The sequence below is a fragment of the Mycobacterium sp. G7A2 genome, from assembly GCF_041902445.1.
Lineage (GTDB): Bacteria > Actinomycetota > Actinomycetes > Mycobacteriales > Mycobacteriaceae > Mycobacterium.
The window spans coordinates 2,957,572-3,072,914 of record NZ_CP169251.1 but is presented as its reverse complement, the minus strand read 5'-3'; the positions used below and the strand labels follow the sequence as shown (position 1 = coordinate 3,072,914).

102 protein-coding genes (1 of these 102 running past the window's edge) are annotated in these 115,343 nt (G+C 68.0%); 44 read left to right on the top strand and 58 right to left on the bottom strand.

Annotation, left to right across the window (positions count from 1 at the left end; all coding sequences use genetic code 11):
• The 3 genes in view from ACEWX3_RS14780 to ACEWX3_RS14770 are tightly spaced (at most 23 nt apart) and all read left to right on the top strand, a layout consistent with a single transcriptional unit that may run on beyond the window.
• Nucleotides 1-218: the final stretch of an ABC transporter permease gene (locus ACEWX3_RS14780; RefSeq protein ID WP_286183357.1), read on the top strand. Its footprint begins 622 nt before the window's first position; only the last 218 of its 840 coding nucleotides appear in the window; its start codon lies off the left edge, out of view; it ends in the stop codon at nt 216-218.
• Nucleotides 218-1,087, top strand: coding sequence for an ABC transporter permease (locus tag ACEWX3_RS14775; RefSeq protein ID WP_207067987.1), 870 nt, complete (start codon nt 218-220; stop codon nt 1,085-1,087). The genes ACEWX3_RS14780 and ACEWX3_RS14775 overlap by 1 nt, the downstream gene beginning before the upstream one ends.
• A 23-nt stretch (nt 1,088-1,110) precedes the next feature.
• Nucleotides 1,111-2,367, top strand: a complete 1,257-nt coding sequence (locus ACEWX3_RS14770; RefSeq protein ID WP_374156949.1) for a phthiocerol/phthiodiolone dimycocerosyl transferase — start codon at nt 1,111-1,113, stop codon at nt 2,365-2,367.
• Here the strand turns inward: ACEWX3_RS14770 and ACEWX3_RS14765 are convergent.
• Nucleotides 2,360-3,190 (bottom strand): class I SAM-dependent methyltransferase, encoded by an 831-nt coding sequence (locus ACEWX3_RS14765; protein WP_207067985.1) that lies wholly within the window; start codon nt 3,188-3,190, stop codon nt 2,360-2,362. The two genes, ACEWX3_RS14770 and ACEWX3_RS14765, sit on opposite strands and share 8 nt — an antisense overlap.
• Nucleotides 3,191-3,318: 128 nt before the next feature.
• On the opposite strand from ACEWX3_RS14765, the gene ACEWX3_RS14760 reads away from it, so the two are divergent.
• The 3 genes from ACEWX3_RS14760 to ACEWX3_RS14750 are packed head-to-tail and all read left to right on the top strand — an operon-like array spanning nt 3,319 to nt 5,243.
• Nucleotides 3,319-4,020 (top strand): flavodoxin family protein, encoded by a 702-nt coding sequence (locus ACEWX3_RS14760; protein ID WP_374156948.1) that lies wholly within the window; start codon nt 3,319-3,321, stop codon nt 4,018-4,020.
• Nucleotides 4,004-4,507, top strand: a complete 504-nt coding sequence (locus tag ACEWX3_RS14755; RefSeq protein WP_207067983.1) for a DUF2505 domain-containing protein — start codon at nt 4,004-4,006, stop codon at nt 4,505-4,507. The genes ACEWX3_RS14760 and ACEWX3_RS14755 overlap by 17 nt, the downstream gene beginning before the upstream one ends.
• A gap of 1 nt (nt 4,508) precedes the next feature.
• Complete coding sequence (locus ACEWX3_RS14750; protein WP_374156947.1) at nt 4,509-5,243, top strand: nitroreductase family protein; 735 nt, start codon at nt 4,509-4,511, stop codon at nt 5,241-5,243.
• A gap of 26 nt (nt 5,244-5,269) precedes the next feature.
• Here the strand turns inward: ACEWX3_RS14750 and ACEWX3_RS14745 are convergent, their stop codons facing one another.
• Both ACEWX3_RS14745 and ACEWX3_RS14740 read right to left on the bottom strand, forming a co-directional pair.
• Nucleotides 5,270-6,637 carry a hypothetical protein gene (locus ACEWX3_RS14745; protein WP_374156946.1) on the bottom strand — a complete coding sequence of 456 codons (1,368 nt, stop codon included), beginning with the start codon at nt 6,635-6,637 and terminating at the stop codon, nt 5,270-5,272.
• A gap of 492 nt (nt 6,638-7,129) precedes the next feature.
• Entirely contained in the window at nt 7,130-8,299 is a 1,170-nt protein-coding gene (locus tag ACEWX3_RS14740; RefSeq protein ID WP_207067995.1) for an LLM class flavin-dependent oxidoreductase, read from the bottom strand.
• 135 nt (nt 8,300-8,434) lie between these two features.
• Between ACEWX3_RS14740 and ACEWX3_RS14735 the strand changes: the two genes are divergently transcribed.
• The 4 genes from ACEWX3_RS14735 (at nt 8,435) to ACEWX3_RS14720 (ending at nt 15,049) form a co-directional block, all read left to right on the top strand.
• A complete protein-coding gene (locus ACEWX3_RS14735) occupies nt 8,435-9,229 on the top strand; it encodes an alpha/beta hydrolase (protein WP_374156945.1) in 795 nt (264 codons plus the stop codon).
• A gap of 553 nt (nt 9,230-9,782) precedes the next feature.
• Nucleotides 9,783-12,101 (top strand): PE-PPE domain-containing protein, encoded by a 2,319-nt coding sequence (locus ACEWX3_RS14730; RefSeq protein WP_374156944.1) that lies wholly within the window; start codon nt 9,783-9,785, stop codon nt 12,099-12,101.
• A 34-nt stretch (nt 12,102-12,135) separates the two neighbouring features.
• Nucleotides 12,136-13,620: a flavin-containing monooxygenase gene (locus tag ACEWX3_RS14725; RefSeq protein WP_374156943.1), complete on the top strand. Its 1,485-nt coding sequence runs from the start codon at nt 12,136-12,138 to the stop codon at nt 13,618-13,620.
• Between the two features lie 61 nt (nt 13,621-13,681).
• Complete coding sequence (locus tag ACEWX3_RS14720; protein ID WP_163675675.1) at nt 13,682-15,049, top strand: cytochrome P450; 1,368 nt, start codon at nt 13,682-13,684, stop codon at nt 15,047-15,049.
• Here the strand turns inward: ACEWX3_RS14720 and ACEWX3_RS14715 are convergent.
• The 5 genes from ACEWX3_RS14715 to ACEWX3_RS14695 all read right to left on the bottom strand — a co-directional run bounded on the left by ACEWX3_RS14715 (nt 15,046) and on the right by ACEWX3_RS14695 (nt 21,236).
• Nucleotides 15,046-15,873, bottom strand: a complete 828-nt coding sequence (locus ACEWX3_RS14715; protein ID WP_374156942.1) for a class I SAM-dependent methyltransferase — start codon at nt 15,871-15,873, stop codon at nt 15,046-15,048. The two genes, ACEWX3_RS14720 and ACEWX3_RS14715, sit on opposite strands and share 4 nt — an antisense overlap.
• A gap of 134 nt (nt 15,874-16,007) precedes the next feature.
• Nucleotides 16,008-17,363, bottom strand: a complete 1,356-nt coding sequence (locus tag ACEWX3_RS14710) for a PE-PPE domain-containing protein (RefSeq protein ID WP_374156941.1) — start codon at nt 17,361-17,363, stop codon at nt 16,008-16,010.
• 272 nt (nt 17,364-17,635) lie between these two features.
• Nucleotides 17,636-18,292, bottom strand: coding sequence for a cutinase family protein (locus ACEWX3_RS14705; RefSeq protein ID WP_207067974.1), 657 nt, complete (start codon nt 18,290-18,292; stop codon nt 17,636-17,638).
• A 59-nt stretch (nt 18,293-18,351) separates the two neighbouring features.
• Entirely contained in the window at nt 18,352-19,839 is a 1,488-nt protein-coding gene (locus ACEWX3_RS14700; RefSeq protein WP_374156940.1) for a flavin-containing monooxygenase, read from the bottom strand.
• A gap of 152 nt (nt 19,840-19,991) precedes the next feature.
• Entirely contained in the window at nt 19,992-21,236 is a 1,245-nt protein-coding gene (locus tag ACEWX3_RS14695; protein WP_374156939.1) for a PE-PPE domain-containing protein, read from the bottom strand.
• 864 nt (nt 21,237-22,100) lie between these two features.
• On the opposite strand from ACEWX3_RS14695, the gene ACEWX3_RS14690 reads away from it, so the two are divergent.
• Nucleotides 22,101-22,943 carry an SDR family oxidoreductase gene (locus ACEWX3_RS14690; protein WP_221357849.1) on the top strand — a complete coding sequence of 281 codons (843 nt, stop codon included), beginning with the start codon at nt 22,101-22,103 and terminating at the stop codon, nt 22,941-22,943.
• On the opposite strand, the gene ACEWX3_RS14685 is transcribed toward ACEWX3_RS14690, so the two are convergent.
• The 10 genes from ACEWX3_RS14685 to ACEWX3_RS14640 all read right to left on the bottom strand — a co-directional run bounded on the left by ACEWX3_RS14685 (nt 22,923) and on the right by ACEWX3_RS14640 (nt 37,148).
• Nucleotides 22,923-24,113, bottom strand: a complete 1,191-nt coding sequence (locus tag ACEWX3_RS14685) for an alkane 1-monooxygenase (RefSeq protein WP_374156938.1) — start codon at nt 24,111-24,113, stop codon at nt 22,923-22,925. The two genes, ACEWX3_RS14690 and ACEWX3_RS14685, sit on opposite strands and share 21 nt — an antisense overlap.
• Nucleotides 24,114-24,354: 241 nt before the next feature.
• Nucleotides 24,355-26,481, bottom strand: coding sequence for a hypothetical protein (locus tag ACEWX3_RS14680; RefSeq protein ID WP_374159861.1), 2,127 nt, complete (start codon nt 26,479-26,481; stop codon nt 24,355-24,357).
• A gap of 95 nt (nt 26,482-26,576) precedes the next feature.
• Nucleotides 26,577-28,778, bottom strand: coding sequence for a malate synthase G (locus ACEWX3_RS14675; protein ID WP_221357600.1), 2,202 nt, complete (start codon nt 28,776-28,778; stop codon nt 26,577-26,579).
• Between the two features lie 83 nt (nt 28,779-28,861).
• On the bottom strand, nt 28,862-29,896 hold the full coding sequence (locus tag ACEWX3_RS14670; RefSeq protein WP_374156937.1) for a 3-methyladenine DNA glycosylase: 1,035 nt from the start codon (nt 29,894-29,896) through the stop codon (nt 28,862-28,864).
• Entirely contained in the window at nt 29,874-30,935 is a 1,062-nt protein-coding gene (locus tag ACEWX3_RS14665) for a hemolysin family protein (RefSeq protein WP_207067968.1), read from the bottom strand. The genes ACEWX3_RS14670 and ACEWX3_RS14665 overlap by 23 nt, the downstream gene beginning before the upstream one ends.
• Nucleotides 30,928-32,286 carry a hemolysin family protein gene (locus ACEWX3_RS14660; RefSeq protein ID WP_207067967.1) on the bottom strand — a complete coding sequence of 453 codons (1,359 nt, stop codon included), beginning with the start codon at nt 32,284-32,286 and terminating at the stop codon, nt 30,928-30,930. Before ACEWX3_RS14660 ends, ACEWX3_RS14665 begins: the two co-directional genes overlap by 8 nt.
• Nucleotides 32,287-32,573: 287 nt before the next feature.
• Nucleotides 32,574-34,010 carry a GuaB1 family IMP dehydrogenase-related protein gene (locus ACEWX3_RS14655; RefSeq protein ID WP_207067966.1) on the bottom strand — a complete coding sequence of 479 codons (1,437 nt, stop codon included), beginning with the start codon at nt 34,008-34,010 and terminating at the stop codon, nt 32,574-32,576.
• Nucleotides 34,011-34,122: 112 nt separating this feature from the next.
• Nucleotides 34,123-35,583, bottom strand: a complete 1,461-nt coding sequence (gene gndA / locus ACEWX3_RS14650; RefSeq protein WP_374156936.1) for an NADP-dependent phosphogluconate dehydrogenase — start codon at nt 35,581-35,583, stop codon at nt 34,123-34,125.
• A gap of 168 nt (nt 35,584-35,751) precedes the next feature.
• On the bottom strand, nt 35,752-36,717 hold the full coding sequence (locus ACEWX3_RS14645) for a M56 family metallopeptidase (RefSeq protein WP_207067964.1): 966 nt from the start codon (nt 36,715-36,717) through the stop codon (nt 35,752-35,754).
• 14 nt (nt 36,718-36,731) lie between these two features.
• The gene (locus ACEWX3_RS14640) at nt 36,732-37,148 is read right to left on the bottom strand and encodes a BlaI/MecI/CopY family transcriptional regulator (RefSeq protein ID WP_207067963.1); all 417 of its coding nucleotides are present in this window, start codon (nt 37,146-37,148) and stop codon (nt 36,732-36,734) included.
• Nucleotides 37,149-37,379: 231 nt separating this feature from the next.
• Between ACEWX3_RS14640 and ACEWX3_RS14635 the strand changes: the two genes are divergently transcribed.
• The 8 genes from ACEWX3_RS14635 to ACEWX3_RS14600 all read left to right on the top strand — a co-directional run bounded on the left by ACEWX3_RS14635 (nt 37,380) and on the right by ACEWX3_RS14600 (nt 43,316).
• Nucleotides 37,380-38,159 (top strand): iron reductase, encoded by a 780-nt coding sequence (locus ACEWX3_RS14635; protein ID WP_374156935.1) that lies wholly within the window; start codon nt 37,380-37,382, stop codon nt 38,157-38,159.
• 186 nt (nt 38,160-38,345) lie between these two features.
• Nucleotides 38,346-38,747 (top strand): PaaI family thioesterase, encoded by a 402-nt coding sequence (locus ACEWX3_RS14630; RefSeq protein ID WP_221357595.1) that lies wholly within the window; start codon nt 38,346-38,348, stop codon nt 38,745-38,747.
• A gap of 94 nt (nt 38,748-38,841) precedes the next feature.
• On the top strand, nt 38,842-39,144 hold the full coding sequence (locus ACEWX3_RS14625) for an urease subunit gamma (protein ID WP_207067960.1): 303 nt from the start codon (nt 38,842-38,844) through the stop codon (nt 39,142-39,144).
• A 111-nt stretch (nt 39,145-39,255) separates the two neighbouring features.
• Nucleotides 39,256-39,573, top strand: a complete 318-nt coding sequence (locus tag ACEWX3_RS14620; protein WP_152517332.1) for an urease subunit beta — start codon at nt 39,256-39,258, stop codon at nt 39,571-39,573.
• Complete coding sequence (locus tag ACEWX3_RS14615) at nt 39,570-41,303, top strand: urease subunit alpha (RefSeq protein ID WP_207069331.1); 1,734 nt, start codon at nt 39,570-39,572, stop codon at nt 41,301-41,303. The genes ACEWX3_RS14620 and ACEWX3_RS14615 overlap by 4 nt, the downstream gene beginning before the upstream one ends.
• Complete coding sequence (locus ACEWX3_RS14610; RefSeq protein ID WP_374156934.1) at nt 41,303-41,956, top strand: urease accessory protein UreF; 654 nt, start codon at nt 41,303-41,305, stop codon at nt 41,954-41,956. The genes ACEWX3_RS14615 and ACEWX3_RS14610 overlap by 1 nt, the downstream gene beginning before the upstream one ends.
• 28 nt (nt 41,957-41,984) lie before the next feature.
• Complete coding sequence (gene ureG, locus ACEWX3_RS14605) at nt 41,985-42,689, top strand: urease accessory protein UreG (protein ID WP_207069330.1); 705 nt, start codon at nt 41,985-41,987, stop codon at nt 42,687-42,689.
• Nucleotides 42,690-43,316 carry an urease accessory protein UreD gene (locus ACEWX3_RS14600; protein ID WP_374156933.1) on the top strand — a complete coding sequence of 209 codons (627 nt, stop codon included), beginning with the start codon at nt 42,690-42,692 and terminating at the stop codon, nt 43,314-43,316. It begins immediately after the preceding gene.
• Between the two features lie 12 nt (nt 43,317-43,328).
• Here ACEWX3_RS14600 and ACEWX3_RS14595 read toward each other — a convergent pair whose 3' ends face one another.
• From ACEWX3_RS14595 to ACEWX3_RS14585, 3 genes are all read right to left on the bottom strand, one after another.
• Nucleotides 43,329-44,702 (bottom strand): NAD(P)/FAD-dependent oxidoreductase, encoded by a 1,374-nt coding sequence (locus tag ACEWX3_RS14595; RefSeq protein WP_207069328.1) that lies wholly within the window; start codon nt 44,700-44,702, stop codon nt 43,329-43,331.
• Nucleotides 44,703-44,850: 148 nt separating this feature from the next.
• Entirely contained in the window at nt 44,851-45,789 is a 939-nt protein-coding gene (locus tag ACEWX3_RS14590) for an LLM class F420-dependent oxidoreductase (protein ID WP_374156932.1), read from the bottom strand.
• A 108-nt stretch (nt 45,790-45,897) separates the two neighbouring features.
• Entirely contained in the window at nt 45,898-46,578 is a 681-nt protein-coding gene (locus ACEWX3_RS14585; RefSeq protein ID WP_374156931.1) for an SDR family oxidoreductase, read from the bottom strand.
• Between the two features lie 379 nt (nt 46,579-46,957).
• Here ACEWX3_RS14585 and ACEWX3_RS14580 point away from each other — a divergent pair, with 379 nt between their 5' ends.
• A complete protein-coding gene (locus ACEWX3_RS14580; RefSeq protein ID WP_374156930.1) occupies nt 46,958-47,980 on the top strand; it encodes an APA family fibronectin-binding glycoprotein in 1,023 nt (340 codons plus the stop codon).
• A gap of 203 nt (nt 47,981-48,183) precedes the next feature.
• A complete protein-coding gene (locus tag ACEWX3_RS14575; protein WP_374159860.1) occupies nt 48,184-49,182 on the top strand; it encodes a zinc-binding alcohol dehydrogenase family protein in 999 nt (332 codons plus the stop codon).
• Here ACEWX3_RS14575 and ACEWX3_RS14570 read toward each other — a convergent pair.
• Together ACEWX3_RS14570 and ACEWX3_RS14565 are read right to left on the bottom strand one after the other, a co-directional pair.
• The gene (locus ACEWX3_RS14570; RefSeq protein ID WP_207067313.1) at nt 49,179-49,940 is read right to left on the bottom strand and encodes a CPBP family intramembrane glutamic endopeptidase; all 762 of its coding nucleotides are present in this window, start codon (nt 49,938-49,940) and stop codon (nt 49,179-49,181) included. The two genes, ACEWX3_RS14575 and ACEWX3_RS14570, sit on opposite strands and share 4 nt — an antisense overlap.
• An 81-nt stretch (nt 49,941-50,021) precedes the next feature.
• Nucleotides 50,022-52,532: a phosphoketolase gene (locus ACEWX3_RS14565; protein ID WP_374156929.1), complete on the bottom strand. Its 2,511-nt coding sequence runs from the start codon at nt 52,530-52,532 to the stop codon at nt 50,022-50,024.
• 155 nt (nt 52,533-52,687) lie between these two features.
• Between ACEWX3_RS14565 and ACEWX3_RS14560 the strand changes: the two genes are divergently transcribed.
• Nucleotides 52,688-54,163 carry an acetyl-CoA acetyltransferase gene (locus ACEWX3_RS14560; protein ID WP_374156928.1) on the top strand — a complete coding sequence of 492 codons (1,476 nt, stop codon included), beginning with the start codon at nt 52,688-52,690 and terminating at the stop codon, nt 54,161-54,163.
• Here ACEWX3_RS14560 and ACEWX3_RS14555 read toward each other — a convergent pair.
• From ACEWX3_RS14555 to lon, 6 genes are all read right to left on the bottom strand, one after another.
• A complete protein-coding gene (locus ACEWX3_RS14555; protein ID WP_374156927.1) occupies nt 54,069-54,629 on the bottom strand; it encodes a hypothetical protein in 561 nt (186 codons plus the stop codon). The two genes, ACEWX3_RS14560 and ACEWX3_RS14555, sit on opposite strands and share 95 nt — an antisense overlap.
• An 89-nt stretch (nt 54,630-54,718) precedes the next feature.
• Nucleotides 54,719-55,723, bottom strand: a complete 1,005-nt coding sequence (locus ACEWX3_RS14550) for a malate dehydrogenase (protein ID WP_207067317.1) — start codon at nt 55,721-55,723, stop codon at nt 54,719-54,721.
• Nucleotides 55,724-55,733: 10 nt separating this feature from the next.
• Nucleotides 55,734-56,333 (bottom strand): hypothetical protein, encoded by a 600-nt coding sequence (locus ACEWX3_RS14545; protein ID WP_374156926.1) that lies wholly within the window; start codon nt 56,331-56,333, stop codon nt 55,734-55,736.
• A complete protein-coding gene (locus tag ACEWX3_RS14540; protein WP_374156925.1) occupies nt 56,330-56,980 on the bottom strand; it encodes an endonuclease in 651 nt (216 codons plus the stop codon). Before ACEWX3_RS14540 ends, ACEWX3_RS14545 begins: the two co-directional genes overlap by 4 nt.
• A 39-nt stretch (nt 56,981-57,019) precedes the next feature.
• Nucleotides 57,020-57,349, bottom strand: a complete 330-nt coding sequence (locus ACEWX3_RS14535) for a TfoX/Sxy family protein (protein ID WP_374156924.1) — start codon at nt 57,347-57,349, stop codon at nt 57,020-57,022.
• A gap of 40 nt (nt 57,350-57,389) precedes the next feature.
• Nucleotides 57,390-59,711, bottom strand: a complete 2,322-nt coding sequence (gene lon, locus ACEWX3_RS14530; RefSeq protein ID WP_221357575.1) for an endopeptidase La — start codon at nt 59,709-59,711, stop codon at nt 57,390-57,392.
• Nucleotides 59,712-59,846: 135 nt separating this feature from the next.
• Here lon and ACEWX3_RS14525 point away from each other — a divergent pair, with 135 nt between their 5' ends.
• Together ACEWX3_RS14525 and ACEWX3_RS14520 are read left to right on the top strand one after the other, a co-directional pair.
• Nucleotides 59,847-60,620, top strand: coding sequence for an SDR family oxidoreductase (locus tag ACEWX3_RS14525; protein WP_374156923.1), 774 nt, complete (start codon nt 59,847-59,849; stop codon nt 60,618-60,620).
• Nucleotides 60,621-60,806: 186 nt separating this feature from the next.
• Complete coding sequence (locus tag ACEWX3_RS14520) at nt 60,807-62,084, top strand: ATP-binding protein (protein ID WP_207086084.1); 1,278 nt, start codon at nt 60,807-60,809, stop codon at nt 62,082-62,084.
• A 71-nt stretch (nt 62,085-62,155) separates the two neighbouring features.
• Here ACEWX3_RS14520 and ACEWX3_RS14515 read toward each other — a convergent pair whose 3' ends face one another.
• Nucleotides 62,156-63,175 (bottom strand): alpha/beta hydrolase family protein, encoded by a 1,020-nt coding sequence (locus tag ACEWX3_RS14515; RefSeq protein WP_207069413.1) that lies wholly within the window; start codon nt 63,173-63,175, stop codon nt 62,156-62,158.
• A gap of 282 nt (nt 63,176-63,457) precedes the next feature.
• On the opposite strand from ACEWX3_RS14515, the gene ACEWX3_RS14510 reads away from it, so the two are divergent.
• Nucleotides 63,458-63,901: a DUF1810 domain-containing protein gene (locus ACEWX3_RS14510; protein WP_286183843.1), complete on the top strand. Its 444-nt coding sequence runs from the start codon at nt 63,458-63,460 to the stop codon at nt 63,899-63,901.
• Between the two features lie 7 nt (nt 63,902-63,908).
• Here the strand turns inward: ACEWX3_RS14510 and ACEWX3_RS14505 are convergent, their stop codons facing one another.
• The 9 genes from ACEWX3_RS14505 to ACEWX3_RS14465 all read right to left on the bottom strand — a co-directional run bounded on the left by ACEWX3_RS14505 (nt 63,909) and on the right by ACEWX3_RS14465 (nt 73,680).
• Entirely contained in the window at nt 63,909-65,213 is a 1,305-nt protein-coding gene (locus ACEWX3_RS14505; RefSeq protein WP_374156922.1) for an alpha-amylase family glycosyl hydrolase, read from the bottom strand.
• Nucleotides 65,210-65,689 (bottom strand): nucleoside deaminase, encoded by a 480-nt coding sequence (locus tag ACEWX3_RS14500; protein WP_374156921.1) that lies wholly within the window; start codon nt 65,687-65,689, stop codon nt 65,210-65,212. Before ACEWX3_RS14500 ends, ACEWX3_RS14505 begins: the two co-directional genes overlap by 4 nt.
• 32 nt (nt 65,690-65,721) lie before the next feature.
• A complete protein-coding gene (locus ACEWX3_RS14495; protein ID WP_374156920.1) occupies nt 65,722-67,401 on the bottom strand; it encodes a tetratricopeptide repeat protein in 1,680 nt (559 codons plus the stop codon).
• Nucleotides 67,331-68,407, bottom strand: a complete 1,077-nt coding sequence (locus tag ACEWX3_RS14490) for a hypothetical protein (RefSeq protein WP_374156919.1) — start codon at nt 68,405-68,407, stop codon at nt 67,331-67,333. Before ACEWX3_RS14490 ends, ACEWX3_RS14495 begins: the two co-directional genes overlap by 71 nt.
• On the bottom strand, nt 68,355-69,005 hold the full coding sequence (locus ACEWX3_RS14485; RefSeq protein WP_374156918.1) for a TetR/AcrR family transcriptional regulator: 651 nt from the start codon (nt 69,003-69,005) through the stop codon (nt 68,355-68,357). The genes ACEWX3_RS14490 and ACEWX3_RS14485 overlap by 53 nt, the downstream gene beginning before the upstream one ends.
• A 210-nt stretch (nt 69,006-69,215) precedes the next feature.
• A complete protein-coding gene (locus tag ACEWX3_RS14480; RefSeq protein ID WP_207069420.1) occupies nt 69,216-70,811 on the bottom strand; it encodes a regulator in 1,596 nt (531 codons plus the stop codon).
• Nucleotides 70,808-71,515, bottom strand: coding sequence for a cysteine hydrolase family protein (locus ACEWX3_RS14475; protein ID WP_221357556.1), 708 nt, complete (start codon nt 71,513-71,515; stop codon nt 70,808-70,810). Before ACEWX3_RS14475 ends, ACEWX3_RS14480 begins: the two co-directional genes overlap by 4 nt.
• The gene (locus ACEWX3_RS14470) at nt 71,512-72,927 is read right to left on the bottom strand and encodes an allophanate hydrolase (protein WP_374156917.1); all 1,416 of its coding nucleotides are present in this window, start codon (nt 72,925-72,927) and stop codon (nt 71,512-71,514) included. Before ACEWX3_RS14470 ends, ACEWX3_RS14475 begins: the two co-directional genes overlap by 4 nt.
• A gap of 57 nt (nt 72,928-72,984) precedes the next feature.
• Nucleotides 72,985-73,680, bottom strand: coding sequence for a GntR family transcriptional regulator (locus ACEWX3_RS14465; RefSeq protein WP_374156916.1), 696 nt, complete (start codon nt 73,678-73,680; stop codon nt 72,985-72,987).
• A gap of 197 nt (nt 73,681-73,877) precedes the next feature.
• Here ACEWX3_RS14465 and ACEWX3_RS14460 point away from each other — a divergent pair, with 197 nt between their 5' ends.
• Complete coding sequence (locus tag ACEWX3_RS14460) at nt 73,878-74,729, top strand: hypothetical protein (RefSeq protein ID WP_374156915.1); 852 nt, start codon at nt 73,878-73,880, stop codon at nt 74,727-74,729.
• A 95-nt stretch (nt 74,730-74,824) separates the two neighbouring features.
• Complete coding sequence (locus tag ACEWX3_RS14455; protein ID WP_374156914.1) at nt 74,825-75,469, top strand: PaaI family thioesterase; 645 nt, start codon at nt 74,825-74,827, stop codon at nt 75,467-75,469.
• Here the strand turns inward: ACEWX3_RS14455 and ACEWX3_RS14450 are convergent.
• Complete coding sequence (locus tag ACEWX3_RS14450; RefSeq protein ID WP_374156913.1) at nt 75,441-77,444, bottom strand: FUSC family protein; 2,004 nt, start codon at nt 77,442-77,444, stop codon at nt 75,441-75,443. The genes ACEWX3_RS14455 and ACEWX3_RS14450 overlap by 29 nt on opposite strands.
• 32 nt (nt 77,445-77,476) lie before the next feature.
• Here ACEWX3_RS14450 and ACEWX3_RS14445 point away from each other — a divergent pair, with 32 nt between their 5' ends.
• Complete coding sequence (locus ACEWX3_RS14445; protein WP_374156912.1) at nt 77,477-78,196, top strand: hypothetical protein; 720 nt, start codon at nt 77,477-77,479, stop codon at nt 78,194-78,196.
• Nucleotides 78,193-78,951 carry an enoyl-CoA hydratase/isomerase family protein gene (locus ACEWX3_RS14440; RefSeq protein WP_283609148.1) on the top strand — a complete coding sequence of 253 codons (759 nt, stop codon included), beginning with the start codon at nt 78,193-78,195 and terminating at the stop codon, nt 78,949-78,951. Before ACEWX3_RS14445 ends, ACEWX3_RS14440 begins: the two co-directional genes overlap by 4 nt.
• Here the strand turns inward: ACEWX3_RS14440 and ACEWX3_RS14435 are convergent.
• Entirely contained in the window at nt 78,948-79,139 is a 192-nt protein-coding gene (locus ACEWX3_RS14435) for a bacterioferritin-associated ferredoxin (RefSeq protein ID WP_152517368.1), read from the bottom strand. The two genes, ACEWX3_RS14440 and ACEWX3_RS14435, sit on opposite strands and share 4 nt — an antisense overlap.
• A gap of 2 nt (nt 79,140-79,141) precedes the next feature.
• On the bottom strand, nt 79,142-79,774 hold the full coding sequence (locus tag ACEWX3_RS14430; RefSeq protein WP_374156911.1) for a fatty-acid--CoA ligase: 633 nt from the start codon (nt 79,772-79,774) through the stop codon (nt 79,142-79,144).
• Between the two features lie 250 nt (nt 79,775-80,024).
• Here ACEWX3_RS14430 and bfr point away from each other — a divergent pair, with 250 nt between their 5' ends.
• The 5 genes from bfr to ACEWX3_RS14405 all read left to right on the top strand — a co-directional run bounded on the left by bfr (nt 80,025) and on the right by ACEWX3_RS14405 (nt 85,675).
• Nucleotides 80,025-80,504, top strand: coding sequence for a bacterioferritin (gene bfr, locus ACEWX3_RS14425; protein ID WP_163675767.1), 480 nt, complete (start codon nt 80,025-80,027; stop codon nt 80,502-80,504).
• Between the two features lie 103 nt (nt 80,505-80,607).
• A complete protein-coding gene (locus ACEWX3_RS14420) occupies nt 80,608-82,671 on the top strand; it encodes an MDR family MFS transporter (protein ID WP_374156910.1) in 2,064 nt (687 codons plus the stop codon).
• 19 nt (nt 82,672-82,690) lie between these two features.
• Nucleotides 82,691-83,173: a carboxymuconolactone decarboxylase family protein gene (locus ACEWX3_RS14415; protein ID WP_374156909.1), complete on the top strand. Its 483-nt coding sequence runs from the start codon at nt 82,691-82,693 to the stop codon at nt 83,171-83,173.
• A gap of 36 nt (nt 83,174-83,209) precedes the next feature.
• Nucleotides 83,210-84,571, top strand: a complete 1,362-nt coding sequence (locus tag ACEWX3_RS14410) for a glutamine synthetase family protein (RefSeq protein WP_221357538.1) — start codon at nt 83,210-83,212, stop codon at nt 84,569-84,571.
• Nucleotides 84,572-85,675 carry an amidohydrolase family protein gene (locus ACEWX3_RS14405; protein ID WP_374156908.1) on the top strand — a complete coding sequence of 368 codons (1,104 nt, stop codon included), beginning with the start codon at nt 84,572-84,574 and terminating at the stop codon, nt 85,673-85,675.
• 158 nt (nt 85,676-85,833) lie between these two features.
• Here ACEWX3_RS14405 and ACEWX3_RS14400 read toward each other — a convergent pair whose 3' ends face one another.
• The 3 genes from ACEWX3_RS14400 to ACEWX3_RS14390 form a co-directional block, all read right to left on the bottom strand.
• Nucleotides 85,834-86,037, bottom strand: a complete 204-nt coding sequence (locus ACEWX3_RS14400; protein WP_374156907.1) for a hypothetical protein — start codon at nt 86,035-86,037, stop codon at nt 85,834-85,836.
• Nucleotides 86,038-86,180: 143 nt separating this feature from the next.
• Nucleotides 86,181-88,331 (bottom strand): alpha/beta fold hydrolase, encoded by a 2,151-nt coding sequence (locus ACEWX3_RS14395; protein ID WP_374156906.1) that lies wholly within the window; start codon nt 88,329-88,331, stop codon nt 86,181-86,183.
• 557 nt (nt 88,332-88,888) lie between these two features.
• Complete coding sequence (locus ACEWX3_RS14390) at nt 88,889-89,983, bottom strand: class I SAM-dependent methyltransferase (RefSeq protein WP_374156905.1); 1,095 nt, start codon at nt 89,981-89,983, stop codon at nt 88,889-88,891.
• 96 nt (nt 89,984-90,079) lie between these two features.
• Between ACEWX3_RS14390 and ACEWX3_RS14385 the strand changes: the two genes are divergently transcribed.
• Nucleotides 90,080-92,872 (top strand): AAA family ATPase, encoded by a 2,793-nt coding sequence (locus tag ACEWX3_RS14385; protein WP_374156904.1) that lies wholly within the window; start codon nt 90,080-90,082, stop codon nt 92,870-92,872.
• Here ACEWX3_RS14385 and ACEWX3_RS14380 read toward each other — a convergent pair.
• The 3 genes from ACEWX3_RS14380 to ACEWX3_RS14370 are packed head-to-tail and all read right to left on the bottom strand — an operon-like array spanning nt 92,869 to nt 96,926.
• Nucleotides 92,869-94,641, bottom strand: coding sequence for an amidohydrolase family protein (locus ACEWX3_RS14380; RefSeq protein ID WP_374156903.1), 1,773 nt, complete (start codon nt 94,639-94,641; stop codon nt 92,869-92,871). The genes ACEWX3_RS14385 and ACEWX3_RS14380 overlap by 4 nt on opposite strands.
• 10 nt (nt 94,642-94,651) lie before the next feature.
• Nucleotides 94,652-95,122 (bottom strand): nuclear transport factor 2 family protein, encoded by a 471-nt coding sequence (locus ACEWX3_RS14375; RefSeq protein ID WP_221357527.1) that lies wholly within the window; start codon nt 95,120-95,122, stop codon nt 94,652-94,654.
• A complete protein-coding gene (locus tag ACEWX3_RS14370; protein ID WP_374159859.1) occupies nt 95,112-96,926 on the bottom strand; it encodes an amidohydrolase family protein in 1,815 nt (604 codons plus the stop codon). Before ACEWX3_RS14370 ends, ACEWX3_RS14375 begins: the two co-directional genes overlap by 11 nt.
• 124 nt (nt 96,927-97,050) lie before the next feature.
• On the opposite strand from ACEWX3_RS14370, the gene ACEWX3_RS14365 reads away from it, so the two are divergent.
• From ACEWX3_RS14365 to ACEWX3_RS14350, 4 genes are all read left to right on the top strand, one after another.
• A complete protein-coding gene (locus ACEWX3_RS14365) occupies nt 97,051-97,956 on the top strand; it encodes a dienelactone hydrolase family protein (protein ID WP_374156902.1) in 906 nt (301 codons plus the stop codon).
• A gap of 84 nt (nt 97,957-98,040) precedes the next feature.
• Nucleotides 98,041-99,147, top strand: coding sequence for a glycosyltransferase (locus ACEWX3_RS14360; RefSeq protein ID WP_374156901.1), 1,107 nt, complete (start codon nt 98,041-98,043; stop codon nt 99,145-99,147).
• Nucleotides 99,148-99,206: 59 nt separating this feature from the next.
• Nucleotides 99,207-99,602 (top strand): hypothetical protein, encoded by a 396-nt coding sequence (locus ACEWX3_RS14355; RefSeq protein ID WP_221357521.1) that lies wholly within the window; start codon nt 99,207-99,209, stop codon nt 99,600-99,602.
• A 104-nt stretch (nt 99,603-99,706) separates the two neighbouring features.
• Entirely contained in the window at nt 99,707-100,159 is a 453-nt protein-coding gene (locus tag ACEWX3_RS14350; RefSeq protein WP_207067152.1) for a hypothetical protein, read from the top strand.
• 189 nt (nt 100,160-100,348) lie between these two features.
• Here the strand turns inward: ACEWX3_RS14350 and ACEWX3_RS14345 are convergent, their stop codons facing one another.
• From ACEWX3_RS14345 to ACEWX3_RS14325, 5 genes are all read right to left on the bottom strand, one after another.
• Nucleotides 100,349-101,662 (bottom strand): cytochrome P450, encoded by a 1,314-nt coding sequence (locus ACEWX3_RS14345; protein ID WP_207067153.1) that lies wholly within the window; start codon nt 101,660-101,662, stop codon nt 100,349-100,351.
• Between the two features lie 17 nt (nt 101,663-101,679).
• Nucleotides 101,680-102,081 (bottom strand): hypothetical protein, encoded by a 402-nt coding sequence (locus ACEWX3_RS14340; protein ID WP_207067154.1) that lies wholly within the window; start codon nt 102,079-102,081, stop codon nt 101,680-101,682.
• 87 nt (nt 102,082-102,168) lie between these two features.
• On the bottom strand, nt 102,169-102,621 hold the full coding sequence (locus ACEWX3_RS14335; protein ID WP_374156900.1) for an SRPBCC family protein: 453 nt from the start codon (nt 102,619-102,621) through the stop codon (nt 102,169-102,171).
• Nucleotides 102,622-102,792: 171 nt separating this feature from the next.
• The gene (locus tag ACEWX3_RS14330; protein ID WP_374159858.1) at nt 102,793-103,959 is read right to left on the bottom strand and encodes a serine hydrolase domain-containing protein; all 1,167 of its coding nucleotides are present in this window, start codon (nt 103,957-103,959) and stop codon (nt 102,793-102,795) included.
• Nucleotides 103,960-104,014: 55 nt separating this feature from the next.
• Nucleotides 104,015-104,236, bottom strand: coding sequence for a hypothetical protein (locus tag ACEWX3_RS14325; RefSeq protein ID WP_374156899.1), 222 nt, complete (start codon nt 104,234-104,236; stop codon nt 104,015-104,017).
• 384 nt (nt 104,237-104,620) lie between these two features.
• Here ACEWX3_RS14325 and ACEWX3_RS14320 point away from each other — a divergent pair, with 384 nt between their 5' ends.
• Complete coding sequence (locus ACEWX3_RS14320; protein WP_374156898.1) at nt 104,621-105,505, top strand: cyclopropane mycolic acid synthase family methyltransferase; 885 nt, start codon at nt 104,621-104,623, stop codon at nt 105,503-105,505.
• Nucleotides 105,506-105,634: 129 nt separating this feature from the next.
• Here the strand turns inward: ACEWX3_RS14320 and speB are convergent, their stop codons facing one another.
• Both speB and ACEWX3_RS14310 read right to left on the bottom strand, forming a co-directional pair.
• Entirely contained in the window at nt 105,635-106,675 is a 1,041-nt protein-coding gene (speB, locus tag ACEWX3_RS14315) for an agmatinase (RefSeq protein WP_286183064.1), read from the bottom strand.
• 16 nt (nt 106,676-106,691) lie between these two features.
• Nucleotides 106,692-107,114, bottom strand: a complete 423-nt coding sequence (locus tag ACEWX3_RS14310) for an acyl-CoA thioesterase (protein WP_374156897.1) — start codon at nt 107,112-107,114, stop codon at nt 106,692-106,694.
• A 41-nt stretch (nt 107,115-107,155) separates the two neighbouring features.
• On the opposite strand from ACEWX3_RS14310, the gene ACEWX3_RS14305 reads away from it, so the two are divergent.
• From ACEWX3_RS14305 to ACEWX3_RS14290, 4 genes are all read left to right on the top strand, one after another.
• Nucleotides 107,156-108,106, top strand: coding sequence for a threonine/serine dehydratase (locus ACEWX3_RS14305; RefSeq protein ID WP_374156896.1), 951 nt, complete (start codon nt 107,156-107,158; stop codon nt 108,104-108,106).
• 113 nt (nt 108,107-108,219) lie between these two features.
• A complete protein-coding gene (locus tag ACEWX3_RS14300) occupies nt 108,220-109,545 on the top strand; it encodes a hypothetical protein (protein ID WP_374156895.1) in 1,326 nt (441 codons plus the stop codon).
• A 43-nt stretch (nt 109,546-109,588) separates the two neighbouring features.
• The gene (locus ACEWX3_RS14295; protein ID WP_374156894.1) at nt 109,589-110,212 is read left to right on the top strand and encodes a Pr6Pr family membrane protein; all 624 of its coding nucleotides are present in this window, start codon (nt 109,589-109,591) and stop codon (nt 110,210-110,212) included.
• Nucleotides 110,213-110,362: 150 nt separating this feature from the next.
• Complete coding sequence (locus ACEWX3_RS14290; protein WP_374159857.1) at nt 110,363-111,115, top strand: L,D-transpeptidase family protein; 753 nt, start codon at nt 110,363-110,365, stop codon at nt 111,113-111,115.
• Nucleotides 111,116-111,118: 3 nt separating this feature from the next.
• Here the strand turns inward: ACEWX3_RS14290 and ACEWX3_RS14285 are convergent, their stop codons facing one another.
• The 3 genes from ACEWX3_RS14285 to ACEWX3_RS14275 all read right to left on the bottom strand — a co-directional run bounded on the left by ACEWX3_RS14285 (nt 111,119) and on the right by ACEWX3_RS14275 (nt 115,265).
• A complete protein-coding gene (locus ACEWX3_RS14285) occupies nt 111,119-111,541 on the bottom strand; it encodes a lipoprotein LpqH (protein WP_207067163.1) in 423 nt (140 codons plus the stop codon).
• 241 nt (nt 111,542-111,782) lie between these two features.
• Nucleotides 111,783-113,660, bottom strand: coding sequence for an HNH endonuclease signature motif containing protein (locus ACEWX3_RS14280; protein ID WP_374156893.1), 1,878 nt, complete (start codon nt 113,658-113,660; stop codon nt 111,783-111,785).
• A gap of 348 nt (nt 113,661-114,008) precedes the next feature.
• A complete protein-coding gene (locus ACEWX3_RS14275) occupies nt 114,009-115,265 on the bottom strand; it encodes a cytochrome P450 (protein WP_221357494.1) in 1,257 nt (418 codons plus the stop codon).
• Nucleotides 115,266-115,343 lie beyond the last annotated feature (78 nt).

Genomic DNA, 115,343 nt, shown 5'->3' with positions numbered 1-115,343 from the left:
TGCAACCGGTGGAACGCTTCCCCGAGTGGATCCAGGGCTTCGTTCGTAACCAGCCGCTGTCGCAGTGGGTGTACGGCATGCAGGCGCTGGCCGGCGACACCACCGATGCCGCGCCGCAGGCCACGCTGTCGGTGCTGGGGCCGGGCGTCGCGTGGGCGGTCGGTGTGATCGTCGTCGCGGGGCTGCTGCACGCTCTGGTCAGCCGGAGGCGGCGCTGATGGCCCGCACCGACAGCCGCGCGGCGGCGTCCGCCAGCAAGGCCCAGGCGCCCTACCGTCCTGGCGGCAGGCACCGGATGGAGCGCATCTGGGAGAACTCACCCAAGCAGCTGCTGCCGCAGGTGCTGGTGCTCACCGGCCGGATCCTGCGCCGCTGGAGCCGCGACCCGGCGACACTGGTGCAGTCGCTGGTCATGCCCGCCGGTTTCCTGGTGGCGCTGGACATCGTGCTCGGTGACGTCCTCGAGCAGGTCACCGGCGCCAGCGGGCTGTACTCGCAGGTTCCGCTGGTGGCGCTGGTCGGCGGCATGACAGGCGCGATCATCGGAGCGGTCGGCATCATGCGTGAACGCGAGGTCGGCCTGCTGTCCCGGTTCTGGGTGGTGCCCGTGCACCGCGCGGCCGGGCTGCTGGCCCGGCTGCTCGCCGATTTCATCCGCATCGTGCTGATCACCCTCGGCGTGTTGTGCGTGGGGTTGGCGCTGGGCTTCCGGTTCGAGCAGGGCGTGCCTGCCGCGGTGGCGTGGGTGTTCATGCCCGCGCTGTTCGGCGTGGCCCTGTCGGCGGCGGTGCTCACGCTGGCGCTGTTCTCGGCCAACACGATCGTGCCGCAGGCCACCGAGATCCTGATCGCGATGCTGATGTTCTTCTCGATCGGTTTCGTGCCGCTCGACCAGTACCCCGAGTGGCTGCAACCGATCGTCGAGCATCAACCGGTCAGCTATACCATCGAGGCGATGCGCGGCCTGGCACTCGAGGGGCCCGTCGCCGAGCCGGTGTTGTTCTCGGTGCTGTGGTCCGCCGGGATCTTCGCGGTGTGCGCGGTCCCGCTGGCGATCGGGTTCCGTAGGGCCAGCAAACGTGGTTGACAACGACCGGTAGGGAGTCTGACGTGTTTCCATCTTCGGGGATCCGGAAGCTGGCGCGCAGCGAGGAGATGTTCGCCGAGACCCACAATTTCGTCGGGTTGGCCGCTCACGTCCGCGGCAGCGTCGACGTCGATGCACTCGCCGAGGCGTTCGACGCGCTGCTGGCCGCCCACCCGGTGCTCAACGGCCACCTCGAGCAGTCACCCGACGGCCGGTGGGAGATCGTCCTCGACGATCTGATGCACGAGGGTCTCGACGTGGTGGAGGTACACGGCGACGACGAGCCGCCGCCGTTGCTGTTCGACCAGACCGCGGCGCTGTCGCATCTGCGGCTGACCGACCGGGACGGGCAGATCCAGCTGACCCTCTACATCCACCACAGCCTGGCCGACGGCCATCACCAGTTCAGCCTCGTCGAGGAGTTGTTCTCCACCTACACCGATCTGGTCACCACCGGGCGCACCTCACCACCGAAGGTGCATTCCGCGCCGGTGTCACTGGAGGTCGTGCTGGCGGACCGCAACGTGGAGAAGCGGCCGCGCTCCGGGCTCGAGCGGCTGCTCGCGGCGATGTTCGCCTACGAGCTGCCGCCGTCGCGCCGGGCCCCGTCGGAGTCGAATCCGGTTCTGCCGCAGCGGGTGCCCATGGCGTACTGCAAGCTCTCGGAGACCGAGACCGAGAACATCGTGGCGTTCTGCCGTGCCCACAAGCTGGGGCTGAACAGCCTGCTGTCGGCGGCGGTGCTGATGGCCGAGTGGCAGCTGCGCGCCACCCCGAACATCCCGGTTCCGTACGTGTATCCGGTGGATCTGCGGTATCTGCTCTCACCGCCGGTGTCGGCCACCGAGTGCACCAACCCGGTGGGTATCGCCACCTACCTCGCCGAGATCGAGCACGGCACCGATGTCATCGATCTGGCCCGCGACATCAACGACACCTTCAAGAAGGACATCGCCGAGGGCGTCATCCAGCAGAGCTTCCTGCATTTCAGCCCGCAGTACGTCGGAAACCCCCCCGGCCTGCCCGATGTCGTGATGTTCACCGACAACGGCATCGTTCCGCCGATGCGGATGCCCCCGGGCATGGAGTTGTCGGCCAGCCACGGCGAGCTGTACTTCGCGGTCAGCTCCGGCATCGAGATCTACACCAGCAAGATCTTCGCCGGCCAGCTGATGATCGAGTACCACTCGCACGGACCGGAGCCGGAGAAGTCCGTGAACGCGATCGACACCATTCTGCGCGGCATCGCCGCGCGTCAGGCCGGCGCCGGTGTCAGGTGACGGGCCCGAACGCGTAGCGGTGATACTGCAACGCTTTCCGCACCGGCGGAAGCACGGTCACCGCGCGACGCACCGCGCGGAACGGCCCGGATCCCCGCTCGGCGGTGCTGGCGTCGAACAGCGTTGCCGAGGCGAGCAACCGGATCCCCGGAACCCGGGACAGGATGTCGTCCGGGCGGTTGACGGCCCAGTGCAGCGTGGAGCCGGTGCGCCGCACCAGCGTCTGCATGCGCTGCGACCGGATACCGACCCAGTTGTAGAAGTCGATCTGCAGCTCGCCGGACGGGAAGCGCTCGACCACGCGGCGCAGCAGCGCGATGCCGTCCTCCTCGGTCAGATACATGCTGATGCCCTCGGCAAGGAACAGCACCGGCTTGTCCGCCGGAATCTGGTCCAGCCACGACAATTCCGTCGCCGGTGTCGCCAGCAGGTGGTAGTTCGGGCGGCTGGGGTAGATCTGTTCGCGCAACGCGATGACGCCCGGGAAGTCCACGTCGTACCACTGCACGTCCGGCCCCGGATCGATCCGGAAGACGCGGCTGTCCAGACCGCAGCCGAGGTGCACGACCGTGCAGGGGCCGTGCACGGCCAGGAACTGCCGGGCCCAGATGTCGTACTGGGCGGTGCGCACCGTCACCAGTGGCGCCCACGTGCCGCTGACGCCGAGCTCACGCCAGTCGTAGTCGATGCGGTCGATGGCCTCTTTGGCGAACCGGTCGCCGAGGACCGGCTGCTCGAAGTCCGCGTCCAGCGCTTTGAGGTACAGCGTGGTCAACATGGTCTGGGCCGGGCCGGTCAGATCGATGGACACCTTGTCGGTCATGAGACAGAGGCTATGCGGAAAGGTCGCTGCGGGACAATCAGCTTGGCGCACCGGCCGGCCGACACCGCCGGCCCCACACCGAAGGGAGCAGATGTGAATTCAGCGGGAGAGCCCACCGGCGGTCGTCGATGACCGCCGCGGACGGCGGCACCGGCCCGAAAGCGGCGCCGCGGGTACTGTTCGTCTACTACTCCTACACCGGTCAGACCGCGAAGGTGCTCGATGGGGCGGCCGAGGTGTTCCGGCAACGTGGGTGCGAAGTGCACACCGCGGCAATCGAGTTCGTCGATGCCAAGTACGCCGAGCCGTTCACCCGGTTCCCGATGCGCAAGGTGTGGCCGGACATGTTCAGCGTGCTGCCTGCGCAGAACCGTGGTCAGACGGGTGAGATCCGCACTCCCGATGCGGTGCGGGACGGGAACTACGACCTCGTCTGCCTCGGTTCACCCACCTGGTGGGACACCGTCAGCATGCCGCTTCGTTCGTTCCTCACCTCCGGCGAGGCGGCACCGCTGCTCGACGGCACGCCCTACGCGGTGTTCGTGGTGTGCCGGCGCAAGTGGCGGCGCAATCTGGAAGCAGTGCGCGAACTGGCGGACAAGAACGGTGGCCGGTTCGCCGACAGCATCCATTTCGGCTACCCCGGTGGCGAACTGCCGTCCCTGCTGTCGCTGGCGAGCTATCTGGGCTCGGGGGAGTACCGCGATCGCTATCTGGGCCTCAAACTCCCTCCCACCAACATCAGCGACGCGCAGGTGGGGCAGGCACGCACGTTCGCGGGCAAGCTTGCGGACCGATTGTTCGGTAAGCGCGATGCCACGTCCGTTTGACGTCCGCACCGACTCGCCCGCCAGCGTCGAGATGATCCATTCGGCGTTCGGCAGCGAGGCGTACTGGCACGCCCGGATCGCCGAGTTCGGCGGCGGCGCGACCACATTGGACACCTTGACCGTCGACGGTGACGGCACGATCTCGGTGGCCACGACCCAGGATCTCGGTCACGATGTGCTGCCCAGCGTGCTGGCCAGGGTGTTTCCCGGCGACCTGACGCTCATGCGGACCGAGACATGGCGTCCCGCCGCGGAGCGGGTCAGCGGCGAGGTCACGATCGCGGCGTCCGGCGTGCCCGGTCGCGGTCTCGGCGCGGCATCTCTCGCCCCGGCCCCCGACGGGTCCAGCCTGACCCTGTCCGGCACGGTCGAGGTCAGGATCCCGTTGGTGGGCGGCCGGATCGAGAAGTACATCTGCGATCAGATCACCGTCGAGATTCCCGCGCTGCAGCGTTTCACCTCGGATTGGATTTCCCGCAATGCCTGACATGGCCGATCGCGACCGCCGCTACACCGATACCCCTGGGGAGGTGCCGACGACGGCGGAAGCCCTTGCCCGCCTTGACATGCCGCTGGTCAACGCGATGTTGACCCAACGCGCGGTGCGACGGGTCTATCCCGACCCGATCGACGACGAGATCCTGATGAAGTGCATCGAGGTCGCCCTGCATGCCCCCACCGGGGCCAACGGGCAGAACTGGGAATTCATCGTCATCAAGGATTACGACACCAAGAAGAAACTCGCCAAGCGCTACCGGCAGGCCTGGAATCTGTACTACCAGACTGTCATCCGCCGGGTGGCGGCCACCGACGAGTCGATGGCGAAAACCGCGCGGGCCGTGCAGTGGCAGGTCGACCACTTCACCGAGGTCCCGGTCTTGATCGTGGCCTGCCTGCGGTTGGGCGCCAAGGACGGTCGGGTCCCGTTCGTGCCGATGCCGCACGCGGCACTGTCCGGCTTCTTCGGCTCGATCTACCCCAGCGTGCAGAACCTGCTTCTGGCTGCGCGGGCGATGGGGTTGGGCGCGTCGCTGATCACGCTGCCGCTGTGGAGCGTCACATCCACCCGCCGAACGTTGGGTCTGCCCGTCTCGGTCACGCCGTGCTGCGTCGTCCCGCTGGGCTGGCCGCGGGGCCGTTACGGTCCCACCACCCGCCGGCCTGCGGCTGAGGTGATGCACTTCAACAGGTACGGCAACCGGCCCTGGATGGGCACCGACTGAGAGCCGGTCCCCATCCAGGTCACGGGTCAGTCGTCGCTGCCGCCCGAGTCGCTGCCCTTGCTGTCGCTGCCCTTGCTGTCGCCCGAGTCGCTGTCCTTGGTGTCCGACGAATCGCTCGACGAGCTGGTCGCGCCCTGCGCGGATCCGCTGCTGCTGTCGTCGTCCTTGCGGTGCTTGCCGCCGGTGGTGGAGCTGTCGGACTCGGCGTCAGCGTCGGCCTCGGCTGATTCGTCGGCGGCCTCGTCAGCGTCTTCTTCGGTGCCGGCCTCGTCGGCGTCTTCTTCGGCGGAAGCCTCTTCGGTGGCCGCCTCGTCAGCGTCCGCTTCGATGGTGGAGTCCTCCGTGACATCCTCGGACACGACATCCTCGGACGCCTCGTCGACGACGTCTGCGACGATCGGCGCGGACTCGAACTTCTTCTTCAGCTCGTCGGTCGCCTTGGCCACGATCGACGACTCACGCTGATCCGCCGCAGCGGCGGACTCGCCACCGGCCGCCTCGTCGGCGTCCTCCGCGACGGGAGCGACATCGCTGGGCGCGGCGACGGGGGAGAGGCCGACAGACGAGGCGACCAGCATGGCGTTCGCCTCGGCCGGAGTCTCCGACTCCTCGTCCTCGGGGGCGATGTCTTCCTCGGGTTCACGCAGGAAGTGCTTGAAGAACGTCTCGATCTCGCGCACCGCGATCCAGTCGGGCAGGTGACCGGTGATCTGCAGCGCGGCACTGAAATTCGCGACGGCCGTGACGACCTCCCACCAGGTCACGGTCTGGATGCCGGTCGGCTCGGCGGTCAGCGATGCCCACACCGATTTGATCGGCTCCGCCGGGTCCAGGATGACCTGCTGTTCGGACCATTCGGTCTCCTGGCCGTCGATCGGATTGATGACGGTCGGGAAGGTGTAGCCGTCCTCGTCGTAGAACTCGCTCATCGGGACCTTGAACATCAGGTCCAACATCCCGGGCAGGTCTTCGCATTCGTAGGCGCAACCCTCGTACATCGGCAGATTCGCTGCGGCCCACCAGTTCAGGTGCTCGCCCCACGGCTGCGAGAACGACGGGAAGGGCACCAGGACGTTGACCGCCTCGCGCAGCATGTCCGGATTCGCAGGATCCCAGCCCCACACGTTGTTGGGGTGCGATTCGTTCCAGCTGCCGCTGATCGCCAGCGCGGTGGCCAGCCGGTCCAGCGCGGCCACCATGTTGGCCGGCGCGCTGAAGACCTGCTCGATCGCGTTGATCGGCACGTAGGCCAGCGAGGACGCGGTCAGGCTGACGTCTTGTTCGACGACTCGTGCGGTCGCGGGTGCCGGCGGCTCCAGTGGCGCGACGGCGAGGACACTGGCCCCCACCAGGGCCACGCTGGTCGTGATGACCGGTTTCACAGCTACTCGCATGACACCCATCTCTTCAGGCAGTTACGTTTGATGACCGCCTGACCATACCCTGCCGAGAAGCTGTGCGGCTTCCCGTTCGGCAAACTTCTGGCCTGACACGTCGGTGACGCGACCCGGCCGCTCGCGCACCCGCGCATCGCCCCGTGTGCCGCTCCCGGATCTCTTTGCTGCTCAAGGGTGCCCGTGACCTGCCGCGGTGGGACAGCCACCTCTGTTATTGACGCAGACGCGAAATATGCTGCTGGGTATACGTTCCGCTTCTCGTGGTCCGGCGCCGGTTCCTCCGACAGCTTGCCGTCGCAACGGGAGCGCAGTCCGTTCCGTTCGCCAGAGAGGCAGGCGCCGCGGCTGACCGAGAAGCCCGCGGTCGGCAATCTGTGCACCGATGTCGCGTCCGAGCAATCACCAGCAGTACCGATCGATGGCGCCGACGGACGCGGGACGGTCGCCACCCGGATGGCCACCGGCAAACGACCGGAGACCCAGCCGGGTTCAGAGCTTGCCGAGCCCCCGCAGCACTTTGGTGTACGGCAGCGTCGCCGTCATCCCCTTACGCAGTTTCGGGTTCAACTGGCTGCCGTTGATGACCAACAGGTAGCGCAACCCGTGGTCGCGCCACTCGGCGACCTGATCGAGCACCTCGTCGGCGGTCCCGTGGAAACAGATCTCCTTCATCAACGATGCCGGCACGCGCGCGGTGTACTCGAGCGCGGTCTGCTCGTCGATGGTCTGCGGCACGAGGTCCTGCACGCCGGAGAAATCCGCACCCAGCGGGTGCTCCACCCCGTGGCGCAACCACGCCTCCGCGGGCGCGGCCAATGCGACCGACTTCACGATCACCGAATCCAGGGCTTCGTCGACGTCGTCGCGGGTGCGTCCGGTCACGACGGTGCGGTTGACCGCAGGCACGATCGACATCGGGTCGCGGCCGTGATCGGAGGCGGCGGTGCGCACGGTTTCCAGCGCTCGGGCGTAGTCGGCGGGCCGCGAGATCACGAACGGCACCCAGCCGTCTGCGTACCGTCCGGTCGCGCGCAACATCCGGGGGCCGTGCGCCGCCACCCAGATCTCCGGCCACCTGCCCTTGTACGGGGGGAGATCGAAGACGGCGTGCCGCAGCGGGAAGTACGCCGAGTCCCGCGTGATCGGCTCGCCGCCCGACTCCCACAGCGCCCGGATCGTCGCCAGCGCCTCGACGAACCGCGCGACGGGCTTCGTCCACTCCACCCCGTACGGTTCGTTGCCTTCACGCTCGCCGACACCGATCCCGAGGATGGCGCGACCGCGGGTCAGCAGGTGCAGGGTCGCGGCCGCCTGCGCGGTGACCGCCGGGTGGCGACGGCTCGCATCGGTGACGCAGACCCCGAAGCGCAACCGGCGCATCCGGTTGCGCGCCGCCAGATGGCCGAGCATCGTCCACGGCTCCAGGATGGCGTCGACCTTGGGCACCAGCTTCGCCGCCAGGCCGAGGTGCTCGGGGGTGGCCACCGACCGCGGCACCAGAGAATTGATGTGGTCGCCCACCCAGAACGAGTCGGCTCCGGTGGACGCCGCGGTCAGCATGCTGGCAGAGGGCAACAGAGTCGGCGAGATCCGCGTGTTCACAATGCCGTCCAGCAATCCGAAACGAAATCCGGCCGACTGCGGCCGGGAGCGGAACATCATGGAAGGGACGGTACTACCGACGGCCGACCGGGCTCCGAATGGTAGGTTTCACCAGCACGCTTGCCGGCGACGATCCGCCCGCGCCGGACTGCCCGCCGCCCGCCTCCCCGCAGAAGAGACCGTCTCACCGCCATGCCATCAGCCACACTCGAGGTGATCGACAAGGGCTGCACCAGCCCGGCGCATCCGGCCCCGCTGCTGTTCGTCCACGGCGCGTGGCACGCGGCATGGTGCTGGGACGAACACTTCCTCGACTTCTTCGCCGGCAAGGGCTACCGCGCCCTGGCCCCGAGCCTGCGCGGCCACGGCGCCAGCCCGGCCACCAAGCCGTTGCGGGCCTTGTCGATCGCCGACTACGTCGCCGATGTGGCCCAGGTGGCCGCGAGCCTGCCCACACCACCGGTGGTGATCGGCCACTCGATGGGCGGATTCGTGGTGCAGAAATTCCTCGAGTCCCGCGACATCCCCGCGGCCGTGCTGATGGCGTCCGCACCGCCGCGGGGCTATCTGGGTTCGGGGATGCGCTGGCTGCGGCGCCACCCGTGGCATTTCGTGAAGCTCTCGGCGTCGGGCCGTTCGCTCGCCTACGTCAGTACGCCCGAACTCGCCCGGGAGCGGTTCTTCTCGCCCCACACCCCGGAAGCCCTGGTGGCGTCCTGCGCGGCCCGACTGCAGGAAGAGAGCGCGCGGTCGGGAGTCGACGGGCTCTTGGCGCTGCCGCGGCCGAGGCGGGTGCGTGCGCCGCTGCTGGTTCTGGGCGCCGGGCACGACGGCGCGGTCACCGCCGCGGAGGTGCGCGCCACCGCCAAGGCCTACGGCACCGAGCCCGAGTTCTTCTCCGACCTGGGGCACAACATGATGCTGGAGCCCGGTTGGCAGTCGGTCGCCGAACGCATTCACGACTGGTTGGGCACCCGGGGACTGTGACCGCGGCCGGCGGGTCGGCGCAGCACCGTCGGCGCGCGACATCGATACGTGTGCGACACCTGTTAACACCTGGGGCCGGGCCGGCGATAGGTGGGCGAGAGGTAATTGACGCCGCCAGCAAAAGTGATCGCCGGACGGGAAAGGCTGCCAGACAGGTTGCTGGAGTGGGGTGGCGATGGTGTGCGCCGAGGCGGCGTTCGCCCGCATGAGCACGCACGTCACCAAAAAGTAACCCGCTGTTACCGCCAGTTAGCCAGCAGTGTCGAATCCAGCGCATTGTGCAGGCTCGACCTGCACAAACGCTGTGAATGACAGTTGCCTGACGATGCGCCGGGCCGACTGAGCAACGACCTTGCGGCCCTTGCTGCCCGCCGCGACGACGAAGGACAATTGGCAATTCACGCACGTCCTGTGGTTTTCTCGAAGGGTTAGCGGTGATGCGCCGGAATTCCTCCAGCAATCGCTTGCACAGCGGCGAAGTGTGATAATCTCCGCACACCTCACGTCGTGATCAGATCGTCATCACATTGCAACCACCTGGAAGGGTCGGCACATGCATTCTGCGCTTCGCCCGTATATGACCACGGGCCTGGCAATCGTCGGGTCGAGCGTCCTGGCTTTCGCACCCATCGCGCCCCCGGCCCCGGCGGAGAGCGCGACGACCACCACGCAGAGTGCCCAGCAGGTCACCCTGAAGGCGAAGGTGATCACGATCAACCCGTCGCCCGACGCGGTGGATCTCAAGGACGCCCTGCAGGGCCGGTACTGCGGCGAGGACAGCGGCAACACCTGCATGGACCTGGAGTACATGCCGGTCTGGACCAGCCCAGGTCAGTTCGGCTTGGGTGTGGAGGCCCTGCAAGAAGAGCTGGCCGCGGCCGCGGCCAGCGGTGACGACGTCACGATCCTCGGCTTCAGCGAGGGCGCCGTGGTGGCCTCCCAGTGGCTGGAGGCCTACCTGGCCAACCCCGAGGACTTCGAGGTCCCGGAGAACCTGACCTTCGTCGTCGTCGGCAACCCGAGCCGCAAGTACGGCGGAGCGGGCGTTCCGTGGGGTCAGGAGTGGCCCGAGAGCGACTTCAAGGTCATCGACGTGATGAACCAGTACGACCCGACGGGCGACCAGCCGGCCAACCCGTTCAACGTGCTGGCCGTGCTCAACGCCACGATGGGCTTCTTCACCAACCACCTCGGTGACAGCTACACCAACGTCGACCTCGACGCCGCGGACAACGTCAAGTGGACCGAGGGCAACACCGAGTACGTCTTCGTGCCGGCCAAGTCGTTGCCGATCGTCGAGCCGCTGCGCTGGATGGGCCTGGACAAGCTGGCCGACGATCTCACCGGACCGCTGCAGTACATCATCGAGCAGGGCTACAACCGCGACCCGCGCCTCGACGATGTCGCGCCGATCTCCGACGCGCAGAGCATCTTCTACGCGCCGATCAACCTCCTCGAGACCGTCGCCAACATCCCCTACTACGCCGTACAGGGCACCAACCGCTTCGCCGAGGCGATGCGTGACAGCGGCAGCTGGTGGGTGTACACCGAGACCAACGTGCTGGGCTGGGATCCGGCCAACCCGGAGATGACCCGCGCATTCGTCGACTTCCTGGTCGCCATCCCGTCGATCTCGGGCCCGATGGGCGAGATCGCCGACTACTGGGCGCGGGCGAACCTACCGATGAACGAAGGGTGCACAGGCACGGGCAAGACGCAGTGCACCAATCCCGCCGGCATCACCGACCAGATGTTCAAGGTGATGCTGTGGGATCTGTTCGCCAAGGAGGGCTACACCTTCGAAGGCCCCATCACCCCCGAGTACAACCCCGTCAGCGACGAGGAGACCTACTGGGGTCAGGAGATGGGTCAGGACGGTGACCCGGTCGAGTGGTACGGCGAGACCGTGCACCTCGAGTGGTTCGCCGAGACCAAGTCCTTCTGGAACCACCTGATCTCGCCGCCCGAGGGCATCAAGACCCCGACGATCGGGGACCAGCTCGGCGCCGCGGTGAACCTGTTCGAGGCACTGATGGTCACGTGGTACCCGTTCGTGCCGAAGAGCCAGATCTGGAACCCCAACGAGACCGCCTTCGCCTACCTGTTCCGGCCGTTCGCCAAGATCCTGTGCCCGGACTGCAACGAGGTCGACCCGTTCATGCCGACCCAGTGGAAGGTCGGCGACGACATTCCCAAGGGGCTGTACATCCCGCCGAAGGTCAAGGACCTGTACGACGAGGACGGCAAGTACATCGGGCCCCCGGTCGAGTCCACTGACGAGGACGCCGACGCGGACGCCGACAGCTCGTCCTCCTCCATCCTCGCCGCGCTGTTCGGCCAGGAAGAGGAGACGGTCGACGAGACCACCGAAGAGGCCACCGGGACCACCGAAGAGGCCGCCGAGGAGACTCCCGCCGTCACCGAGGACACCGCCGAGGAGCAGACGGATGTCGTCTCCGACGCGATCCAGGGCCTGAAGGACAAGTTCGAGTCGGTCACCGACGAGGGTGAGGTCACCGACGAGGCGCCGGCCGAGGAGGCCCCGGAGACCGAGACCCCCGTCGAGGAGGACGCCTCCGACGAGGGTGACGAGGTCGAGGACATCGCAGACGAGACCGAAGACGTCGCCGACGAGACCGACGAGACCGAGGACGTCGCCGACGACGCCGACGAGGTCGAGGACATCGCCGACGAAGCCGAGGACGAGGCGACTGACGAGGCCGCCGACGACCAGGCGGACTCGGATGACTCCGACGCGGGCTCGGACGATTCGTCCGACAGCGGCAGCAGCAGCTCGGGCAGCGACAGCGGTGACTCCGGCAGCAGCGACTCCGGCAGTGACAGCGGCAGCTCCGGCGGCTCCGACGATTAGGAATGGCCGGGACGCAAGCCCGTAGTATCGCCCCGTGAGCACGGAGCAGTATGACGCCGTAATCGTCGGCGCCGGATTCGGCGGCATGGGATCAGCCATCCAGCTGAACCGGCTCGGTTACGACAAGATCGCCATTCTCGACCGCGAGGACGACCTCGGTGGGACGTGGCACGTCAATCGTTACCCAGGCTTGACGGTTGACGTCCCGTCCACCACCTACTCCTATCGGTTCGAGCCCAACCCGTACTGGTCGCGGCTGTATGCGCCCGGCAGCGAACTCAAGACGTACGCCGAGCACGTCGCCGACAAGTACGACCTGCGGCGCTACATGCGGTTCAACACCGTGGTCGACGGTGCACGCTGGGACGACGACGCGCAGGAATGGCTCGTGTCGCTGTCCGACGGGCAGACGCTGCACACGCGGTTCCTGATCCTGGCCACCGGGTACCTGTGCCAGCCGAAGAAGCCGGACATCCCCGGCATCGAGAGCTTCGCGGGCACCGTGCTGCACGCTCAGGAGTGGGATCACTCGTACTCGCTGGCGGGCAAGCGCACCGCGATCATCGGGACCGGTTCGACCGGGGTGCAGCTCATCCCCAAGCTCGCCGAGGACGCCGCCGAGCTGACCGTCTACCAGCGCACCCCGATCTGGGTCATGCCGAAGCTCGACTTCGGCTTCGGGCCGCGGGCGCAGCGGCTGTTCGCGAAGGTCCCGGCCACCCAGCGGGTGCTGCGGGTGTCCAGCGACCTGTTCATGGACATCATGGTCACCCTCGCGATGTGGCGCTTCCGTCAGTTCCGGCCGGTGAACCGCATCGCCGCCGCGATCGGACGGCTGCACCGGTTCGCGGCGATCCGGGACCGGGATCTGCGCCGCAAACTGACCCCGAGCTACGACTTCGGGTGCAAACGGCCGACGCTGTCGAACGTCTACTACCGCACGTTCAACAAACCCCACGTCCACCTGGAGACGGCGGGCATCGACCGGATCGAGCCCGACGGCATCGTCGGGACGGACGGCACCAAACGGGTGGTCGACACGCTGGTGCTGGCCACCGGGTTCGATGTGTGGGAGTCGAATCTGCCGGCCATCGAGGTCATCGGCCGCGAAGGCCGCGACCTGGGCAAGTGGTGGCGGGAGAACCGATTCCAGGCCTACGAGGGCCTGACGGTGCCGCTGTTCCCGAACATGCTGAGCCAGGCCAGCCCGTACGCCTGGGTGGGCATGTCGTGGTTCGACACGGTCGAATACCAGATGCGGCACATGGAGCGGTTGTTCGGCGAGATGCAGCGCACCGGCGCGCAGACCTTCGAAGTGACCGAGGAGGCCAACGCGCGTTTCCTGGACCGCATGCTGACGCTGCTCGACGACTCGGTGTTCCTGCTGGGCAACTGCGCGAACTCGCGCTCGTACTGGTTCAACAGCTCCGGTGAGGCCCCGTTGTTCCGGCCCACCACCGTGCGTCAGGCCGTCAAGGAGCAGCAGCACTTTCCGCTCAGCGACTACGCGCTAGCCTGAGATCTCACGGTTAGTAGCGACCCGCGACCGACGCGTCCATCTGTGATGAAGGGGTGACGACATGGCTACCGCGACGACGGAGCCCGTGCGGCTACCGCCGGGCCCGCGCCTGCCCAAACTGATCCAGGGCGCCGCGGTGCTCACCGCGCGCTACGGTGCGGTGGCCGCATTGGGGCGCCGCTACGGCTCGACCTTCACCCTGCAGCTGCCGGTGTTCGGCGAGACCGTCGTGATCAGCGATCCGGTGCTGGTCAAGGATCTGTTCAGCACCAGCCGCGAGCTGGTCGGGCGACCGCAGAACAACCTCGGCGGCGACGTGCTGGGGCCCGGGTCGATCTTCAACCTGGAGGGCGACGAGCTGCTGGCCCGCCGCAAGCTGCTGCTGCCGCCGTTCAACGGCAAGAACATGCGCAGCTACGAAACCATCACCGAGCAGGAGGTGATGCGTGAGATGCAGTCGTGGCCCGAGGGGGTGGAGTTCGAAACCCTCGATCCGATGATGCGGATCACGCTCAACACCATCCTGCGCGCCGTGTTCGGCGCGAAGGGCGACGAACTCGACGAGCTACGCGTGGTGATCCCCGCGGCGGTGGAGTTCGGCTCCAAGATCGCCCTGCTGCCGTCGCTGGTGCGCAAGGACCTCGGCGCCTGGAGCCCGGGTGGAAAGTTCGCGCAGTACCGGCGTCGCATGGACGAGATCTGCACCTCGTTGATCGCCGACGCACGTTCGGACCCCAATTTCGCCGACCGCGGTGACGTGCTGTCCCTGCTGTTGCAGGCCCGCTACGACAACGGTGAGCCGCTGCCCGACTCGTACATCATCGACGAGCTGCTGACCATGCTGGTCGCCGGCCACGAGACGACGTCGACGCAGCTGGCGTGGACCATCGAACGGATCCGCCGCCATCCCGACCTGCTGGCCCGGCTCACCGACGAGGTGGACGCCGGCGGGTCGGAGTTGATGACGGCCACGATCGCCGAGTCGCAGCGCACCAGGCCGGTTCTGACCGCGGCGCTTCGCCGCGCCCGGACCCGGATTCGCCTGGGGGAGTGGGTGATTCCCGAAGGCGACACGATCATGGCGAGCACGCAACTGGCGATGGCGGCCGAACAGAGCTTCCCGAACGCCGACAAGTTCGATCCCGACCGGTTCGTCGGCAATCCGCCCAACCCCTTCGCCTGGATCCCGTTCGGCGGCGGAATGATGCGCTGCATCGGTGCGTCCTTCGCGACGATGGAGATGGACGTCACGCTGCGCACGATCCTGCGCGAATTCACGCTGGAGCCGACGAACGAACCGGACGAGAAGCCGCACAGCCGCGGCGTCACCGTCACGCCGGGGCGCGGGGGACGTGCCGTGGTGCACCGTCGCAAGGATGCAGCGCCGCGCACCGAGTCAACGGTGTCGGTGGCCGAGACCAACGGTTAGAACCGGTACTGCACGATCCTGGCCTTGCGCGCGATCGCCGGAACCCGGTGGGACAACCTGGCGGCCACGCGGAGCCCGGCTGGGAACAGTCGCGCCTCGGGCCGGTGCATGCCACTGGCCTCCTCGATCAACTGCAGGGCGGGGTTCCAGAGTTCGGGCGTGTGGGCGTCCTTGAAACCGGCGAACTTCCACTGGGTGTGCGGCGAGTTCGCGTTCCTGGACGTGCTGAGCCTGCCCATCAGCTGATTGAGCTTGCTCACCGGTCCGTAGTCGTTGAATGCCAGGACCCCGGAAGCGAAGTGGCCGGTGACGTCGCGCATCACCGACATCACCGCGGATTCGTCGAGGAATGCGAACAGGCCGTCGGCGAAAACCAGTGTGGGCCGGGTGGCCGGAATGAGTTCCAGCCACGTCGATTCCAGGACCGACGCGGCGACGGACCGCGCACTGGCGTGCTCCGGTAACAGCGCGTCGCGCAGGGCGATGACCGCAGGCAGGTCCACGCTGTACCAGTCCACGGTGGCCGGCGGGTCGACGCGATAGAGCGCGCTGTTGAACCCCGACCCCAGGTCGACCACGACGGCGTCGGAGTGCGCGGCGATGAAGGCGCGGATCCGTTCGTCGAGCATCGTGGCGCGCAGCGCGACCAGCGCCACCACACTGGCGGTAGCGCCCAGACTCGTATAGTCACAGTCGATCTGAGCCACCGTGGCACGCGCGAGGGGATCGGCGAGGATCGGGTGCGCTTGCGCGCTGTCCAGCGCCCGGGCGTACTCGGTGAGCAGGGCTGTCTGCTCGATCGGTGCGAGACCCGCGACATCCATCATGCCACCCAACCACACCCGTCGACGGCCAGCCACCACCGCTGTCGGCGATCACCGTGCGTTCGGTGGAAGTCACGGTGTCCCTGCACTAGTCGTCCGCGTGCCCCCGCACTACTCGCCGCAATGCGCCTGCACTACTCGTCCGAGCCGTTCGATTCACCGGCACCGGAAGCCGCGGACCCGGAATCACCGGCACTTCCAGCGCTCTCGCCGGAGGAACCTGTGTCACCCCCGTCGCCGGTCTCCTGCCGATCCTGTTCGTCGGAGTCGGCCTCCCGGGCCTCCTCCGTCTGCAGGTCGGCATCGGCGAGGGCAGCGTCCTCGTCGAGGGACTCGGCGTCGTCGAGATCGCCCGTATCCACATCGCCGGACTCCAGGTCGCCGGTGTCCAGATCGCCGGTGTCCAGATCGCCGGTGTCCAGGTCGCCGGGTTCCAGGGCTCCCGTTTCCTGGTCGCCGGATTCCAGATCGCCAGTGTCCGGGGTGGTGTCGGTGTTCGTCAGCTCCACCTCGTCGCCACTCTCCGACTGATCGGCGCCCACGGTCTCGCCGCCGGCAGTCTCCCCGCCGGTGACTTCAGTGACATCGGTGGCATCGGTGGGCACGTCGATGGTCGTCTTCGCCGCAGCCAGGGTGGCCGCCGGCTCCGCCGGGCCGTCGTCGACGGTGCCCTCGTCCTCGCCCGGCGTCTCGGGTTCCGGCTCGGGCTCGGGTGCCGGCTCCGGAAGACCCGGCTGCGCAGGCAGGTAGGACCGGTCGTAGGCGCGTTCGACGATCTCCTTCAGCGGTTCGTTGAGCGCATCGGCCAGTGCCGACAACCCGACCCATCGCAACGGTTCCAGCAGTGGCAGGTTCTTGGTCGGCACGTAGACGTAGGTGGTGTTGCCTTCGGTCCACACATAGTTCGCCGGATCGTAGATGTCGACGTCCTCGTAATCCTGGTGCACGAACAGGAAACCGGCGTTGGCGTTGAGCAGGGCCAGCAGGTTGAACGGGTTGTCGGGGAAGTCGGAGGCGGCGTCGTACTGGCGGGACACGTCGATGACGTGATAGTCGGTATCGGGGATCACCTGGTCCCAGTCACCGTCCGCGCCGCCGTACTTGCGCCCCGGGTTGCCCATCAGCACGAAGCCCAGATCGTCAGGCGTCGGGGCGCCCTCGACCTGGGAGCGGGTCTGCAACCACAGGGACACCACCCGGGCGCCCTGGCTGTAGGCGAAGACGTACTGGCGCCCCGTCGTCCCGTCCCGCAGAGCCTCGTCGAGGTTGTTCACGGCCAGCGTTTTCGACAGATACGAGTTCTGCACCATCTCGCAGGTGCGGGGCGACTGGCACATCACCCCCTGCAAGTCATCGTCATTGCCGTGGGGGATCAGGCTCAAGGTCAGCACGCGCGCCGGCTCCGGCGGGAAATAGTCGAACTCGGCGGCCGAGGCCAGCAAAGACACCGATGCCCCCGACACCCCCGCAGCGGTCGCGGGCAGCGCCACCAGAGGCACTGTGGCAATCGCAGCAGCTAACCAACGCGACCGCCGCCGTCGCACCCCGGTGCCGTTAGTGCCTGACCCCATCGTTGTCCCCCTCGTCGCCGTCCCCCGGTTTGCTGAGCAAAGCCCAGCCTACGCGCAGATCCGTTCCCTGATGAGACTTTGACACGCGGGTTTTCTTGGCAGAAAGCCTGTCTTCGCAGTCTGGCCGTACCTGCACCGATTCCGGCCGGCTACCGAACAAGGGCCCAAACTGGCTTTGCCGGGCGAGGGCCTCAGCGCACCCGGTCAGCGACGAACGAGGTGGCCTGGTCGACCATGCCGTTCTTGACGTAGGAGAAGTGCGCGGCAAAGTTCAGTCCGGAGGAGCAGAACGGATCGTCGAGTCCGCACAGGTCGATCGTCTTCGGGCCGTACACGCCGCTGAGCTCGGGAAGCGGTCCGCCGCCGCTGATGTCGCGCAGCGGGTTTCCGAACACGGCCACCGCGGCGACGTGGTCGGCGACGTCCGGCGGCATCGGCGTCGGGGTGAAACGACCGAGGGGCTTGGGGTCGACGGTGATCAGGTCGATCACGCCCGCGCCCTGCGAGTTCCCGCCGAGCACCAGTTTGGTGTCCGGGCAGTTGTCGGCCATGTACCGCACCCGCCCTGCCGCGTCCGCGGCACCCGCCGGCGCGGAGGTGTCGAAGTCGAAGCTTGCCGGATAGTTGACCGCGTAGGCGCCCACCGTGCGGTCACCGACCTTGCCGCGCAGCGACTCGACGAATTCATCACCCAGCCACCCGAGGCCCGCCGGGGCTCCGGTACCGCGCGCGAAGATCACCTCGATGTCGGGACACGGTTGGGCCGCTGCGACAGGCATCGCGAACGGCACAGCAAGGGGAACCGACACCGCCGCGCACATAGCACCGAGCATTCGCCTCAACAGCATGTCTCCATGCTGACACATCACTGTGGGGTGCCTGTCCTCACCGGCACTGACCTGCGGAATCAGTCGAACGTGTAGTCCGTCAACGCGAACGTGTCGTTTTCCCGGTTGGTCTGGTTGGTCGATGCGGGACGGACCAACGTCTCCCCGCTGGGGCTGAAGTAGTACGAGCGCGAACCCACGCAATCGCCGAGCCGGAACACGGTGTTCTCCAGCGCCACCGCCATGCGATCGCGGAACGCGGCGTTGGCCTCGTCGGTGACCTCGAAGGTCGCGGCATGGCGCCGATGCAGCTCCCCGAACAGGCGGTCCATGTGGCGCATCTGGTACTCCATGGTGTTGAAGTACGACAGACCACTGGATGCGTAGGGCCCGGCCAGGCTCAGGAAGTTCGGGAACGCCGGCACGGTCACGCCCTGGTAGGCCTGGAAGCCGTTGTCCCGCCACCACTTGCCGAGGTTGCGGGCGTCTCGGCCGATGACCTCGATGGCCGGGATGTTGGCCTCCCACAAGTCGAAGCCGGTGCACAGCACGAGGGTGTCGATGTGCACCTTGGTTCCGTCGCAGCCGACGATGCCGTCCTTCTCGACCCGCTCGATTCCCGCGGTCTGCAGTGTGACATGGGGTTTGGCCAGGGTGCGGTAGTACGAATTCGAGTAGGTCGGCCTCTTGCAGCCGAATTCGTAGCTCGGGGTCAGCCTGGCCCGCAGGTCCTTGTCGCGGATCGAGACGAAGCGGAGCACCTGGGAGAGGTAGGACGCGAACGTGTTCAGCTGACGGAAGTTCTTGAAGTTCAGCACCGACAGAATCATCATCACTTCGAGATTGATGTCGGTGGTGAACCGGAAGGCCCGCTGCAGCAAAGGAATGCGGGCGAACAGCCGGCGAAGTTTGACCGGGATCGGGAAGTCGATCTTGGGCACGACGTGGATCGGGGTGCGCTGGTACACCGTCAGCGCGGCGGCCTGCTTGGCCAGCTCGGGAATGAGCTGCACCGCAGTGGCCCCGGTGCCGATCAACCCGATCCGCTCACCGGCGGGGGAGTAGTCGTCGTCCCAGTCCATGCTGTGTACGACGCGGCCCTCGAAGTCCTCGATGCCGGGGATGTCGGGCTTGCGGGGCTGGGACAGATAACCGGTCGCGGTGATCAGGAATCGCGCGGTCAGGGTCTCGCCGCTGGCCAGGGCCACCTGCCAGAATCGCCCGTCTTCGTCCCAGCGCGCTCCCTCGACAGGGGTGTTGAAGCGCATGTGGCGGCGCACGTCGTACTTGTCGGCGACATGGTCGGCATAAAGCTTCAGCTCGGAGCCGGGGGCATACAGACGCGACCAGTTCGGGTTGGGTTCGAACCAGTAGGAGTAGGTGGGCGACGGGATGTCGACCGCCAGCCCCGGGTAGTGGTTGACGTGCCACGTCCCGCCGAGATCGTCCTCACGGTCGACGATCAGGATGTTGTCGTAGCCCATTTTCTTGAGCTGGATCGCCGCGCCCATCCCGCCGAAGCCGGCGCCGACGACGATCACGTCGTACTCAGGTACTCCCATGGGCATGAACGCTACCTCACAGCAAATCGATCAACGTCGTCAGAATTCTAGGCCGACGTCCCCTGCGGCGCGCGGCGCAGTCGCCGTCCTGGCAGGAAACTCACACCACGAAGCCCCGGCCGCGGGGCCGGGGCTTCGGGTGAGCGGTCGTGTCGAGGCTACTCGTCGGAGCCGGCGGACGCCGATCCGGAATCATCCGACGACGAATCGTCGCCGGCGGCGCCGGCATCGCTGTCGGCCCCGGCGTCGCTGTCGTCAGACGCTGCCGTGTCCGAGGACGCGTCCTCAGCCGCATCCTCCTCCTTGGCGCTCTCAGCGTCAGCCGCGTCGTCGGCCAGAGCCTCCTCGAGTGCCTCCTCCTCGGCGGCCTCCTCGTCAGCAGCCTCCGCGACGGCCTCCTCGACGGCGTCGTCGTCGTCCTTGGCCACCTCGATCTCGTCGCTGACCTCGGTGACCTGCTCGGTGTCATCCGCGTCGGTCTCGACCACCTCGACGGTGTCCGCCACGTCGACCGGCGCGGTGTCCTTCGTGTCGGCGGCCTCCTCTACCGCCTTCACCGGCTCCGGCGCTGCGGTGTCCTCGGCGACGTCTTCGGCGGGCTCGGCCGCGACCGTGGCCACCGCCGCCGTCCGGGCTGCCGACGGCACGTCGTCATACCGCTTGTAACCGCGCTCCACCGAGGCGCGCAGGCTATCTTCCATCGGCTTGAGGAACGGCAGCAGCGTGACCAGCGGGAGCTCCTCGGTCGGCACCAGGTAGTGAGTCGTGGTGCCGCCCAGCGCGTTGGTCGTGACCGTGATGTTCTCCGCAGGGACATCGTCGAGGTCAGCGAACATCACCGGAATGTGCACGACGATGGCGCCGGCCATCGCGTTGACCACCGCGGTGAGGTTCCACCAGCGGTCCGGCATGTCGGCCAAGCCGTCGAACTCGCCGGTGACGACGTGCGTGTCGTAGATGGTGTCGGGCGCCGGCTGGTAGGTGTAGTCGTACTTGGGGTTGTACTTGGAGTCCTTGATCAGTTCCTGCCGGCTCGAGTCGGCGACCAGGTAGAACGAGATCTCGTCGGCCCCCACCGCGTTCGGGTCTGCCGCCATCTGGCGCAGCACTTCCGTCGTGACCAGCGAACCGGCCGACAGCCCGATGACGGTGACCTTTTCACCGTTGAGGACATTGCCGTTCTCGTCGCGACTCAGGCGCCCCAGCGCGGCGGCGATCTCGGCGTTCAGGTTCTCGATACCCACGTCGATGGACTGGCCGAGCGTCAGGTCGTCTTTGCCGGTGTAGGGTCCGGCCTCGGCCGGCCAGTTCACGCTGACGCGCTCCTGGCCGTGGGTGAGGTCACCGAGGATCTGGGCCATGATGATGTCGTGCAGCTGCGGCGTGTCCAGACCGCCGATCACCAGCGCCGAACTGCTGGCCCAAGACGGCGATGAGAAAGCTAACAGTGCTGAGGCTACGAGGCTGCCGCAAGCAACCCCGGCCTTGCGAATACCAACCCGCATGAGAACTCCCCGATAGAAGCAGTGAAATCGCGAGCCGTGCCTGGCTCCACCGCGAGCATATTGCGCCGTAGGTACCTTCGCGCAGCAAAACGTCAATAATTCTCATTCATACGTTTATGGCAAACTGTATTTATATTGCTGATATACATTCTTTATCATCGACTCTACAACGGTAGAGTGTGGGCATCGAAACGTTGCCACATTGGAAAGCATCGGAGCAATAGCGCACCTTCTATGCATTTCAAGGACTTTTTCATCTTCAACCTACGGCTCGGTAGGAATTGCATGTAATTTGAACTACATGTGGGTAATTAATGGGCAACCAGGGGCCTTTCCACCGTGCTGAGATGTTGCCCGTGACTGACGCGCAAAAAAATATCGATGGTATGAACCATGCCTTTCAGCACACGCCGCAAGGTCTTTGGGTCTGGGCCGGAACAATGGGCGACGTGATAGGTGGTTGTCCGTCACGTGATCGGCATGTGACCGGCCGGTAACTGACTTCGGGGTAAGAAAAGCTGGGTCTCAAGCAAACGCTCGCCGCTGCCTGCAGCAACAGCGCCCGCATCCCGTCGCAGCTACCGCACCTGTTCGACTGCGGAGTCCGCGAAGCCGTGGCACAGCTACCGCGCACGTCGTCGACCGCCGCATTCTGCGGGCGCTGCACCGCCCACCGCCGCGACACATCCGGCACCGGCGGGCACAGCAGCTGACGCTCCGCGCCGCACCGCCCGTTATCCTTCCCCGGTGAACGCCAAAGACATGTCCGGCTGGTACGGCAAGGTCGTCTTCGTCACCGGAGGCGGATCGGGAATCGGCGCCGCCCTGTCAGCGCGGTTGGTCGACGCGGGCGCCCGGGTGTGGATCGCGGACCGCCAGTTCGACCACGCGAAGACGCTGGCACAGCAGCTGGACGCCTCCGGCGAACGGGCGCACGCCCTGGAACTCGACGTCCGCGATCCCGCGGCCGTCCACCGCGCCATCGACGCGGTGGTGGATGCTGCGGGCCGCCTCGACTATCTGTTCAACAACGCCGGCATCGGCATCGGCGGCGAGGTCGACACACTGACCCTGGACGACTGGTCCGACATCATCGACGTGAACCTGCGCGGGGTGATCCACGGCGTCGATGCCGCCTATCCGATCATGATCAAGCAGGGCAGCGGCCACATCGTCAACACCGCGTCGATGGCCGGGCTGATCACCACGTCGGCGCAGGCCGCCTACTCGTCGACCAAGCACGCGGTGGTGGCGCTGTCGAAAACCCTGCGTGTGGAGGGCAAGACCCACGGCGTGCGCGTGTCGGTGCTGTGCCCGGGGGTGGTGCGCACGCCGATCCTGACCGGCGGCGAATACGGCCACAACAGGAGCATCAGTCGCGAGAACCAGCAGAAGCTGGGGGAGGCGCTGCGCCCGATGGACCCCGACGAGTTCGCCGAACAAGCACTGCGCGCGGTGTTGCGCAATCAGGCGATCATCGTCGTGCCGCGGTGGTGGAAGGCTCTGTGGTACCTCGAGCGGCTGTCGCCGGCGCTGTCGATGCGCGCGGCGGCCACCGCGCTCAAGCGCACCCGCCAGGTGCAGTCAGCCGCGTCGTCCCGGTAGCGCGCCGGCTCGCCGCGGCTTCAGCGCGGCGCGGTTGACGTCGCCGCGATAGTGGGCCAGCACGCGGGGATCCATTGTCCGGCGCCACAGCGGCGGGAACAGCGCCAACACGACCATGCTGGCGTAGCCGGCGGGTAGCTGTGGCGCCTCGTCGGCGTGGCACAACGCCTGGTAGCGGCGCTGCGGATTGGCGTGGTGGTCGGAGTGGCGCTGGAGGTGGAACAGGAACACGTTGGAGATCACCGAGTTGCTGTTCCAGCTGTGCGCCGGTCGAACCTGCTCGTAGGCGCCGTCGCGCCGACGGGCCCGGCGCAAGCCGTAATGCTCCAGGTAGTTGATGCTCTCCAGCAGGCACACACCGACGAAGGCCTGACCGAGCAGCCAGGGCAGGATGTGGACGCCGAACACGGCCAACAGCACCGCATACAGCGCCGCCGTCAGGGCCCAGGCGTTGAGGACGTCGTTTTTCAGCGACCAGAACCGAGTGTGACGGCGGTTGAGCCGGCGCCGTTCCAGCGCCCACGCCGAACGCAGTCCACCGAAGGAAGAGCGGAAGAAGAACGCGTAGACGCTCTCGCCCAACCGCGAGCTGGCGGGGTCCTGCGGAGTCGCCACGCGGGCGTGGTGCCCTCGGTTGTGCTCGACGTAGAAGTGACCGTAACCGGTCTGGGCCAGCGCGATCTTGCTGAGCCACCGCTCGGCCCCGGCCCGCTGATGGCCCAGTTCGTGCGCCGTGTTGATGGCCACCCCGCCGATGCCGCCGACCGTCAACATCAGACCGATCGCGTCCACCACGCCCAGGCTCACCCCGCCGCCGCCGCTCCACAGCCAGCAGGCCAGTGCCAGCGACAGGTACTGGGCGGGCAGATACAGATAGGTGGCCCACCGGTAGAAGCGATCCTGCTCGAGCCACGCCAAGGCGCTCTCCGGTGGGTTCTCGGCGTCCTTGCCGACGAGATAGTCCAGCAGCGGGATTCCGACGAACATGAGCAGCGGACCCGACCACCAGAACACTCCGAGGCCCGTGACCGCCACCGCGGCCCACGACACCGGCACCAGCGTCGGCACGACAAGGCCCAGCAACCACACGTAGCGCTTACGGTCGCGCCAATCCGGCACGCCCACCGATTGCTGACCGGTGGGCGACTCGAGGTCGTTGTGAGACCGCATCGTTGGCCTGATTCCCCTCCCTAGCCGAACGCTCACCCGATCTTCGCAGCTCATTGCGTCGATTGGGTAACGTGGTCATACCATTGGCGTGCATCGGAGGCAATATCGTCAGCGAAGTGACCACCTCGAGAGCCCATTCACCGGCCATCAAGAGAGGTTGCTGAGCACCCGCCAGACGCTTAGCCCTGCTGTCTACCCGCAATCACCTGAAGCCGCTTGCGGGTTCGCTGAAGCATACCGGTCAGGACGTCATCGCGGAGATCGCCGCGGCGAGCTCGGGCGTGTCCGACGTGGCAAGGTTGACGTAGCTTCCGCCGGTCGTGTTGGCCACGGCTTCCCATGTCGCGCGATCGGAGTCGTCTCCGAAGTCGATGACGTTCACTGCGACCGGTCGCGCGGGATCGAACGCCCCGCTGATGTACTGCTGCAGCCCCTCCCCGCCCAGTGTCTGGTCGGTGTGCGGCCCGGCAGTGATCACCAGCACCGAGTTCGGCTGTCCCTCACGGTAATCGGCGTAGGCATCGGTATACGCCAGGCGCAGCGTGGTGAACGACACCGCCCCTCCGTTGGATGCCGTCTGGGCACTCAGCGAAGCGTTCAGCGCCTCCGAACGCGGCCGCCCGTCCACCGGCTCGGACAGCGGACCTGCGTTGATCTCCGATCGCCCGGCGACACCGTCGAATGTCCACAACCCGACCGATGAGTCGGGCGGCAATGCCTGCAGACGTGCGGTCAGCGCGTCGACGACGTTGGTCAGACGCGGCCGACCGCCCTCGTCGGTGGGCATCGACTGGTCGAGCATGACAGTGACAGCAGGGCTCTGCGCCGGGCTGGCCAGCGTGTCGGCGATGCTGGCGCGCAGCGCAGCGTCCCCGACATTCAGCGGCGCCCCGAGCGGGCCGAAGTCGACCACATCGCTGGACGGAGGCTCGGCACCGTCGACGCGGAATCCCGCGGCCGCGAAGTCGGCGGACTGCTCGGGCTTACGCAGGAACCGCGCGAACTCGCTCGCGCCGGCGACCTGTTCCTGGGCCAACCAGTCGCCGTCGAGGAGCACGGTCGGGAAGTCCGCGACCGCAGTGGGCCCCGGCGGCAGCCAGGAAGCCAGCGCCGAGCCCGCGTCGGGCATCTCCGCGGCGCGCTGGAACAGACGTTGTTCGGTGGTCACCACGGCGTGCACCGCGGCGGTGGACGGGTCGGCGGCATCCAGCATGGCGTCGAACGCCGTGCCCGCCGCGGCGTCGGCCAGGTCCGGTTCTGCGCCCATCAGCGTGCTGACCGCTCCCATTCCCGCGGTGGCGGGGGCATCCGGCGGTGCCGCCGCGGTCGCCATGGCCTCGGCGGCGAGGAAGGACGCGTCGCTGTCCTGGTCGAGAGGCAGCACCAGGCGCAGTCCACCCCAGCCCAGCAGTCCGAGCTTGTCGAGGCCGGCGGGGTCGGTCTGGAGCCCGGGCAGGGTGCCCCAGTTCTGCTCGCCCAGCGCCTCCTGCAAGGCGGGAGGCACCGCCAACACCACCGGCGAGCTCACCAGCGGACGGCTGTCACTGATGCTCTCCGCGCCCGCGGCGGCCTCCAGCCGGTCCGCCGACAACGAACTCGCCGGGATCCACAGGGCGGGGCGCTCACCCAGATCGGCCGGCCACTCACCGGTCAGGCCGTTCAACACCTGGCCGGAGTCGGCGGGCTGCACGCTCACGTTGACGCAGCGGTCGCCGACGGGGTCGGCGGTTTCGTTGTAGCGCTGCGCCAAGGTGCTGACCGGATCGGCGATGGCGGGGTCGGCGACGACCGCGACGGACACCTCGCCCTCCACGCAGCGCGCGGCAGCCACATCCGACCGGCTCGACAGCGCGTCACCGAAGAACCGCCACAGGATGACCGCGCCGACCACGACGACGACGCTGACCAGCGCGACGATGACGCCGATGCTGACGCCGCGCCGGGCCGGGGTGACGGCGCGGTGGCTTCCGGTCCACTCACCACCGTCCCAGTCCCCGGTGTGCTGGGGGCCCGAGCGCGGTGGCGGAGGCGGCGGTGGGTCGTGGGCCGCGGACGCAGTGGGATACCCGTATTCGTCGACCTCGCCGCTCGGTAGATCGTCGGCGTAACCCCGCGACCCGTCATCGGCGTAACCCCGCGACCCGTCATCGGCGTAACCCCGCGACCCGTCGTCGGCGTAACCCCGCGACTCGTCGTCGGCGTAACCCCGCGACTCGTCGTCGGCGTAACCCCGCGACTCGTCGTCGTCGGCGGAACCGGGACCCGTGGCCGGATCGGTTCCGAAACCGAACCGCTCGGTGGGCGGCTCTTCGGGTTGGCGTCCCGACTCGTCCGGATCGTCCGGGTCGGGAAGGCTATGTCTGCCCATGTCTTCCCATACCTCGTCGGCCTCGACGTGAGCGGCCACCATGCCGCCCACGATCTTTCGGGGTCACTGCGATCATCAGAGCTGGAATGCCTGCGTCAGCCAACGTTGTTTGCTGCCTTGAACTCTCGGCGACGGCGGTGCAGGATCGGCTCGGTGTAGCCGTTGGGCTGCTCCCCGCCGGCCAGGATGAGCTCCTGCGCCGCTTGCAGAGCGATGTTGTTCTCGGGGTCGGATGCCATCGGCCGGAATTCCGGATCCTTGGCGTTCTGCTCGTCGACCACTGCGGCCATCCGGCGCAGGCTCGCCTTGACGTCGTCTTCGGTGATCACACCATGGCGCAACCAGTTGGCGAGCAGCTGGCTGGAGATCCGCAGGGTCGCGCGGTCCTCCATCAATGCGACATCGTGGATGTCGGGGACTTTGGAGCAACCGACGCCGGCGTCGATCCAGCGCACCACGTACCCGAGGATCGACTGACAGTTGTTGTCGACCTCCTCGCGGATCTCCTCCGGGGCCCAGGCGAGCTCCTTGGCCAACGGAATCGTCAGCAGCTCGTCGACCGAAGACCGTTTCTCACCGGCCAGTTCCCGATGCACCGCGTAGACGTCGACCTCGTGGTAATGCATGGCGTGCAGGGTCGCCGCAGTCGGCGAGGGCACCCACGCGGTGGTCGCGCCGGCCTTGGGCTGACCGATCTTCTGCTCGACCATGTCGGCCATCAACTCGGTCATCGCCCACATGCCCTTGCCGATCTGAGCCCGCCCGGAGAATCCGGTTTCCAGACCGATGTCGACGTTCTGGTTCTCGTAGGCCTTGATCCAGTCGGTGGACTTCATCGCACCCTTGCGGATCATCGGGCCGGCGTCCATCGACGTGTGGATCTCGTCGCCGGTGCGGTCCAGGAATCCGGTGTTGATGAACACCACACGGTCGGCGGCGGCTTTGATGCAGGCCTTGAGGTTGACCGTGGTGCGGCGCTCCTCGTCCATGATGCCGACCTTGAGGGTGTTCTGCGGCAGGCCGAGCACATCCTCGACGCGGCTGAACAGTTCGCACGTGAACGCGACTTCGTCCGGTCCGTGCATCTTGGGCTTGACGATGTAGATGGAGCCGGTGCGGCTGTTGACCAGCGGGCCGTTGGCCCCGTCGTTGTCGGCGCCACTGCGCAGCCCGTGGATGGCGATCAGGCTGGTGAACAGCGCGTCCTGAATGCCTTCGGGCACCTCGTGACCCTCGGAGTCGGTGATGGCGTCGTTGGTCATCAGGTGCCCGACGTTGCGCACGAACATCAGGCTGCGCCCGGGCAGCGTCACCTCGCCACCGTCGGCACCGGTGTAGGTGCGGTCCTCGTTGAGCACCCGGGTGAACGTCTTGTCGCCCTTGCTGACCTCTTCGCTGAGGTCGCCGCGGTTGAGGCCGAGCCAGTTGCGGTATCCGACGACCTTGTCGTCGGCGTCGACCGCGGCGACGGAGTCCTCGAAGTCCATGATGGTGGTGATCGCGGACTCCAGCACGACGTCCTTGATGCCGGCCTTGTCGGTGGAACCGATGGGGGAGTCGGGGTCGATGAGGATCTCGACGTGCAGGCCGTTGTTGACCAGCAGCACGGCGGTGGGCGATTCGGCGTCGCCGAGGTAGCCGACGAACTGTTCAGGTGCCTGCAGCCCCACGGAACCGCCGTCGTCGAGGCCGGCGGCAACCGCGCCGTCGGCCACCGTGACACCGGTGATGTCCGACCATGAGCCCGACGCCAGCGGAACCGCTCCGTCGAGGAAGCGGCGCGCGTAGGCGATCACCTTGTCACCACGCACCGGGTTGTAGCTGGTGCCGGGCTCCGCGCCGTCCTCCTCGGAGATCACGTCGGTGCCGTAGAGCGCGTCGTACAGCGACCCCCACCGCGCGTTCGCGGCGTTGAGGGCGAAGCGCGCGTTGAGGATGGGGACGACCAGCTGCGGACCGGCAGTCGTGGTGATCTCGTCGTCGACGCCGGCGGTGGAGATGGTGAAGTCGTCCGGTTCGGGCTCCAGATAGCCGATGTCGACGAGGAACTGCTTGTACTCGTCGGCGGAGAACCCGCCGATGACCCGGGCGCGGTGCCATTTGTCGATCTGCGCCTGCAAATCGTCGCGGCGGGCCAGCAGTTCCTGGTTCTTCGGCGTCAGGTCGGCCACGACCTTGTCCACACCGGACCAGAAGGTGTCCGGATCGATGTCGGTGCCCGGCAGCGCCTCGTTGTTGACGAAGTCGTACAGCACCGGGGCGACACGCAGGTTACCCACCGTCACGCGCTCGGTCATGATTCCTCCCTAGCCTGCACGCGCGCCCGGGGCGCCATGCCGTCTGCAGTGTCGTCGAACCAGCTTACCCACCGGTAACAGGCCTATTCGCCGGTGGCGGTGCCCACGAGTTCGGTGCACCGGTCCAGCAGCGCGGCCCGCAACGGTCCGGCCCGCTCGGTCAGCTCGAGCTGTCCTCGCGCGTACTCGCGCCGACCACCGGAGGTCTCGACGGCGATCGGCGCGAATCCGTAGCCCCGAAGATCGTAGGGGCTGGCCCTCATGTCCAGCACGCGGGCGTCGACGGCAAGGTCCAGGCACGCCAGGACGAGCTCGGATTCGACGAGGGGACCGAGCTTGAACGCCCACTTGTAGAGGTCCATCCCCGCGTGGACGCAGCCGGGCTGTTCGGCGTCGACCTGGCCGGAGCGGGTCAGGTGCGACGCATTGCGGCGCGCGGCGGGTTCGGTGAAGAACCGGTAGGCGTCGAAATGCGTGCACCGCAACGGCATCGATTCGACCACCGCATCGGTTCCGTCAGCACCCAGCCGCAGCGGAACGCTCTGGTGTCGCAGGGTCGGCGACCGGTACACCATGGCCCATTCGTGCAATCCGAAGCAGTTGAACCGCGGAGGTCGCGCCGCGGTCGCGGCCAGCAGGTCGGCGATGAATCTCACAGTGTCCGCGCGCCCGTGAAGATATTCACGACTGACCGTGACCCCATCGTTCGTCTGGGTGTAGCCGGCGCGCGACAGGTAACGCCGGGCGCCGGGGCCGCCCAGCACGACGCCGAATCCGGGGTGCCACACGCGCAGTTGGCGCGGCCGCAGGCTGTAGTAGGTGAAGAGGAAGTCGTACACCGGATGGGCGACACCGGCCCGCCGCCGGGCGAGGTGGGGTTGCAGAAAGGCGTCGACGCGGGTGAGGTGGGCGCGCTCGCGCTCGAGCCAGTCGCCCTCGGCGAGCCGAGAATGAGAGTCAGCGGCGAGCCGCGAATCGAGCCCCGCGGCGAGCCGCGAAGGGGAGTCAGCGGCGAGCCGCGAATCAGGCCCAGCGGCGAGCCGCGAATGGGAGTCAGCGGCGAGCCGCGAATCAGGCCACGCGGCGAGCCGCGAATCAAACACGGTGGGTGCCGTCACGCACCGTGCCCACCAGGTCCTCGACGAGATCTTCGAGCGCGACCACCGCGGTGACGGCACCGTCGGCGTCGGTGACGAGCGCCAGGTGAGCGTTGTTGCGGCGCAGCCGGGTCAGCCCGTCGGGCAGCGGCAACGACGCAGGCACGCGGGGTAGCGGGCGGATCATGTCGGAACTGAGCACGGTCTGCCCGTTGCGGGCATCGTCGACGTGCGGCAGCACATCCTTGATGTGCAGGTAGCCGACGAAGGCGCCGTCGGGGTCGGCGACGGGGAAGCGTGAGTAGCCCGTCTCGACCAGTGCCTGTTCGATGGCTCCCACGGTGGGTCCCGCACCGACGTGGGCGACGGGGACGGCGCGGATCTGGGCCAGGGGCAGCGCGACGTCGTTGACCACGCGGTTGCGGATCTGCAGCGCCCGGGTGAGCCTGCTGTGTTCCTCGGGGTCCAGCAGCCCCTCGGACAGCGATTCGGCGATCATCTCCGACAGTTCGACGGTGGAGACGGTGACGTCGAGTTCGTCTTTGGGTTCCACCCCGAACGCTCGCAGCGTGGTGTTGGCACACCAGTTGTAGAACGCGATGAACGGGCGCGCGAGACGGATGTACACCAGGTAGATCGGGATGAGCAGCATCGCGGTGGACTCGGGACCGGCGATGGCGATGTTCTTGGGCACCATCTCGCCGAGCAGCACGTGCAGCGTCACCACGATCGACAGCGCCACGACGAACGACACCGTGTGCAACAGCGCGTCGGGGATGCCCAGCAGCCCGAACGGCTCTTCGAGCAGATGCGCGACCGCGGGCTCGGCCACCCGGCCGAGCAGGATCGAGCAGATCGTGATGCCCAGCTGGGCTCCAGCCAGCATCAACGACAGATTCTCGCCGGCCCGGATGACCGTGACGGCGCTCTTCTTGCCCTGCTCGGCCAGCGCCTCGAGCCGGTCGCGCCGCGCGGAGATCAACGCGAACTCCGAGCCGACGAAGAACGCGTTGGCCGCGAGCAGCACGAAGGTGAGCAGGACCCCGAAGATGTCACCCATCCTGGTGCTCACCTCCCCGGCCGAGTTCGGTCAACCGCAGGGTGTCGATGCGACGGCCGTCCATCGTGACCACGGTGGCCCGCCAGCGAATCGGGTCTTCGACCATCCCGTCCGGGTCGAAGGCGGTCAGCTCCACCGATTCACCTTCCTCGGGGATGTGGCCGAGTTTCTCCAGGACCAACCCGCCAATGGTCTCGTAGTCGCCTTCGGGCGCGCGGAAGGCCGTGCCCTCGGCGACTTCGTCGATGCGCAGCAGCCCGGAAACGTGCCAGTCCCGGCCGGCCTGCACGACGTCGGGTGGTTCGACGTCGTGTTCGTCGCGGACGTCGCCGACGATCTCCTCGATGAGGTCCTCCACGGTCACCATGCCCGCGGTACCGCCGTACTCGTCGACGACCAGAGCGGTCTGCAGGCCGTTCGCGCGAACCTCCGACATCACGGCATCACCGTCGAGGGTGGAAGGCACCTTGGTCACCGGCTGGGCCAGATCGGACAACCGGGTCGCCGAGCGCTGGGCGTGCGGGACGGCGAAGACCTGTTTGACGTGCACCATGCCGATGGTCTCGTCGAGGTCGCCCCGGATGACGGGGAAGCGGGAATGCCCGGTGCGTACGGCCGCCTCGCTGAGGTCGGCCACGGTGTCGTCGGCTTCCAGCGATTCGATCATCGAGCGGGGCGTCATCAGTTCTTCGGCGGTGCGGACACCGAACTGCAGCGAGCGGTCCACCAGCACGGCGGTGACGGGATCCAACGAGCCGCTGCGCGCGGAGGTGCGCACCAACGACACCAGCTCCTGCGGGGAGCGGGCCGAGCGCAACTCTTCGGCGGGTTCGATACCCATCCGGCGCAGGATCCAGTTCGCGGTGCCGTTGGTCAGCCGGATCAGGGGGGTGAACACCAGCGAGAACAGCAGCTGCGGCCCGGCTGACCAGCGCGCGGTCGGCACCGGGCGGGCCACGGCGAGGTTCTTCGGAACCAATTCGCCGAACACCATCGACAGCGAGGTGGCGATCAAGATGGCCAGCGCGAGGGCGACACCGCTGACGAATTGCTCGGGCAGGCCTAGTGCGGTCAGTCCGGGGGCGATGAGCCGGGCGACGACGGGTTCGGCCAGGAAACCGGTGGCCAGTGTGGTGATGGAGATGCCGACCTGGGCGCCGGAAAGCTGGGTGGACAGTGTCCGGTGAGCGCGCTGCACCATCTGGTCGCGCCGGTCACCGCTGCGGACGTTGGCTTCGACGGTGCTGCGTTCCAGCGCGGTGAGGGAGAATTCGGCGGCGACGAACACCGCGGTCCCTGCGGTGAGCAGTACGAACGCCACCAGCGACAGCACCGTCATGGCGGCGTTCATCGAATCGCTCCCGCGACGTCACCGGGGAAGCCGGGCCATACGCCCGGCTGACTAGAGGAGGGTTCGGCCTCGGCGGGTTCGTGATCGGCCGGTTCGGCGATCACAACCGGCTCGGACGGGCCGCCGTCCAGTGCCTGCGGCACCTGATCCCTTTCTTCGAATTACGCAACGCTTCGGATCGGCTCGTGCGCAGATCTCGGGCAGCCGTCCGAAGTCCTCCACATGCTAGCCGAATACGGCCGACCCCAAACACCAGCACAACGCGGCACCGGGTCAGGGCTGCCGGCTCACCATCCGGTGGGAAGCGGATGCCCCTCGGCGAATCCGGCGGCGGACTGGACGCCGAGAACCACGTTCTCGTGCAGTTCGGGCAGCGTGTGGGCACCGACGTAGGTGCAGGTGCTGCGTACCCCCGACGTGATGTGGTCGATGAGGTCCTCGACGCCGCCGCGAGCTGGATCGAGATTCATCCGCGAGGTCGAGATGCCCTCCTCGAACAGCGCCTTGCGGGCCCGGTCGAACGGGCTGTCGGCCGCGGTTCGCGCGGCGACCGCACGCTTGGACGCCATGCCGTAGCTCTCCTTGTAGGGCTGGTCGTCGCGATCGTGCAGCAGGTCGCCCGGGGACTCGTAGGTGCCGGAGAACCAGGATCCGATCATGACGTTCGAGGCACCGGCAGCCAATGCCAGCGCGACGTCGCGCGGGTGCCGCACACCGCCGTCGGCCCACACGTGACCGTCGAGTTCTCGTGCGGCAGCCGAGCATTCGACGACGGCCGAGAACTGCGGGCGACCCACGCCGGTCATCATCCGGGTGGTGCACATCGCGCCCGGCCCGACTCCGACCTTGACGATGGAGGCCCCGGCGTTGATCAGATCGCGGGTTCCGGCCGCGGAGACGACGTTCCCGGCGGCCAGAGGCACACCGAGCTCCAGGCTGGAGACCGCCTCCACCGCGTCGATCATCCGCTGCTGATGGCCGTGTGCGGTGTCGATGACCAGGAGGTCGACACCGGCCTCGGCGAGGTCGCGGGCCTTGGAGGCGACGTCACCGTTGATACCGACCGCAGCCGCGACGCGCAGCCGGCCGTCTCGGTCGACTGCGGGGGTGTAGATGCCGGCCCGGACCGCGCCCAGGCGGGTGAGCACGCCGGCGAGACCACCATCGGCTTCGGTGAGCACCGCCACGTCGATGTGGGCGTGTTCGAGCAGGTCGAACACCTTGCGCGGATCGGTACCGACCGGAGCGGAGACGAAGTCCGGCGTCGCCACGTCCCGTACCCGGGTGAACCGGTCCACGCCGCGGCAGGTCGCCTCCGTGACGAGTCCGATGGGGCGGTTCTCGAAGACGACGACCGCGGCCCCGTGGGCCCGCTTGTGGATCAGGGCGAGGGCATCGGAGACCGAGGCGTCCGGGGCCAGCGTGACCGGGGTGTCCACCACGAGGTCGCGGCTCTTGACGAAGTCGACGGTGTGCTTGACCGCCACCAGCGGAAGGTCTTGGGGCAGAACGACGATTCCACCCCGGCGCGCCACCGTCTCGGCCATGCGCTTGCCGGCCACGGCGGTCATGTTGGCCACGACCACCGGGATCGTCGTCCCCGATCCGTCCACCGTGGACAGGTCGACGTCGAAGCGCGACGGCACGTCCGAGCGCCCCGGCACGATGAAGACGTCGTCGTAGGTCAGGTCATAAGGCGGCCGGTGGCCGTCGAGGAACTTCATCGCCGTCGAGTCTATGCGCCGGTGGATCGTCGAGTCTGCGCGGAGATCGCACTCTGCGGGCTCACGACGATCTCGCCGCAGACTCGGCGCGGACAGGCTTGTCGCAGGAGCGTCAGGCCTCCACCTCGCTGAGGTCGCCACTCCACAGGGTGTGGAAGCGCTTGTCCCGGTCGGCGTCGATACGGCCGTAGGTGTGGGCGCCGAAGAAGTCGCGCAACCCCTGGGTCAGGGCCGCCGGCAGCCGCTCGGTCCGCAGCCCGTCGTAGTACGACAGCGCCGACGAGAAGCCGGGAATGGGGATGCCCAGCTGGGTCGCGGTGACCACGACACGGCGCCAGCTGTCGATGGCCGCCTCGATCGCCGAGCGGAAGTACGGGGCGACGATCAACGACGGCAGGTCGGGATCCTCGTCGAACGCCTCGGTGATGCGGTTGAGGAACTTGGCACGGATGATGCAGCCACCGCGCCAGATCCGTGCCATGTCGCCCGGTGCGATGTTCCAGTCGTACTCGGCGCTGCCGGCCTGGATCTGGTTGAAACCCTGCGCGTAGGCGATGATCTTCGACGCGTAGAGCGCCTGGCGGATGTCCTCGACGAACTGCCCGGCGTCGCCGGGTTTACCGCCGAGGTCGCCGGACGCCAGCCCGGTCGTGGCGGTACGTTGCGTCACCGACCCGGACAGCGCACGGGCGAAGACCGCTTCGGCGATGCCGGTGACGGGGACCCCCAGATCGAGGGCGGACTTCACCGTCCAGCGGCCGGTGCCTTTCTGCTCGGCCTCGTCGAGGATCACATCGACCAGCGGCTTGCCGGTCTTGGCGTCGGTCTGGCGCAGCACCTTGGCGGTGATCTCGACCAGGAAGCTGTCCAGGTCCCCGGAGTTCCATTCGTCGAAGACGTCGGCGATCTGGGTGGCGCTCATGCCGAGGGCGTCGCGCAGCAACTGGTAGGCCTCACCGATCAGCTGCATGTCGGAGTACTCGATGCCGTTGTGCACCATCTTGACGAAATGGCCGGCGCCGTCGGGGCCGATGTGCGTGCAGCAGGGCACGCCGTCCACGTGGGCGGAGATCTCCTCGAGCAGCGGCCCGAGCGACTTGTAGGACTCCGCGGGCCCGCCCGGCATGATCGACGGGCCGTTGAGGGCCCCTTCCTCACCACCGGAGATACCCGCGCCGACGAAGTGCAGTCCGCGCTCCCGCATGGCCTTCTCGCGCCGGATCGTGTCGGTGTACAGCGCATTGCCACCGTCGATGATGATGTCGCCGTCGTCCATGGCGTCGGCGAGTTCGTTGATGACCGCGTCGGTGGGCTCACCGGCTTTGACCATGATGAGCACACGCCGCGGCTTCTCCAGCGCGTCGAGGAATTCGGCGATGGTCTCGCTGCGCACGAAGTTGCCGTCGGCGCCGTGCTCGGCGAGCAGGGCGTCGGTTTTGGCCACGGAGCGGTTGTGCAGTGCGACCGTGTAGCCGTGCCGGGCGAAATTGCGGGCGATGTTCGACCCCATCACGGCCAGCCCGGTCACTCCGATCTGGGCGGTCCCGGTGGCAGGAGAAGCAGAGTCGCTCATGCAGCAGCCTTTCGTTGGCGGATGGTGCGGACGGAGGACGCGGTCACCTCGACCACTCTTGCGTACTGACCACGTTCACGCAGTGATCACGTCGATCACGTGGACGGGGATGACGTGGACGAGAAGACCATGGGTGCGAGATGACCACGGGTGCGGGGTGTTCAACATCTACGCGATGAAGAGTCGATGGAGTTCTGTCAGCCAGGGCACGGCCACCGCGACGGTGGGAACGACGAGATTGGCCACTGCGGCGGTGTAGGCCCCGGCCGCGACGACCCGGCTGTTCGGCGCACCGGCCAGTCGTTGCACCCGGACCACGGTCGTCGGGCCGCCTGCGGCCAGCGCGCCGCGGGGCGCGCGCGCCGATGCGCAGGCCACCAAAGCCCGCGCGAGCGGGGTGGGGCCGGTGTTGCGGACGGCGGCGTCGTCGGCGAGCAACTCGATCAGCAGCCGGACCGCGGTCAGGGCATTGCCGCTGCGCACCAGGCGCGGGAACGCCGCGTGGACGGCCGTGAACATCTCCAGGACCAGGTCGTGGCGGGCGCGAAGGTGAGCTCGCTCGTGGGAGAGGATCGCCGCGATCTCCTGATCGGACAGTGTGTTCAGAGCACCTTCGCTGAGCACCACGCGGCTGCGAACCCCTGGCAGGCAGTAGGCCAGTGGCTGGTCGACATCGAGGATGCGCAGCCCGTGACCGGGCACCGGAGCGCTACAGCGGGTGCGCAGCGCAGGCACGGCCCGCCCCGGGGAGGACACCAGGTCGACGACCATTCGGTGATGTGCACGTCGGCGGCGGGTCGCGATGGCGACGTTGAGGACCGACGCGGTCAACCGGGCACCGATCAGCAGCGTGAGGGTCAGCACCGCGACGTGCAGCGTCCACAACGGCCACCCCAGGGTGTCGACGGCGCCGGTCAATGTCGCCGTGGGGCGCCCGTCAGAGCCCGGCCGGAAGAGCCGGCTGGCGATGGCGAGCCCAGCAGAGAACGCCGAGAGCACCGCGGCCAGCGCCACCGACTGCCACAGCACGATCGCTGCGCGTGGGGCCCGCATCGGCCACCGCGCCCGCGCGAGCAACGCAGGCACCGGCCCCGAGAGCAGCAGGGCGACGATGGTGAAGGCCAGCGCGGACACGCTGCCAGTGTCCCTCAGGCGATGCCCGGACCGCCAGCGGGCGGATCATCACGGTTCTTGTCTTCCAGTTCGGCCAGTGCGCGGCGCAGCGCATCGACCTCGTCGACGCCCACGCGCTCGACGAAGTGGACGAGAGCCGCCTCGCGGCTGCCCGAGTCTGCGGCCTGGTCCAGCGCGTCGACCATGAGCCCGGCGACGAGTTCGTCGCGGCCGTGGGTGGGGGCGTACCTGTGGGCGCGGTCGTCGCGGTGCTGCACCACCAGGTTCTTCTTCGCCAGGCGCTGCAGCACCGTCATGATCGTGGTGTACGCGAGGTCGCGGTGGGCAGCGAGGGCCTCGTGCACCTGACGCACCGTCTGAGGCTCGCGGGCCGACCACAAATGGTCCATCACGGACCGTTCCAGGTCCCCGAGCCGTGTCAGCTTGGCCATCTTCGGTTCATCTCCTACCCGCTGTAGGTCAAAGCGTACTACGCGATTACTACCGATTGTCGTATCCATCTTGACTGCTACCGCCTCCACGCGCTCGCCGCCGAATCCGGGTGCGGCAGGCACTCGCGCGCCTCCACGGCGGCTTGTGAGTCCGGTCACAGGGGGTAGCTCCTTCATGGTCGATGACTATAGTAAGGCTAACCTAACTCAGATGCCACGATTGGAGGTTCCGTGACTGTCCTCGTCGACGACCCGCTCATCGCGAGCATGGCGATCAGGCACGCCTTGCCCATCCACGAGTCGAGCCGCCGGCTGCGCGGGCTCTATCCGGAGTGCCCCCGCGTCTACGGCGTGGCGGTCATGGGCGACCTGTCCCGTCGACGGTGGTGGCCACTCACCGAAGCCCTCACCGCCGGTCGCCTCCAAGCCATGTTCGACGCGGGCGTCGCCGAAACCGACAGCCCATACGCGGTGGCGCAGCAACTGGCGGCCACCTTCGCCCACGTGGTGGTCGGCCGGGTCGTCCCGCTGCTCGTGCTCGAGGGACGAGCGTGGGACACGGGTCTCGAGAACCTGTGGGTCCATGTCGATTCCGAAGGCGCTATCGACTGGGTAGGAGTGGTCGATCCGACGCTGCGGGCGCTGCCCGATGACCCGCATTTCGCCGCCCGCCCGCGCCTCGGGGCGGGTCGACCTGCCCAGCACGGCATTGTCGCGCTGCCCAACGAAGCCGCGCTGACAACCTGGATCGCCCATCGCAGCCACCGAGCGCTCGCACCGCTTTTCGCCCAGCTCGCCGACGTCAGCGGGGGAGCGATGACGACCTCGGCCATGTGGCACATCGTCGGCGGCGCCGTGGTCGGTGCAGCGACCCAGATTCCGCTGCTGTCGGGCGCGAGCGAGATCACCAGCATGCGCCGCAGCCAGGCCGTACTGGATGCGCTGGTCAGTTTCGGCGTGCCAGTGCGCGGAACGAATCGCACTGCCACGGGGAAGGCCTTGATTAATTAGGGCAGCCTTGCCTATGCTTATGGCAACGGTCGCACCGTGAACCACCGGACCGAGCCGGAGTTTCTGAGGGCTGCAGAAACCCCCGGTCCATCCACAGGACGGGCCCCACGCACAGCGTGGGGCCCGTCCTCACGTTCACCCCACCCCCGAGACCGCACCGGCCGGGCCGCGGTGTAGACACAAGCGGTGACTGATCTTCCCCCTGGGCTCGGCAACGGTTTCGATGCCGAACTGGGCCTGACCTATGTGGAGATGACCCCCGACGGCGGCCGGGCCACGTTGCCGATCACCGACAAACTGCTTCAACCGTGGGGCATCGTGCACGGCGGCGTCTACTGCGCCGTGATCGAGAGCATGGCCAGTGTGTCGGGGCACGTGTGGCTGTCCGAGAACGGTGGTGGCACCGTGGTCGGTGTCAACAACAACACCGACTTCCTGCGCGCGATTCGGGGGGGCACCGTGACCGCCGAGTCCACGCCCATCCACCGAGGCCGCCGCCAGCAGTTGTGGCTGATCACGATCACCGACGACGCCGGGCGTGCCGTCGCGCGGGGACAGGTACGGCTGCAGAACATCGCCGACGAGTGAACGGCCGCTGACCCGCTTCCCCGCCCCAGTGCGGGTGCGTGTGCCGGTTGCTCGCCCGAGCGCTCACCGGCTCGGCGTGGCAGTATCGCCCACTATGCGACTGACCCCGCATGAACAGGAACGGCTGCTCCTTTCGTATGCCGCCGAACTCGCCCGCCGCCGTCAGGCCCGCGGTCTCAAGCTCAATCACCCCGAAGCGGTAGCGCTGATCACCGACCACATCCTCGAGGGCGCCCGCGACGGCCGGACGGTGGCCGAGCTGATGACCAGCGGACGCGAAGTTCTCGCTCGCGCAGACGTGATGGACGGGATTCCCGAGATGCTGGAAGACGTCCAGGTGGAGGCGACATTCCCGGACGGCACCAAACTCGTCACCGTCCACCACCCGATCGCGTGAGCAGGAGACCCGCCGATGAGCGCTTGCGCGAAGAGTAAGGAACCCGATGAGCGCTCGCGCGAAGAGCAAGGAACCCGATGAGCGCTCGCGCGAAGAGCAAGGAGCCCGCCAGTGATACCCGGAGAGATCGTCTTCGGTGACGACGACATCGAGATCAACGCGGGGGCAACGCGGCTGGAGCTCGACATCGTCAACACCGGCGACCGGCCGGTGCAGGTCGGCAGCCACGTCCACGTCCCACAGGCCAACGCCGCACTGGATTTCGACCGCGCTACCGCGCGGGGATACCGCTTCGACATTCCCGCCGGCACCGCCATCAGATTCGAGCCCGGGATCGCACAACGCGTCACGCTCGTGCCGTTGGCCGGTACCCGCGAAGTGCACGGCCTGACCCTCGACCCCCCGGGCAGATTGGACGATCCGCGATGACCACGCTGTCCCGCTCGCGCTACGCCGGACTGTTCGGACCGACCACCGGCGACCGGATCCGCTTGGCCGACACCGATCTGCTGATCGAGATCACCGAGGACCGAAGCGGGGGACCGGGTCTGGCCGGTGACGAAGCGGTGTTCGGCGGCGGCAAAGTGCTGCGCGAGTCGATGGGTCAGTCCCGGGCCACCCGCGCCGACGGCGCACCTGACACCGTGATCACCGGCGCGGTGATCCTCGACTACTGGGGAATCATCAAAGCCGACATCGGCATTCGCGACGGCCGCATCTGCGCCATCGGCAAGGCCGGCAACCCCGACATCATGTCCGGGGTGCATCCGGACCTGGTGGTGGGGCCGTCGACCGAGATCATCGCCGGCAACGGGCGAATCGTCACGGCCGGGGCGTTGGACTGTCACGTGCACCTGATCTGTCCGCAGTTGATGGACGAGGCGCTCGGCGGGGGGATCACCACGATCGTGGCCGGCGGCACGGGTCCCGCCGAGGGAAGCAAGGCCACCACCGTCACCCCCGGTTCCTGGCATCTGGCCAGGATGCTCGAAGCCCTGGACACCTGGCCGCTGAACGTGGCGCTGCTCGGCAAGGGCAACACCGTCAGCGCAGAGGCGATGTGGGAGCAGTTGCGCGGCGGTGCAGCGGGTTTCAAGCTGCATGAAGACTGGGGTACGACACCAGCCGCCATCGACGCCTGCCTGACCGTCGCCGAGGCAGCCGGGGTGCAGGTCAACATCCACACCGACACGCTCAACGAGGCCGGCTTCGTGGAGAACACGCTGGCCGCGATCAAGGGCCGCTCGATCCACGCCTATCACACCGAGGGCGCCGGCGGAGGGCACGCACCGGACATCATCACGGTCGCAGGGCAACCCAACGTGCTGCCCAGTTCGACCAATCCGACTCGCCCGCACACCGTCAACACGCTCGACGAGCACCTCGACATGTTGATGGTCTGCCACCATCTGAACCCGAATGTCCCCGAGGACCTCGCATTCGCCGAAAGCCGGATCCGACCGTCCACCATCGCCGCCGAGGATCTGCTGCACGACATCGGCGCCATCTCGATGATCGGCAGCGACGCCCAGGCGATGGGCCGCATCGGCGAGGTGGTCATGCGCACGTGGCAGACCGCGCACATGATGAAGCGTCGCCGCGGCGCCCTGCCGGGCGACTCGGGGGGACCGCGCGGCGCGGACAACAACCGGGCGATGCGCTACGTCGCCAAGTACACGATCTGCCCTGCAGTCGCTCACGGTCTGGATCGCGACATCGGCTCGGTGGAGGTCGGCAAGCTGGCCGACCTGGTGCTGTGGGAGCCGGCGTTCTTCGGTGTCCGTCCGCATGCGGTGCTCAAGGGCGGAATGATCGCCTGGGCGGCGATGGGCGACGCCAATGCCTCGATCCCCACCCCGCAACCGGTCCTGCCCCGGCCGATGTTCGGTGCGGCGCCGGCTGCGGCGGCCGCCACGTCGCTGCACTTCGTTGCCCCGCAGGCGATCGAGGACGGTCTCGCCGACCGGCTGGCGGTGCGTCGCCGCCTGGTCGCGGTCGACAACGTCCGCGGGATCGGCAAGGCCGACATGCCGCTCAACGACGCCCAACCGGACATCGTGGTGGACCCGGACACGTTCACCGTGCGGATCGACGGTGAGGTGTGGCAGGAACAACCCGCTGCCGAACTGCCGATGGCGCAGCGTTACTTCCTGTTCTGATGACCGATCTGACCGGCTATTCGATGCTGCTGGCGCTGTCGGACTCGCGGCTACCCACCGGCGGTCACGTGCATTCCGGCGGGGTCGAGGAAGCCGTGACCAGTGGGCTGGTGGTGGATCTGGCGACGCTCGCCGCATTTCTGCGGCGCCGAATCCGGACGACGGCGTTGGTGGCCGCATCGATCGCGGCCGCTGTGCACCGCGGCACCCTCGAGTCCGCGGCGGGTGGCACCGGCGACGCCGAAACCGACGCCCGCACACCGGCTCCCGCCGCACGCCAGGCATCCCGGGCGCAGGGGCGCGGACTGGTCCGGTTGGCACGCCGGGTGTGGCCCTCGTCGGATTGGGGCGCGCTGGGCGCCACGCCGCACCTGCCGGTGGCGCTGGGTGCAGTCGGGGCGGCGGGGGCGCTGGACCCCGAGCACACCGCCCTGTCGGTCGTGTACACGACGATGACCGGTTCGGCCACCGCCGCTCAGCGGCTGCTGGCCCTCGACCCCGGCGACGTCGCGGCGCTGACCTTCGAGCTCGCGCCGCTGTGCGAGCAGACCGCCGCCGAGGCCGCCGCCGGTCTCGCCGACCTCTCGGACCCACTGCTGGACGTCTTGGCCCAGCGACACCTCGACCGTGAACGCCCGTTGTTCGCCTCGTGACAGTGAGGAGCTGCTGACCGTGCCACCGATGCCACCACATTTTCTCTCGGCCGACTCGCCCGGACACACCCACGACCACCCCGACCGTCCGCGCCGGGTGCGCCAGCCGGGCGAGCCGCTGCGCATCGGTGTCGGCGGACCTGTCGGTTCGGGAAAGACCGCGCTGGTGGCGGCACTGTGCCGGCAGCTGCGCGACGAGCTGTCGCTGGCGGTGCTGACCAACGACATCTACACCACAGAGGATGCGGACTTCCTGCGCCGCAACGCCGTTCTGCCCGACGAGCGGATCGCCGCCGTGCAGACCGGCGGGTGCCCGCACACCGCGATCCGCGACGACATCACTGCCAATCTGGATGCGATCGACGATCTGCTGGCGGCACACACGGGGCCCGGGCGCCCCCTGGACCTGATCCTGGTGGAGTCCGGCGGCGACAACCTCACCGCGACGTTCTCCTCGGGCCTGGTGGACGTGCAGATCTTCGTCATCGACGTCGCCGGCGGCGACAAGGTGCCCCGTAAGGGCGGCCCCGGCGTCACGTTCTCCGACCTGCTGGTGATCAACAAGACCGATCTGGCGCCAATGGTCGGCGCGGACCTGGACGTCATGCGCCGCGACGCGGCAGCGGTACGCGGTGACCGACCGTTCGTGCTGATCTCGCTGACCGAGGACCCCGCGGCAAGTGCCGTGCTCGACTGGGTCCGCGCGCAACTGCAGGTTGCGCAGGACGCCTAGATGCGCTCTGAGGTCGTGATCGTCGCCCGGTGTGACCGCTCGCCCCGACTCGAATGCACCGGGGGGATCGCCGCACGGCGCACCGGACCGGACACCGTGCATCTGGTGTCGGCGGCCGCGACACCATTGGGCGGCGACACGATCCATCTTCGGGTCGTGGTGGAGCCGGGAGCGCGGTTGCGGGTGCGCACCGCCGCGGCGACGGTGACGCTGCCGGGGGCCGCCTGCGTGGAGTCACACGCGTCGTGGTGCCTGGATGTCGCCGGCACGCTCGATCTGGATCCGCAGCCCACCATCGTGGCGGGCACCTCCCGCCATTTCGCCCGCACCCGGTTGAACCTCACCGCCGGCGGCAGCGTGCGACTTCGTGAGCGTGTCCAGATCGGCAGAACCGCTGAACGCCAAGGCTTCTGGTCGGGATCACTGCACGCCGACGTCGACGGCAGGGCGCTGCTGCGCCACCGGGTCGAGCTCGGTGCGGGCTCCGTGGCAGACGACGCCCTCGCTGCGCCGCTGGCGTTTGTGAGCGAGTTCCACTACCCGTGCGCCGACGTCACCACGGGGGGAGTGACGCTCGCCCTGGCCGGGGGAGGCAGTCTGACCACCTGGCAGGGCGAGCGGCTCTGACGACGACCCGCGTCAGCTGGCCGCCTTCTCCGTGTCCTGCACGGCCGCGGCGATGTCCTCGAGTTCTTCGATCCGGGTCCGCGCGTAGGCCTGCTGTTCGGTGATCGTCAGTTGGCCGCGGTTGGTCGACAGGAACGTGATCGTCCACGACAGCACCGTCACGATCTTGTTCTTGAAGCCGATCAGATACACCAGGTGCAGGCCCAGCCACGCCAACCAGGCGATGAATCCACCGAACTCCACCGGCCCGACCTTGGCGACCGCATTGAAACGGGAGACCGTCGCCATCGAACCCTTGTCGAAATAGTTGAAGGGTTCACGTTCGGCCGGATCGGCGCCCTTGAGCCCTGCCGCGACGGCCTTGGCCGCGTATTTGGCGCCCTGGATGGCGCCCTGCGCCATGCCGGGGACGCCCTCCACGGCGGCCATGTCTCCGACGACGAACACGTTCGGGTGGCCCGGGATCGACAGGTCCGGCATGACCTTGACGCGGCCGGCCCGGTCGAGTTCGACGTCGGACTGGTCAGCCAGATCCCGCCCCAGCGGGCTCGCCGACACCCCGGCCGACCAGACCTTGCACGCCGCCTCGATCCGGCGCATGGTCCCGTCCGGATCCTTGACGGTGATGCCGTTGCGGTCGACGTCGGTCACCATCGCGTTGAGCTGGATCTCGACGCCCATCTTTTCCAGCCGGGCCTGCGCCTTCTTGCCGAGCTTCTCGCCCATCGGCGGCAGCACCGCGGGAGCGGCGTCGAGCAGGATCACCCGCGCCTTGGTCGAATCGATGTGCCGGAACGCGCCCTTGAGCGTGTGGTCGGCCAGTTCGGCGATCTGACCGGCCATCTCGACGCCGGTGGGCCCGGCACCGACGACGACGAACGTCAGCAGCTTTTCCCGGCGGGCCGGGTCACTGGAGCGCTCGGCCTGCTCGAACGCGCCGAGAATGCGACCGCGCAGTTCCAGCGCATCGTCGATCGACTTCATGCCGGGGGCGAACTCGGCGAAATGGTCGTTGCCGAAGTAGGACTGCCCGGCACCGGCCGCGATGATCAAGCTGTCGAACGGGGTCACGTACGTGTGCCCGAGCAGCTCAGAGCGGACGGTCTTGGCCTCGAGGTCGATGCGCGTCACGTCACCGAGCAGCACCTGGGCGTTCTTCTGGTCGCGCAGGATCACCCGCGTGGCCGGCGCGATCTCTCCTTCGGAGATGATGCCCGTGGCGACCTGGTACAGCAGCGGCTGGAACAGGTGATGAGTGGTTCGGGCGATCAACTTGATGTCGACGTCGGCCTTCTTGAGCTCCTTGGCCGCCGTCAGACCGCCGAAACCGGACCCGATGATGACGACCTTGTGCCGATCGGAACCCGTAGCTCCGGGATGGCTCATTGCTGCTCCTCGCGGACGTGTGAACGTCAATCTAACCAAGACGTCTGAACGTCACATTCAACCGAGACGTGTGAACGTCTAGTACAACCGATACGTTAGTGGCCGTACTTCCCGCTGGCGCGGTGAGCTAACCCACCGCACCGGTTGTTCACCCGCCGACAAGCGGCTTGAGCGCTTCTCCCAGGGCGCTGATCTGGCCCGGCTGGTATCCCACGGTCTGAGTCGGCACGAACAGGATCACGCCGTCGATGCCCGCGTCGAGCACCTTGGCCTGGATCTGTTCGGCGATCTGCTCCACGCTGCCGGCCACCATGCGCTGCTTGAAATCGTCGGGGATGAGGTCAGGGCTGATGCCCTCTCCGACGACGGCGCCGACCAGCATGCTGGTCTCGAGGGTCGCCGGGTCGCGGTCGATGGCCTCACACCGCTGCTTGACCACCTCGACCTTCTTGGCGAGCTCGTCGAATCCGGCGATGACGTTGAGGTGGTCGAAGTGCCGCGCGGCCAGCGGAATGGTCTTCTTCTCTCCGCTTCCGCCGATCATCAACGGAATGTGCTGGCGGAAGCGCGGATTGGCCATCGCCTCCTCGACCCGGTAGTACTTGCCGGAGAAGGTCGGCCGCTCACCCTTGAGCATCGGCAGAATGATCTGCAACGCCTCGCCGAGCTTGTCGAACCGGTCGGTGAACGTGCCGAACTCGTAGCCGAGCTGATCGTGCTCGAGCTCGAACCATCCGGTGCCGATGCCCAGGATCGCCCGTCCCTGGCTGATCACGTCGAGGGTGGTGATGTTCTTGGCCAGCAGGGTTGGGTTGCGATAGGTGTTGCCTGTCACCAACGTGCCGAGCTGCACGTGCTCGGTGACCGATGCCAGCGCACCGAGCGCTGTGTAGGCCTCGAGCATCGGCTGGTCGGGGGTGCCGATACCCGGCAGTTGATAGAAGTGGTCCATCACGAAGACGGAGTCGAAGCCGGACGCATCGGCCTCCTGCGCCTGGGCGACGACGGTGGGGAACAGGTCGGCGACATCACCTTGACCGGATGCGCCGTAGGAGAAGTTGTTGATCTGAAGCCCGAGTCTGGTCACCTGCATGACCCTACGACCCGGCGGCGAGGCACCGGTGAACGTTTCGCTACATGTGAAGCCCGGAATAAAACCATGCCGCCGGTGGTTGGCGCCGGCCCGTGGCGGTCGTCAGCCGAAGTGCGCCAGGGCCCCGTGGCTGACGTGCAGCGTCTGGCCGGTGATGTGACGAGCCGCGGGCGTGGTCAAAAACAGTGACAGCCGGGCTATCTCGTCGCTCACGGTCGCGGAACCGGCGCCCAGTCCGTCGTAACCGGGCTCGTGACCCCGGCCGGCGGCCACCGCGTTGACGGTGATGCCCCGGATCCCGAAGTGGTGGGCCTGTCCCGCCGTCCAGTCGGAGATCGCGGCCTTCACGGCGGCGCCGGCGCTGCCTTCATTGGTGGGTTCGGGGACCACGGTGATGATCGAGCCACCCGAACGCAGCTGATCACCGAGAACCTGGACGGTCAACATGGCCGACACCAGACCGCTGTCGAACATGTGTCGCCACTGCATGGCGTGGTCGAAGAGGGTGAAGGCGCGAGGATCGCCACCCTGCCACGTCGCGGCCGGGACGTTCACCACCGTGTCGAGGTACGCCGGGAATTGTGCCTGAGCCGCCGCCAGGGCTTTCGGGTCGCTGTTGTCCACCGCGATCATGCGGTCGTCGGAGACGTCGAGTTCCTTGGCGAGCACCTCGAGTTCCTGCCGGCGGGCTGCTGCGAGAATGACGTCATGGCCGGCCTGGGCGAAGTTCTGCGCGATCGTACGTCCGAGATCGGTGTCGCAACCGGTGATCAGCACATCCATGGACGATGCCTCCTGTCGTGTTCAACGCTGAACCCCCAGCGAGCACCGTCGATGTTACTGGACAGTAGCTATGGGATGAAATTCGACGCGCCGCGTCGGAGGCGCCCGCAGACTCCGGCGTCCGCCATCGTGTAACGAGGTCGCGGACCCGCGCGATCAACCGGGGGAGAAACACATATCGAGACGTCGGGCCGGCCCCGATCGGCTCACCCGGGCAGCCCCCGCGCAACGCGCGGGGGCGTCCTGCTGTCCACACCTAGGTAGCAACCCCCTAGAATAGCTCTATCTGAGCCTTCAATGGCTACAGCAATGTCTCGGTTGAGCACATTTTGAGCAACTCTCACTTGCGTCAGGGGCGCAACACGGTAGTTTCGTCCCCATGGATCAGCCGGACGCGCATCGCCACCGACGCAGGGGTTTCCCGAAGTCTCTCGGGCTCGCGGCGCTGGCGGGTGTCACTGCGGCAGCCTTGGTGCTGCCGGGGGTCGCCCAAGCCCAGCCCGCGCCTGAACCGCCACCTCCGCCGCCGGACACCGGCGTCGTCGAAGGCGCGCCACCGGCCGCACCCCCGCCTCCGGCTGCACCGCCGCCACCGGCGGATCCCAACGCACCCCCGGCCGACCCCAACGCGCCCCCGCCGCCGCCGGCGGATCCGAATGCACCGCCGGCCGACCCCAACGCGCCCCCGCCGCCCGCGCCCGAACCGGGGCGGGTCAACAACGCCGCGGGCGGGTTCAGCTATGTCATACCCGAAGGCTGGGAGGTCGCCGATGCGACACAGTTGTCCTACGGGCAGGCGCTGCTGACCAAGGTCACCCCCGAGGGCGCCGAGCCGCCCAACGACACCAGCGTGCTGCTGGGCCGGCTGGACCTGAAGCTGTTCGCGGGCGCCGAGGAGGACAACACCAAGGCGGCCCAGCGTCTGGCCTCCGACATGGGTGAGTTCTTCATGCCGTTCCCGGGCACCCGGGTCAACCAGCAGACCGTTGCGCTGGATGCCGACGGCATGCCGGGAGTCGCGTCGTACTACGAGGTGAAGTTCACCGATACCAACAAGCCCAACGGTCAGATCTGGGCTGGGGTGGTCGGCACGCCCACGACCCCCGGTACGCCGCGGGGACAACGCGCTCCGGAGCGCTGGTTCGTGGTGTGGCTGGGCACCGCCGACAACCCGATCCCGACGGATCAGGCGATTGCGCTGGCCAACTCGATCCGGCCGTGGGCACCGGCTCCGCCTCCGCCGCCACCCCCGGCGGACCCGAACGCGCCGCCACCGCCGGCCGACCCCAACGCGCCGCCGCCGGATCCCAACGCACCACCACCGCCGCCGGCTCCCGCCGCGGTCGGCGTGCCGGTCCCGATCGACCCGGCAACCGCCCCGGAGATGATGCCGCCGGCCTGACCCGGCACTGAACGGGCACGACCACCTGCTGGTCGTGCCCGTTCTGCATGGTCGAACCACCTGAGCCGTCGAACCACCTGAGCCGTCGAACCACCTGAGTCGTCGAACCACCTACCTCGGCGAAACACGGCAGTTCAGGCTGGCGGCGCGCCCTGGCATCGAGTCCGCGACTGCGGCATCGTGAGAGCGTGAGCGACTCTCTGATGCGTGCCTGGCAGGTCCACACGCCCGGGCCTGTCGAAACCCACCCGCTGACCCCGGCGAGCTTGCCGGTACCGCGCCCCGGGCCCGACGAAGTGCTCGTCGCGGTCCTGGCCTGTGGGGTCTGCCGCACCGATCTGCACGTTGCCGAGGGCGACCTGGCGGTGCATCGGCCCGACGTGGTTCCCGGCCACGAGGTAGTGGGAGAGGTCGTCGCGGTCGGCGCCTCGGTCACCGAGTTGAGTGCGGGCGACCGCGTGGGAATCGCGTGGTTGCGGCACACCTGCGGTCAGTGCCGCTACTGTCTGCGCGGCCAGGAGAACCTCTGTCCGAACTCCCGCTACACGGGTTGGGACGCCGACGGCGGGTACGCCGAGTTCGCCACTGTACCGGCCGCTTTCGCGCTTCCGCTCCCTACCGGATACAGCGACACCGAGCTCGCACCACTACTGTGCGCCGGGATCATCGGGTACCGCGCGCTACAGCGTGCCGCGCTGCCGCCGGGCGGTCGGCTGGGCATCTACGGCTTCGGTGGGAGCGCCCATCTGACCGCGCAGGTGGCCCTCGCCGACGGCGCCGAGGTGCATGTGATGACCCGGGGCGCGCAGGCCCGCGAGCTCGCGCTGGCGCTGGGTGCGGCGTCCGCCCAGGGCGCCGCGGACCCGCCGCCGGTGGCGTTGGACGCTGCCATCCTGTTCGCGCCGGTCGGCGAGCTGGTGCTCCCGGCGCTGGAGGGCCTCGATCGCGGCGGCACACTGGCGATCGCGGGCATCCATCTCAGTGACATTCCTGCGCTGAACTATCAGCGTCATCTGTTCCAGGAACGGCAGGTGCGCTCGGTCACGTCGAACACCCGCGCCGACGCGCACGCGTTCCTGGACTTCGCCGCTGCCCACCGTATCGAGGTCAGCACCTGCCCGTACCCGCTCGACAACGCCGACCAGGCGCTGGCCGACCTGAGCGCAGGACGAGTCTCCGGCGCGGCGGTGCTGTCCCCCTAGGACAGGTGCCACACCAGCGCGGCCGCCAATGCCCCCAGCCCGTTGAGCGACCAGTGCAACGCGATCGGGGCGATCAGGCTGCCGCTGCGGCGCCGTAGCCAGGCGAACACGTACCCGGCGGCTCCGGTCGCCAGCACCGCGCCGACGACACCGGCGACCATGCCGAAGATCCCACCCCCCAGGATCTTGGTGAACCCGACATTGCTGGCGGTCAGACCCATCGACGTGGCGATGTGCCACAGACCGAACAGCAGCGAACCGGCCGCGGCCACCCCGCGCCACCCCCATGCCCGGTCCAGCGCACCGTGCAGCACTCCACGGAAGGCCAGCTCTTCGGGGATCACGGTCTGCAGCGGGATGATGATCATCGACGCGACCAGCGCCCCGGACAACGTCGCGTAGTTGTCGTTCAGAAACATCGGCCGCGTCCACGGCAACAGCGCACCGATCGCGATCACCGCGCCGACCAGCGCTATCGCCGCTGCCGCGTAGCCGGCGCCGGATTTCCAGTGCTCGCGTCCCAGCCCGAGTTCGGTCCACCCCAAGCCGCGGTGGCGCACCAGCAGCACCAGCCCGACCGCGGCCGCAGGCACGACGGCGACATTGGCCCATGGCGTCGTGAAGTGGGCCAGCAGGTTGGTCAACGCGAGCACCACGATCACGACGGCGACGTCGACGTAGACCCGGGCGTGGTTGAGCGCCGACAGTTGCGCGAGCAACGGATGGTGTTCGCCTGAGGCGGCGCTGACGTCGGTCATGACCGCTCCAGGGTACCGGCTGAGCGCGCAGGGCGACTTTTCCGCGATCTGATGGGCCGGTTCAGCGCGCGGACGGGGCGCTCACTCGTTGTCGCCGCCGGTGTCGGACGTTCCGGCAGCCTCGACGCCGAGCTTTCGGGCGGCGGGCCACACCCAGTCCTTGACCTCGGGGATGTCGTCCCCGTGCACGCGGGTGTATTCGCGCGCCGCGATGCGCTTGTCGGCCATCTGCTGACGCAGCGTCGCACAGCGTGACCCCAGTGCGGGGACGCGGTCGATGACGTCCATCACCAGGTGGTAGCGGTCGAGGTCGTTGAGCATCACCATGTCGAACGGGGTGGTGGTGGTGCCCTCCTCCTTGTAGCCGCGCACATGCAGGTTCGGATGCCCGGTGCGTCGATAGGTCAGGCGGTGGATCAGCCAGGGATAGCCGTGGTAGGCGAAGATGATCGGCTTCTCGGTGGTGAAGATCATGTCGAAAGCGCTGCTGGTGAGCCCGTGCGGATGCTCGGTGTTGTCCTGCAGACGCATCAGGTCCACGACGTTGACGAACCGCACCTTCAGGTCCGGCAGATGGATCCGCAGCAGATCGACCGCGGCCAGCGCCTCGAGTGTCGGGACGTCCCCGGCCGCGGCGATCACCACGTCGGGGTCGGTGCCCAGCACCTCCGAGCCGGCCCACTCCCAGATGCCCAGGCCGCGGGTGCAGTGCGCGACGGCCTGCTCCATGGTCAGGAAGTTGGGTGCGGGCTGCTTGCCCGACACGACGACGTTGACGTACTGGCGCGAGCGCAGGCAGTGGTCGTAGGTCGACAACAGCGTGTTGGCGTCCGGCGGCAGGTACACCCGCACGACGTCGGCGCTCTTGTTCACCACGTGGTCGATGAAGCCCGGGTCCTGGTGGGAGAACCCGTTGTGGTCCTGCCGCCAGACGTGACTGGACAGCAGGTAGTTCAGACTCGCGATCGGGCGCCGCCAGGGGATGTGGTTGGTCACCTTGAGCCACTTGGCGTGCTGGTTGAACATCGAATCGATGATGTGGATGAACGCCTCGTAGCAGTTGAACAGCCCGTGCCGTCCGGTCAGCAGGTAGCCCTCCAGCCAGCCCTGGCACTGATGCTCGGAGAGCATCTCGACCACCCGGCCCACCCGCGCGAGGTGCTCGTCCACCTCGGGGCCGATCAGCTCGGCGTTCCATTGCTTGTCGGTCCCGTCGAACACGGCCTGCAGCCGGTTGGACGCAGTCTCGTCGGGTCCGAAGATCCGGAAATTGTCCGGATTCAGCCGGACCACCTCGGTCAGCCACTGACCCAGCACCCGGGTGGCCTCGGCGATCGTGGCCCCCGGGGCGGGGACGTCGACCGCGAACTCACGGAAGTCGGGCAGCCGGAGGTCCTTGAGCAGCAGACCCCCGTTGGCGTAGGGAGTGTCGCTCATCCGCAGCTGCCCTGGGGGAGCCAGCTCGGCGATGTCGGGCAACAGCGTGCCGTTGTCGTCGAACAACTCCCCAGCGCGGTAGGAGGCCAGCCAATCCGCCAGCACACCCAGGTGCTCGGCGGTGTCGCGGGCATTGGACAACGGCACCTGGTGCGCGCGCCAGGACCCCGTCGTCTTCTTGCCGTCGATGTGGTCCGGACCGGTCCAGCCCTTGGGGGTGCGGAACACGATCATCGGCCAGGCCGGCCGCGAGTCATCTCCGCCGGCCGCGCGCACCTTGATGTCGGCGATGTCGTTCAGCACATCGTCCAGCAAGGCCGCGAAGCGCCGGTGCGCATCGGCGTGCGCGTCGTCCGGCGCGGCGGGGTCGGGGGAGTCGTCGGGGACCTCGAAGAAGTACGGCTTGTGGCCGTAGCCGACCATCAGGGACCGCAGTTCCTCCTCGGGGATGCGGGCCAGCACCGTCGGATTGGCGATCTTGTAGCCGTTGAGGTGCAGGATCGGCAGCACCACACCGTCTTTGGCGGGGTTGCTGAGTTTGTTGGAATGCCATCCGGTGGCCAGCGCACCGGTTTCGGCTTCGCCGTCGCCGATCACGGTCGCCACCAGCAGGTCGGGGTTGTCGAACGCGGCCCCGTAGGCATGCGACAACGCGTAGCCGAGCTCACCCCCTTCATGGATCGAGCCAGGAGTCTCGGGCGCCACGTGCGAGGGAATGCCGCCGGGGAACGAGAACTGCCGGAACAACCGGCGCATCCCCTCGGCGTCGGACGTGATGTCGGAGTAGACCTCGCTGTAGGTGCCGTCCAGGTAGGCATTGGCCACCAGGCCGGGGCCGCCGTGTCCAGGACCGGTGAGGTAGATCGTGGACTGCTCGCGTTCCTTGATCACCCTGTTGAGGTGGGCGTAGAGGAAGTTCAGCCCCGGCGTGGTGCCCCAGTGGCCGAGTAGGCGCGGTTTGACGTCCTCGCGGGCCAGCGGGGTGCGCAGCAGCGGGTTGTCCAGCAGGTAGATCTGCCCGACCGACAGATAGTTCGCCGCCCGCCACCAGCGGTCGATTCGGCTGACCATGTCGTCGCTGAGCGGCGTGCGATTTACGGCCCGCCACGCGGCGGTCGTGACGGCATCGGCATTGTCGGCAGTCGTTGTGGTCATCTCTCCATCCAACCTCGCCGGGACCGGGTACCCAACCTGTAGCCGATGGCAGCACGGTTAATCTTTTCCGTCCCGATACTGTGGCCGTGGCCGATGAACGGTCGCCGAGCGCTGTACGCGCCGTTCACCTGATCCCACCCGAAAGGCACTGCGTCATGCCCCTTGATCCGAGGACACCGGTTCTTGTCGGATACGGCCAGGTGAACCAGCACACCGAACGCCCTGACGTGGAGCCGGTCGCGCTGATGGAGCAGGCAGCGCGCGCCGCCGCCGATCCGCGGGTGCTCGAGGCGGTCGACGCGGTGCGCGTGGTCAACCTGTTGTCGTGGCGCTACCGGGACCCGGGACTGGCCCTGGCCCAACGCATCAGGGCGGACAAGGCGGTGACCCGCTACACCGGCATCGGCGGCAACGTCCCTCAGACACTGGTGAACCTGGCCTGCCTCGACATCGCCGCGGGCAGGTCGGAGACGGTTCTGATCGCCGGAGCCGAGACCTGGCGAACCCGGTCCAAGCTCCGGGCGGCCGGGCGCAAACCCGACTGGACCAAGCAGGACGAGTCGGTGCCGGTGGCTCCCGGGTCCGACGAGGGTGTGCCGATGGCCGGTCCCGCCGAGATCCGCATCAACCTGGACCGACCGGCCTACGTGTATCCGATGTTCGAGCAGGCCGTGCGCATCGTCGCGGGCGAGGCCCCCGACGCGCACCGGCGCCGCATCGGTGAACTGTGGTCGCAGTTCTCCGCGGTCGCTGCGGCGAACCCGCACGCCTGGAGCCGCGAGGAGGTGCCCGCCGAGCAGATCTGGCAACCCGCGCCCGCCAACCGCATGATCAGCTGGCCCTACACCAAGCTGATGAACTCCAACAACATGGTCGACCAGGCGGCAGTGCTCATCCTGACCTCGGCCGCCAACGCCGAGCATCTGCAGATTCCGCGCGACCGTTGGGTTTTCCCGTACGCGGGCACCGATGCCCACGACACCTACGCGATCGGTGAACGCGCCGAGTTCCACCGCTCGCCGGCGATCAGGATCGCTGGCCGCCGGGCGGTCGAGCTGGCCGGCGTCGCCATCGACGACATCGACCTCGTCGACGTCTACTCGTGCTTCCCGTCAGCGGTTCAGGTGGCGGCCCGCGAACTCGGCCTGCCGGTCGGTGACCGAAGCCGCCCGCTGACCGTCACCGGCGGCCTGACCTTCGCGGGGGGACCGTGGAACAACTATGTCACCCACTCGATCGCGACGATGGCCGAGCGCCTGGTGGCTCAACCCGGTCGGACGGGTCTGATCACCGCCAACGGCGGCTACCTGACCAAACACAGCTTCGGGGTGTACGGCACCGAGCCGCCGGGCCGCGAATTCCGCTGGGAGGACGTGCAACCGGTCGTCGACCGGGAACCCACCCGCACAGCGCTGGTCGACTGGAGCGGCGATGGCCGGATCGAGTCGTGGACGACGCCGTTCGATCGCGACGGGAAGCCGGAGAAGGCATTCCTGGCGGTGCGCACACCGCAGGACGCACGGGTGCTGGCGGTGATCAACGACGCCGGGCAGGCCGAGGCGACGGTGAACGAGGACGTCGCGGGTGCGTCAGTGCGGGTGCACCCCGACGGGTCGGCGTCGCTGTCCTGACCCGCCGTCCGGCGTGGGTGTCCATTCCGGCCCTTCGAGGCGATCCGGGATCAACCACACCCATCGCGAAGTGCACCACGAAGACCGCGGAGTAGAGCAGCGTCGCACCGTCGGTGAAACCGAGGGGCCCGGCCGTGAAGTTGGTCGCGGCCACACCGCTGATGATGACCAGCGTCAACGCAGCAATGGCGACTGCGCCGCAGAATCGTCGCGCCAACGACAGCCGGGTCGTGGCCAGCGCTGCACCGGCGCCGAGCGCCAGTATCAGAGCACACAAGGCCGGAGTCACGACGATCCCCGCGTCACCGTCGAAGGACAGCGGGTCACCGACGGCGAGGGCGATCAGCCCCGCCGCGGCCAGTCCGGTCAGCACCACCGCCTCAGTCGCCAGGTACCGGCGGACCGTGCGCCAGTGCCGCGGCGCCAAGCTGTGGGGACGGAGCTGTGGTTCCTCGGTCGTGGTCATTGCGGACTCCTTCGTCGGGTGGCTAATTCCGGGATATCGCCCGAACCGAAGGTTTCGCTGAGAATGCGGTGTGCTGTTTCACACGGCTGTCACGGCAGCAGGCCCAGCGCGGTTACAGCGTCGCGTTCGGCCCGCAGCTCGGCCACCGACGCGTCGATGCGGGAGCGGGAGAACGCGTTGATGTCCAGGCCGGTCACGATCTCCCAGCGGCCGCCCACGGACCGGCACGGGAACGAACACACCAGGCCTTCGTCGACGCCGTAGACGCCGGGGGAGGGCAGCGCGACCGACGTCCAGTCCCCGTCGGGGGTCCCGTGCAGCCAGTCGTCGACGTGGTCGATCGCGCCGTTGGCCGCCGACGCCGCGGAGCTGGCGCCGCGCGCCTGGATGATCGCGGTGCCACGCCGGGCCACGGTCGGAATGAAATCGTCGGTGAGCCAATGGGTGTCGGCGGCGTAGTCGGCACCTGAGCGGCCTCCGACCTCCGCGTGGAAGATGTCGGGGTACTGGGTGGGTGAGTGGTTGCCCCAGATCGTCATCCGGTTGATCTGGGTGACGGGAACCCCCGAATGCCGCGCCAGCGCCGCGACCGCACGGTTGTGGTCGAGCCGGGTCAGAGCGGTGAACCGCTCGGCCGGGATGTCCGGGGCGTGCGCGGCGGCGACGAACGCGTTGGTGTTCGCCGGGTTACCCACCACGAGCACCCGCACGTCGCTGGCCGCTCCGGCATTGAGGGCCTGCCCGGCGGCGGCGAAGATCTGCGCGTTGGCACCGAGCAGGTCGGCGCGTTCCATGCCCGCGCTGCGGGGCTTGGCGCCGATGAGCAGAACCACCGCGGCACCGTCGAACGCCTTGACCGGATCGTCATAGATCTCGGTGCCGGCCAGCAGCGGGAAGGCGCCGTCGTCGAGTTCCATCACCACGCCCTCGGCCGCCCGGACTGCCTGAGGTACTTCGAGAAGCCGCAACGAGACCGGGGTGTCACGCCCGAGCATCGCACCAGCCGCGATGCGGAACAGGGCGGCGTATCCGATCTGGCCCGCCGCGCCGGTGACGACGACGGTCACCGGCCTCGGGTGCGGCGTGTGTGTCATCCCCCCGACCCTAAGGTGCGTCCGGGGGAACGTCGACGTAGCTCGTCGCGTACTCCTCGGCAGAGAACGTGAAACCCGCGCCGCTGGTCTCGGACAGACAGGAAATGCCGGACGCCTCCTGGACATTGCAACGGAATCCCGCCACCGCCAGGATGCGGTTGAACGGAAGCACCTCCGCCGGGTCGGGCTCCAGTCCGTAAGCGGTCGCGGGCACCACGGCGAATTCGGCAGCGCGGTCGCGGTCCACCCGGATCGCGTTGGGCGCCGCCGGCTCACCGTCGGGGCCCGGTACGTCGTCCGGGGCGTCGGTGATCCGGATGGCCGATGCGGGCACGTCCGCGTTCTGGCACCCCGCCTCGACCCTGGGCTTGATGGCGCACTGCCAGCGCCCACTGGGACTGGTGAAGTAATAGCCGGTCCTGCCGTCGACCTGGGCGGCGTAGTCGAACGCGTTGACCAGATGTGCATTGCTGGCCACGGTGGTCGACGGCGCCGCCGGAGGCGCCGCGGTGGTGGTGGTGCGCTCTTCGGTGTTGATCACCGTCGGACCGGAGCACGCGCAGAGCAGCACCGCGCTGCCCGACAGCGCCGCCGCCGTGGCGAGGTTCACCGCAGTTCGGTCTTCAGCTCGGACCGCAGATCGTCGTCGAGCGAGACCCGCACCAGCGCGGCGGCCAGGGTGGCGCTGCGACGCGGGGCGAGCGCGGCGAGCTTGTCGGCGTCGGCAGGCAGTCCCAACTCACGCGCGGTGTCACGCGCCCTGTCGTCGAAGAAGGGTCGCACCCAACTCCAGGTGTCCTGCACCTCGCGCAGGAAGATGTCGGCACCGGTGTCGCCTATGCCCTTGAATCTCTCCAGCAACTTCTTGGCGGTGTCGATCTCGCGCGCGGATGCGGTGGCCAGACGACGCAGGTCCCCGCCGTACTCGTCTTTGACGGCGGTGGCGATGTCCACCGCACGGGTCGCCGAACTTTCGTCGTAGCGCACGTAGTGCGCGCGTCCGAACGCCTTGATCAGATCGGCGCGCTGCGCGTCCAGCATGGCGTGCGGGGTCCGCAGGCCAGCCCGGAACAGTTCACGCGCCGCGCGCATCGCGATTGCCGCGTCGATGGGCTTGCTCGCCAGCATGCACAGGATCAGCAGCTGAAACAGCGGCATGGGCTTGTCCCGGAGCCGGATACCCGCCTCCTCGGCGTAGGTGGTGCCGGCACGCTCCATCAGCCGCTCGACGACGCGCTCAGATGTCGTTGAGGCCATGTGTCCGTCTTACCCGATGCCGAATTCGGAAAACGTGCCCTACTTGGCGGGCAGGGCGGTGGCGACGCCCACCCCACGCTCGACCCAGGCCGAAAGCTGGCGTCGGGTCCGCAGCGCCGGCGCGCCGACCCGGACCCACCCGCGAACCTGCCGCCCCGACATGATCATCGGTTCGACGTGTGCCGACGCGAGCAGCGTGTCGGTGTCGCCCGCGGGCACGCGGACCATCAGCCCACCGTGCCCGCTGACGACCACCGACATGTTGCCGTTGATCAAGAACGCCAGCCCACCGAACATCGACTTCTCCTCGGCTCCGCGCGGGGCGAGAAGTTCGCGGACGCGGTCGGCCAGTTCCCGGTCGTATGCCACCGGCTCACGCTAGCGCCGCGGCCCGACATACATCCGCCGGTCAGGCCGCCGCGGTGACGCTGTTCTCGCCGGGCACGAGCGCGAGCGCGAGGATGTCGGCCACGTCGGTCATCGGTCTGACGTCGAGTGCGGCCAGCACGTCGGCGGGCACGTCATCGAGGTCGGCTTCGTTGCGCTGCGGGATGAACACCGTGGACAGGCCCGCCCGCTGTGCGGCCAGCAGCTTCTGCTTGACCCCGCCGATCGGCAGGACCCGGCCGTTGAGGGTGACCTCGCCGGTCATCCCCACGTCCGCGCGCACCTGGCGACCGGTGGCCATCGACACCAGCGCGGTCACCATCGTCACGCCGGCCGACGGGCCGTCCTTGGGGACGGCGCCGGCGGGCACGTGCACATGGATCTGCCGGTCCAGCGCCGCCGGATCCACGCCCAACTGGTCAGCGTGGGAACGGACGTAGGACAGCGCGATCTGCGCTGATTCCTTCATCACGTCGCCCAGTTGCCCGGTCAGCTGCAAGCCGCGCTCACCGTCGGTGGCGCCGGCCTCGATGTAGAGCACGTCACCACCGAGGCCGGTGACGGCAAGGCCGGTGGCCACCCCTGGCACCGCCGTGCGTTCGGCGGACTCCGGGATGAACCGGGGCCGCCCCAGGAACTCGACCAGATCCGGCTCGTCGATCTCGACCGGGTGCGGGTCGTCGGCCAACCTTGTGGTGACCTTGCGCATGGCTTTTGCCAGCAACCGCTCGAACTGGCGGACTCCGGGCTCGCGGGTGTAGTCCGCGGCGATCTTGCGCAGTGCCGCGTCGGTCACACTCACCTCGTCGGCCGACAACGCCGCCCGCTCCTGCTGGCGGGGCAGCAGGTAGTCGCGGGCGATGGCCACCTTGTCGTCCTCGGTGTAACCGTCGATGGTGACCAGCTCCATGCGGTCCAGTAGGGCCGACGGGATGTTCTCGACGACGTTGGCCGTGGCCAGGAACACCACATCGGACAGGTCGAGATCCAGATCCAGGTAGTGGTCCCGGAACGTGTGGTTCTGTGCCGGGTCGAGCACTTCCAGCAGCGCCGCCGACGGGTCGCCGCGGTAATCCGAGCCGACCTTGTCGATCTCGTCGAGCAGCACGACCGGGTTCATCGAGCCGGCCTCACCGATGGCGCGCACGATCCGGCCGGGCAGTGCACCCACGTAGGTGCGCCGGTGTCCGCGGATCTCGGCCTCGTCGCGCACGCCGCCGAGCGCGACGCGCACGAAGGTGCGGCCCAGCGCGCGGGCCACCGATTCACCCAGCGACGTCTTGCCGACGCCCGGGGGACCGGCCAGCACCATGACGGCGCCGGATCCGCGGCCGCCGACGACCTGCAGGCCGCGCTGACTGCGCCGGGCGCGCACCGCCAGGTATTCGACGATGCGGTCCTTGACGTCGTCGAGTCCGTGATGGTCGGCGTCCAAGATCTCTCGGGCGGCCTTCAGGTCTGTCGCATCCTCGGTGGTGACGTTCCACGGCAGCTCGAGCACGGTGTCCAGCCAGGTCCGGATCCAGCCGCCCTCGGGGCTCTGCTCGCTGGCGCGTTCCAGCTTGCCGACCTCGCGCAGCGCAGCCTCGCGAACCTTCTCCGGCAGATCGGCGGCTTCGATACGGGCGCGGTAATCGTCTGACCCTTCGGGCTCACCTTCGCCGAGCTCCTTGCGGATCGCGGCGAGTTGCTGACGGAGCAGGAACTCCTTCTGCTGCTTGTCCATTCCGGTACGGACGTCTTCGGCGATCTTGTCGTTGACCTCGACCTCGGCGAGGTGGTCGCTGGTCCAGTCGATCAGAGACCGCAGCCTCGCGGCCACGTCCTCGGTCTCGAGCAGCTCGCGCTTCTGCACGTCACTCAGGTAGGACGCGTAGCCGGCGGTGTCGGCCAGCGCTGACGGGTCGCTGATCTTGTTGACCACGTCGACGATCTGCCACGCCTCGCGCCGCTGCAGCATCGCCAGCAGCAGCTTCTTGTATTCGGCAGCCAGCGCCTTGATCTCGTCGCTGGATTCGGCCACCGCGACCTCCTGCACGGTGACCCACAGCGCAGCACCGGGCCCGGTTGCCCCGGAGCCGATGTGCGCGCGGCTCTCACCGCGCACAACCGCGGCTGCGCCACCACCGGGGACGCGGCCCACCTGCACGATCGAGGCGAGCACGCCGTAGGTCGGGTAGCGGTCGTCGAGCCGCGGGGCGATCAGCAACTTGCCGAACTCGCTGGCTTGTGCGGCGTCGACGGCAGCGCGGGCCGCGTCGTCGAGCTCGATCGGCACGACCATTCCCGGCAGCACGATCGGATCGGTGACAAACAGGACCGGCACTTGCAAAGCTTCAGGCATCAATGTCCTCCAAAGTTGAACCTGTTGCGCTCAACCTTGCCTCGGCGTGCTTTGTTCCCGCCACGAATATCGCCCGCAGCGGAACAGCGACGTGGCGAGCCCGGTTGCCTCCGGTATGACCCGAATCGCACAGCGATGACCACAACCGCACCACTCGAAGCATCAGGCCCAGACCCGATCAGGGGAAAGGTGACCGCGATCACCGGGGCCAGCAGCGGCATCGGGGAAGCCACGGCCACACTGCTCGGCACACGCGGAGCCCGGCTGGTACTCGGCGCCCGACGCACGGATCGGCTGGCCACCCTCGCCGAGGAATTGCGCTCCCGCGGCGCCGAAGTCGTCACAGTCGGGATGGATGTCCGCGTCGCCGAGGACGTGACACGACTGGTCGAGACCGCCGTCGAGACCTTCGGCACCCTCGACGTGCTGGTCGGCAACGCCGGGATCAGCAGTCTGGGCCCGCTCGCCGACGGCCCGGTCACCGAATGGGACGCGATGATCGACGTCAACCTTCGCGGGGTCCTGCACGGGATCGCCGCCGCCGCTCCGGTGTTCCGACAGCAGGGCCACGGTCACTTCGTGACCACGGTGTCGACCGCCGGGTTGAAGATCGTTCCCGACATGGGTGTGTACGCCGCCACCAAGAACGCGGTGCGCACGGTGATGGAGGCGCTGCGCCAGGAATCGACCGACGGCGCGATCCGGGTCACCTCCATCTCGCCGGGCTTCGTGCGCACCGAGCTCGCCTCCGGCATCACCGACAGCGCACGGCGGGAACAGATCCGATCGACCATGGACGCCTACGGCCTGGCACCTGAGGCCGTCGCCCGGGCCGTCGCGTTCGTCATCGAGCAACCTCATGATGTGGAGATCGGCGAGCTGACCATCAGACCGACGGTGCAGGGCTGAGCCGGGGGAGCCCGCCGGCACACCCCCCGCCCAACCCCGCGTAGACATCCCCCGCCCAACCACACCTGCACATCCCCCGCCCAACCCCGCGTGCACATCCCCCGCCCAACCACACCTGGACATCCCCCGCCCAACCCCCCTCTGGGGGCATGTGGGGGCGCCGGCCCGAACCGGATCATCGGTGCCATGCCCCCTTGGCGCTTACGCGACTTTCATGACGACGACCTCGATCAGGCCATCTCGGTCTGGGATCAGAGCAGGGAGCCGGCCGAGGCGTCCCCTGCCTTCCCGGTCTCGGAGGTGGTCTCCGCCGCCCGCGGCGGCCAGCCGGCCGTGGTGGCAGTCGTCGACGATCAGCTCGTCGGCATGGCGGTCGCCCAGATCAGCGGCGAACGTGCCTGGATCACGATGATCGCGTTGAGCAGTCGGTGGCGTCACCGCGGCATCGGCAGCGCCCTGCTCACCGAGTTGGAGCAGCGGGTGCGCGCCTTGGGGGCGCGGCGCATCAGCGCCTTGCTGCCCGAGGACGCCACCGGGACCGCTGCACTCCTCAACTGCGGGTACACCGAACGCACGGATCTGCGCTACTTCGACCGGGTCGACCACGTCGGACCCGCCGACACCGGGCTGCTGACCGCACTCGGCGGCCGGATCATGGGCCAGCGCCTGTGGGACGAGATGGCCGGCATGGAGGCCGAGAAGCGCATGATCGAACGCCGGATCGTGTTGCCGCTGGCCCAACCGGATCTCGCTGCCCGATACGGAGTCTCGCCACCGAAGGCGGCCATCCTGTTCGGACCGCCCGGGACCGGGAAGACCAGCTTCGCCAAAGCCGTTGCCGGACGGCTCGGTTGGCCGTTCATCGAGATCTTCCCGTCCCGGTTGACCGCGCCCGACGTCACGATGCCCAACGCATTGCGGGACATGTTCGCCGACCTGAACGAACTCGACGCCGCGGTGGTGTTCATCGACGAGGTCGAGGAGATCGCGGGCTCGCGCTCGGGGATCCCGTCGGACCCGGCCCACGGCGTCACCAACGAACTGCTCAAACTCATCCCGACGTTCCGCCAGCACGACGAGCGCTTGCTGATCTGCGCCACGAACTCCGTGCGCTCGTTGGACTCGGCCTTCCTGCGCCCGGGACGGTTCGACTACGTCATCCCGGTCGGACCGCCCGACGACGCGGCGCGCAAAGCGATCTGGAACCGCTATCTGGGTGCGCTGGCCGAAGGCGTGGAGGTCGACAAGCTCGTCGAGGCGACCGCGATGTTCACCCCGGCCGACATCGAGTTCGCCGCCCGCAAAGGTGCGCAATGCGCGTTCGAACGCGAAATCGAGTTCCGGCGCGGCGAGCCGCCCCGTACCGACGACTTCCTCGCCGCCATCGCCGACACCCGGCCGACGTTGACCGACGCGATGCTCGACGAATTCAACGAAGACATCGCCATGCGCACCCGGCTGTGAGCAGAACCACCCCCGAACGGCAGGAAGCCTGCCGTTCGGGGGTAACGGCAGGCTCCCTGGGTGGGTGGTCGTTATGCGGTGGCCTGAGCCCCCAGCACCCGTTGGATGTCCGGCTTCATCTGCTGCAGCTGCTGACCCCAGTAGTTCCAGCTGTGGGTACCGGTGGACGGGAAGTTGAACACACCGTTGGTGCCGCCCGCCGCGATGTAGTTGTCCCGGAAACTGATGTTGGTGCGCAGCGTGAACCCTTCGAGGAACTGCGCCGCCATCAGGTTGTTCCCCGGGGTACCCGAGTCCAGCTCCGACGGAGTGCCGGTGCCGCAGTAGATCCAGATGCGGGTGTTGTTGGCCACCAGCTGGTTGATGTTGACCATCGGATCGTTGCGCTTCCATGCCGGGTCCGAGGACGGGCCCCACATGCTCTCGGCGTTGAAGCCACCGGCATCGTTCATCGCCAGGCCGATCAGCATGGGCCACCAGCCCTCGGAGGGGTTGAGGAACCCGGACAGCGACGACGCGTAGATGAACCGTTGCGGATGGTAGATCGCATAGGTCAGAGATGCGCTACCGGCCATCGACAGACCGACAACGGCGTTACCGGTCTGGGAGACACCACGATTGGCCTCCAGCCACGCGGGTAGCTCCTGGGTCAGGAAGGTCTCCCACTTGTAGGTGTAGTCCTGGCCGTTACCCCGAGACGGCTGGTACCAGTCGGTGTAGAAGCTGGACTGCCCGCCCACCGGCATGATCGTCGACAGACCGGACTGGTAGAACCACTCGAACGCCGGGGTGTTGATGTCCCAGCCGTTGAAGTCGTCCTGAGCGCGCAGACCGTCGAGCAGATACACCGCGTGCGGGCCCCCGCCCTGGAATTGCACCCGGATGTTGCGGTTCATGGCCTGGGAGAACACGTCGAGATACTCAACCGGCAGGCCGGGCCGAGAGAAGGCGCCCGCAGTCGCCGAACCCCCGGCGACGCCGATCAGGCCGGGCAGCGCGACCGCGGCCGCGGCCACGACGGCCATCCGGCGCAGCGCAGACCGCCACGATGCTGCGTCTGTGGCGTCTCGCCACTTCACTTTCCACTTCATAACGGCAACCAACCCACCTTTCTGTACATATCCACCATGTCTCGCAAACTTGCCGTCGCTTTGCACGCGTAATGAAACCGGCTTCGGGGAGCCGAAAGCCTGCGCGACACAGCGATTCGACATCGCGGTTGGCTAACGATTGCGACTCGCCGCGGACTCGCGTGCCCGGTCACCGACGTTGACCAGTGCGAATACAGTGACCGCACGCCCGACCCGGGGGAGTGTCCGCCCCGATGCGGGGTTTCGCCCTGCGCACCCAACTGCCAGACTGACAAGGCGATGGTGGACCGACAGACAGGGCCGAAGAGCGCCGACGATCCGTTCGATTTGCAGCGCTTCGTCGACGCGCAGGACGGCGTGTACCCGACGGTGCTCGACGAGTTACGCGCCGGCATCAAACGCAGCCATTGGATCTGGTTCGTCTTCCCGCAGCTGCGCGGGCTGGGGCACAGCCCCACCGCACACCGCTTCGGGATCGGCTCCCTGGCCGAGGCGACCGCCTACCTCGGGCACGAGGTGCTCGGTCCGCGGCTGCGCGAATGCGCCCACCTGCTACTCGCCGCGCAGGGTCGGTCGGCGCGCGAAATTCTCGGTCAACCAGACGATCTCAAGGTCCGTTCGTCGATGACGCTGTTCGCCCACGCCGGGGACGACCCGGTGTTCGGCGACGTGCTCGACGCGTTCTACGAAGGCCAGGAAGACCCCGCGACACTGCACATGCTGTAGTCCGCGCTCAGCGCGGAGCGATCACCAGCCATCCGTGCGGCGGAACCACGGCGTCGGTCAACTGTTCGGTGGGCGGCGCTCCCGAACCAGCGATGACAGCGCCGCTCTCGATGCCGAATTCGGGCAGCGACACCGGCATCGGTGCGTCGTCGATGTTGAGGGCCACCACGAGCATGTGCTCGCCGCTGCGAGCGGCGTACACCAAGCCCTCATTGGTCACCCGAAGCGACTCCGTGCGGGCCTCGTGCAACCAGGGGTGCCGACGGCGCAGACCGATCAGGTGCTGATGGGTCCGATACACCTGCTGGCCGTGCTCACCGACACCCTCACCGGGAGAGGTGAATTCGGGCCGCACGGCGTCGTCACCGCCGAAACGCTCCTCCTTGACACCCCGATAGGCGGATTCATCCCCGGCGTAGATGCTCGGGGTGCCACCGGTGGTCATCAGGATCGTCAGCGCGTGCTCGACGTGCTCGGGATTGTCGAGTTGGCTGGCGATCCGGGTGACGTCATGATTGCCGATGAACGTCATCGGCACGAACGTGTCCATGAAGTCGTTGTGCCGGGTCAGCGACCAGGCCAGTTCGTGGAAGTTGGCGTCGTTGAGGCTGCTCCAGATCGCCTTCCACAGCTCGTATTGAGTCAGCGAGTCGAAACCGCAGTCACGCACGATCGCCGAATAGTCGCCGTGGATGACCTCGCCGACGAACCACGCCTGCGGGAAGCGTTCGCGCACCCGCGGCAGCACCTGGGCCCAGAACCGGTCGGGAACGGCATAGGCAGCATCGAGGCGCCACCCGTCGGCGCCCAGTGACAGCCAGTGGCACATCACCTCGACGGTGTAGTCGACGACGTCGGGGTTGGAGTGGTCGAGCGTGATCAGCCCGCCGTGTCCCTCGAACGTCACGAAGTCGCGGCCGCGCGTCCGGAACCAGGACCGGTCGCCGCCCTCCTGCGCCTCTCGAAAGCGGTCGAACTCGGTGCCGACGTGGTTGAAGACTCCGTCGAGAAGTATCCGCAACCCGCGGGCGCGACATTCAGCCACCAGGTGGTCGAAGTCGTCGTCGGTGCCCAGTCTGGGGTCGATGTGATGGTGGTCGGTGGTGTCGTAGCCGTGGGTGTGCGACGCGAACACCGGCCCCAGCGCCAACCCGGAGGCTCCGAGTTCGACGGTGTAGTCCAGCCAGTCGACGATTCTGCGCAACCGGTGTTCCTCCGCCGCGGGCGGCGGGTCGGCCGGGTAGGCCCCCACGAATCCCAGCGGGTAGATCTGCCACCAGATCGCGTGTGCCACCCAGTCCGGCTCGGTCATCGGGCGAATGCTCTCGCGTATAACGCCTTCATCTCCTCAGTCAGTTCGTCCGCGGGCCCGTCGGCCCGGATACCGGGGGCGACGGTTGCGATGGGCAGCCCCGCGACCGGCGGCGGGGGCGCGCCCCACTCCTGCAGCCAGGCGGTCAGTTGCGCCGCCGAAGCGGCGTAGACGATGCGCCCCAATCCCACCCAGGCGTGCGCCGCCGAGCACATCGGGCAGTGTTCTCCCGAGGTGTAGACCGTGGCGCGGGACCGCTGATCCGGTCCCAGGTTGCGGACCGCCCAGCGCGCGATGGCGAACTCAGGATGGCGGGTGTGGTCACCGTCCTTGACCCGGTTGCGATCGGCGAACAACACCGCGCCGTCTTCACCCACCAACTGCGAGCCGAACGGTTCGTCGCCGTCGTCGAACGCGACGCGGGCGAGTTCCACGCACCGGCGCAGGTGCCCTAGGTCGTCGTCGCTGATCGGCACAGCCGGAGTCTACGCAGCCGCGACCCGGTGGTTCAGGCGCAGGTGTCGAGTCGGCAGGCGCACGACGCCCTGACCGGCACGTCAGCGCGGGCCGCCGCCAACTGCAGTTGTCTGCCGATGATGACGGCCTCGTCGGCACGGCCCAGGCGAGTCAGGCACTCGTGGTAACCGTGCAGGCTCCACACATTGCCTGGATGCTGGCAGGGCCGGCTGAGCGTGGGATCCAGCCCCAGATCGGCGGCGTACACCGCCGCTGCCTCTTCCACATGGCCCTGCTCGAGCAGCAACGCGCCGTAGGCATGCCGGGTGGGCTGCATCCAGCCCCAGGGTTCGTCGTAGGGCAGGGTGTCGTCCAACTCGACCGCGCGTCGCAGGTGCGCGAAGGCTTGATCGAAACGCCCTGCGCGATAGTCGATCTCCCCGTCGAGCATGGCGGCGGCGACAGCGAGGATGTCCCGGCTGGTGTTGTTGAACAGGTAGCGGCTCTCCGGGATCCGGTCATACGCCGCCGAGAACGCCTCACGTTCCTGTTCGGCCTCGGAGAGTCGGCCGGTAGCGGCGTACGCCACGCCCCGGCCGTAGTGGACGGTGGCGGCCGTGGTGCAGTACAGCTGCGTGTCCGCGGGCGCATCGGTGGCGATCAGGTCCGCCCAGCGGCCGAAGCGGACCAGGACGTGGATCCGCAACGGGACGAACGCCTCGAGCCAGTCGGCCATCGGCGGCGACTCGATGGCGAGCAACTCGGGGGTCAGCTGACCGGCGAGTTCGTCGGCGGCCTGCATCGCCACCGACGAGTTCCCTTCGAACATCGCCGAATACACGATGAAGTGCAGGTTGTGGGCCCGATACAACGAATAGAAGTTCAGCGGACCGGATCGTTCGACGAACCGGCGGTCGGCCCGCACCGCCGCCAGGTTGGCCACCACCGAGTCCCGGTAATTGCCGCACAGCACGTCGATGTGACTGGGCATGTGGGCGAGATGTCCGGCATCGGGCACCAGACCGCGCAACAGATCGGCCGCGGGCAACGCCAGTTCCGGAGTCGTGGACATCTCCATGGCGTGCAGGTACAGGTGCAGGATTCCCGGATGTGCGCGTCCGGCCGCCGTGGCGAGTGCCGCGTCGAGGATCTGCTTGGCCTCGACGACCCGCGAGCCGGGGGCCGGTTCACCGGTGCGACTGTCCCACAACGCCCAGGCGGTCACGTTCATGAGCGCATCGGCGGCCAGTGCCGCTACATCGACGTCGTCGGGGTTGCTCTGCGCCACCTGCACCATCGCGTCGGCGTAGGCCCGGTGACCGGCCAGAAGGGCGTCCTCGTCGTCGGGGTCGTCGGCGGCGAAGCGCCTCTCCAGCGCGGCGATCAGGGCCTGCTCACAGGCCGAGGCACGTCCTTGCGAGGCCCGTGTGAGCTCAGCACGGGCACGGCTCAACGACCGGGCCCGGTCGACCGGATCGAAGGCGTCCCAACCCTTGTTGTAATTCGGCCCGACGGCGTACGCGATACCCCACCGGGCGATCGCCAGGTCCTCGTCGAACTCGAGGGCCCGCTCGAAGCAGCGGATCGCCTCGTCGTGGTTGAAGGCGTAGCACCACACCATGCCGCGGTCGAACCAGCGCTGCGCCTCCGGCGCGGACGTATCAGTTCGACGATGGTAGGAACCGAGATCGTAGTAGTCCCCGCTGCCCGCCGCGCTGAGACCAGAGGTCATAGCGGGCACGATAATTCACCCGCGCCGCGGTGGCCACCACTGCGAGCAGGCATCCGGCGCCGGCCCAGGCGGCCAGGGTCAGCAACGGCGACTGGGCACCGTTGCCGCCGAAGTAGGACACGCTGCGCAACAACGAGACTCCCGACCCCTGCGGCACCACCGTGGTGAAGGTGGAGTAGAAGCCGGACAACAGCGGACGACCGACGGGGCCGGCGGCGGCCGCGTTGCCGACGACGACCAGGAAGAGCCCCAGCACGATCGACGCGGCCGCGCCGAAGGCGGCTGCCACGCCGGTGACCGCGCCGCCGACGGCCATGGCGTAGAGCCACAGCACGCCGAACACCTGGCCCGGGTGGCCGGTGAGCGCACCGAGGACCGGTCCCACGTACAGCGTGACGACGCCGGCCAGGACGGCGGAGAACCCCGCCAGCGACAACGTGCGCAGCACCAGGGTGGCCGGCGTGCGGACGCTGCCCATCAAGCGCCCCAGCAGCGCTGCGCCGAGGGAGGCGCCGATGGAGATGAAGATGACCGCGTAGAACTCGACCGTTCCGGAAGGGTCGGCGGCCGAGGTGGGGGCGACGTCCTCGACGACCGCGGATAGTCCGGCCTGCCCGGCCGTGGTGCGCCCGACCTTCTCTGCGGCGGCCGCGACGCTGCGGCCGCCGCCGGCCACATAGATCGACAGGTCGCCCTCGGGCGTGACGGCGAACGCGGTGTCGACGTGACGCTGATAGACCTGTTGGCGCGCCGCTTCGGCGTCGGTGACCTGCGTGATCTGCAGACCCGGTTCCGCCCGTAAGCCGTCGACCAGCGATTCCGGAGCCGATACCGCGACAGACATGTGGTGCAGCATCGGGTTGGCGAAGGCGCCCGCGTAGCTGGCGACCATCGCGACGACGAACAGGGTCAGTCCCGCCAGCGCGAGCGCGGTGGTCCGCACCGCGGAGCGGTCACGGAATGTGGGGGAGTGGCCGGATGCTTCGGGACTGTGGTGTCTTCCCATGGTGCGGTCCTTCCTGTGGTGTCGACTGGCCCAGCAGGGCGTCGACCGTGTCCAGCGCCGCGTTGACGCGGCCGGTGAGATCGGTGCCGTCCGGGTCCTCCATCCAGGACCGCAGCACCTCCATGAAGCCGCCGACGAGAAACCGGGCGACCGACTCGGGTGCCGGCGGGGCGACCGCCGCCCCGGCCGTCGAAAGCCTCGCGGTGCCGGCGGCGGCGATCTGTTCACAGGCCGGCAACAGCGCGTCACGAAAGGTGTTGACCACATGCCGGGTCACCGTGCTGGGGACCACGTTGCGGTACATCGCGTGGTGTCCGGCGGCGAAGTCGAACACGCGCAGGATCCGGGCCCGCGGATCGGAGCCGGGGTCCCGGACGACGGCCTCGGTGAACGCGTGCGTGATCGCCGCCGCGACCGCGTCGTCGCGGTCACGGAAGTGCCGGTAGAAGACCTGCCGACTCACGTCGGCGCGGGTCACCAGGTCACCGACCGTGATGTGGTCGACGGGACGCTCCTGCGCCAACGCGAACGCCGCTACGCGCAGGCGGTTACGGACACGTTCTGCGCGGGGGTCGACACTGTGGCTGCGGAGAGGCACGCGCCCACGCTAAGCGATTTCGTAGACAATTGTCCACGAAGTTGCCGGGTGATCTCCACCGGCGGGGCACTGAGCTGTGACCGCGGTCGCCGTCAGTGCCCTGTCCGGCGGTAGCCGTCAGTGTCCCGTTTGGCGGTCGCCGCCAGTGCCCCGTTTGGCGGTCGCCGTGTGGCGGCGCTCGCCGTCATTGCCCTGTGACCGCGGTCGCCGTCAGTGTCCGGCGACGATGTCCGCCTCGTCGGGATGGGTCACCGGCGTCTTGGCGCCGGGCAGGACCGAGAACAGCAGGCAGACCAGGCCGAACAGCAGATAGCCGAGCGCCACCTGCGGACTGGCCGCCCACGACACCTCGGCGGCGTGAATCAGACCGATGAACGACAGCGCCGCTCCCACCAGCGCCGCCGCCGCGGCGTAGCGGAACTTCTTGTCCAGGATGAAGGTGACCATCGTGCCGAGAATCAGGCCGACCAGCACCGCGCCCTCACCCAGGGTCTTGAGCCCGTCGTAGACCACACCCGCGCCGTTGAGCGCCTCGCTGGTCACTTCCGCCGCCGTGGTTCCTGCCGCACTGAGCGCGTTGTCGATCATGCCGCGCCCCCATTCCGCCAGGTTGGGCAGCAGCGCGGCGACGACGGCGACCGCGTGCAGCCGCGGGACCGCCTGGAAGGCCTGGGCGCCGATCAGCAGTCCGATGTAGAGCAGGATCGGCACGATGGCCGGCACCGGCAGCAGCGCGGCCAGGACGCCGAAAAGCCCCAGGAAGCACAGGATCCCGATGACGGCACCGCTGGCCAGCGAGTACCCCGCGCGGCCTCCGGCGTCCTTCCACCCCGGGTGGCCGATGTAGACGGCGGGAGGAAAAGGCGAGCCGAAAGCCGAGCCGACCACCGCACCGGCTCCGTCGGCGAGCAGCACGCTGCGCAGGTTGTAGCTGTCACCGGCCGCCGCGGCGCTCTCGACATTGCTCATCGCCTCGGTGAAGTTGTACACACCCAGCGGAATCGCGGTGCCCAGCAGCGGCGCCAGATCTGACAGGCCGCTGATCAGCATGTCCAGCCGCAGGTCCGGAACCCCGACGGCGATGTCGCTGACGGCCTGCCCGACGTCGGGCGCCGACATGTAGCCACCCGCCCAGCCGATGGCGGTGCCGACCAGCAATGCGACCAGTCCGATGGGGATGCTGCCCGGCAGCTTCACGTCGGTGAAGAAACCGATCAGGATGATGGCCAGCACCGGCAGACCGATCCAGGCGACCTCCCACATCTGTGCGGCGGGGCGCATCGAGATGAACGTGATGGAGATGCCGGCCAGGGTGCCCAGCATCGCGGCCCGCGGTGTCAGCTTGCGGATGTAGGGACCGACGAACGCGCCGATCATCACGATGACGCCGATCAGGAACGCCCATGCCAGACCCGCCTGCCAGGCCTGCATCGGATCGTCGGTGGCCAGATAGACCGGCAGCATCACGACGAACACCACGATGAACATGTGCGGCACGCTGGGGCCGTACGGCAGGGCGGTGACGTCGGTCCGGTTCTCCCGCCGCGCGAGTCGCCGAGCCAGGAACGTGTAGTAGAGGTTCCCGAGGATCAGGGCGACCCCCAGCGCCGGGAGGACCGTGCCCAGCACATCGGTGGCCGGCACGGCGACCACGGCCACCATCAACCCCGTCAGTGTGAGCACGTTGACCAGGATGTTGAATCCCAGGCCGAAGAACGCGTTGGTGTCGCCGCGCGTCCACCAGGGCAGGGACAGCGACCGGGCAGCGGGTGGTTCGGCGGGTGCGTTGGTGACGTCGGTGCTCATCGGGCCTCTTCTCGGTCTGCTGGCGTGGTGAGTTGAGTGAGTGCGGGGATGACGACGGCACTGTCTGCCACCCATCCGAAAATGCCGCCCTGGGCCTTGATCATGTCCAGGCCGACCCGTTGGAATTCGGGGAAATAGGAACCGACGCAGTCGGATACGACAAGGCATTCGTATCCGCGGTCGTTGGCCTCCCTGGTGGTGGTGTGCACGCACACCTCGGTGGTGACGCCGGTGACGAGCAGCTGGGTGATCCCGGCAGCGGTGAGGAGCTCGGACAGCTCAGTGGCGTAGAACGCCCCCTTACCGGGCTTGTCGATGACGACTTCGCCGGCGACCGGGGCGAGCTCGTCGACGATGTCGTGCCCGTATTCGCCCCGGATCAGGATGCGTCCGTACTTGCCTTCGTCACCGATGCGTTTCGACGGGGCACCGCGCCGCAGTTTGGCCGGTGGACAATCCGACAGGTCGGGCCGGTGCCCTTCCCGCGTGTGGATGACCGTCACCCCGGCGTCGCGGGCCGCTCCGATCAGTGCAGCCAGTGGTGTCACCACCCGCGCGAGTTGTGCCACGTCATTGCCCAGGCTCTCGCCGAATCCTCCGGGCAGCAGGAAGTCCCGTTGCATGTCGATGACGATCAACGCGGTGCGGTCCGCGACGAGCGTGAACGGCCCGGGCTCTGCAGGTATGTCGACGGTTCTGCTCATGCGTGCTCCTCGGTGAGGGTGACGGCGTCGGCGGGCACGCCCGGCTGCCAGGGTGTTCGGCGTGGTTCGTCGAGGAGTTGGGCGGCGAGATGCAGCACGGTGTCATCGCTGAGCGCCGGCCCGAGCACCATTGCGCTGCACGGCCGCCCGTCGGCGGTGACCCCGGCCGGGACAGCGGCACCGAGCAGGTCGAGCAGATTGCCGAAATGCGTGTAGTGGCCGAGTTTCGTGTTGCAGTCGATCGGCGCGGCGAGCACCTCGTCGACGGTGAAGGTCGTGCCGATCGTCGGCAGGACCAGCACATCCATCTGTTGCCACAACCGAGCGGTCACGGCCTTGAGCTCCTGGAGTCTCTGCAGCGCGCTGAACGCGTCGACGGCGCTGTAGCGGTGTCCACTGCGCAGGATGTCGCGCACCACCGGGTGGATCGAATCCGGCTGGGCAGCAAGGAATTCGCCGAACTCGACCAGCCGTTCTGCCACCCACGGCCCCTGGTAGAGCAGCGCGCCGGCCGCGAGGAAGGGCTGAAGTGAGACGTCGACGACGGTGTTCGTGCGAGCCAACCGGGTCCGGACGGCGAGGTGCGCGCGGCGCATCTGCTCGTCACCGAAGAACTCCAGCTCGTGCTCCGGCGGCAGCCCCACGGTGACGGTGTCTGCGCCGAAGCGCGGCCCGCGGTCTCGAGCCCAGGGGTCGTCGTCGTCGCGGGCGATCATGACATCGAGGACCCGGTCCACGTCGTCGACCGAACCCGCCATGACGCTCAGACAATCCAGCGACCTGCAGGCGGGCACCAGCCCGACGGTGCTGATCAGTCCCCGCGACGGCTTGAAGCCCACGACGCCGTTCAGCGCGGCAGGCACCCGCCCCGAACCGGCGGTGTCCGTTGCGACCGCGAACGGCACCTGGCCGAGAGCGACAGCCAGTGCCGACCCCGAACTGGAGCCGCCGGAAATCATGTCGCGGCCGTAGACACTGCGCGGCACGGTGTAGGGCGTTCGGGTGCCGTTGAGCCCGGTCGCGAACTGGTCGAGGTTGGTCTTGCCGACGTACAGGGCGCCCGCGTCGAGCAGGCGGCGCACCGCCGGTGCGGTGGCGGTGGCGACGTAGGCGTAGTCGGGGCAGGACAGCGTGGTCGGCACGCCGGCCACGTCGATGCTGTCCTTGACCCCGAACGGCACCCCGTAGAGCGGCAGGGTGCGCGCGCCCGGACGGTTCTCGATGTCCTCGGCCGCGGCGATCAGCTGCTCGCGGGGAACGGTCGACAGCCACGTGCCGTCGTCGCCCCGTGCGGCGATCGCATCGGCCACCCGGGCCGCGGTGGCCGTGGGCGACCCCGTGCCCGAGGCGTGGGAGGTGAGAATCTCGGCCACGGAGGGCCCGACGGTCGGTCCAGGTTTCGAGTCACCCATGTCTGTCGATTGTCGACAGAATGATGGCAATTCTGGGTCGGGCGTGTGTCGATCGTGTTAGCGCCGCGCTCGGGTGCCCGGTGTCGGTTCCTTCTCCAGCCCGAGGTAGTGCAGGTGGCCGTGGTCACGCAATGCCGCGATCGCCAAGGCCGCGTCATTGGTCTCCAGCGCAGAGAGGATCGCCTTGTGCCGCTCGATGCCGTCACCGGCATCGCGTTGCCGGGCCTCCTCGCGGAGGTTCTTCGCCATCGGGAGCTGCAGCTTGAGCAGGATCGGCTCCAGCGTGATGTCGAGTTGACGGTTGTGGGCCAGCCCGACGACGGCGGCATGGAACGCGCGGTGGGCATCGTCGCGGTCCACCGCGTCGTGGGCGACGTCCATGCGTTCCAGCGCTGCCCGCACCGGCTCGAGCGCTGTCGCCGAATCCTCCAGCGGGAGTGCGGATTCCACGGCATGGCGCTCCAGCACATGGCGCAGTTCGAACAACTGGAGGACATCTGTCGGCGACCATTCGGCGACTCGCGAGCCTCGCCGGGGCAGGTGCTCGACCAACCCCTGTTGGGTGAGCAGGCGTAGCGCCTCGCGCAGCGGCGCCCGGCTGAAGCCGAAGGTCGCGCACAACTGTTCTTCGACGATCTTCTCGCCGGGGGAGAGCTCGCCGCTGAGGATCGCCTCGCGCAGGCGGTGGGACGCAACCTCCACCAAGGTTGCGGGCAGGCCGAACCGGGCAGGGTCGTCGCTCGGCGCAGCCATGGCCCAATGGTAGGGAACGACGCCGCCCAGGGCGGCTCCCGCGACGCTGACGGTCCAGATGATTGTTTTGCTGTCTCGCTGGCACGCGTGCCCCAGGAGACCACGAGTCGGCGGTAGGTGCGTTTGTTGCGAATACCAACGCGAAATGGCCCGCTTTGCTACGGTCGTCACATCCGTCGCCGGCAGAGGAGCCACAGATGAGCGCGACACCATGTTCTCGCCGCACCCTCGCCCCGATGCCGCAGCGCCGCACCGTCGCCCTGATGCCGCGGTTGCGCGCCGTCGCCCCGAAGCCGCGGTTGCGCACCGTCGCCCCGATGCCGCGGTTCCGCACCGTCGCCCCGATGCCGAGGTTCCGCCCCGTCGCCCTGATGCCGCGGTTGCGCCCCGATCTCGCGGCGCCGCCCAGATCTCGGCTCCGCAGTGGCTCGGCGAGCACCGACAGTACGGTTTCTGACGGAATCGGCGCGATTTCCATCAGAATCCGTACGCTCGCGATCCGAGTGGCGGTCACGGCCGGAACGCTCGCGGGCGGAGTGCTCGCCGCCGGAACCGCATGGGCCGGAACCGCAGGGGCCGCACCGGTGCCCGCTGTGATCGGCGCCCCCGTCCCGACACAGGGCCCGACGGGTCCGCTCGATCCCGCGTGCGCGCAGACACCGCTGGATCCGGTGTGCCAGGGCGGCCCGTACTACCAGGGACCGCCGGCCGGACCGGCAGACCCTCGGTGCGCCGCCATGCCCATCGACCCGGTGTGTCAGGGTGGCCCCTACGCCGCCCCGACACCTCCGCCGCCTCCCGCCGCGCCCTCGCCAGCTGCCGCACCCCCGGCAATGCCGCCACCGCCTGCGCCCCCACCCGTGATTCCGCCCCCGCCCGTGACGCCACCAGTCATGCCGCCACCGATCTCGCCACCACCGGCAATTGCACCGCCGCCCGCGGCACCTCCGGCGATCGCACCACCGCCGGTCATATCCGCGCCGGTAATCGCACCGCCGCCGGTCATGCCGTCCACCGGTGGCCTCAGCGGCATGCCGGGCGCGATCTGAGGACCCTCGACGGAGGACGTCGCCGCGCTGCGGGCAGTCGTCGCCAACGGCGGGGTGGCGTGCGGACCACGACTGCACCGTGTTCTAGTCGACGGGTGCTGAAGTACACCCACGTGGAAGACCTCACCACGGCCGACGTCGAACGGTTGCGGTCCTTGTACGAGCCGCTCACCCGAGCGGTGCGTGAACTGATCGACGCCACCATCCGCACCGAGGCCGACGCCGAGGCCGTCACGGCTGCGACCGCGCAGATCGACGCCGCCACAGCGCGTCTGCGCAGCAGTCAGCTCGACGGGGCTTTCGGCGTCCGGTACGTCACCTACGGAGACCCGATGCCGTGGGGCAACGCCGTCATCGGGGTCCGCAACCCGTCCGCACCGCCGCTGGTGATCCGCAAGGTCTCTGACGGGCCCGCGAGCACGGACCGATACGTCACCAGCGACTTCTACCTCGGTGCGGCGTTCGAGGGCCCGCCGGGACACGTCCACGGCGGTGTATCGGCGATGCTGCTCGACCACGTGCTGGGCGACGCGGTGAGCACCCCCGGCGTACACCGACTGACCGGAACCATCACGGTCCGCTACCGCCGACTGACCCCGCTCGGGCGACTGCACGCCGAGGCGCGGATCACCCACACAGACGGGTTCAAAACCTACGCCACCGGCCACATCGCCGACGCCGACGGCATCACGGTGGAAGCAGAGGGGGTGTTCATCGAACCGCGATGGGCCCGCGCGTGACGGCGATTCCGGCCACGCTGCGTGTGATCGCGCCCACTTCGGCGGCCAGCACCCGAGCCTCGCCTTCGTGGGCTCCGCGGCGGGGCACGACGTCGCGCAGGCGCTTGTCCGCGGCTTCCAGATCGGTGACGTCCACCGTCCAGGGAGACGCCGCTGTTGGAGGGTCGCCGCAGAGCGCCTCCACGTATTCGTCCACCGCCAGCACGAATTCGCCGTTCCATGCCGCCGCGGGCCGATCGGGCAGCGAAGCTTCCAGGGTTGTGCAGGACGCCGTCACGGCGTTGAGCGCCGTCCGATAGGCGCCCATCCACCGGCGCAGGTCACGAGAATCCATTCGGGTGGTGCCGGCGGCGGCCTCGAACGCCGCGCGGGCCCGGAACGCGCGTTGCCATGCGGCGGACAACGCATCGGCCGGACTGTCGATCTCGTGGACATAGGCCTTGATCACCACCGCGGCGTAGTCCACCTCGGTCTTGAGCAGCTCGCCCGCCCGCTGCGCGAGCCTGGTGAGCGCATCATCGGGGAACAGCACGTGGGCCAGCACGGCGAGGCCCCCGCCGATCAGGGCGCCCAACAACCGGTCGTCGGTGGTGGCTGCGGGCCCGACCTGCTCGAGTCCGATGAGGAACACCACCGCCGCCGTCAGGGCGGCCGACGACGCCAGATAGCCGAGACCGGCCGCGGCGTAGGCCGCCCCGACGAAGACGATGGCCAGCACCGCCGTCACCACGACGCCGGGGGTGAGCAGGACCAGCACCACCGATGCCACCGCGATGCCGGCCAGGGTTCCGGCGATCCGCCCGGCGCAGCGGGTGTAGGTGTGCGCGGTCTCCGGACGCAGGACCATCAGCACCGTCAGCGGTATCCAGTAACCGTGGGCGATCCCGGTGTACCGCTGGATCGCACAGCCCACCGCGACGGCCACGCTGAGGCGCACCGCGTGACGGAAGACCGGCGATCGGCGGTGGAGGTGGCCGCGCATCAGCGCGAGGGCCGAGCGCACCGAGGTTCGCACCTCCGGCCGTCTGAGCCGCACGGCCTCCGGGGAGGAGGGCAGAAACTCCCCGAGCCGGATGGCGACCGCTTCATGCACCAGCCGGGTCAGCCGGTGCACCACAGGCGATTCGGAATCCACTGCCGCATCGAGCCGGGAGATCGCCGCCTCGGCGTCGGCGCGGGCGCTGCGGCGGGTTTCGGCGACTGCGGCGAGCGTGTCCGCCGCCGCGTCCAGGACTTCCCGGGGCCGCACGTCTGCCGCCACGCCGTCCAACTCGGCCAGCGTCGCGGCGATCCGCTCGGGCAGGCCATACCAGCTGCGGTAGTCCGCGGTGTGGCGCTTGGCCTGAACGTCGGCCGCGGTGAACGCGGCACGCAACGCGATCAACGGCTCGGGATCGACAGCGGAGGCGCCGTCACCGGTTCCCTCGGCGATCCGCCGGGCATCGGCGGCCAGCGAACGATAGGCCTTGGCGAGGGCATCGCGCTGGACGCGCCAGCGCCGTTGCGGCCAGACGGCAATCAACGCCGCCTGGATCAGTCCGCCGGCGAAGGCCAGCCCCGCAGTCGCCAACGCCGATGACAGGGTCGGCGTGATCGGCGGCGCGACAACCAGAATCGCCGCCGAGGCCGCGCCGATCAGCCCCGCGTTGGCACTGAGCGCCCACGGCATCGCCGCGGCCAGGCACCAGAGTGCTGCGGCGAGCACGAAGACGGGGGAGTAGCCGGACGTGGCGGCACCGATGAGCGCGGCGCCCCCCAGCACCGTCGACGCGCCCACCGCCAGCTGGACGCGTGCGCGGGGGCTTTCCTGCAACGCCACCGCGCCTGTCACGGCCCCCGCCGCGGCGGCCGCGGTCGACGCCCCCGGCGGTCCCCATTGCGCGGCGACCACCCCTACGGCGATCACGCCGAGGAGGCTGCGCAGGACCGCGGCGGTGTCCGGCACCCCCGGTCGCAGCGCAAGACCCTTGATCATCAGTCCATTCTGTCCCGGGCTATGTTCGGCACGTGGAGAAAGTCATCATCACGCTACGGGGCACCCCGGGCGACGAGGCCTGGTGCACCACGTTGCGCACCGACGCGGCGCAGACACTTCTCGACTCCGGGTTGGCCGGGGTGGCCGTCAATGTCCGCGACGACGCGGTCACCGATTCCCTCATGACCCTCACCACACTCGACCCGCCCGTCGTCGCCTTCGTCAGCCTCTGGACCCAGCAGTGCTACGGCGAGCAGATCCGCACCGCCACCGAGCTGCTGGCCGATTTGTGCCAACAGGTGTCTGCCTACCTGGTCACCGAATCGGTGCCGCTGCCACCGCCCCACACCGCACCAGGAGAACGGACCCCGGGCCTGGCGAACGTCGCGATGCTGCGCCGACCGTCCGATCTGGACCAGGCGACGTGGCTTCATCGCTGGCAGCACGACCACACCCAGGTCGCCATCGACACCCAGGCCACTTTCGGCTACGTCCAGAACACGGTGGTCCGCGCGCTGGCCGACGACGCGCCGGTCCTCGCCGCCATCGTCGAAGAGCTGTTCCCCCTTGCCGCGACGACCGACCTGCACGCCTTCTTCGGCGCGGCCGACGACGCCGAGCTCAGCGACCGCATGGCGCGAATGGTGGCCAGCACCTCTGCATTCGGGGCCAATCGCGACATCGACACCGTCCCGACAAGTCGATACGTGCTGCGCGATCCGTTCGCGCCAGCCGATACGCTGCAGCGGTGACTCTGCAGATCAGCGACGACAACCGGGTCCGCACTCTGGTGCTGGACCGGCCCGAGGCCCTCAACGCGTTCAACGAGGAGCTCTACCTCGCCACCGCCACCGCGCTGCGGGAGGCCGACGCAGATCCCGACGTCGCAGTGGTCCTGCTGACCGGCGCGGGTCGAGCGTTCAGCGCGGGCAACGATCTCAAAGAGATGCAGGCGCGGATCACCGACCCGCAGATGAGCGACCAGGGCAGCCACTTCACGACGATGATCAGTGCACTGACCGACCTGACCAAGCCGCTGGTGTGCGCGGTCAACGGGGTCGGGGTGGGCATCGGCACCACCGTTCTCGGGTACGCGGACCTGGTGTTCATGTCCTCCACAGCACGGCTGAAGTGCCCGTTCACCAGCCTGGGGGTCGCGCCGGAGGCGGCTTCGTCGTATCTGCTGCCGCAGTTGATCGGCCGCCAGAACGCGGCGTGGATGCTGCTGTCGTCGCAGTGGGTGGACGCCTCCGAGGCGCTGCGCATGGGCATCGCGTGGAAGGTCTGTGAGCCCGACGAGCTGCTAACCGAGGCCAGAAAGCATGCTGAAATCATTGCTGCACAATCGATTCCCAGTCTTGTCGCGGTGAAGCGCACGCTCACCGAGCCGTTCCGGGACGGCATCGAGGCCGCTACCGCACGGGAGAACGCGCAGTTCGAAATGCTCCTCGGGGGTGCGGCCAACGCGGCGGCCCTGGCGGACTTCACCGGCAGGGGCAAGTCCTAGCGACTGACCCGGTTGGGCGCGCAGTCGGCGAAATGGGCTTCGATGATCGACCGCAACGTACGGCGGCAGCGGCCACAGTCACCGCCGGCGCCGCAGGCCTCGGCGATCTCCTTCGAGGTGCGTGCGCCATTGGCCACCACTTCGCTCACCGCGTGACTCGTGGTTCCGGTGCACAGGCAGACGAACACGGCTACTCCTGCCCGCCGACGCTCATCAGATGGGCGAACCGGCCGACGAACCGCGTCGGATAGGCGCCCATGCCGGCGTTGCTCATCCACTCGGCAGCCGCGTCGGGGTGTTCGATCCACTGACGTGCGCTGACCTCGTTGTCGATCTCCTGCAGGATCAGGACTTCCTGGCCGTCATCGAGTGCCCGGTACACCCAGATCTTGCGCACGCCGCCTCGCTTGAAGCGCTCGAGACCGTCGTGGATCTTGACCATCAGTTCCGACACGTCGTCAACCGACGACATCACGCCCACGACGACGCGACCGACATGACGCTCGGATCCGGTCCCGTACAGGTCGATCTTCTCGACGACCTCGCCGCCGAAAATCGGGGGAATGTCATCAGCACCGGAAATATCGAACCATTCGAAAATCGCCGGCGAGCGCAGCACTTCCCTGATCGAGCGGGCCTGCCGAATTCCGATGGTGACCAGAACCCGCCGCGGTTCCCAAATGGATTCGTAGACCACGACGTGATGCGCCCCGATAGTGGAAAGACCATTCCGGTGTTTTTCCAACCATTCCCACATGAACTCGAGGTCGTCGACGCGAAAGTCGCAGGCGAGAATGAACGAGTGCAGATCATACTCGTCCATTGGTGACCCTTACCTTTCTTCGCCGCCCTCAGCAGTTAGCCGAGTCTAACCTTACTTAGCCTAGGCAGTCCAGACTCCTGCCGTGTTGCACAGGAGGTCTTGGCCGATATCACGGTCACCGACCCGAAAACATGCCTCACACAGCGGTAATGGTGCGCGCCGGATGCCGCGCGTGCACTAGATTGGAGACGCTCGCGCACCACCGTGCAGATAGCGCACGCCGACATCGACAACGTGTTTAGGAGCAGCCATGCAAGGCGATCCCGAGGTTCTGAAATTGCTCAACGAGCAATTGACGAGCGAACTGACGGCGATCAACCAGTACTTCCTCCATTCCAAGATGCAGGACAACTGGGGTTTCACTGAATTGGCTGCGCACACGCGCAAAGAATCGTTCGAGGAAATGGTTCACGCCGAGGAGATCACGGACCGAATCCTCATTCTCGACGGTCTGCCCAACTATCAGCGACTGTTCTCGCTGCGCGTGGGGCAGACGTTGCGCGAGCAGTTCGAGGCCGATCTGGCGATCGAGTACGAGGTCGTCGGGCGGCTCAAGCCAGGCATCCTGATGTGCCGCGAAAAGGGCGACGCCACCTCGGCGAACCTGTTCGAAAAGATCCTCGCCGACGAGGAACTGCACATCGACTACCTCGAAACGCAGCTCGAGCTGATGGGCAAGATGGGCGAGGAGCTCTACATGGCCCAGTGCGTGTCCCGCCCGCCGCAGTAGCGGTTTGCCGCGGGCCCCGGCGGCTATCCCCGCCTGGCGCGGTAACTTCCATAGGACATCTAACGATGTAGGTGGAGAGTTCTTCGCGCCCGGAAAGGCAGGTATGACAGGCAGCCCCGCGACCAGCGCCGATCAGCCCGAACACGCCGAACCCGCCCAGGTCGGCGCGCAGCGGCACAATCTGATCTTCGTCGCTGTGCTGCTCGGCATGCTGCTGGCGGCACTGGATCAGACCATCGTGGCCACCGCACTGCCCACGGTGGTGGCCGATCTCGGCGGCGCCGGACACCAGGCCTGGGTGGTGACCAGCTACCTGCTCGCTTCGACCATCGTCACGGCCGTCGTCGGCAAGCTGGGGGACCTGTTCGGACGCAAGGCCGTCTTCACCGTCGCGGTGCTGTTCTTCCTGGGCGGCTCGGTGCTGTGCGGCATCTCGTCCTCGATGACGATGCTGGTCGCCTCCCGGGCGCTGCAGGGCATCGGTGGCGGCGCGATCATGGTGACTGCGATGGCGCTGATCGGCGAGGTGATCCCGCTGCGCGATCGAGGCAGGTATCAGGGCGCGCTGGGCGCGGTGTTCGGCGTGACGACGGTGATCGGCCCCCTCCTGGGCGGGTACTTCACCGATCACCTCAGCTGGCGCTGGGCGTTCTGGATCAACATCCCCGTCGCCCTGGTCGTGCTCGCCGTGGCCACCGTGGCGATCCCGGCGCTGGGCCAGCGGACCCGGCCGGCCATCGACTACGCCGGCATCGCGACCATCGGTCTCGGCGCGTCCGGGCTGACGCTGGCAACCAGTTGGGGCGGCAGCACCTACGCGTGGTCGTCGCCGATGATCATCGGTCTGTTCGTCGGCTCGGCGGTGATGCTGGCGTTGTTCGTCTGGGTCGAGTTGCGCGCCGACGAACCCGTCCTGCCCATCCGGTTGTTCGCCAGCCCCGTGTTCACCGTGTGCTGCGTGCTCGCCTTCATCGTCGGTTTCGCGATGCTGGGCGCGCTGACCTTCCTGCCGACGTTCATGCAGTTCGTCGACGGCGTCTCGGCCACCGAGTCCGGCCTGCGCACGTTGCCGATGGTGGGCGGGTTGTTGCTGACCTCCATGGGCAGCGGCATGTTGGTCAGCCGCACTGGCCGCTACAAGGTGTTCCCCGTCGTCGGCACCGCGGTCATGGCGGTGGGATTCGTGCTGCTGTCGCAGATGGACGCCGGCACCCCGGTGCTCCAGCAGAGCGTCTACCTGTTCGTGCTCGGAGCCGGGATCGGGCTGTGCATGCAGGTACTGGTGCTGATCGTGCAGAGCACCGCCAACTTCGCCGACCTCGGCGTCGCGACGTCGGGCGTGACGTTCTTCCGCACCATCGGAAGTTCGTTCGGTGCGGCCATCTTCGGGTCGCTGTTCGCCAACTTCCTCGAAAGCCGCATCGCCACCGCGCTGGCCGTCAGTGGCGCCCCCGCCGAGGCGGCACAGTCCCCACAGGCCCTTCAACGTCTGCCCGGCGACGTCGCCGCGCCGATCGTCGACGCCTACGCCGACTCGCTCGGCCTGGTGTTCCTGTGCGCAGCGCCGGTGGCCGTGATCGGATTCCTGGTCGCACTGACCCTCAAGGAGGTGCCCCTGCGCGACCTCGACCCGGCGGCGGGTGTCGACCTCGGGGAGGGCTTCGGCATGCCTCAGATGGAGACCCCGGAGGAGATTCTGGAGACCGCGGTGGGCCGACTGGTGCGCCATTCACCCGACATCCGGCTGCGCAGCATCGCCGGCCGGCACGGCTGTGTGTCCGACCTCGCCCTGCTGTGGGGCCTTATCCAGATCTACCGGCACAGTCAGGTTTTCGGTTCGGCCACCCTGTCGGCGATCGCCGACCGGCTCAAAGTGCCCGCCGAAGTACTCGAACCGACGTTCACGCGCCTGGTCGACTCCGGCTACGCGTTGCGCACCGGCGACCGCATGTGGCTCACCCAGGCCGGAGCCGGTCAGGTCGCCGCGGCAACCGGCGCGCTGGTGGGCCGAATCGTCGAGAAGCTCGCGTCGTCGCCACTTTTCGAGGGACGCCCCGACCATTCCGAGGTCGAGGCGGCGCTGGAGAGGATCGCGGCGCGATTGCTGGTGCAGCGCGAGTGGGATGACCGGGGTGCGGTGCCCGAGACCGCCACGCCCGCGCGGTGAGGCGGCGTACGATGCGGCCATGAGCCGAATCGGAGACTTCCCCGACGACGACGTGACAGGCTTCGCGGTCACGTCTCCCGACCTCGGTGCCGCGATGGCGAACTTCAGCCACGCCGTCTACACCAAAGGCAGGCTGCCGCTGCGGGTGCGGGAAGCGGCCCGCATCGTGATCGCCCACGCCAACGAGTGCGTGGTGTGCCAGAACACCCGCGACGGCGCCGGTGACGCTGCCGGTGTTGACGAAGATCTCTACGAGCATGCGGCTGAGTGGCGGACGTGGCCCGGGTACAGCGACGCCGAGCGCATCGCGATGGAGTTCGCACACCGCTTCGCCACCGATCACACCGGCCTTCGGGATGATGACGACTTCTGGCGGCGTGCCGCCGAACATTTCGACGACGCGCTGATCACCGACCTGGCGATCTCCTGTGCGATGTGGGTGGGCATGGGTCGGGTGTTGCGCACCCTCGACATCGGGCAGGCCTGCAAGATCACGCTGTAGAGTTCGGCCGACCCGCGCACCCGGCTACTGGTATGAATGGCTGACATGGCAGCCAAACCGCTCGCCGCCGCGGCTATCGCACAACTCGAGTCCGATGGAGTGGCGACCCTCATCGGGACCGTCGTCAATCCGGCGGGCCTCATCCACGCCAAGACCGTGCCGTTGCGCCGAATGAGCTCGTTCGCCGATCCGGGTCTGGGCGCCAGTCCGGTCTGGCATGTCTTCGCGATCGACCAGGCGGGCATCGTGTTCAGCGAGTCCACCGGCGTGGTCGGCGACCAGCGCATCCGCATCGATCTGGGGGCGCTGCGCATCCTGGGTAACGGATTCGCCTGGGCGCCAGGCTCGTTCTTCGACCAGAACGGCGTGCCCGATCCGTACTGCACCCGGGGCGCGCTGGCCGCCGTCACGAAACGCCTCGACGACGCCGGATACAGCGCAGCGGTGGGCCACGAGATCGAGTTCGTGCTGGTCGGCCCTGACGGTGCACGCCTGCCCCAGCACCTGTGGGCACAGTACGGGCTGGCGGGCGTGCTCGAATACGAGGGATTCGTCCGAGACGTGACGGCCGCGGCGACGAGTTCAGGGGTGGCGATCGAGCAGTTCCACCCCGAGTACGGAGCCAACCAGTTCGAGATCTCGTTGGCCCCGTTGGCGCCGGTGGCCGCCGCCGACCAGCTGACGCTGATGCGCATCATCATCGGCCGGGTGGCCAGGTCGTACGGCATGCGCGCGAGCCTTTCTCCCGTCCCGTTCGCCGGTAGCGTGGGTTCTGGTGCACACCAGCATTTTTCGCTGAAGCGCGGCGACACACCGGTGTTCTCCGGGGGCGGGCTCCCTGGCGGCTTGACCGAGGAGGGGTCGTCGGCGATCGCCGGTGTGCTCGCCGGGCTTGCCGAGGCCCAGGGCGTGTTGTGCGGCTCGATCCTGTCCGGGCTGCGCATGCAGCCTGGCAGTTGGTCAGGTGCCACGCTGTGCTGGGGCACCGAGAACCGTGAAGCCGCCGTGCGTTTCCTGCCCGGCGGTTCGGCCAACCCCTACGGCGCCAACGTCGAGGTCAAGGTCGTCGATCCCTCCGCGAACCCCTACCTCGCGTCCGCGGCGATCCTGGGGCTGGCGCTCAACGGCATCGAGCAGGGCCTCACCGCCCCGGGCGAGATCGCGGTCGACCCGGCCTCGTTGTCCGATTCCGAACGGGCCGAGGCGGACTTGCGGCTGCTGAGCACCGACCAGTCCGAGATCCTCGACGCATTGAACGGCTCCGCCATGATCCGAGGCATCCTGGGTGACCCGGTGGTCGACGCCGTCGTCGCGGTACGCCGATACGAACGCGACAATTTCGCCGACCTGAGCACCGAGGAACTGGCCGACAAGTTCCGGCTGGCCTGGAGCGTGTGAATGTCGGCGCTGCACGAGCACCTCGGCGCAGTGCATCTGATCGACCACCACGTCCACGGATGCTGGCTGCAGCCGCGGGACCGCACCACGTTCGAGAACGCGCTCAACGAGGCGAACACCGAACCGCTGGCTGATTTCGACTCGGGCTTCGACACACAGCTGGGTTTCGCGGTCCGGGCGCACTGCGCCACGGCGCTCGGCCTGGTTCGCCACGCCGAGGCCGACCACTACTGGGATCGGCGCACCTCAGTGCCCGAGGCCGAGCTCGCCTACCATTTCCTCTCGGCCGCCGGTGTCTGCGACTGGCTCGTCGACACCGGCACCCCCGGCGTGGCGTCGCTCGGCGAGCTGTCCGGATTGGCGGTCGGCGGGGTCCACGAAGTGGTCCGCCTGGAATCGATCGCCGAGGAGGCCGCGGCACGAGCGGGGGATTACGCGGCGGCGTTCGACGAGATCCTTTCCGACCGCTCCCGCACCGCGGTGGGCACCAAGTCGGTGCTGGCCTACCGGGGCGGATTCGTCGGCGATCTGTCCGACCCCGCGCCCCGGGAGGTCGCCGAGGCGGCCGCACGCTGGCGCGACGCCGGAGGTGTTCGCCTCACCGACCGGGTGCTGCTGCGGTTCGGACTGCACCGCGCATTGCGGCTCGGGAAGCCGCTGCAACTGCATGTCGGCTTCGGCGATCGCGACGCGGACCTGCACGCGGCCAATCCGATTCATCTGCTGGACTTCCTGCGGGGAAGCGGTCCGACCCCGGTGATGCTGCTGCACTGTTACCCCTACGAGCGCGAAGCCGGCTACCTGGCGCAGGCGTTCAACAACGTCTACCTCGACGGGGGTCTGGCGATCAACTACCTGGGCGCCCGATCGCCGGCGTTCATCGAGCGGCTGCTCGAGATGGCCCCGTTCCGCAAGATCCTCTACTCCTCGGACGGCTACGGGCCGGCCGAACTGCACTATCTCGGCGCCCGGCTGTGGCGTAGCGGCATGACACTCGCGTTGCAGCGCTTCATCGACGCAGGGGAGTGGAGCGTCACCGACGCGCGCCGCGTGGTCGACCTGATCGCCCACGAAAACGCCCGGCGGATTTATCAGCTCGAGTAGCCGCGGCTCAAACAACGGCCGTCAGTGCGCGGCGGTGCCGGTGGGTGGACGGGTAAGGCCCGGCGGGATCAGCGCGACGAGCTCAGCTCTGAACTTCATCCCAGGCAGTATCGGTCGTAGTTGTTCGAGGCCCTGATGTAGATGCCCAGATAGTCTGCTTAGCCCCGCACATCGCCTTGTTCGCGTGCGAACTCCGCCATGTTGTAGGAATCTTCGATCACCTCGGCGACCGCCAGGCAGTTGACCTCTCTCGGCTTCGCGTTCGCGGTGCTGGCGGTCATCCCGACCAGCGCCGGGCCGGCGATCGCCGCGGCCATCGCCGCAGCCAGTGTGTTTCGTGACAAGGATGTGAATGTGGCCATGGCCGTTCCTCTGGTTCTCCGTGTGCCCCGTCGGCACAGGATCAGCCTGTCACCGCCGACCTCTCATTCGAATCCATGGCTCCACCTAGTGTTTCGTTGGTGAGGTGTTTCATTCACCGGGGCGCCGCCAGGAAACCCTGCGATCAGAGCAATTCAGTCAGCAACTGGGCAGCACGCTGGGCGCCGTCGGTCTCGACCGGCCGATACGGCCTGTCGGCGGACATCTCCTCGACGATGATCTGGGCGAGCAGGTGCGGATCTGCGGCCTCGGCGTAGCACATTCGGCGTCCGGCCGCGTAGCGGTCCAGCCGGTGACTGACGTGAAAGTTCTGTTCGAAGTGGTGATCCAGCGGCACGTAGACGAATGGGGTGCCCGCCGCGGTCAACTCCATGCATGTGGTCAAGCCGCCCTGCACCACCGCGATGTCACAGGCCGCGAGATAGTCGGCCAGGTCGTCGACATATCCACAGACTGTGACCCCAGGGACCCGCGGCACCGACGCCGGATCGATGCGGGGACCGGTGACCACGACGAAGCCCAGTTCCGGCACCATCCGCCGGATGATCGGTACCGCGTGGACGACCCGACCCAGCAGGGAATTGCCGACGCCCGTTCCACCGACGGTGACGACGCACAACCGGTCGTCGGGTCCGACGCCGAGTCTTCCTCGCAGCGCCGCGCGCTCAGCACCGTCCGGTGGCGGGCTACCCATGACGTACCCGCTGAACTCGAAGTTGTTTTCCGTCCACTCGCGGATACCCGGCAGCCCGGCACCGAAGTCGTGCGGCACGATGTCGTGAGGTTCACCGACGAAGATCGACCGGTCACGTACCCATGGAAACCGGGCGCGCTGTTCGATCATCTCGGCGTTGTAATCGGCGGTCAGGGCGCGCTCTCGACGGTCGCCGTCAGGCATCGGTAACCAGCCGACGAAGTCTGTGAGCCATGCGAACTGGAACCGCTTGAGTTCGGGGTTCTCGTGGAGGAAATAGTCGACTTCCCAAGCCTCATCGGCGATCACCAGATCCGGCAGGTAGTCGGCGACCATCTCGGCAAAAACCATGAAGTTGGCGATCAGAATCGTGTCCATGCGGCGGATCGCTTCGAACGCATGGAGATCGTGTTCGCCTGCTTCACTTTCGATATGTGCGGATTCGCCGAGGAGATGTCGTGACGCCGGGTGCAACCTCTCGCCAGCAGCGGCCAGGACCTTGGTCACGGGGCTCTGGGCCAACCACATTAGGTCGATCTCAGGAACATTGCGGCGCAATTCATTGGCGATCGCCAAGTCGCGGCGGGCATGGCCCAGCCCGATCGGCGACGACAGATACAGCACTCGTCGAGGCCGCCTGGCGGCCCGCGTCCAGTTCGCGCGACGCGGAGATGACGGAGTGACAGAGTCGATGAATCCGCGCAGCAGTGTGTTGACCCGAACCGGGTCACGTGTGATCACGCCGTGGCCCGCTCCTTCGACAAGGGTGATCGATCCACCGGTCAGCTCCGCCAGTTGCTCACCGACGGCGTGGCCACTGACCGTATCGGCTGTCCCGTGCACAACGTGCACCGGACAGCGAACCGATTCGGCTGCCTCGCTGAAGGGTTCGGCGGCCAAGGGTCCGGGATCGAGCCGGGCGGCGGTGGTGTGGCACAACGTCTGGGCGTCGATCTCCGCCGACCATGCCAGCATGTCCTCGATCTGCTTGCTCGAGTGCGGTTCCGGGAACATCTGCGCGAAGAAGAACTCACGGAAATCGGCCAGGCCTCCGCTGCGCCAGTGATGCGCCGAGTACTTTCGCCACCCCTGCGGGTTTTCGGATCGACGCTGCCACAGCGCGCGCTGCCCGGCGAAGTCCGCGGCGGGCAGCGCGCAGGACGGGGCGATGGCGAAGATGCCCCGGACACGGTCCGGCTCGGCGGCGGTCAGGCGCACTGCCCATTCGGCACCGCGGGAGAATCCGACCAGAACACACTGCTGGGTCCCGGTGGCGTCCAGTACCGCGACCGCGTCGGCGACGTATTCGCGGTCCTGATAGTCGGCCGCCTCCGGTGGTCGGTCGGATCGGCCGGAGCCCCGCCCGTCGAAGGTCACCACCCGATAGTGGCGAGCGAGGAACGGAACCTGCGCCTTCCACATCCGTGAGTCAACGATCGACCAGGCGGGCAGCAACACCACGGTGGTGGGGCCGTCGCCGTACACGTCGTAGTGGATCGACACGCCGCCGCGCACCACCTCGCCCGACAAGTCCGGAGGTCGTGCGCGGCGGCTGGTGTCGGCCCGGCTTGTATCCGCCATGGACTTATCTTCTGCCTTTGGTCGGCTCTCCATGGCCTGATCGACTGCCTCGGGCAGGTGACTCAGGGCTGTGGGTCCAGCCATTGGAGGTCGGGGTTGTAGGTCCCGACGACAGGTGTCTCGGGGGCGGGCGGAGGTGGTGCGACTTGACCCGGCGTTGCCGTTTCGGGCCGAGGTGCCCGCCCGGCCTCCCAGGGTGCCTGTGGTGCGCTCTGCGCGGTCGCAGGTGGTGCTTCGCACTTCGCCGTCATGCCGGAACCATTCAATTCGCCGCCGGACATGATGCAGCAGAAGTTTCTCTCGTCCGTGAACCCGTCACTATCTGTCTGACCGTTGACGTATCTGCTTTCTGCCGCGTGCATACATGAGTCGTACGCACCGATGTCCCAGACCTTTTCCGCGTGCGAGACCGCGGGCGCTGCGAGCGTGCCCACTGCCGCTGCCAGCGCGACCGTGCCGACCATGGTGGCCGACAGGTGTGTGCACCGCCTTGGCGTATGTGACTGGTTTGTTCTCACTGGTTGACTCCCTCATGATTGGTGCAGCCAGACGTGCTGCTAGGGCCGAACCTCGAAGACGTTGTTGAAAGGGGTGTGCGCGACCAACCGGAATCGGGTGAAGCCCGCGGCGGTCACCACGTCGCGAATACGCGCGGGCCCTGCTTGGGTGCCCAGGGCGAGTCCGACCGGCTGGGCCAGTGACGAGGGGGTGCACAGCAGAGTGGAGAAGCCGTAGTAAGCCCGCCCGACCGGGGTGAGGTTGTGTTCGACCCGGTCGCCGGCGGCCGGCTCGACGATCATCCACGTGCCGTCGTCGGCGATTACCTCGCGAACGTGGCGTGCGGCGCCGATCGGGTCACCCATGTCGTGCAGCGAGTCGAACGTCGTGACCAGGTCGTACGGACCACCGGTGAACGCATCGGCCGCCGCCAGTTCGAGGGTGATCTGCGGGGCGAGCCCCGCACGCTCGACACGCCGGCGGGCGATCTCGACGGACTCGCCGTGGGCGTCCGCACCGAGGAACGTCGACCTCGGAAACGCCTGTGCCATGAGGATCGTCGATGCAGCGTGCCCGCAGCCGATGTCGGCGACGGTGGCGCCGGCAGCAAGCTTGCCGGGCACCGAAGTCAGCGCGGGAATCCACTCGCCGACGAGGTGAGCGGCGTAGCTCGGGGCAAAGAACCGCTCGCAGCCGACGTGGACATCGGCGTTGTGCTCACCCCAGCCCACTCCATCACCCGCCTGCGCGGCGTCGATGACACGCTGCGCGTCGCGGATCGTTCCGTACACGATCTGGAAGAGGCCCCCCACGAAGGCGGGGCTGGCTTCGTCGGTGAGTGCTACCGCCTCCTCCGGCCTCAGCAGGTAGCGGCCGGTCGACGCGTCGTAGCTGACGAACGATCCAGCGGCCTGGGCGTTGAGCCACTCCCGGGCGTAGTGTTCGGCGGTTCCGGTGCGCTCGGCCAGCTCGGCCGGTGTACTCGGCCCGTGCGCGGCCAGATCTCGGTAGAAGCCCAGTCGGTCGCCCATCACGACGAGCGCGCAGTTCAACGCGGCACCGGCTTCTTCGACGGCACGGGACACGAAGGCGGTGAGGCGGTCGGGATCGACGGGCGGACCCGAAATGGGAGACGCCGTGGCGGTCATGTTCATCGTGGTGTCCTTTCTTGGCTGCCACCACGGTGACACCGGGGTGGGGCATCCCGAATCCAGTGCCCCACCTAGTCGTTGTCTCCGTATGATCTGCACATGCTGGTCGGCCGGGGACCCGAGCAGCGACGCATCGCCAAGCTGCTGGCCGCTGCCCGACTGGGGCAAAGCGGCGTCTTGGTGTTGTGCGGTGAAGCAGGGATCGGCAAGACCACCCTGCTGGACGACACCGCCGCCCATGCCGGAGATATGACGGTGCTACGCACCTCCGGCAGCGAAGGGGAGTCGACACTCGGCTTCTCCGGTCTACACCAACTTCTGCACCCGGCGCTGCACCTCGTCGACGACATTCCCGGGCCACAATCCGACGCACTGTCCGTCGCGCTGATGCTGCGTAACGGCCCGCCTCCGGAGAGGTTCGCCGTGGCGGCAGCGACACTGAGCCTGCTGAGCCGCTACGCCGAACAGGCTCCGCTACTCATACTCGTCGACGACGCACACCTGCTCGATCCGCCGTCGGTCGAGACCCTGCACTTCGTGGCGCGGCGGTTGCTGGCCGATCCGATCGCCCTGGTGGTCTGCCTGCGCCCAGAGCGCGACGTGGCATTCACCGACCCGGGCCTGCCGGCATTGGAGCTGCGCGGCCTGGATCCGGCAGCGGCCGCCGAGCTGGTCGCCATGGCATCGACGACGCGAATGACTGACGAGCTGTACGCGTTCACCGCGGGCAACCCGTTGGCCCTCGTCGAGCTCTCCCGTGACCCCGAACAGCTCGACCGGGCGGGACCGGAACTGCCGCCGCCGGTCACCCAGACAGTTGCGCGGGCGTTCGGGCGCCGGATCGCCGCCCTGCCCGGGTCGGCGCGCACCGCTCTGCTGATCGCGGCTGTCGCCGATGGCGAGCTGACGGTGACCGCCCGGGCGGCGCAGACCATCGGCACCGATGTCGGACTACTCGCGACGGGAGAAGAGGCCGGGCTGCTCGAAATCCGAGCCGGGCGTGCCGAGTTTCGCCACCCGCTCGTTCGGTCGGCAATTTATGCCGAGGCAGATGCCGACACCCGCCGTCGGGTTCACCGTGCCGTCGCTTCGGCGCTTCCATCTGCCATGTCGGAGCGTAAGGCGTGGCATCTCAGTGAGGCGTGCGTCGGACCTGACGACGCCGTGGCATCTGCTCTGTCCGTTGTCGCGCAGAGCGCGAAAGCCCGTGGTGCGTACCGCGTTGCCACGGCCGCGTTCACCCGAAGCGCTGAGCTGACGATCGACTACCCGGTGCAGGGCGCGCGGTTGACGGCCGCCGGGGAGTCGGCGTGGCTCGCCGGTCGCGCGGCGCAGGCCACGGCTCTCCTACAGCGGGCTGAGGAGGTGGTCTGCGACCCCGTCGAGCTCGCAAGAATCGACGGAATACGCGGAAACATCGCGCTGCGCGCCGGATCACTTCGCGATGCCCACGGTCGGCTCGTGGCGGCCGCATCTCGAGTGGAGGATGTCGACCCCGACACCGCCACGCTGTGTTTGGCCGACGCCGTGACAGCATGCTTTTACCTGTGCGATACCGCCGCCGGGCTGGCCGCCGCAGATCGACTGGAGCGCCTGGTTCACGACTGCGGTCCAGCGGCGCGCCTTCGGGCCCAGATGGCGATCGGCATCGCCCGGGTGCTCGCCGGCGCGGACGGCGTGCGATGGATTCGGGAAGCGGTGGCGGCGCTCAGCGCACGACCGTCGGTATTGGATGATCCCCGGCGCCCGGATTGGGCGATCATCGGCACACTGTTCTTGCGCGAGTCGACGGCGGGACGTGACCTCGCCGAGGGCGTGGTGCGGGACCGCCGAGCCCACACCGCGCTTGGCGCGCTGCCCAACCTCTTGTTTCACACCGCACGTGACGACGCGACGACCCACCGATGGCATGCGGCGGTCACGGAGTACGACGAAAGCATCTCGCTGGCACGAGAAACCGGGCAATCCACGGACCTTGCAGTTTCGTTGGCCGGCCTGGGCTGGTTGCAGGCCAGAATGGGCGCCGCCGAGCAGAGCCGAGACACCCTGGCTGAGGCGCAACGGCTTGGCCGGTCACACGACATCACGCTGGCGCAGCTGTGGTCTGAGTTCGCACTCGGCGACCTCGCCCTGGTTCTCGGCGACGCCGACGGGGCTGTGGCGCACTTTCGGGACTTGGAGGTGCTCTTGGGCGGCACTGGCCTTGGCGATGTCGACCTGGCACCCGGACCGGAACTCGCCGAGGCCCTGCAGCGTCGAGGCGAGGTTGTCCAGGCGAAAGCAGTTGCCGAGGAGTACTTTCACCGCGCCATAGTCAAGGGCCAGCCGTGGGCACTGGCACGCGCCCATCGCGCAGTGGCCATGTGCTCCGCGAACTCCGACGAACGCTGGGCGCACTTCGAGACAGCGATCGAACTGCACTCGGACAGTCCGGACATGTTCGAGGAAGCCCGCACCCGGCTGTCGTTCGGTTCTGCACTTCGCCGCGACAAGAAGCGCGTCGCAGCACGGCCAGAGCTGCAGAGCGCCCTCGACGCATTCGAGCGGCTCGGCGCTCGCCCGTGGGCCGAACAAGCCGCGACGGAACTCGACGCCACTGGGTCACGGGCTCGCCGCACCGGCGAGAGTCCCTTCTCGGTGCTCACTTCTCAGGAGGCCCGGATCGCGCAGGCGCTCGGCGCCGGAGCCACCACCAAAGAGGCAGCTGCGGCGTTGTTCCTGAGCCCGAAAACCGTGGAGTACCACCTGCGCCACGTCTATCAGAAGCTCGGTTTGCGCTCACGGGAGGAACTGCGCGCGGCTGTGGTGACCGAGTTCGACAGCGCGGCCGCGCCTAATGGATCAGACAGCCACACCTTGACAGCTCGTGCACGGCCGCAGCAGCTTTCTTAACGCACCCCGCGGAGCAGCCGGCCCGGCCGCGCCCCGGTGTCCACACCGTGACGCCGGGTGATCACCCCGCTCACCACGGTCGCGTCGTAACCGCGGGCGCCCTGGACCAGTCGCCGCCCGCCCGCGGGCAGGTCGTAGGCCATGCGCGGCACGTCCAACTGCAGCGCCTGCATGTCGATGACATTGATGTCGGCCTTCTTGCCCACCGCCAGCACACCACGGTCGGAGAGCCCGTAGAGCGTTGCTGTGTCCAGGGTCTGCTTGCGCACCACGTATTCCAGCGAGAACCGTGGTCCGCGGTGGCGGTCGCGGGCCCAGTGCGTCAACAGGAAGGTCGGGTAGGACGCGTCGCAGATCAAGCCGCAGTGCGCCCCGCCGTCGGACAGCCCGGACACCGCGGCGGGATGGGTCATCATCTCGTGGATGGCGTCGTGGTTGCCGTCGGCGTAGTTGAAGAACGGCAGCATGAGCATCGCGGTGCCGTCCGACTCGAGCATCAGGTCATACATCGCGGCAAGCGGATCCTGACCACGCGCCTGCGCGATCGCGGCCACCGTCTGATCCGGCGTCGGTTCGTAGTCGGGCGGGTCGCCGATCGCGAAGATCCGGTCGGCGCTGTGTTGGATCAGCGCGTAGAGACCGTCGAACAGCGGCACCGGCTGTGGCGGTAGATCCGCCTCGGCCAGGATCGTCTCGCGCACACCCGGGTCGGCCAGCCGCGCGGCGAGTTCCTCGTGGCCGAGCTCTGCCTTGAGCCGGCGGTAGGTGGGGCGGTGGGTGAAGGCGTGATAACCGGGAAAGCCGAACAGCATCCCGAACGGGCGGGCGGCGAACTGGGCGTACAACTCGACGCCGTTCTCCAGCGCCTTGCCCGCGCGTTCGAGCTGTCGGCGCCAGAGATCGGGGGCTCCGCCGGTCTGGATCATCGTGAACGTGACCGGTCGTTCGATCTCCGCGCCGAGCTGGGTCATCCAGTCCATCTCGCGCATCGTGGCCTCCGCGGGGCTTTCACCCGCGGTGCCCTGGGGTGACACCTCGAACACCGCGCGGCCACCGGCCGCCATCGCCCGACCGAGGCCGAACAATTCCGCTTCGGCGGCATAGGTTCCGGGCACGGGTTCACCGTCGATCGCACGATGGGCCTCGGTGCGCGACGTGGAGAAGCCCAGCGCGCCCGCCTCCACTGCTTCCTGCACGATGCGCGCCATGGCGGCGATGTCGTCGGGCGTGGCCTCCTCGTTGCGGGCGCCGCGTTCGCCCATCGCATAGCCGCGCACTGCTCCGTGGGCGATCTGGGTGCCGTAATCCACTGCCAGCGAGCGCTTCTCGACGGCATCGAGATATTCGGGGAAGCTCTCCCACTGCCAGGTGATGCCTTCGGCCAGCGCTGAGCCGGGGATGTCCTCCACACCCTCCATCAGTTCGATCAGCCACTGCTCCCTCCCGGGCCGCACCGGGGCGAATCCCACCCCGCAGTTACCGCTGACCACCGTCGTGACGCCGTGCAGGCTGGAAGGTTCCAGCGTGTCGTCCCAGCTGACCTGACCGTCGTAGTGGGTGTGGACGTCGACGAAACCGGGGGCGACGATGCGCCCCGTCGCGTCGATCTCGTGCGCTGCGTCGGCCTGCAGGCCGTCGGACGCCCCGTCATTGCCGCTGCGACGGCGCACCTCGACGATGTGGCCGTCCTTGACGCCGATGTCGGCCCGGTAACGCTCGGCGCCGGTGCCGTCGACGACGGTGCCGCCGGTGATCTTCAGGTCCAGCATCGGTTGCTCCTCACACCAGTCCGGTCGCGTCGAACACCCAGGACATGTCGGCGTTCGCGAAATCGGCCAGCCAACTGGCCGGCGCATGGTTGGCCAGCGCCCCCATGTCCCAGTAGTCCTTCCACAGCGTGATCAGACCGTCCTCGACCCGGTGCACCGTGACGAACTGCAGAACCGCTGATTCGCCGGTGGCCCAGTGCCATTCCTCGTGATGCTCGTACATCAGATCCACCCCGTTGCTGACCATCAGGCCGGGGAAGTTCGCGTACGACGCCAGCGGCTCGAGCCCGATCTTGAGGCGCTTGACGATGTCGTCCGGACCTCGCGCGGCTGCTGCAGGACCGACCGGCATGTCGAGATAGATGCAGTGCGGAGCAAGCTGGCGCTTCACACCGTCCCAGTCGCGCGCCGACAGCGCCGCCCACATCGACGAGACGGTCGTCTCGATGTCAGTCACCTCGCCCATCTGCTCAACCGACATGTGCCAGAGCCTCTTTCCCGTTTGCCGCTGTCCCCGTCTCTTGCCGTCTCGCCGGCGCCGGCGCCTTGTGCGCGGCACGCAGGAACCTGCCGGTGCGCTCGGATCCGACCACCGGCGTCAGCGCGCCGTCGAGATACACCGGCCGCCCGCCCACAAGCACGGCATTCACGGTGTCGTCATTGCGGTTGACCATGCGCGACAGACCGCCGTACTGGGCCACCGGTTCCTCGGCATAACGGTCGAGGACGGCGTCGAGCCGGCGCGGATCCAGGACGACGACGTCGGCGCGGTCGCCGAGGCGGAGGTGGCCCGCATCGATGCGATACCAGTCGCCCAGCTCCCCGGTGAGCCGGTGCACGGCCTGCTCGATGGTCATGAACGGCGTGCCGGCGAGTTCGGCGTCCCGCACGTGACGCAGCAGGCGCAGGCCCATGTTGTAGAACGCCATGTTGCGCAGATGCGCACCGGCGTCCGAGAACCCCATCTGGATACCGGGATCACGGGCCAGCTTCTTGAGCACCTCGGGCCGATGGTTGGAGATGGTGGTGCGCCACCGCAGCGCCCGACCGTGTTCGAGCACCAGATCGAGGAAGGCGTCCACCGGGTGCAGCCCGCCGCGCAGGCGCCCCACCTCGCCGAACGACTTGCCGACCACGGACCGGTCGGGGCAGGCGACGATCTCGGCGTCGAAGAAGTCACGGTGCCACACCCGCATCCCGAACCGGCTGTCGTAGTCCTTGCGAAAACGTCTGCGGTAGCCCTCGTCTCGCAACAGCTCGTTGCGCTCGACCTCGTCACGCAGGTGCAGGGCGGCCGCGCCCGCGCCGAACTCCTCGAACACGACCAGATCGATACCGTCGGCGTACACTTCGAACGGAACCGGCAGGTGTTGCCACCGGAAGTTGCCGCCGAGGCTGTTGACCAGCCGGGCCAGGGGACCGAGGACGTTGACCGCGACGGGGTTGGACTTGACGTCGGCCGCCGAGAGCAGGCTGGTCTTGAGCGGGTTACGCACCACCCCCAGCGACTGCACCGCCTGCGACAGGAGATTCAACGGGTTCTGGATGTCCGGCCCGGACTGCAGTACCCGGTTGGACCGGCGCAACAGCGATTTCAGCCTGCGCAGCTCACGCGGTTTGGCATACGTCGACGGCAGGGTCCGCGACCGGCACACATCACCGTCGAGCTTGTCGAAGAGCAGCTGCTGCGAGGACATTCCGACGAATCCGGCGCGCAGCGCCTCGACCAGCATACGTTCCATCCGCGCCTGCTCAGCTCGCGTGGGGCGCTCGTCCTTACGGGTGGCCCGGTCCAGTCCCATTGTCGCGGCGCGCATGTCGGAGTGTCCGAGGAACGCCGCCACGTTGGGCCCGAGCGGGCGCGACTCCAGCGCGGCGATGTATTCCTCACCGCTTGTCCAGTCCTTGTGCTTCTCGACGGCGTCGATGACGAAGTCGCGCGGGATCGCCTCGACGCGCCCGAAGATGTCGCCGGCGTCGGCGGCGTCGAGGTACACCGTGGACAGCGAACACGAGCCGAGCAGCACGGTGGTGACCCCGTGGCGCAAGGACTCCGACAGCGCCGGGCCGCCGAGCACTTCGACGTCGTAGTGAGTGTGGATGTCGATCATGCCAGGAAGCACCCACTGGTCGGTGGCGTCGATCACCTGCGCGCCGGTCTCGTCCAGATCACCGGTGGCGATCGCGGCGACGTGGCCGTCCCGGATGCCGATGGTGCGCACCGCCGAGGGGGCGCCCGTGCCGTCGAACCAGCGCCCGTTGCGGATGACCGTGTCGTACGTCACATCACTCACAACACTCATCGAACCGCCCACGTCGGCAGGTGTCAACGACATCAGTGAACAGATTTTGCCGTTTGTCTACCATCAGCCTGTGAACTGCATCACACCCCCGGGCATAATGGCTGGGGTGACGCCGCTGCAGCGCTATATCGCCGAGGAAATCGCCACCGACCACGTCGACGGCCTGCTCACCCGGCGCGAAGCACTGCGCCGACTGAGCCTGCTCGGCATCGGAGCCGCCGCTGCCACCTCCCTGATCGCTGCCTGCAGCAGCAGCGATCAGCAAGGCGCCCCGTCCACCGCCACGCCGGCGGCGCCTGCTGACACCTCACCGCCGGGCATGGATTCGGCCGTGTCGACCGCGGCCGTCACCTGGGCGGGACCGTCAGGCGAACTGCAGGGCGCCTGGGCCGAGGCGGTCCGACCACGCGGGGGCATGCTCGTCATACACGAGAACAAAGGCCTCAACGACTGGACCCGCTCGGTGGCCGCGCGTCTGGCCGGCGCCGGTTATTCGAGCCTGGCCGTCGACCTGCTCTCCGCGCAGGGCGGGACGTCGACGTTCGACGATCCGGCCGAGGCGACCGCGGCGCTGGGCAACCGGGAACCCGACGCGATGGTCGCCGACCTGAAGTCCGGAATCGCCGAAGTGCAGCGGCGCACGCCGGATCTGCGGGTCGCGGCGATCGGATTCTGCATGGGTGGGGGACTGGTGTGGCGGCTGCTCGACAGCGGCGCGCCCGAACTGGCCGCCGCCTTCCCCTTCTACGGGCCGACACCAGAGGATCCCGACTTCTCCGGCTCCAAAGACGTTGCCGTGCTGGCCTTCTACGGAGAGCTCGACCAACGCGTCAATGCGACCGAACCCGCCGCCGCTGCCGCCCTGCAACGCGCGGGGATGGTCCACGAGCTGGTCACCGAACCCGGCGCCAATCATGCGTTCTTCAACGACACCGGTGACCGCTACGACCCGGCGGCCGCCGCCGACGCCTGGCGCCGTGTCCTGGACTGGCTGGCCGCTCACGTCGGTTAGCGGGCACCGACAGGCCACCAGCTGTTCGACGGCACGCCGACTGGCGGTTCACTTCCGCACATGCGAAGGCGCTGTTATGCAGCCATGCGGGTGGTCCAGGTAGCCAATTTCTACGGCCCCCGGTCCGGCGGGCTGCGCACCGCCGTGGACCGACTGGGCGCCGAGTACTGCGCGGCCGGGCACTCGGTGTACCTGATCGTCCCGGGCCGCTACGCCGAATGGGTCCGGTTGCCGTCGGGGGTCATCCGGATCTCCCTGCCCGCCAGGTTGATCCCGTTCACCGGAGGTTATCGCGCTGTGCTGCCGAGACCGGTGACCGCGCTTCTGGAAGAGCTGGAACCAGATGCGCTGGAGGTGTCCGACCGGCTGACCCTGCGGTCACTGGGCCCGTGGGGGCGGCGCCACGGCGTCTCGACGGTGATGATCTCCCACGAACGCCTCGACCGTCTGGTCGGCCAGATTCTTCCCGAGCCGCTGGCCCGAGCGGTCGCCGACGTCGCCAACCGGCGTACGGCCACGAACTACGACGCCGTGGTGTGCACCACCGCGTTCGCCCGCGAAGAGTTCGAACGTATCGATGCCGCCAATGTGATGACCGTGCCCCTCGGCGTCGACCTCGACCAGTTCCATCCCCGGCACCACTCCTCGGAGTTGCGGGGCCGCTGGGCCGGCCCGGACCAGGTGCTGCTGGTGCACTGCGGGCGGCTGTCGGTGGAGAAACACGCGCACCGCAGCATCGACACCGTTGCCACCCTGCGTGAGGAGGGGGTGGACGCCCGGTTGGTCGTGGTGGGGGAGGGACCACTGCGCGCCAGGCTGGAACGGCAGGCCGGTCGTCTGCCTGTCGACTTCCTCGGATACGTCGGGTGCCGCGACACCGTGGCGGGAATTCTGGCCAGCGCCGACGTCGCACTCGCACCCGGCCCTCACGAGACGTTCGGCCTGGCCGCGCTCGAAGCGCTGGCATGCGGCACGCCCGCGGTGGTGTCACGAACCTCGGCGCTGGCCGAAATCCTCACCACCGACAGCGGAGCCACCGCGGACAACGACGCGCGCGCCGTCGCCCGCGCGGTCACCACGGTGATGAGCCGGCCCGAACCCCAGCGCAGACACAGCGCGCGACAGCGGGCCGAGCAGTTCAGCTGGCCACGCTCGGCCCAGGGCATGCTGACCGCGCTCGGGGCGTCTTAGCAGAGCAATTGCGCCGCTTCCCGGTGGCCGCCCCGTCCCGGTGCCTTACCATCCAGTGCATGCTTCGCGCGTGCGCAGTGGGGGTGCTGGTCCTGGTTTCCCTGGGTTCGTCGGTGGCCGTGGCGGCCGCCGAGCCCGAGCCGGCGGGGTGCACGTACTCGCTGACCGCCCCCACCGTGGTCAACGTCGCCGGTGTCGACATGGTGACCGCGACGGTGGACACCGGCGCCTGCGAGGGTGCGGTGACCTTCCAGACTGTCGCGTGCATTGCGATGGACGGCGAGTCGAGCCCGGGCCGGTGCGCCCAGGGCTCGGGAATCGTCCCGGCGCAGGTGTTCTTCCAGCCGTACCGCCCCGGCGCGACGTACACCGCCACGGGTCGCGGGTGCGCAGCGACGGGCAACCCGCCCCAGAAGGTCTGCTCCGAGAACGGGCCCCTCACCGCGACGCTGTGACCAGCACTCGCGGTTTAACGCGTGGCCCCCTCGGGCATCCGTGCGGTCGAGGCAATGGATGGGGTCGGCACATCTGACCGACCTCCGTGACCCGAGGAGCCGGCATGGATAGCAACAGTGTGCTGTGGATCGTGATCGCGGCGGTCGCCGCGATCGTCATCATCGCGGTGGTCGTGTTCCTCACCCGTAAGGCCGGAAACCGGCGCAAGCAGGAGCAGGCCGATCAATTGCGCGCCGAGGTGGAGCACGACAGTGCCCGCGTCAACCGACAGGCCTCGCTGGTGGAGGAGGCCGAAGCCAAAGCGCGTGCCGCCCAGGCCGAAGCCGAGGCCAAGGCCGCCGAGGCCGCCCGCCTGGCCGACACCGCCTCGACTCGCCGCGATGCGCTGAGCAGTTCGCAGGACGACTTGGCGAGCCGGCGCGCGCACGCCGACAAGCTGGATCCGCGGGTGAAGTCGGACGGGACACGTAAAGACGGCGGGACTGACCTGACCACGGACACCGCCGGCGACTCGACCGTCGACGCTCCCACTCACCGCGACACCACAGCGCGCTGATCGCTCGGGCTTCAGCCGCGCTGACCGCGGCCATGGTGCAGCCGCGCTGACCGCGGCCATGTTTCAGCCGCGCTGACCGCGGCCATGGTGCAGCCGCGCCGACCGCGTCCATGGTTCAGCCGCGCCGACCGCGCTCGAGACTCACCCACCCGCCCGCGCGGCGTCGCGAGAGAATCACCGGCTTCACCGCTACGGCGACCAGGTCACCGGCAACCTCTTGATGCCGTGGATGAATGCCGAGTGCAACCGGTCCGGTTCCTCGACGGCGTGGATGTCGGGGACGCGCCGATGCAACTCCTCGAACGCGACGGTGATCTCCCGGCGTGCCAGATTCGCGCCGAGACAGAAATGTGCACCGCCGCCACCGAATCCGACGTGCGGGTTGGGATGGCGTCGTACGTCGAACAACCAGGGGTCGGCGAACTTCGATTCGTCGCGGTTGGCCGAGCCGTACCACAGGGTGACCTTGTCGCCCTCGGCGATGCGCGCTCCACCCAATTCGACGTCGCGCGTGGCGGTTCGACGCATATAGGCCACCGGCGATGCCCACCGCACGATTTCCTCCACCGCAGTCGGCGCCATCCCGGCATAGTCGGACCACCAGATGTCGCGCTGCTCGGGATAGCGGCTCAGCGCCAACACGCCGTGGCTGATCGCATTGCGGGTGGTCTCGTTCCCGGCCACGACCAACAGGATGAAAAAGGAGGCCACCTCGGCGGACGTCAGTCGTTCCCCGTCGAGTTCTGCCTGCACGAGGGCGGTGGTGAGGTCCTCGGCGGGGGAGTCTCGACGGGCATCGGCCAGGTCCGTCGCATACGCGCCGATCGCCATTGCCACCGAAGCGAATTCATCGAAGTCGGTTGCGATGTCCGGATCACCGAAGCCGAGGATGACGTTCGTCCAGTGAAAGACGCGCTGGTGATCGGCCTCGGGAATGCCCATCATGTCGCAGATGATCTGCAGCGGCAACGGGCCGGCGAAGTCTCCGACGATCTCGCCACTGCCGTCGGGATGCGCGGTCACCATCTCGTCGACCAGCCGACGGGCCCGCACCCGCACCGAATCCTCGATCAGGGCCAGCACGCGCGGGGTGAACGCGCTGCGCACGATGTTGCGCAACCGGGTGTGGCGGGGATCGTCCATCGCGATCATCGAGCCGAAGTACTCCGCCAGTTCCGGCGTCTGGTCCCCGACGGTGATGCCCAACGCCGAGCTGAACAACTCCGGGTGGCGGCTGGCATAGAAGACGTCGTCGTGCCGGGTGACCGCCCAGTGGCCTGCAACCGGGGTGTCGTTGTCGACCACGTAGGACTCGTGAAACGACACCGGTGCTTCGCGGCGCAGGGTCGTGAACGCGCCGTCACGGTAGTCGTCGTCGAATCCCCAGAAGTCCCACGAACCAAGATCGATCTCGGCCAACGGCACGGCCGGCGGCGCCACTCCGTTGGGGCGGACGAGAGGTCCTGCCTGCGAGCCTGGTCGCGAGTCTGTACTCGAACTCATGCAGCCCCAGCGTAGCCTCACGGCGCCGCTTCGTGCCCCTTTCTGCCGTGGGTGCGGCGCTTTTCCTTCAGCCGCGCCTCATGCAGGTGACGCGCGCCGTCGGTCAGCTCGTCGCGCAACCGGCGCTCGTGGTCCCGGAACAGCGACCAGTAGGTGTCATCGAATTCCTCGACCACCTGGAAGGTCCACCGTCCCTGGATCACGTTGTGCCCGATCAGTTCCGTTTCGATGCGCTCTGCCGCGTCCGCGTGGCCCGCGTCCCGCAGCGCGTCGGACGCTTCGCCCAGCAGCAGGTCGGCGTGGCCGATCAGCTGGTGGAACGAGTAGAGATGCCCCCGCGCGCGCTCGACGAACTCGAGCGCCTCGGTCACCTTGCCGACGGCATCGACGGTTCCGTTGTCTTCACCGTTGTCGCTCACGTCGGCGAAATACCCGCGCGATCACCCCACCAACCGCCTCGGCAGATCCGTCAGGGTGGGGTCACGATTGCTCGGCCATGCCGGCGGTCACGCTTCCACGACCGCCTTGATCCGCTCCAGCGTCTTACGCATGTCGCGCAGGTTGCGGCGCCGCCGGAGTTGGCCGCCGAATATCGAGTACAGCGAGACGAGCGGACTGGCGTTGAGATGGAACGACTCGGTGACGTCGGTGGACCCTTGCGCGGGTGTCAGCCGGTAATGCCAGTTGTTCACTGCCCGATCGCCGACAAGGACCTCGAACCCGAATTCCCGGCCGGGTTCACAGGCCGTCACGCGGCACGTCGTCCAATACACCGGTCCGATCTCGTTGCGCCGCACATGCCCGCGGAACTTCGCACCGAGCGTCGGGCCGGTCGCTCCGTCGAGCCACTCGGCCTCGAACGTCTCCGGCGAGTACCGACCGATGTTGCGGATGTCGGTGATCACCTCCCAGATCTGCTCGGCCGACGCTGTCATCGTCACCGTGACGGCTCCCCGCATCACCGCACTCCTTTCTGTTCCGTCCGCGACGGAGTCTGTTCCGTGAGGGGGTCTGTTCCGTCCGTGACGGGGGCTGTTCCGTCCGTCACGGGGCCACCCTCGTCACCGTCACAGCTCTCCGCACAACCACATCACCGCACCGCGTTCTGATCAGTCCCGGCCTTGCCCACCTCACCCGATGCGGTAGACGTGCTCGGGAGTCAGTTCCGTGGTGATCGCGGTCGCCAGCAATGTGCCCGGATCCGTCCCCTCGAACGGGATGTCGGTGTTGATGAGAATGACGAGCGTGGTCTGTGCGGCAGGCAGGTACACCGCGACGGTCTGATAGCCCGGCAGGCTGCCGTTGTGACCGATCCACCCGCCCAGATTGAACAGGCCGAGCCCGTAGCCGTCCGGCGGGCTCTGCCCAGGAAACCCCACCGTCTGCAGCCGCTGCTCCTGCATCTGACGGGTCAGCAGCTTTCCGGTCGCGAGGGCGGGCGCCCAGATCCGCAGGTCGTCGAGCGTGGAGATCATCGCCCCGGCCGCCCACGCCCACGATGGATTCCACTCCGTTGCGGTCGTTTCGCCGCCATCGGGGGTCTGTGTCGTGTAGCCCTCGGCGTGCGGGTCGGGGAAGGCGCTGCCGGACGGAAAGCTGGTCTGGGACATCCCCAGAGGTTCGAGGATGTGGTGGCCGATGTACTCGCCGAGCGGCCGGCCACCGACGTGCTCGACCACCAGCCCCAACAGCACGGTGTTGGTGTTGCTGTACTCGACGCCCTGCCCGGGAGCGAACGCGGTCGGCTGGGAGAAGGCGTAACCGAGCAGTTCCTCGGGGGTGAAGGAACGCTGCGGGTCGGCGAACAACGCCTGCTGGAACCGAGGATTTGCCGAATAGTTGGCCAGGCCGCTGCGCATACCGGCGAGTTGCCGCAGCGTGATGACGTCGCCGTCGGGCACGTCAGGCACGTAATCGGCGATCGTGTCCTCCAGGCCCACCCGACCCTGGTCGGCCAGTTGCAACAGCGCGGTGACGGTGAACGTCTTCGTCAGACTGCCGATCCGGCTGTAGAAACCCGTCTTCATCGGCGCTCGCGTCTTCTTGTCGGCCACTCCGAACGCCCGGACGTAATCCCCGCCCGGACCCCAGATCCCGACAATGGCGCCGGGAACGCCGGCCTCGGTCATCACCCGCTCGACGGCCGCGTCGAGGCGGTTCGTGACGTCGGCGGGCATCGTCGCCGCAGGCGCAGGACTCGCCTGCGAGGTCGTCTCGGGCAGCGGTTCCTCGACCGGCCCCGCGCAACCCACCACGGTCAACAACACCGTGCAGACAACAGACAGGACGCGAAGGATCATCGCGTTCACAGTATTCGTCCCGGTAACCCGCCGGCCGCAGATGGTCCCGGCGTCAGCGGTCCAAGTCGGCGTCGTAGTCCGGGTCGTCCGGCACGTCCATCGACTGCTCGATCAGATCGGCTTCATTGGCCTGCCAGTCCCGGTCGGCTGAGACACGCTCGGCGTCGGGCCACGACTGCTGATCGGAGTCGTCGACCGGAGTGCGCTGCTCGGCCACATCAGCTTCGGGCGCCTCCGGGGCGTCACCGAATTGGCTGCGGTCAGGTGTCGTCATCAGCGTTCCTCCCAGCGATCAGTGACGGGTGTGCGCCTCCACGATAGGCGCGCCCGGCCGGGTACCCACTCGCGCGCCCGGCTGTCGCGCTGCCCGCCGGGTGTCTCGACACGCGGTTCAGCACGGCGTTCACGCGGCACGCCGTTGACCGGGTGGTCGGACCGCGCGATGACCTCCACCGTGCGGCTACCCGTGGCCCGGTTCGGCCCGCGAGGGTCCCGTGCGGTCGGCGCGCTACGTTGCTGGTCTGCTGGTCAGGAAGATTGACTGGTCCAGGTGACTGTCGGGTACTGTGCGTAAACTGCCATGACGACAAGACCGGCCCTCGAACCCGGGCGGGGCCGGCGGACAACACCAGATCCCAGAATCCTGAAGGCGTGCACTTTGCCAGATACAACGAACGGCGCCCCGGGGCTGCAACCCCATTTCGAGGACGTCCAGTCGCACTACGACTTGTCCGACGACTTCTACCGGCTGTTTCTCGATCCCACGCAGACCTACAGCTGCGCATATTTCGAGCGCGACGACATGACGCTCGAAGAGGCCCAGATCGCCAAGATCGACCTGTCGCTCGGAAAGCTGGGGCTGCAGCCGGGCATGACCCTGCTCGACATCGGCTGCGGTTGGGGCACCACCCTGATGCGCGCCGTCGAGAAGTATGACGTCAACGTCGTCGGCCTCACGTTGAGCCGCAACCAGAAAGCCCACGTCCAGAAGCGCTTCGACGAGTCGAGCAGCCCCCGTTCGAAGAAGGTCTTGCTGCAGGGCTGGGAGCAGTTCGACGAGCCCGTCGACCGCATCGTCTCGATCGGCGCGTTCGAGCACTTCGGCCGTGACCGTTACGACGAGTTCTTCAAGATGGCCCACCGGGTACTACCCGACGACGGCGTCATGTTGTTGCACACCATCATCAAGCCCACCGATCAGGAGTTCGCCGACCGCGGCCTGAAGCTGACGATGAGCTTGGTGCGGTTCTCGAAGTTCATCATGGACGAGATCTTCCCGGGTGGTGACCTGCCCAAGCCGACCACCGTCACTGAGCACGCCGAAAAGGCCGGGTTCCGGCTGACCCGCGAACAGCGGCTCCGCGAGCACTACGCCAAGACACTCGACATCTGGGCCGAGGCACTGCAGAAACGCGAGGACGACGCGGTGCACATCCAGTCCCGCGAGGTCTACGACCGCTACATGAAGTATCTGACCGGCTGTGCCGATCTGTTCCGGGACGGCTACACGGACATCTGTCAGTTCACCCTCGCCAAGAGCTGAGTCGCCGGGCGACCCGGCCGCACCAGGACGGGCTGGGGCAGGGGCCCTACCGATAGGAACGGGCCGGCGAACGTGCGGGCAGCAGACGCTACCGGTTGGACTGAGCCGCCCAAGGTGGGGCAGCGGGCTCTACCGGTAGGAACGGGCCGGCTGGCCCGGCTCGCCGCCGCCGGCGTCGCGACGGCGGGCCGCCATTCCGGCGAGCGCCTCGAAGACCACCCGGTGGGCGGCGTTGACCGTCAGTTCGGCGTGGTCGTAGGCGGGGGCCACCTCGACCACGTCGACTCCGACGACGTCGTGCTCGAGGCAGAGTTGCCGCACCATCCGTAGCAGGTCTGCGCTGGTGATGCCGCCCGGCTCCGGGGTGCCGGTACCCGGCGCGTGGGCCGGATCGAGCACGTCGATGTCGACGGAGACGTACAGCTTGTCGGCCTTCGCGAGCGCCTCGGCGACGGCGTCGCGCATGACCTCCTTGAAGCCGCGCTCCCAGATCTCCTGCATCGTGTGCCACGTCATGCGTTGCTCGAGCATCCACTCGAACGTGTCCTGCGGAGGCCAGTAACCGCGCAGCCCGACCTGTACGAAGTGCGAACCCGGCACCGCACCCGACTCGATCAGCCGCCGCATCGGCGTTCCGTGTGACGCCAGGTTGCCCTCGATCTCGTCGGCGGTGTCGGCGTGGGCGTCGAAGTGGACGATGCCCACGTTGCCGTAGCCGTGGACATCGGCCACCGCGGTGGCGGCCGGCCACGTGATCGAATGGTCGCCGCCGAGGATCACCGGAACGATGCCCCGCGAGGCGATCGCGTGCACGCGTTCGCGGATGTTGGCATGGGAGACCTCGGTCTGCCCGTGGGGACAGTAGGCATCACCGAAGTCGACGACCTCGAGCCAGTCGAAGATCTCCAGACCGAGGTCCATGTGGTAGGTGCCTGGTTCATAGGCGGTAGCACGGATCGCGCGCGGCCCGAAGCGCGCTCCGGGCCGATTGGTGGTCGCGATGTCGAACGGCGCCCCCACGATGGCCACGTCGGGCCGCCAGGCGTCCAGCTGGTCGGCCTCGGTGAGGAACGGGCGGTGTCCGAATGACGCCACCCCGGCGTAGGCCAGCTCGAGCTGTTCGATCATTCCCGGCGGCAGTTCGCGACGATGACCGTGATCATGGCCCATCGTCTGACCGTACCGGTCAGCCGCCCGCGTGGCCGGTCAATGCGGTGCGCAGGTGCGCCGGCAACGGGCGTTTGGTCCAGTCCTCGGTGGAGACCACGACGTAGACGTTGTGACCGCGCACCGCGACGCGCTCCTCGGATCCGTCCGACGCTCTCAGCACGGTGAAGCCGATCGTGAAACTCGTCGTGCCGACCCGGGTGCACTCCGCGGTGACCCGCACTTCGTCGCGCCAGCGCACCGAGGCCACGAAGTCGATCTCGCTGTGCACCACCTGGAAGTCGTAGCCCGCCGATATCAGCTGCGGGTACGTCACCCCGATGTGGTCGAGGTAGCCGGTGCACGCCTCGTCGAACCAGGTCAGATAGTGGCCGTTGAACACCACGCCCTGCTGGTCGATCTCGGCGTAGCGCGGGACCACGGGCAGCGAGAACGTGCGCACCTGGATGACCCTAGCGCCCGGGCGCAGGCGAGAATGCCACCGTGGAACTGGTCACGATCGATGACATCCGGAACGCGGCCCGGCAGGTGGCGGGCCATGTGGTGCGCACACCGCTGCTGGAGGCTTCGTGGGGCGATCCAGATCGCCCGCTGTGGGTGAAGCCGGAGAGTCTGCAGCCCATCGGCGCCTTCAAAGTCCGCGGCGCGTTCAATGCGATCGGAGCACTGGTCACCGGTCCCGACCCGGTGAGCGGCGTGGTCGCGTATTCGAGCGGCAATCACGCCCAGGCGGTGGCCTACGCCGCGGCGGTGTACGGGTTGCCTGCGCACATCGTGATGCCCGAGGAGACCCCGGCGGTGAAAATCGACGCGACGCGGCGGCACGGCGCCAGGGTCGTGCTGTGTGCCGCCGGACAACGAGAGATCGTCGCCGAGGAGGTGGCCGCGGAGACCGGTGCGGTGATGATCCCGCCGTTCGACCATCCCCGCGTCATCGCCGGTCAGGGCACGATCGGGCTCGAGATCGCCGAGGACCTGCCCGAGGTGCGCACGGTGTTCGTGCCCGTCAGCGGCGGGGGACTGGCCTCCGGCATCGGTACCGCGATCAAGGCCCTGTGCCCGGAGGCCGTGGTGATCGGGGTGGAACCCGAACTGGCTGCCGACACCGCCGAGGGACTGGCCCAGGGCCGGCGCGTGGACTGGCCCATCACCGACCGGAACCGGACGATCGCCGACGGCCTGCGCTCACAACCGTCGGAACTGACATTCGCGCACCTGCAGAACGTGCTCGACGAGATCATCACGGTCTCCGAGGCTGAAATCCGTTCCGGTGTACGTGAATTGGCGTTCCGGGCCCGCCTGGTCGCGGAGCCCAGCGGCGCGGTGGCACTCGCCGGTTATCGCAAGGTTGCCGCACCCGGCGGACCGGCCGTGGTGATCCTGTCCGGCGGGAACGTCGCGCCGGAGATGCTCGGACAGATCCTGGCTGGCTGAGCCCGCTCGTTTGACAGGTGTGCAATGAGACCCCGGGCCCGGGTAGGGTCACCGGGATCGCGTCGCACGGTCCGCCGGAAGGCTGCGCTGTGGACGCCGTGAAGGAGTATGTGGTGAACGCAGTACTGGGCCTGTCCGTGACGCCGTCAGCGATCGGTGTGGCCGTCCTGGACGGGTCGGTCGACGGCCGCGAGACGTGGGAAATTCGTCCGACGAGCGCGGAGCGGAACCCGATCGAAGCGGTCGCCGCGGTGCGGCGGGCGGAACAACTGCTCGCCGGACGGGGTCGCCGCGTGCGGTCGATCAACGTGACGTGGAGCGACGAGGCCCGTGCCGATGCAGCCGCGCTGGTCGACACGCTGGCCGAATCCTGTCTTGTGAACATCATCGAGGTGCGCCTGCCGGCGGCCACCGATGCGCTGGCGCGCGAAGTCGCCCACGATGCGGGGTACTCGACGACCGCCGTCTGCCTGGTCGAACCGGGTCAACTCGTCGCGCTGGTGGTGAATTCCGCCGACGGCGCGGTGCAGACCGCGGTCAACCACAGCGCGGTCACCGAAGACGACTTGAGCGACTGGCTGAGCATCGTGTTCACCAAGGCGGATCGGACACCTGATGCGCTCGTGCTGGTGGGATCGGCAGAGGACCTGGACGGGCTGGCGCCCGCACTGCAGGATGCACTGAGAATTCCGGTGCTCGTGCCCGCCGAGGCGGCCCTGGCTCTGGCCCGCGGCGCTGCCCTCGCCGGCGCACCGGCTACCGACCTGGGGATGTGGGACCAACTCGATCCCGGCGAGGCCGGCAGGTCGACACGGCGGTCCCGTTCGCTTCACCCGGCAACCCCTGCGGCCATGCTGGCCGCGGGCACTGTTGCGTTCGTCGCGTCGGCGTCGGCTGCGCTGGCACTGCAGTTCACCGCCACGGACGCCGCATCGGCCGAGGCGATCCGTCCGTCGGCTCAGACGTCCGCGGCTCTCACCGGTGCCGCGCCGGTGGAGCGTCCACCGGTCACCGCGCCCGCCCCGCAGCTGCGCCCGCCGTCGTCCGGCGAGGCGGTCGATTCCGCACCGATCGCCGAGGCTGCACCGATCGTCGAAGCTGCCGGGCAGATCGGTGAAGCCGCCGCACCGATCGGTGAGGCGCCGCCAGCTGTCGAGCCGGCGCCCGCCCCAGGGTCAGCACCCGGTTCAGAGTCGGCCCCCGTCTTCGAGGCCGCCCCGGTGGAATTGCCGGTCGCCCAGCCTCCGGCCGAACCGCCCCTGGCGCCTGTCCCGTCCGCGACGCCGCCGGAAATGATCCCTCCGCCGGTGCCCGAACAGGAGCCTGGGCTCATGCAGCGCATCCGCGACCGGCTGGCCGGGATCGGTAACGACGACGCCGCACCGCCGCCCCCCGCACCGGTTCCCGCCCCACCTGGCGCCCCACTGCCACCGCAATAGCGCGTGGCCGCAAACCGGCGTCACTGCCAATACTCTCGGTGAGGTGATCGGAGCCGTCTCACCCCCAGGTCCCACGACGACGCGGTTCGTGCTGCGGTTGGGCATCGTCTGCTCGGTCGTGGCGGCGGTGCTCGTGGTGGCGACAACCTCACGCTGGGGCCTGTGGTGGCGCCTGATCACGTTCACCTATCAGGCCAACCTGTTGGCGGCGGGCTACTACCTGTGGACGCTGGTCTACCCACGCGCAGAGAGGCGAGTCGGCTTGCGCGGCGCAATCGTCCTCTATGTGGTGACGGCTGGGCTGATCTGGAATCTCTTTCTGACCGGCCACAGCATGGGGTACACGGTCGCGAATCTTCTGTTGCACGTCGTGGTTCCCGTGCTTGCGCTGGCCGACTGGATGCTGGTCGGGCGCGGAGTCGCGCGCGTGACATGGTGGCAGCCGCTGGTGTGGCTCATCTATCCGAGCGCCTACCTGGTGCTCGCGCTGCTCGTCCTCAATACCGCGGGTAGGCGGGCACCGTATTTCTTCCTGGATCCGGCGACAGTCGGGGCCGCCGCGGTCGCCGTCAACGTCGGCGCACTCGCCGCCTGCGTGCTCGCCCTGGGGTACGCGTTGCTGGCGATACACCGGTCTGCTGTCGCGTCACACCGCGATGCGGTGTGAAACGTCGACGATGCCCGATCCGATAAACGCACCGAGACACTTTTCGATCAGTCGCCCGACCTGCGTTTTCGTCAGCGGGTCGGCGCCACGAACTAGGATGGCAACGTGTTGAGCACCCACCCGCAGCACACTCTCCGACGTCGAGTGAGCATGCGTCACCTGGCCGCGGTGATCGGTGCGCTGACTGTGATGAGCACCCTGTCGACCGCGCTGCCCGTCGTCACCGCGTCCGCCGGCTCGACCCAGCCGGGGCCCGTGTCCGGTGTGTCGCCCCAGCCCGGTCAGACCGTCGGCGTGGCGCACCCGGTCACGGTCACGTTCACCGAACCGGTGGCCGACCGCTCGGCCGCCGAGTCGTCGATCACGGTTCGCCCGGTCGGCGCGCCCGCGACGCCGGGATCGTTCACGTGGCTCGACGACGACGTCGTCGAGTTCACCCCGACCGAGTTCTTTCCCGCACACACCCCGATCACCGTTTCGGTCAACGGGCTGAAAAGTAGCTTCGAGACCGGAGCCTCAGTGGTCAGCGTCGCCGACATCGACGCGCACACCTTCACCGTCAGCATCGACGGCGAGGTCGCGCGCGAGATGCCGGCGTCGATGGGCAAGCCGAAATTCCCGACTCCGACCGGCTCCTTCACCGCACTCGGCAAGGAGCGGTACGTCACGTTCGACTCCCGGACCATCGGCATACCGCTCGACGACCCCGAGGGATACCTCATCGACGGCGAATATGCGGTGCGGGTGACGTGGGGCGGCGTGTATGTCCACTCGGCGCCGTGGTCGGTCGGGTCGCAGGGATACGCCAACGTCAGTCACGGCTGCATCAACCTCAGCCCGGACAACGCCGCCTGGTACTTCGACACGGTGCGGGTCGGCGACCCGATCATCGTGCAGGCTTGACCGTCAGCAGGCCGCTTCGATCCGGAAGTTCGCGGAGACGGCATTGCCCGGTTCGTCAGCAAACGAGCCGTCCGCGGTGCCGGTGATGACGTAGCGTCCGTCGCGGCCACTGACCCGCGCGTCGCCGATGTTGTCGTTCCAGAAGGAGCCGGTGAATCCTTCGAGGTCACGGAAGTTCACCGAGGACGCCGAGATGTCGCTGCCGGTCTGCAGGACAGCGGTGAAACCGCTGTCCTGGTCGGGTGTCTCGATGTACCACGTGGGGCCGGTCTGGTGGCAGCGCACGGCGCGGACGCCGGAGTCATTGCCGTCGATGCTGACCGTTGCAGTGGTGCCACCCAGCGCCGGTTCGGGCGCCGAACACGCGGCGATCCCCAGCACGGCGATCCCGGCACCCGCGACGCCTGCGACCTCTCGGATCCTCATGGCGAAAGACTCTATGCGCTCGACCCTCTCGACCGGCCAGAAATGCGCGCCCAGCGCCCTCTATCGGCCAACAGCACGCGCCCAGCGCCCTCAACCGGCCATCAGCGCGCGCTTGACGCCTCCAGGCTCGGTCGTCCCGGCTCAGTTACACGGGGCTCAATGCACCATCACGGCCTGCCACCACGCGTGGTCAGTCAGCCGTGCGGCCGTGTGTCTGTTCGGCGGTGAGGCGATCAGACGCTCAGGCGGCTTGGCCGTCTGGGGGTGCGGGTCCGCCGGGTTGGCCGGGGCTACTGGATTCGTCGGGGTTGTCAGGTTCGCCGGGGTCGGCGTAGCCGTTGCATTCTTCGGGTTCGCCGGCGTTGTCGCTCGGCGATGGTTCGGTCAACCGATAGTCGATCGGTTTGCCGTCGATCAGTTCATGGCCGATCGGCTGGCAGTCGCTTGGTTCGTGACCGCTGGGCTCGTCTGCGATCAACTCATAGTCGATCGGCACGTCGCCGGTCAGTTCATGGTCGATCGGCTCGTCGCCGGTCAGCGCGTGGTCGATCAGCGCGTCGTTGATCAGCTCATCGCGGGGTTCGTCGTCGATCAGTTCATAGTCGATCGGTTGGTCGTCGAGCAGCTCGTCGGTGATCGGTTGGTTGTCGCCGCATTGGGTGTCGTTCGGCGGGTCGGAAGGGCGGTTTTGGGCACGGTCTGATTCCGCGCCATCGCCCTGCAGGCCGACGCCGGGATCGCCCGAACGCCTCGATGTCGAAGGGTTCGCTGGCTGCTGGTCGGGGGGTCGTAGGAGTCGTTCGGGGCGGTGGTAGGTGTTGATGCGGGTTTGGCCGGTGTCCAACGCTGGTGGGGGGATCCATTCGACTTCGCCGCGTTCGTTCATCCGGGTGCTCCAGCCCTCGGGGCCGACGGCGCGGTTGTCGGGTCCACAGGCCAGGCCGAGTTCGTCGACGTTGGTGTTACCGCCGTCGGTCCAGTCGGCGACGACGTGATGGGCTTGGCTGCCGTAGGCGCCCACCGTGCAGCCGGGTTTGGTGCAGCCCCCGTCGCGGGCGATCAGCATGATCCGCTGGGCGGGGGAGGCAACCCGGCGGGCCCGAAACAACGCCAGCGCCGACCCGGTGGCCTTGTCGAACACCGCCAGGCTGTGATGGGCGTGGGCGGCCAGGCGGATCACCTCGGCGATCGGGAGGCGGGTGCCCCCACCGGTGACTCCGATCCCGGCCCGGGATTCCAGATCTTGCAGGGTGGTGCGGATGATCACCGACACCGGCAACCCGTTGAGCTGGCCGAGCTGACCGCTCATCAGCGCGATCCGCAACACCGCGACCAGCGCATCATGCTGGCGCTGAGCCAGGCTGCGGTGGTCGTTGTCGATCTGGGCCTGCGACGGCGTGCCGGAGACGCAGGGTTGCGGGTCGTCGGGGTTACACATGCCCGGGGCGGCGTACTTGGCGAAGATCGCCTCCAGCAGCGCCCACGCCTCGGGGGTCAGTTCCCCGCTGATCGGGGTCATCGCATCGCCACGCTGCTTACCCTTGCTCAGTCCGCGGCGGCGGGCGCGTTCGGTGTCGTCGGGTTCGGGACCGTCCTGATCGAGCAGGAACAACGCCAACTCCGCGGCATCGCTGACGTCCTTGGGTCCGGCCCCGGCCGCCAGGCGCACCAGATCGGTTTCGAACTCCTCACGGGTCGCGGTGTCGACGAAACCGGGCAGCTTGGCCACCGCCTTGGCGATCACCACCACATGCTCAGCGTTGATCACACCCTGGGCCTGCGCGGCCGCGGTCGCCGGCAGCACCGGTGGCAGGGTTTCCCCGACGAGCGACTGCCGCGGCCCCAGCAACGCCGCCTCACCCAACCGCCGCCCCGCCTCGGCGGTGGAGATCCGCCACCGCACCGCCAGCACCTGATTCCACGATTTGGCGCCCATCTCCTTCGCGGTGGTCTCGACCTGCAGACGCGCCAACAACCGATGCCGCAACGCCGGCAGCTGACACCACACCGTTTCCAACTCATCCAGGGCGTCGACCAGATCCGCACGACCCAGCAGATCCACCCCAGCACCGGCCGCCTCATCAACCGCGGCGCGCACCGCTGCGACCGCCTCCGACAAGACCCCGACATAAATCGAACATACATTCGACCACTGACAAAAACGGGTGCCGGAGAATCCGATGTATCAGGACAGCGGTGACAGTTCTGCCTCAGGACATCGGTGACACTCCGGGATAGGACATCGGTGCCAACCGACCTTTCGGCCCTCGCCGATGCGTCCCCGTGGAGAGCGTGCCGCCCATCACCACATGGGGAGGCAACAATTGTGGCCCGTGCAGCCTCCGCGCAGAAGGGTCACCGCTGCCGTGTTGCCGACTTCACCGAGGTCGTCATTGCAGAGGCCCACCGAGGTTCCTTCGATATCGCATGGGCGTCACACCGGCGCCGCGCTCGAGTCCAAACCGGTTCAATGCGCTACCGGACAGCCACCCTTGCCGGTGTAGTCGACATGCCAATGCTTGATCCCGTTCAACCAGCCCGAGCGCAGCCGGTCCGGCGGTGCGATGGCCGACAGGTCGGGCATGTGGTCGGCGATGGCGTTGAACATCAATTCGATGGTCATGCGCGCCAGGTTGGCGCCGATGCAGTAGTGGGCACCGGTTCCGCCGAAGCCGACGTGCGGATTCGGATCTCGCAGGATGTTGAACGAGAACGGATCATCGAAGACGTCCTCGTCGAAATTGGCCGATCGGTAACTCATCACGACCCGCTGACCCTTCTTGATCAACGTCCCGGACAGTTCGTAATCCTCGATCGCTGTGCGTTGAAACGACGTCACAGGTGTCGCCCATCGCACGATCTCGTCGACGGCGGTGCTCGGCCGGTCCCGCTTGAACATCTCCCACTGATCCGGATGCTCGGTGAACGCCACCATGCCGTGGGTGATCGAATTGCGGGTGGTCTCGTTGCCCGCGACCGCCAACAGCACCATGAAGAAGCCGAACTCGTCGTCGGAGAGCTTGTGGCCCTCGACGTCGGCTTCGATCAACTTGGTGACGATGTCTTCGCCGGGCTGCTCGGCTCGCTGGGCCGCCAACTGCATGGCGTACATGATCAGCTCGGTCGCCGCGTTGCGATTGTCGTAGTGAGCGAACTCGGGGTCATCGTCGCTGACCATCTGGTTGGACCAGTCGAAGAGTTTCTTGCGGTCTTCAACCGGTACGCCGAGTAGTCCGGCGATCGCCTGCAGCGGCAGTTCGCAGGACACCTGTTCGACGAAGTCGCCGCTGCCTTCAGCCGCCGCGGCCTTGGCGATGTTCTGGGCCCGCTGGTCGAGATCCTCGCGAAGCCGTTCCACGGCGCGCGGAGTGAACCCGCGGGAGACGATCTTGCGAAGGTGCGTGTGGTGCGGTGCGTCCATGTTGAGCAGAACGAACTTCCCGGTTTCACGCTGCTCCTGCGTGGAGCCGGCCGGGTAGCGGGGGAGCGCCGTGTTCTCCAGGCTGGAGAACACGTCGCTACGCTTGGATATCTCCTTGACGTCCCGGTGCTTGGTGACGACCCAGTACCCACCATCGTCGAATCCGCCGTCACCGTATGGCTGTTCGTTCCACCAGATCGGGGCGCTGCGCCGCAACTGGGCGAGTTCCTCGACCGGCAGGCGATCGCGGTTGAGGTCGGGATCGGTGAAGTCGAATCCGGGCGGGAGGGTGGGAGTCGGCATGCGTGAGCTCCTTAACCGTCGGAGAGGCCTTAACAAATTGCTACACCACAGTCCCGGGTCGATGAGCCGAGTTCGGCG

Excerpts from the sequence above, each read along its gene's own strand:
- ACEWX3_RS14775 (WP_207067987.1), top strand. The coding sequence starts at position 218 with ATGGCCCGCACCGACAGCCGCGCGGCGGCGTCCGCCAGCAAGGCCCAG.
- ACEWX3_RS14765 (WP_207067985.1), bottom strand. The coding sequence starts at position 3,190 with ATGACCGACAAGGTGTCCATCGATCTGACCGGCCCGGCCCAGACCATG.
- ACEWX3_RS14760 (WP_374156948.1), top strand. The coding sequence starts at position 3,319 with ATGACCGCCGCGGACGGCGGCACCGGCCCGAAAGCGGCGCCGCGGGTA.
- ACEWX3_RS14755 (WP_207067983.1), top strand. The coding sequence starts at position 4,004 with ATGCCACGTCCGTTTGACGTCCGCACCGACTCGCCCGCCAGCGTCGAG.
- ACEWX3_RS14750 (WP_374156947.1), top strand. The coding sequence starts at position 4,509 with ATGGCCGATCGCGACCGCCGCTACACCGATACCCCTGGGGAGGTGCCG.
- ACEWX3_RS14745 (WP_374156946.1), bottom strand. The coding sequence starts at position 6,637 with ATGCGAGTAGCTGTGAAACCGGTCATCACGACCAGCGTGGCCCTGGTG.
- ACEWX3_RS14740 (WP_207067995.1), bottom strand. The coding sequence starts at position 8,299 with ATGTTCCGCTCCCGGCCGCAGTCGGCCGGATTTCGTTTCGGATTGCTG.
- ACEWX3_RS14735 (WP_374156945.1), top strand. The coding sequence starts at position 8,435 with ATGCCATCAGCCACACTCGAGGTGATCGACAAGGGCTGCACCAGCCCG.
- ACEWX3_RS14730 (WP_374156944.1), top strand. The coding sequence starts at position 9,783 with ATGCATTCTGCGCTTCGCCCGTATATGACCACGGGCCTGGCAATCGTC.
- ACEWX3_RS14720 (WP_163675675.1), top strand. The coding sequence starts at position 13,682 with ATGGCTACCGCGACGACGGAGCCCGTGCGGCTACCGCCGGGCCCGCGC.
- ACEWX3_RS14715 (WP_374156942.1), bottom strand. The coding sequence starts at position 15,873 with ATGGATGTCGCGGGTCTCGCACCGATCGAGCAGACAGCCCTGCTCACC.
- ACEWX3_RS14705 (WP_207067974.1), bottom strand. The coding sequence starts at position 18,292 with ATGCTGTTGAGGCGAATGCTCGGTGCTATGTGCGCGGCGGTGTCGGTT.
- ACEWX3_RS14700 (WP_374156940.1), bottom strand. The coding sequence starts at position 19,839 with ATGCCCATGGGAGTACCTGAGTACGACGTGATCGTCGTCGGCGCCGGC.
- ACEWX3_RS14690 (WP_221357849.1), top strand. The coding sequence starts at position 22,101 with ATGTCCGGCTGGTACGGCAAGGTCGTCTTCGTCACCGGAGGCGGATCG.
- ACEWX3_RS14685 (WP_374156938.1), bottom strand. The coding sequence starts at position 24,113 with ATGCGGTCTCACAACGACCTCGAGTCGCCCACCGGTCAGCAATCGGTG.
- ACEWX3_RS14680 (WP_374159861.1), bottom strand. The coding sequence starts at position 26,481 with ATGGGCAGACATAGCCTTCCCGACCCGGACGATCCGGACGAGTCGGGA.
- ACEWX3_RS14675 (WP_221357600.1), bottom strand. The coding sequence starts at position 28,778 with ATGACCGAGCGCGTGACGGTGGGTAACCTGCGTGTCGCCCCGGTGCTG.
- ACEWX3_RS14665 (WP_207067968.1), bottom strand. The coding sequence starts at position 30,935 with ATGGGTGACATCTTCGGGGTCCTGCTCACCTTCGTGCTGCTCGCGGCC.
- ACEWX3_RS14660 (WP_207067967.1), bottom strand. The coding sequence starts at position 32,286 with ATGAACGCCGCCATGACGGTGCTGTCGCTGGTGGCGTTCGTACTGCTC.
- ACEWX3_RS14655 (WP_207067966.1), bottom strand. The coding sequence starts at position 34,010 with ATGAAGTTCCTCGACGGCCACCGGCCGCCTTATGACCTGACCTACGAC.
- gndA (WP_374156936.1), bottom strand. The coding sequence starts at position 35,583 with ATGAGCGACTCTGCTTCTCCTGCCACCGGGACCGCCCAGATCGGAGTG.
- ACEWX3_RS14640 (WP_207067963.1), bottom strand. The coding sequence starts at position 37,148 with ATGGCCAAGCTGACACGGCTCGGGGACCTGGAACGGTCCGTGATGGAC.
- ACEWX3_RS14625 (WP_207067960.1), top strand. The coding sequence starts at position 38,842 with ATGCGACTGACCCCGCATGAACAGGAACGGCTGCTCCTTTCGTATGCC.
- ACEWX3_RS14615 (WP_207069331.1), top strand. The coding sequence starts at position 39,570 with ATGACCACGCTGTCCCGCTCGCGCTACGCCGGACTGTTCGGACCGACC.
- ACEWX3_RS14610 (WP_374156934.1), top strand. The coding sequence starts at position 41,303 with ATGACCGATCTGACCGGCTATTCGATGCTGCTGGCGCTGTCGGACTCG.
- ureG (WP_207069330.1), top strand. The coding sequence starts at position 41,985 with ATGCCACCACATTTTCTCTCGGCCGACTCGCCCGGACACACCCACGAC.
- ACEWX3_RS14600 (WP_374156933.1), top strand. The coding sequence starts at position 42,690 with ATGCGCTCTGAGGTCGTGATCGTCGCCCGGTGTGACCGCTCGCCCCGA.
- ACEWX3_RS14595 (WP_207069328.1), bottom strand. The coding sequence starts at position 44,702 with ATGAGCCATCCCGGAGCTACGGGTTCCGATCGGCACAAGGTCGTCATC.
- ACEWX3_RS14585 (WP_374156931.1), bottom strand. The coding sequence starts at position 46,578 with ATGGATGTGCTGATCACCGGTTGCGACACCGATCTCGGACGTACGATC.
- ACEWX3_RS14580 (WP_374156930.1), top strand. The coding sequence starts at position 46,958 with ATGGATCAGCCGGACGCGCATCGCCACCGACGCAGGGGTTTCCCGAAG.
- ACEWX3_RS14575 (WP_374159860.1), top strand. The coding sequence starts at position 48,184 with ATGCGTGCCTGGCAGGTCCACACGCCCGGGCCTGTCGAAACCCACCCG.
- ACEWX3_RS14570 (WP_207067313.1), bottom strand. The coding sequence starts at position 49,940 with ATGACCGACGTCAGCGCCGCCTCAGGCGAACACCATCCGTTGCTCGCG.
- ACEWX3_RS14565 (WP_374156929.1), bottom strand. The coding sequence starts at position 52,532 with ATGACCACAACGACTGCCGACAATGCCGATGCCGTCACGACCGCCGCG.
- ACEWX3_RS14560 (WP_374156928.1), top strand. The coding sequence starts at position 52,688 with ATGCCCCTTGATCCGAGGACACCGGTTCTTGTCGGATACGGCCAGGTG.
- ACEWX3_RS14555 (WP_374156927.1), bottom strand. The coding sequence starts at position 54,629 with ATGACCACGACCGAGGAACCACAGCTCCGTCCCCACAGCTTGGCGCCG.
- ACEWX3_RS14550 (WP_207067317.1), bottom strand. The coding sequence starts at position 55,723 with ATGACACACACGCCGCACCCGAGGCCGGTGACCGTCGTCGTCACCGGC.
- ACEWX3_RS14540 (WP_374156925.1), bottom strand. The coding sequence starts at position 56,980 with ATGGCCTCAACGACATCTGAGCGCGTCGTCGAGCGGCTGATGGAGCGT.
- lon (WP_221357575.1), bottom strand. The coding sequence starts at position 59,711 with ATGCCTGAAGCTTTGCAAGTGCCGGTCCTGTTTGTCACCGATCCGATC.
- ACEWX3_RS14525 (WP_374156923.1), top strand. The coding sequence starts at position 59,847 with ATGACCACAACCGCACCACTCGAAGCATCAGGCCCAGACCCGATCAGG.
- ACEWX3_RS14520 (WP_207086084.1), top strand. The coding sequence starts at position 60,807 with ATGCCCCCTTGGCGCTTACGCGACTTTCATGACGACGACCTCGATCAG.
- ACEWX3_RS14515 (WP_207069413.1), bottom strand. The coding sequence starts at position 63,175 with ATGAAGTGGAAAGTGAAGTGGCGAGACGCCACAGACGCAGCATCGTGG.
- ACEWX3_RS14505 (WP_374156922.1), bottom strand. The coding sequence starts at position 65,213 with ATGACCGAGCCGGACTGGGTGGCACACGCGATCTGGTGGCAGATCTAC.
- ACEWX3_RS14495 (WP_374156920.1), bottom strand. The coding sequence starts at position 67,401 with ATGACCTCTGGTCTCAGCGCGGCGGGCAGCGGGGACTACTACGATCTC.
- ACEWX3_RS14490 (WP_374156919.1), bottom strand. The coding sequence starts at position 68,407 with ATGGGAAGACACCACAGTCCCGAAGCATCCGGCCACTCCCCCACATTC.
- ACEWX3_RS14480 (WP_207069420.1), bottom strand. The coding sequence starts at position 70,811 with ATGAGCACCGACGTCACCAACGCACCCGCCGAACCACCCGCTGCCCGG.
- ACEWX3_RS14475 (WP_221357556.1), bottom strand. The coding sequence starts at position 71,515 with ATGAGCAGAACCGTCGACATACCTGCAGAGCCCGGGCCGTTCACGCTC.
- ACEWX3_RS14470 (WP_374156917.1), bottom strand. The coding sequence starts at position 72,927 with ATGGGTGACTCGAAACCTGGACCGACCGTCGGGCCCTCCGTGGCCGAG.
- ACEWX3_RS14465 (WP_374156916.1), bottom strand. The coding sequence starts at position 73,680 with ATGGCTGCGCCGAGCGACGACCCTGCCCGGTTCGGCCTGCCCGCAACC.
- ACEWX3_RS14460 (WP_374156915.1), top strand. The coding sequence starts at position 73,878 with ATGAGCGCGACACCATGTTCTCGCCGCACCCTCGCCCCGATGCCGCAG.
- ACEWX3_RS14450 (WP_374156913.1), bottom strand. The coding sequence starts at position 77,444 with ATGATCAAGGGTCTTGCGCTGCGACCGGGGGTGCCGGACACCGCCGCG.
- ACEWX3_RS14430 (WP_374156911.1), bottom strand. The coding sequence starts at position 79,774 with ATGGACGAGTATGATCTGCACTCGTTCATTCTCGCCTGCGACTTTCGC.
- bfr (WP_163675767.1), top strand. The coding sequence starts at position 80,025 with ATGCAAGGCGATCCCGAGGTTCTGAAATTGCTCAACGAGCAATTGACG.
- ACEWX3_RS14420 (WP_374156910.1), top strand. The coding sequence starts at position 80,608 with ATGACAGGCAGCCCCGCGACCAGCGCCGATCAGCCCGAACACGCCGAA.
- ACEWX3_RS14415 (WP_374156909.1), top strand. The coding sequence starts at position 82,691 with ATGAGCCGAATCGGAGACTTCCCCGACGACGACGTGACAGGCTTCGCG.
- ACEWX3_RS14410 (WP_221357538.1), top strand. The coding sequence starts at position 83,210 with ATGGCTGACATGGCAGCCAAACCGCTCGCCGCCGCGGCTATCGCACAA.
- ACEWX3_RS14405 (WP_374156908.1), top strand. The coding sequence starts at position 84,572 with ATGTCGGCGCTGCACGAGCACCTCGGCGCAGTGCATCTGATCGACCAC.
- ACEWX3_RS14400 (WP_374156907.1), bottom strand. The coding sequence starts at position 86,037 with ATGGCCACATTCACATCCTTGTCACGAAACACACTGGCTGCGGCGATG.
- ACEWX3_RS14395 (WP_374156906.1), bottom strand. The coding sequence starts at position 88,331 with ATGGCGGATACAAGCCGGGCCGACACCAGCCGCCGCGCACGACCTCCG.
- ACEWX3_RS14390 (WP_374156905.1), bottom strand. The coding sequence starts at position 89,983 with ATGAACATGACCGCCACGGCGTCTCCCATTTCGGGTCCGCCCGTCGAT.
- ACEWX3_RS14385 (WP_374156904.1), top strand. The coding sequence starts at position 90,080 with ATGCTGGTCGGCCGGGGACCCGAGCAGCGACGCATCGCCAAGCTGCTG.
- ACEWX3_RS14380 (WP_374156903.1), bottom strand. The coding sequence starts at position 94,641 with ATGCTGGACCTGAAGATCACCGGCGGCACCGTCGTCGACGGCACCGGC.
- ACEWX3_RS14375 (WP_221357527.1), bottom strand. The coding sequence starts at position 95,122 with ATGTCGGTTGAGCAGATGGGCGAGGTGACTGACATCGAGACGACCGTC.
- ACEWX3_RS14360 (WP_374156901.1), top strand. The coding sequence starts at position 98,041 with ATGCGGGTGGTCCAGGTAGCCAATTTCTACGGCCCCCGGTCCGGCGGG.
- ACEWX3_RS14355 (WP_221357521.1), top strand. The coding sequence starts at position 99,207 with ATGCTTCGCGCGTGCGCAGTGGGGGTGCTGGTCCTGGTTTCCCTGGGT.
- ACEWX3_RS14350 (WP_207067152.1), top strand. The coding sequence starts at position 99,707 with ATGGATAGCAACAGTGTGCTGTGGATCGTGATCGCGGCGGTCGCCGCG.
- ACEWX3_RS14345 (WP_207067153.1), bottom strand. The coding sequence starts at position 101,662 with ATGAGTTCGAGTACAGACTCGCGACCAGGCTCGCAGGCAGGACCTCTC.
- ACEWX3_RS14335 (WP_374156900.1), bottom strand. The coding sequence starts at position 102,621 with ATGCGGGGAGCCGTCACGGTGACGATGACAGCGTCGGCCGAGCAGATC.
- ACEWX3_RS14325 (WP_374156899.1), bottom strand. The coding sequence starts at position 104,236 with ATGACGACACCTGACCGCAGCCAATTCGGTGACGCCCCGGAGGCGCCC.
- speB (WP_286183064.1), bottom strand. The coding sequence starts at position 106,675 with ATGGGCCATGATCACGGTCATCGTCGCGAACTGCCGCCGGGAATGATC.
- ACEWX3_RS14290 (WP_374159857.1), top strand. The coding sequence starts at position 110,363 with ATGCGTCACCTGGCCGCGGTGATCGGTGCGCTGACTGTGATGAGCACC.
- ACEWX3_RS14285 (WP_207067163.1), bottom strand. The coding sequence starts at position 111,541 with ATGAGGATCCGAGAGGTCGCAGGCGTCGCGGGTGCCGGGATCGCCGTG.
- ACEWX3_RS14275 (WP_221357494.1), bottom strand. The coding sequence starts at position 115,265 with ATGCCGACTCCCACCCTCCCGCCCGGATTCGACTTCACCGATCCCGAC.